Consider the following 115343-nt stretch of genomic DNA (forward strand, 5'->3'; position numbering starts at 1 on the left):
TGAAAGAGCTCCGGAATGCCGCCCGTGTCCGTGGCTACGACGGGGCAGGCGCAGGCCCGTGCCTCCAGCAATACACAGCCAAAAGTTTCGGCCCGGCTAAAGGAAACCAGCGCTGTGGCGCGTTGCATTTCAGTGGCTACGGCGGCGTACGAAATCTTACCTAGGAAAGTAACCGTGCCATCGGTGAGCAACCCCAGTTCCTGGGCCACGCGCCGTACGCGCACTTCATCGGGACCGTAGCCAGCCAGACGTAGGCGCAGGTTGGGCCAAGTTGAGCGTAAGCCAGTCACCACCCGCAGAATGCCAGTCAAATTTTTAACGTCTTCGTGAAAAGCGGCCACGTGCAAAAGTGTCTGAGGAGCGCGCGGAGCGTCTGGGGGGCAAAAAAGGTCTGTATCGACTACGTTGGCAATAACTACGCTGGTACCATGTCTGAATCCCAGGTTTCGCATAGCTTGTTGTAGCGCCTTCGATACGGTATGCAGCGCCGCGGCACGCCGCACCACGACCCGCGTAAGCTGCTGCCGGAGCCAGCCAATGGTATGGGCCCGAAATGGCAAATACAGCGTCCAATGCTCCGTAATAACGTAGGAAACTCCATAGCGCCACCGCCACCACAGTGCAGCCAATCCCGTGCGCAACAGTACATGCACGTGTACTAAGTCAGGATTTGCCCCCCAGCGTTGCACCACCTGCTTGTAGCCTTTCCCCACGCACCAGTAGTAAAGCAGCAGCTTCAACAGCTTATCTAGAATAGGCAACCCACTGGGCCGCGCCCGATAGTAGTAGCGTAGCACCGGCACGGCTGCCTTTAAGTCTTCCTCGATTTCAATCCAGGCTGTTAACGGACCGCTGGCTACCGTTGCGAATATGACCGCTACGTCTGCGTGGGGCGCGATAGCTGTTACGTGGCGCGCCACGAAGTCACCATCTTGATCATCGTAGCGGTTGGGGTACCACTTGGGCAGCATGAGTACGCGCAGCTTCATGGTGACTAAGCTAAGCACTATTTATCGGCCTACTAATCCATAAAAAAAGAAGCCCCTTGCGGAGCCTCTTTTTTATGAAAAATATACCAAATAAAGATAAAGAATAAGCTTAGTAGTCGGTGTTTTGGGGGTCAAAGTTTGTCCAGCCAGCCAGCCAGTTATCAGCCGAGTTGCCTGAGCCAGAGAACGCGCCGATGTAATCCACTTTCGTGAAGAAGGGGTCTGAAACCTTGGTATCGGTGAAGTTGGCAGGGGCAGCTGGTGCCGTGGCCGGACTCACCGTCACGATTGGAGAGGCGGTGCGGGGCAGGAAGCTGGGTGCCGTCAGATTGAAAGGGTTCAACAGCTGCACGTTGTCGGCGGTGGTATAGCGACGGTTGCCGTTAGCTTTCAACCACGTAAGCGGACCAACAGCCGAACCCCAGGCGGCTGAGTCAGAGCTCATGGCATTATTGGGCGTCAGATTGCTCGGACCGCCCGCTGGGCCAACATAAATAATGTCGCGCTGGCCCCGCACGGAGTTGGAGTTAGTAAGCGAGCCAGCTACTAAGTTGTTCTTGAAAACCAACTCATTAGCCGCAATACGAGCCGCCGTTACGCCATTATCAATCAGCACCCCAGTTGGGTAACCGATGATAACGGAGTTAAGAATACTAGTCGAAGTATTGCGGCGCAAATGGGCACCAGCCGTGTATTGGTTGCTGATATTGCCTATCCCATTAGGGTTTAGGAGAGGCCCAACGGCCGTAATATTTGAGAAAACCGGCGCAGTACGCGGCAGATTGTTGGAGGAGTTACCATCGTTGTCGGACTCAAACGCTTTCGAACCCGATTGGTCAGCCTGCAGCGGATCACGCAGGGATACCCCAAACTGCACTTTGCCTGAGTAACCAAAGTCGGTATCGAAGTCGTCATCAAAAGCGCGGTGCGACACCAGATACTTCGCGTTCACGGTGCCCCCAAACCATTCGAAAGAGTCATCGCCGTTGTAGCTGACCTGAATATGGTCGATGGTGGTGCCGCTGCCTACGCCGGCCAGGGTAATGCCATTTACTTCATTATTGGGCGAGAAGGCAATGCCACTGAACTCGATACGCACATACTGTAGCGTGCCGGAGTTGTCGGCAGCATTGGTGCCGCCGTAGCGGGTAGTAGGGCCACCCTCAATAATAGGGCGGTCTACGGGATTTACGGGCGCGTTGCCGGCAATAATAAGGCCTCCCCAGTCGCCATAGTTGCGCGAGCCTTTAGGCTGGTTAGAAGTAAATACAATTGGCTTTGCAGCTGTTCCTTTCGCCTCAATTTTGGCCCCCGGCTCAATAATTAGAGCACCTTTGGTGTCCTTGTCGCCTTTGATGATGGTGCCGGGCTCAATGGTGAGTGTGGCACCGTTGCGCACATATATGAATCCTTTGAGTAGATACTTATTTGTCGCGGTCCAGGTGGTGTTGGTAGTGATTTCGCCCTGCACATCCACCGTTTGGCCGGTGGGTGGGGTGACGGGAGGTGTAGTGCCACCAGTGCCGCCCGTGGGGGGCGGATTTGGGGCTGGCGTCGTGTTTTCCTTCTCGCAGGCTACCAGAGACAGCATCAGCGCTGCCGAGCAGGCCAGCGGGGTGATGCGTAATAGCTTTTTCTTACTCATACAAAAGGTGAATTGTTGGCTGATGGGAGTTAGATAAAGCGTTTGGGAGACTAGGGGAGGGGAGTGCGGGGCGCTTTGCCATCGAGGTTGAAGCGCAGGCCGACGGTGTAGTAAGTGCCGCGGCGGTAGCTGCTCAGGGAAGGATCGGCGTCTACCTCATACTTCTTGTCGCGGTTGAAATCCTGGAGCAGGTTCACGCGCTGATTGAACACGTCCTGAATACCAGCGTTAAGAGACCAGTTTTTGGAGATGGCCTTCGTAAGCGTGAGGTCCACGGTGTGGCGCGGCATCTCCACAACATCGGGGTACTGGTCGCTGCCAGCAAACAGGATGCGGGGGCCAAATACGTTGTAGAGGGCGGCTAGCTGCCAAGTGTTATCCGTCGTTTGGTAATACAGACCCGTATTCACCACATAAGGCGACTGACCTTGCAACGCCCGTTTGCGGTCCCAGGCAACTACGTCGGGGCCTAGTTTTACTTCGCTTTTGATCAGCGAGGCATTGAAGACCGCCGTCAGATTAGAGAAGGCATCTGTACTGAAAGCCTCATCTAGGAAGTTCAGATTCTTCTTGATGTCTAGCTCCAGGCCGTAGGCATAAGCACTGGGCGCATTAGCAAAGGAGTAGGCTAGGTTGGATGTAGCGACGACAATGTTCTCAATCGGATTGCGGAAGTTCTTATAAAAGGCCCCCACGTGAATTAGCTCCCCATCGGAAGGGTAAAACTCATAGCGCAGGTCCATGTTGTCGATAGTAGCGACCTTCAGGGGGCTTTCGGGGCTCAGATACAACGACCCGTAGTTGAGCACGTTAAAATCGAAATCGTAGTAGAAGAACGGCGCCGACTCTCGAAATTCCGGCCGGTTCAGGCTACGACCGTAGGAGGTGCGCACCAGGCTAGTTTCCGAAAAATTATAGCTCAGATTGGCCGAAGGCAGCAAGAAGTTGGTGGTGTAGTTCTGGTTTACCGGCTGCCCATTCAAACCAGTCTGAATTTTCTGCACGTTGCGTTCAAACCGCGCGCCGGTCAGCAGCTTAATCTTGGGCGTCACCGGCACATTCACCGATAAGTAGCCAGCTTCGAGTTCATTGCTGGCTCCATACTGATAGGTGGAGTTGATGTCTTCATCAACCCTGAAACCGCCTGATGCGATGTTCTGGGGGGCAAATATGTTCCCGATGTTTTGGTTGCGGATGGTCTGATCGGTGGCGGTGCTATTAAGTGAGTAGCCAAAAGCCCGCGCCTCAAAGTTCCGGTCGCGATACTCGAGGTATGTGCCCGCGCCCAACTCCACTTCCCGCTCGCCAACCGTCAGCTTGTGCTTGCCGTTGACGTTGATGGTGTAGATATCTTCGTTTAGCTTCTGAAACAAACGGCCCGCGTTATTCACGTCAACCTGGCCAGCGGCCGGCGTAAGTACCGTTTCAAGTGGAGCTTTGCCTTCCGTCGATTCAGCCGGCTGAACAGAGTAAGCTACCCGACGCAAATCGGGCTCGTTGCGGCTGGAATAACCGTAGCCACCTACCCATTCGAGGCTAGTCTTTTCATCATTGAAGCTATGCGTGCCTGCCAGTTGGCCCGTGTAAGTGGTGCGGCCCTGATAGCCCATCGCGTAGCTTTTGCGTACCTGCGTGCCCTCATTATCGTAGCCGTCGCGGGTAGTGAGCTGGTTGCGGCCAAACTGGTTGAAGAGGTTTCGGAATTCCAGCTTGTCCCCGTTATCGAGCATTAAGCTAAAATTCTGGACTGCTCCTAAGCGGACATTATTAGTCGATTGATCATCGCGCAAACGATCCGTGCGTTCTCCGCTGGCATCGTACACATTCCGATCGATACTGTAGTTCGTGAACGTGTTAGAATAGTTAAGCGAGGAAATGCTACCGATTTCTAAACCACCTATGTTAATCTGATCAAGGTAGGAGGCGTTGAAGCGCACATCGGGCATCGCCTGGGTTTTAAAGATCGGGAAGGTGTTGTCCAGCTGCTTCGCATAGAAGTCACGCTCGTACTGCTGATACGCCGAACCCAGCACCGGGAAGCCCCCCGGCAACTCCCGCTGCCAAGCGCCAAAGCCTAGCCAGTCGGTGTTGCTGCCCTTATCGGTATAAAAGGTGTTGCCGGTAGTGCCGTTGCGGTAACCGCCGGAGTAGTTCACCGTAAGCAGGCGCTCATTAAGCACCGGCTTGCGCAAATACACCTTCACCAAGCCGCCTGCAAAGTCACCTGGCAGTTCGGGTGAAGGGTCTTTAAATACCAGCACCCGATCGAGTAGAGCACTCGGTACAATGTCGAAGGAGAATGATTTCTTGTCCGTCTCAGAGCTGGGCGCGGTTACATCATTCAGCCAAACCGAATTATAACGCTCGCTTAGGCCTCGTACCTGAATAAAGCGGTTATCAACTATGGTCACGCCCGGAATGCGCCGTACCACTTCGGCAGCATCCCGGTCTTGGGTTTTTACAATTTGCTCCGATGATATACCGCTTACTACCTGCGTGGCCTCCCGGATTTCAGAAATAACAGATACTTCCGTATTGGTGCGCCGCACACCTCGCACAACTACTTCCCCCAGCTGCTTGGTGTCCTCTTCCAGGGTCGAGTTAACAGTAGCCGTTTCGCCCGATTTCACTACTACTTGCGGTATTTCGCGGTTTTTGTAGGAAACGGAAGTAATAATGACTGTGTAGGTACCAGCGGGAACGTTCGAGAGAATGAAGCTGCCATCTACATTGGTTTGCTCTGCCAGTGTGGTACCCGCCAGTCGAACTGTCCCGCCAATAATCCCTTCCTGGGTAGTAGCGTCCTTAATCGTGCCTTTTAAAATACCGTTTTGGGCCAACCCTACAGTAAGGGTAAAAACGGTAAAGAATAGGGCTAGAAAAGCCTTTTTTGAGCGGATGTTTCCCATATCGAGCACAAAAGTACTGGGGTGCTATTAGCTCAATATTTCCTAGGTGTTATGTAATCGTTAACCGCCCAGCAACCACTCCTATTTCATTCGGAAAGCCGTTTTAGTTACTCGTTGTTATTATATATCAGCAATGTGCTAACTTAATAAGTGCTTTTATTTTTGAAGTATAGCCCAGAAAGACAAGGAATTACTCATGTCAACTGGGACACTGTTGGCTAGTTAGGCATCAATAGTGAGTTCTTTACATTTGTAGAGGTTCATCTTCTTTTCCTGACTCGCTTTTTATGCTTCAATCCATGACCGGTTACGGTATCGCGCACCGCGAAACCGACCGTTACTCAGCCACTGTTGAAATCAAATCACTCAACTCCAAAACTCTGGATCTGAGCCTGCGTTTACCTCGCTTTCTGCAGGACCGAGAATTAGAAATTCGAAATCTGGTAACCAAAAGTCTGGTGCGAGGCAAGGTGAATCTGAACTTCGACTTTACGCGCCCCACTGCTGCTCGCACCACTTCTAATGTAAGTCGGCCAGCATTGATGGCGGCATTTGAAGAGTTAAAAACTGTGGCTCAGGAATTAGGCATTAACCCTGGTGAGGAGACACTTTTGGCAGCTTTGCGTTTCCCCGGCGTAATACTGTCGGCTAGTGAGATGCAGACTGAGCCAGAGGAGGAAGTTGCCTGGGATGAGTTGTTGCCCTTGGTGCATGAGGCACTGGAGCATCTAAACCAGTTTCGCCACAATGAGGGGCAGGCGCTAACTATCGAAATAGTCAGTTACGTCGATCGTATCCGTATCCTGCTCGCCGACATAGACCGACACGATCCTACGCGCATCGAAAACGTGCGCCTGCGCTTACAAGCTCATCTTGGCGAGCTAACTAAACACGAGCAGTTTAACACCATCCGCTTTGAGCAGGAGATACTCCATTATATAGAGAAGCTGGATATTGCTGAAGAAAAAGTGCGACTCATCAGCCACCTACATTACTTCACTGAAACAGTTTACTTGCCCGAACTCAGCGGTAAAAAGTTGGCATTTATTGCACAGGAAATGGGCCGCGAAATAAACACAATCGGCTCCAAGGCCAATGACTCAATAGTGCAGCATCTAGTGGTCAGCATGAAGGAAGAGCTTGAAAAAATTAAGGAGCAGATCAATAACATTCTTTAATCTATTGAACACTTTTTATTAACCAAAATGCAGCATATGGTACTTTTATGATATTAATTAGTATATAACTTTATAAAGAATTTAATGAATTATCATTCTTGTTTTCAATTAACGCAAAAAAAGTTATTAACTGTCAAATCATTGTTTATAGTTTGTTTTCTTAGATTTGATGCTCAAATAAGTTATAATTAAGAGGCAGTAATAATTATTTTTCCATGATATGCTTGCGTCTTCATAAATGGTTCGTAAATTGTGTTATCCAAACAGAGCTACTTCTGCTTTCACGGATAAATGCTCTATTTTGAGTTTCACATTTTTTCGGTTCAAGGCTATGAGAAAAGTCTTACTATTACCTGTTCTGTGCCTCTTCCTGCTTCTGACGGCAGCCCGGCCAGCCGCTGAAGTTGAGCTAATCAAGAAGCGTGTATTAAGCGAGCGAGTTGAGATCCTGATTCCGAAAGGATTTGAGGTGATGAGCGAGCAGCAGATGGAGTTCAACTACGCAAAATCGCAGAGCCGGCCGAGCATGATCTTCACTAACAGCAAGGAAGCCAGCTTAGCCTTCAACTACACCGACAATGCTGCCGATCAGGATATGATCGACATGTACGCGGCTACGTTCTATAAAACCTATACGAAGCAGTTTAAAGACGCTAAGTGGTTTGAGAACGGCGTAAAGGAAATCAACGGCCGCAAGGTTGGTTACATGGAGCTGATGAAGCCCGAGCTAGGCCACGAGGTGTACACGCTGATTTTTTTCACCGATGTTGAAGACAAACTGCTTATGTGCACCTTCACCTGCGCCGACCGTCAGAAGCCAGAGTGGGAAGCCGTAGCCAAGCAGATTATGGCTTCCGTTAAGACTAACTAGTACGCCCTTTCGGCTTACTTATAAAAACGCTTCAACTCGGCTGGATTCACACTATGTGAGTTCAGCCGAGTTGAAGCGTTTTTAGCTTTAACAGCGGTTGCCATGAATAGGTCCTTCTTACTATAGAACGCTAGCCTCTTATATCCGACCTAGATAGGAAGTGTGATTCAATGCTACCTTGGCTCCCATTCACTTATCACGGAGCTTTGCAGCTATTTCGCGGGCGTAGCTCCCAGGCTATTCAAGAATGCGCTTACCAAACCAAAAACGCCAGTAAAAGCCGTAAGCGGGAGCGTTTCAGCACGGTCCTGTACATCATGGTAGGCCTTGATGCCACCGCGTGTGTACAGAAAGAAGGCCGGTACCCCACGCTCTGAAAAAGGAAAATGGTCGGAGTTGGCCGCGCGTCCCCTAGCTGCGATGTCAGAGACGAAGTGGTGCTTTTCGTTGAGGCTAGTTAGCAATTGATACGCATTGGGTAGCAGACGGCCGTTCACTACCGTCAGGCCTTCATCACCGGTGCCTAGTAAGTCGAGGTTGACTAGAAACTTGATTTGCGTGAGTGGCACCAAAGGATGCTCTACAAAATAGCGGGAACCTACTAGTCCGGCTTCCTCTGCCCCAAACGCAATAAATACCACGGAGTATGCGGGCCGATTGGCTGGTTGCGTATAGTAAGCAGCTAGCTCCAAAAGCATAGCTGTGCCGCTGGCATTGTCATTGGCGCCCGGAAAGTAGGCTTGCTTGCCCATGCGCCCTAAGTGGTCGTAGTGAGCAGTAACGATGAGAAACGAGTCGGGCTGAGTGTGGCCAGGTACATAGCCAACCACGTTTTGGCTGCGGTAGTCGCGCTGGAGGCGAGCATCTACTTGAACCGTGGCCTGGGGGGCTTTTTTAGGCCAACGGTCAGCCAGGACAAGCAGGTGAGGCTGTGATTCCTGCAAGGTGGCCAGTGAGGCTGTAAGCTTAGAAACCAGTGTCAGGCGGGCCGCGGCCTGGTTGAGATGTTGGGTGAAGGCGTCGGGGAGAGTGCGCAGGCGGTCAGCATCGCGCTGGCGAAGTACTACAATTTTGCCCCCCGGACTCTGCTCCAGCCAACGTTGCCCGGCGGTTTCATTGGTAAAGATGAGCGTATCTAAAACCAGAACGGACCCCGACACGCGACCTCCGCCTGAAGTGGGCTCGGCAATAAAATCGACCCCGGGTCGTAGATTTTGCCCCCCAGCCTGAAGCCGTAAGTCTCCGGGGAAGGTATTAATGTCGAGGGGAAAGGGCTGCGTAAAGTCAGGTGCTAATGGCTGAAGCTTGAGCTGCCTGAAGCGCTGGCGCAAGTAGTTGGCTGCCTTCTGGTCGCCTTGTCGCACATAGCCTCGTCCATGCATAGCGGGCGCCGTGAGGTTGCGGATATTCTGGCGAACACGCTCCATATCCTGCGCAGATACTGGTGCTGATAGGCTCAACCATAAAATTCCCAGCAACCCTACTGGCCGCAACGCCGCAAAAAATAGATGAGTGGTCAGTCGACGGGTAGCCAGCATAGTCTGCGCTTAAAAAATGCTTGGTTAACGCAATAGGTCCTTTGCCTTTTTGGTGCTGATTGTCGAATAGGAAAAGGATAAGTAGCGAATTCCTATTTAATCCACCGACTAGCTATCTGCGCAAAAAAGCCCCCAAGCAGTGCCCCAATGCCGTCACTGAGCAAATCCGACCACTCGCCGTGACGACCAAGGTTCATGCTGGATTGCAGAATCTCAATCAAACCGCCAAACAGCGTGCTTCCGATAATGACAAAGGTCATAGCCATAGCACGCAGCCCTGGAAAGCGACTTTGCCGTCGTAGCGAGAAAAAGGTGAGCACCGCCAATACCGCAAATACGAACGCGTGGGCAGCCGTGTCGAAGGAGAGCAGCTCCCAACTCGGCGTGACCGGCATATCCTTACTCGGGGTGAGGGTCAGGAGTAAAATGAATGCCGCCCACGTCCCCGGTAGGGCCACATAGGCCCGGCGCGGAGATGTAGGCGGCGCTGAAGTAGACACTGCCAATGCAAAAATAAATTAAGCGCCTACAAGCTCACCGTACGCTTCAGCGGTCAGCAGCGCTTCTACTTCGGCGGGGTTAGCAACAGATATTTTAATAATCCAGCCGTCACCGTAAGGGTCAGAGTTAACGGTTTCGGGGCTGCCATCGAGGCGGCTGTTTATTTCCAATACGGTACCCGAAATAGGGCTAAATAGGTCGGAAACCGTTTTTACGGCTTCTACTGTTCCAAACACCTCGTTTTGTGCTACCTCTTTGTCGAGGGTGTCAATGTCCACGTACACGATATCGCCAAGTTCTTTTTGGGCGTGATCGGTGATGCCAATGTAGGCTACGTCGCCTTCTATGCGCACCCACTCGTGCTCTTTGGTGTACTTCAGATTTTCGGGAAGATTCATAGGGGACAAAATTGAAGAGGTAGAGACGGCAAAAGTAAGAGTTAAATGGTCAAATGGCCAGAATGGTTTTTCGTGCTAATCTGTTGTGTTCATGTGGGCCATTTAAAGCTTCAATTCTCAATAGACTATTGCCCCAGGCTGTAGCGCAATTGGATACCGCCCTCGGTAGACGACGTTTTGAAGGCATTCTCTACCCGCGGATCTGAGATGTTGCGCGTAAAGAAGAACTGCAGATTCAGACGCTGATTGAGCACATAATCAATAGTAGGGCGAAGCTGCACCTGCCGGTTGCCATTCGTAGTCAAGCTAACCGGGCGACCCAAGCTAGGGGGCTGACCAGAACTAGGGTCAACCACATCCAGAATAGTACGCTGAATGGTGGTGTTTTCGCGAATGGAAAGGTCGAGGCGGGCGGTCAACTCATTGTTGAGTACGCGCTGATTATTACCCGATCCAAAGGGCAGCTTAAGCCCATTCGTGACGTAGCCAAAACCAATTACCAACTCTTGCGTGTGCAGTTCTGTGATTTGCGCATTGGTCGTATTCAAACCAATATCACGCTCGGTGCGGTATTCCACCCGGCCCGTAACCTTCTCCAAGGTCTGGAAATCGACGCCAATCAGAGGGCTCAGTCGCTCAGCGATTGTTACTTGCCCAATGACGTAGTATGGAATGAACTGCTCCAGCCTGTTGATTTCAGTTGATAAATCTTCGGGCTCAAGTTTATTCTGGTATTGGCTGGCTGTGCCGTAACTGCCTACGCTATAGATCGAACTATAAGCATGGCGCAGGGTAACGGAGCGGAAATAACGCTTCACGAAAGGCAACTCGGCCAACCCATTGTAGTCGATGCGCCAGTTGGGAATCGGTATTTTGAGGAAAGGAGTGAACTTCCCATCATTCGTATTACTCGATGACTTGCCACGATAAGCATCCAGGAAAGCAGGCAAAAGCACGTCTTGCGAATTGTAGCCGTATGTGCCTTCGTTAGTATTAGCCGCCGTTAGCCGCTGCTGAATCGGCCCCCGGTTCTCTACAAATCGGTTAAAGGCTTTTGAAATAGTGCCATTAGCCGTCCGGTCGCCGAAGAAGGTTTGAATCGAAACAATGGACGTGCTGAAAGAGCCCGTGCCCAAGCGCTGGCGGCGTGCTAGCTCACCCGTGAAGTTGCCGTTGGTATCCTGAAGGGGCAACAGCGACACTGAGTCCACAGCCAAGCGGTAGAAGACATCTTCATTCTGTACTCTCTGCCAACGGGCATCCAAGCGAATGTTGAAGTCGCGGAAAGGCTCCAGCGCAGTCTGTACGGTGATGTTATCAGTTCGTAGCGAGCTGAGTGGCGTATTTAACAGGTCGCTACGCTGGGTATACCAGCCACGACTAGCCGCCCGGTCATAAAGCGCATCAAGGTCGTACTGACGGCCAAGCAGGAACGGTACACCGGGCGCATCAAAGTCACTGTTCAAGCCAAAAAACTTGGTTCGGGGCAGGTAGCCTGGCAGTAAGGTGCCGTTGCTGAGCGTGTAAGTAAAGTTGATAGAGCGAGCAGTCATCAAGGAGCGTAACACTGCCTTCAGGAAGCGCAGCTCAGGCCCTTTGGCCGAATCGGCGGGGGCCGGAACGGCGCCATTGGCCTGCTGGGGGGCTTTTTGGGCGGCAGCGCGGGCCGTTGGCGGCGGCGCATTATTAATGATATTAAGGAAGCGCACTTTGTTGTACAGCTTCACCAAATCGATGCGGCCGTTGGCGCTAAAGGCACCGTTGTTTTGAATGGTATTGCCCAAGTTGAGCGGGACGGTTGTTTCATCATTGGGGTCGGCTGGGTTTACTGGCGCCCGCAACGCAGTAGAAGCCGCCTGCCACGTGTAGTTAGCCTCGTAGCGCGTATCAGCGGTCAACCAGTCGGTAAGCGGGAACTTGTCTAGCGGCAGTCGGTAGGTTAGGGCAATGGTCTGGTTGAAGTTAGTGGTGCGGCCTCCTCTCTCAAACAGGTTTCGGCGAAGCAGCTCCCGGTTGCGTTTAGCCTCGGGGCTTTCGCCCAGTACACGGCCCGGACCTTCATCAATTACTCCGCGGTTGGTGGCGGTATAATCCAGAATAAGACTTTTGGTCAAATCCCATTTCAGGTCGTAGATCCGGTTAAAGAAGAAGCTTTTCAGGAATACACCCGGAATCCCCTCCGTGGTTGGCACCTGACCAGGGATGAGCGTACGTTGGAGGAAACGCTCATTATACCGTCTGTCCAGATCAGCGCGGAAGGCAAAGCGGCTGGGAGTCGGCGTGAAATTCAGTTCCTGAAAAATCTTCAGATACGGTGAGTCCAGCGCTTTGATGTTGGCCAGTGGGGTGTAATTCCGGGGCGTTGTCTGGTAGATGTAGGCCAGCGCGCCATTATAGGTGCGCGTAAAGTCGCGGTCCGTTACAATGTCGGTGTGGCGGCGCTCCGTGAGCGAATAGCTCAGGGCCAGATTCTCAACATCGTAGGGGCGCACCTTGCGCTCGGTGTTGGTGCGCTCTTTCCGCACATTGAGCACGCTGATACTTTTGCTGCTGGTTTGGTCGATTACCTCTCTGCGGTAGTCCGAGCGCTGTTCCGCATTCTCAAACTTTTGGAGCGACTGCGTTAGCTCCGTATCTGGGTCGAGCGGGTCAAACTTGGGTACGCGGCTTTCGGTCCCGGCCTGCAACAGTACAGGCACACGCAAAGCCAGCTTTTCCGGGAAGAACTTCTCGGCCGCGATTGTCGCGTTCAAATCGCCGCGGCTAATGTTGTCCAAAGAGCGTTGGCTGGGCCGGTCCTGCAAGCCACCAAAGCCCACCGATGTGAAGCTGCCCGTAGCCGTGATATTAGCCAGATCGGCCAGCTTGGTATTGAAGCGAGCAGTAGCGGCGTAGCCCGACTCACGGTCGAAGTCAAATACGCGGAATTCATCGGCCCATAAGCAGACAGACTTAGGAGCATTGTCGTCGGTGGGGTTCAGAATACCAATCATTGCCCCCTGTACTGCACTGAAATCGGGGTTACCCACAATCGTAATTTGAGCCTCTACCCCGTTCTGACCAATGACAGTTTTTACAAACGGCACATTGAACGCCACGCCGGCCGCATTACGCTCCGCTTTGGCATCGATGAACTGCTGCAAAGAGATCTGAACCTCATTTTCTAAAGGCCAGATATCGCGCTGACCCGAGAGGCCGGGACGGGTTAATTTCAGGGGAACAGAGTATTCGTAGTAGTTCTGAGTATAGTCGGTGCCGATGCGGATAAAGCCGCGTACCTGACCATCCTGAATGCTTTGGTCCTGGCTTTCGGCGTGCAAGAACAAGCGCAGTTGCTTGTAGCGCAGCATATTGATGCTGATGTTCTTATACGCTGCCTTGCCATAGCCATCGCGCAGGCCTTCCACACACAAGCGTAAAGACTGCTCATTCTGCTGACGATTCACTGTGCTGGAGCCGTATTCGCGGTCACGCTCGATGCCGGGGGGCAAAACGTACGGAATCTGGTCGGCGCCCGCAGCCAGGCCGTTCTCTTCTAGGCTTACCGTAGAGATGTCAAAAGCATCGGCATCGGTATCCGTGTTGATATTCGGGCGGCCGGGCTCAGCAATGGTGGTCAGAAAACGGCGCCACTGGTTGGCTACAAATTGAAGCTGCACCAAGCGCAATACCGCGGGCTGCTGCCACTGGGTCATGTACATGCGCACAAAGCGGATGGATTTGAACCCAAACGGCTGCCCGTTCTGAGTGCCACGCACCGCCGAATACTGACGCACCGGCACCCGGAACTGATACCATGATACGTCGTTGCCGTTTCTTTGTGTAGTGATTTTGTCGATGATGTAGTTCTGGCCTACCGCTAACTGGCCCGGCTGGAGCCGAATGCGATACTCGTAGTAGCGCTCTTGGTCTGAAATAGCATTGTCGCGGTTAAGGTCTTCCTTGTCGGGGAAGGCGCTGGAGCTCTGCTGGGCGTCGCCGTTCGAGTTGCCCTCCATACCGTTGAAATTCTTGTAGCGACCCAGAATCTTTACGTCGCGGCCAGCCGAGTTGTAATAGCCATCGAGGTGATGGCGAAAGTTGTCGGCGGAGGGGTCAGCGAACTGAGAGTACACGCCTTGGAAGAATGTTTTCTCATCCGTATCGTTAAAACCATCCAGACCAATGTCCTGCAACTCGCGCCCGCCGGGAGCCGAGCTAAAGGCATCGGTAATAAACTGCTGGCGCGTTACCCGGCCCCAGATGCCCTGCTGCGCATCGGCATTCGTAATGCTGGCGCCATCAGGCAGGCCGTTCTCAAACTCGTGCCGTCCGTCCTTGAGCACATCTTCCGACACCGACCCTAGGTTCAGATACAAATCACCGCCTGTAGTGTTGTTCTGGGGGGCATTTTCGGAGTCGTTGATCTGTCCGTTGGGCCCAGCAATGAAAGGGTCCATCAGCCAAAACTCCAGATACTCTACGTTGGCGTTGTCGAAGTCCGTATCGAAGGTGATTTCCCGGCTGATACCACCATATCGCGCAGCATTGGCCGTTGGCGCTTGGTTAGCAAACTTGCGCTCATCGGTTGTTGATACTTCCGGCGTGTAGTTATATTGGCCCCGCTCGCCCGGATAATACGCCATGTCAAAGCTGAACTCGAAGCTGTTGCCGGTAGCACCTAAGTCGCGGTTGGGGAAAATCTCGCTCCGCTCAATACCACGCGTGTAGTGGTTACTCAGACTTGGGTCGTTGCTGGAAATGTTCTGCGGCTTGCTCTGCCCGCTCGTGTAATAGGTCTGATCAATAGTGTACCAAGCCAGCTTAGCCCGTCGGTATGCTGACGACAATCCATCCGGATTTGCCCCCTGCAAAGGCAGTGGCGTAGCAGCCAGACGCCAGGCAATGTTTCCATTAAGGCCACCTAGCGAATAAGGAGTGCGGGCCGTTTCGAAGTCGTCGATGTAGGAAACGCCGTTTTCGCCGCGGCCCAGCTGCGAGCGGCCCGGTACCAGTCGCGCAAACTCACCGCTGAATGCTACCGAAGAAGGCTCCTTCGTGGCTATCAGCGGCAGCATATCCAAGTACTTGGTGAGCACACGCGAGTCGCGGCGCATGTTCACGTCGAGGCCGTAGATGGTATTATTACCTGGTTCGTCGCCGATGCTGACGCGGTTGATTCCGGGTGCCTGATTTTCGCGCAGATGCAGCACCGTGGCACCAAAGTTTATATCTTGGTTCAGGCGATAATCGAAGCGGGCACCCACCAACCGGCGCGGCTGAATCTGCACTACAGCGTCTTTCTCAAATTCTACCCGCAGTTCGTTGGCAGAGTTCAGGTAGCTAGGATTGAGAATCTTGACCTTCGCCTGATCATAGAAAACCTGATAGTCGCGACCTTCTTCCAGCAAAGTGCTACCCGAGCGCACTCGCACCGAGCCCGGTGCTACCCGAATACCGGGCAAAGCAATTTCGTCGGTGGCCGTGGCTTGGAAGCGCCCTTTGAGAAAGAACTTATCCTTTACCTGCACCTGCTGGGCATCGCTTTGCACCTGCGTATACAATTCATTGTACACGTATTTCTCAATCAGGGCAGTCTCAGTAGGAGTGAACTGGGCTTGTAAATAACTGCCAAAGGGCTCTACCACTGGAAAGATGATCTTGCCTTGTTCCGGGTCGATGGTAATGCCGGAAATGAAGTCGAAGTTGCCGTCGGGATTCTGGTCGTTGTTGGGGTTTACGTTATCCAAGTTCAGCACCTCAATTAAAGGGCGGTTGGCAATCCGCTCACCTTCCTTCAGTGAAATCAAATCGACACCCGTCTGGTCATCTTTATAGATTACCTGAAGCTGAAAGTTGTCGCGGTTGAGCTGGCTGGCATTAAGAGGATAGACGTTTTTCATCATCAAATCCCAAGTAGGCAGGTTGCCGCTGACCAAGTTCGGATTGCTTGGATTCGCGGCCGGATTGGCTAAACCCACCCCGGGGTTGGTGGCCTTCAGCATTTTCAGGAAAATCACTTCATCCTGCCGAACGTTCGCGTAATCCTCTACCAACTCACCTACTTTGTATACCTCACCGTTATAAAGGTATTCGTATGACACGCCCAACACCTGCTCCGGCAGCAGCGCGGTATTTAGGCTTAAATAACCAAGTTGGGCATTAAACGTGTACTCGCGTGGGTCCAGTTTACGGGCCCTAACACGCTCAAAATCAACTGTTTTTTCCAGATTCAGGCCGGCCAGGAAGTTATCCACGGTTAGCTCGCCGCGGGCTTGGGCGCCGCCATTCGCTAGCGCGTTGAATTCACTGTTGGCGTTGTTCGTGGCAACTACACGCGGACTAGGGTTCTGAAACTGCTGTCGATACACGCGCGTCGGCTCAGCCAAGTCCATCAGCGTCACCACGTTGCGTAGGTTATCTGTGGTGCGGTTGTCGTTGGTCACGTACACCTCCAGGCGCCGGATCTCAATACCCGACTGTACCGTAGGCAAGTTGCGCAGCGCCGCATCGTAGCGCTCGCGGAAAAAATGCGACAGGAAAAAATGCCGGTCGCGTTCGTATTGGCTGGCCTTTAATTCAAATATGCGACTCTGGGCTCCATTTTGTACCCGTACTTCATCGGCAGTGCCACGCAGGGTACTGGCCACGGCCGTTATGCCCAACTTACCAAACTGTAGCTGGGTCTTGATACCGAACAAATTTTGCCCCCCCTGCACCAAGGAGTTATTCAACGGTAAGCTCACGTTGCCCAACTCCACCTTGCGGATAATATCGGTTTCGTAGCCCGTATAATCGAGCTTCATGTTGTTCTCGAAATCGAAGGCCGCTTTCGTGTCGTAGTTGAACGTGAGGCGCAGCTTTTCCCCGATTTGCCCCGTCACGTTGAGGTTCAGGTTCTGATCATATTCGAAGTCGCCTACGCGCTGCTGACGTAGCGTAAGCGCGGGGTTACGGTTGCGGTTGAAGCGTGCCCCAGCCCGCAAAGTCACGGCACCCTGGGGCTTGATATCCACGTAGCTGCCGCCAAAAATGCGGTCCGCAATAGGACCCAGGTAGATGCGCGGAATAAGGCGGCGCGAGCCCGTTACACTTTCCCCATCCAAGCCGGCCGAGCGTGTACGGAAATAGTCGCGTACCACTCGCTGCTGCTGATAGCGCGAGTATTCCTCAAAGCTGACGCGGGTCGGGTCACGAAAATCAATGTCAGACCCGATGCTCTCCCGGATATCATAGTTCTGAAGGCTGTCATCGGGTGTTACCTCCACATTCACGTTGGAAGGCAAATCCAGCAGTAGCGGCGACCGGCGGCGCTGGGGCGAAAGGGGAGAGCCGATCCGGTCCTGGGGGGCAATTTTGGGCCGCCGGCTAGAGCGGTAAATGCTCGTGTCGGGCAGAATGGTGCGCGGCGTATCAGGTACTATGGCCAAAGCCGACCGGCTAGCCACCGGCAACCAGCTCCAAAGCTGGCGCAGGGCAAACGGGTGGGCTCCGGTAGGTTCAGCCTGCGATAACCAAGTCAGCAATGAAGCGACAACGACTATAGAGGCGGCGAGAGACTTCTTACCGTGGGTCAAGGGAGACTAAAAAAGACGGGCAGGTGAGCAGCCGGAGAGTAAACCTAATTCGACTTCAAGGCAAATTTAATCAATTCCTCCACGCTCAGGTCATTACCGTGACGGTGCTGGATTGTCTCCAGTGTTTTTTCCGCCGCCGACCGGGCAAATCCTAACGTGACTAGAGCGGCTAACGCTTCGCTGCGGTTGGTATTGTGCGCTCGCGCTAAGGGTACTGTATCGATGCCGGCTTTAGCCAATAATTCGTCTTTCCGTAGCTTGTCTTTTAGCTCCAGCACCACTCGCTGAGCCGTTTTTGGGCCTACTCCCTTGATGCTTTGAATAGAGCGCACGTCCTCCTGAATGATGGCCTGCCGGATGGCCCCCACGCCCATGCTCGATACCATCACGATGCCCGTGCCCGGACCAATACCTGAAACCGAAATCAGCAGCATAAACAGCACTTTTTCGTTCGGATCGAGGAAGCCGTAGAGAGCCTGTATGTCTTCCTTGATGTGCTGGTAAGTGTAGATTTTTGCTTTTTCGCCTTCGGCGGGGAGCTTCGAATAAGTAGCCAGTGAAATCCTTACCTCATAGCCCACACCGCTCACATCCATAATGGCTAAAGCAGGGTCTTTGTAGGCAAGGGTACCATCGAGATAGGCAATCATAAAAAGGGATTGAGTTTAAGATTTGTGTGTTGAAAGATGCTATCGTCTCAACACACAAATAGTAAGTTAATGTCTCCTTATAAGCAAAATAATTTAGTTGTTAACCAATAAAATTAGCAAGAGAACCTGCTCATAATTGGCTAAGATATCTAAATCATGCTCAGACTTATAACGGTTTATTATAAGTCTGAGCGTCAACCACGGCTATAGCTGTCATATTCACAATCTCGCGCACCGAAGCGCCAAGCTGAAGCACATGGACAGGCTTACGCATCCCCATTAGTACCGGCCCAATCACTTCCGCACCGCCTATTTCCTGCAGCACTTTGTAGGCAATGTTACCCGATACCACATTGGGGAAAATCAGCGTATTAGCTCCATGCTCGGCTAGTTCTGAGAATGGATAATGCTCCCGCAGAAGTTGAGGATTCAACGCCGTATTGGCTTGCATCTCCCCATCCAGAATCAGGTCGGGGTAGCGTTTCTTGGCAAGTTCAGTAGCCAAGCGAGCTTTATCAGGCAAAGGGCCACGGTTAGAGCCGAAGTTGGAGTAGCTAAGCACTGCGATACGCGGCTCGGTATCGAAAAAGCGTACACCCCGCGCCGTCAGGCCGATGATATCCACCATTTCCTCGGCTGTGGGGTCGATGTTGACAGTGGTATCAGCGAAGAAGAAAGGCCCTTTGCGGTGCTGGATAATATACATACCCGCCACACGCTGCACGCCATCTTCTACCCCAATAACCTGCAAGGCTGGGGTAATAGACTGACCATAATCCTTGGTTAGACCAGTGATAAAGGCATCAGCCTGCCCAGTTTCGAGCATCATAGCACCGTAGTAATTGCGCTCGCGTAGCAATCGACGACCCTCGTAGAGCGTAATACCGCGCCGCTTCCGCTTTTGAAAAAGCAGCTCAGCAAACTCGGCCCGCTGGTCGTTTTCTTCCAGAATATCAATAATCTGACAGCCTTCCAGATCGAGGCTATTGGCGCGGGCTATCTCATCAATTTTCTTGCGATTACCGAGCAAAATAGGAAAAGCGATGCCCTCATCGTGCAAAATCTGAGCAGCTTTGAGCACCTTATAGGTGTCCGCTTCCGCAAATACCACGCGCTTCGGATTGGAGCGAGCGGCGCTGGTTATGCGGTTCATCAGCTTCTGGTTTACACCCAGTCGAGCCCGCAAATCATCCTCATAGCCTTGCCAGTCGGTGATAGACTGGCGCGCTGAGCCGCTTTCCATTGCGGCCCGTGCTACAGCCGGCGAGATGGTCGTAATCAGGCGAGGATCGAGGGGCTTCGGAATAAGATAGGTGCGCCCAAAAGCCAGTGTATTGTCGCCGTAGGCTTTGTTTACCATGTCGGGCACGGGCTCCTTGGCAAGGTGCGCCAGCGCCTGAACGGCCGCCAGCTTCATTGCTTCATTGATTTCAGTAGCGCGCACGTCCAAAGCCCCCCGGAATATGTAGGGGAAGCCGAGTACGTTATTCACCTGATTCGGATGGTCGGAGCGACCGGTAGCCATAATCAAGTCGGGCCGTGTGGCCATGGCTACTTCGTATTCAATCTCCGGGTTCGGGTTGGCTAGGGCAAACACGATGGGATTGTCGGCCATGCGCAGCAGCAGCTCGGACGGCAGCACATTTGCCGCCGACAAACCCAGGAACACATCGGCGCCTTCCAGGGCTTCGGCCAACGACGTGATGGTACGCTGCGTAGCAAACTGCATCTGCAAATCGGCCAGATCAGTACGCTCTGCGTTGATAACACCTTTGATGTCAAACACTACGACGTTCTCAACCTTGAGCCCCAGCGCCAGGTACAACCGCAGACACGATATAGCCGCTGCCCCGGCGCCACTGACAACAAGCTTAATCTCATCAATCTTTTTGCCCACGACCTCCAGCGCATTCAGTAGCGCGGCCGACGAAATAATAGCCGTGCCATGCTGGTCGTCGTGCATAAGCGGGATGTTCATCTTCTCCCGCAATTCCGTCTCAATCCGGAAGCACTCCGGTGCCTTAATATCCTCCAGATTGATACCGCCGAAGGTGGGCTCTAGGGATTTTACGATCCGAATAAACTCATCGGGGTCGGTGGCGTCAATCTCAATGTCGAAGCAGTCGATGCCCGCAAACTTCTTGAACAGTACGCCTTTGCCTTCCATTACCGGTTTAGAGGCATCGGGCCCGATGTTGCCTAAGCCCAGCACCGCTGTACCATTGGAAATGACGCCTACCAGGTTGCCTTTGGCCGTGTATTTATAGACATCCTCCTTGTTGGCGGCAATGGCCAAGCAAGGCTCCGCAACGCCGGGCGAGTAAGCTAAGGCCAGATCCAACTGCGTACTGAGCGGCTTGGTGGGCACTACTTCAATCTTGCCCGCTGGGGTACGAGAATGGTAGTCGAGGGCTTCCTGTTTATTGATTTTTAGCATTGCCAAAGGGGGTCGGGTGATAGGTGTCGGGCGGGGCAACCAATAAGCAAGTTGGGGCGAATTTGTCCCGAATCAAAGTTGAGGTAAGACAACTATATTCAAAAAAGCCCCCCAGCGCAAGGTCTGGGGGGCTTTTTGGGAAGATGGAATTATAATATTATGATGCCTACCGGGCAACAATCAGTTGTTGGCCGGGCTTCACTGCATCCGACTTCAAGTTGTTGAGCTTACGCAACTGGTCTACCGTTACGCCTTCGTAGCGCCGTGAGATATTATAAAGTGTGTCGCCGGGCTGCACCAGATGCACCTTCTTAATAGCTGCACGGCTAGGGGATGCTTTAGTAGTGCTAGGCTTAGTTAAAGCGACGCGTGGAGCCTTCTCTTCGGTGGGCTGGGGGGCATTTTGAGCTAATGTTTCCGCGTCGGCTGGCACATAGAAAACCAGCTTTTGGCCCGGTGACAAGCCTACTGACTTCAACTGATTCCAAGCCATTAGTTGCGCCACGCTTACCCCTTTGGTACGAGCTAGCTTCTCCAGAAAATCACCTTTGCGCACGATGTATTCGGTCGGCAAGCTATCCTGTGCTACTTCGGTAGCCGCATCAAACGTGGTGCCGCTGGCTACTATTCCTGGATCCACTTTATCCGTAGTTGCCGCCGCCTTCAAAGCTACCGGCTTACTGCTGGAAACTGTTATACTTTGCTCCACTGCGGCTATGGTAGCCTGGGCTTCTTCAGCTGCTTCGGCTACTGGTACTTGAGCGGGCTTTGTAATTGTGGCTTTAGCCACTGTGGGAGGCGTTTTTACACCTATCAACGGTAGCTTTTCGGGCAACATCAACCGATTAGCTGCCACCTTGTTTTTGCTTGGCGCGGCCTTTTCGGTAATTGGTACAAGAACAATTAGTTGTTGCTTAGGCACCAATGCTTTGCCACGCTGCAAGCTGTTCCAGCGGGCTAGCTGAGCAGTCGTTACATCATAACGGGCTGCTATGGCTCGCACCGTCTCGCCGCGCTTCACCGTATGACGCACTTTGCGGTGGCGTGGCTCGGCTAGTGCCGGTTTGTTGGTTGCTGCTACAGCAGTAGAGCTAAAGCCAAAACCCTGGAAGTCAAGCAAACGTGGGGTCAGCGGTGAGGGTGGTGGTACGGATACTTTGCAAAAATCCAGAAACAGGTTGCGGTCTTGAGCGGCTAGTTCCTGCCGCACCCGCACGGGCACTTTCAGGGAATAGTTGCGAAGCGTTTCGGGGATATAGGGCTTGCGCAACTCGGGGTTATAGCGCGAAACAGCCGCCGAATCAAGCCCAAACTGAGCCGAAAACTTGCGTAGATCCAGCGACCGACCCGAAATGAGCAACGTGTCCATGGGCTCAGGATACTGATACCGCAATGAGTCCGAGTGCAGCCTGTGCTCCCGCGCGTATTGCAGGGTATAGAAGGTAGCCGTGAACGTCGGTACGTAATTGCGGGTCTCTTTAGGCAGATAAGGGTAAATAGCCCAGAAATCGCGCTTGCCGCCTGACTTAGCAATGGCGCGGCGAATGTTGCCAGAACCGTAGTTATAGGCAGCTAACACCAGCTCCCAGTCGCCAAACATGCGGTATAAGTCGCGTAGGTATTTGCATGCCGCTTCCGTCGATTTCTCGGGGTCCATGCGCTCGTCCACGTACTCATTGCGCGTAAGTCGGAGGTCGCTGGCGGTGGGTCCCATAAATTGCCACAAGCCCAGCGCACCCACCCGCGACTTGGCTTGCGGTAGCAACGCTGACTCCACCACAGCCAGATATTTTAGATCCTGCGGCAGGTTGTACTTCGCCAGATATTTCTCAAACAGCGGGAAGTACAGATTTTGACGCTCGAGAATGCGCTGGGTATACGTCCGATTACGCACAGTAAAATAGTCCACAAAACTCATGACTGAGTTGTTGAACGTATGCGGCACATCGGTTTCCAGACAGGCAATACGATCCGCAACAAGGTCGCGAACGGCGGGGGGCTTTTGTAGCCAGCGAAGCCGAGCTGTATCGGGTAAGATAGGCTCGATGAGGACCAGCGTGTCGGGCAGCAGCTCAATAGACACGCGGGTCGTATCGTCATTGGTGCGCTGAACGTCCGGTTTCGGATTAGCGAGCTTTTGGGCCGCCGCTGGGCGGGCAACAGCTAGGGTCAGCAGAAATAGAACGGTAGTGCGCAGCAACGATTTTTTCATCAGGGCAAAACAGGAGTGAGCGATTCCGTTACAGATTTGGCGAAGGCCAGTAGATGTTCCTCACGGAAAGCTCCGCTCAGAATTTGCAGCCCAATGGGCAAACCCGCCGCGTCGTGCCCGGCGGGTACCGATACGGCCGGCACGCCGGCCAGCGAAGCCTGTACAGTGAAAATGTCAGCCAGGTACATAGCTAGCGTATCTTGCTCGTTCTCCCCAATCCGGAACGCTGTGGTGGGCGTAGTCGGAAGTACCAAGAAATCATACTGACGCAATAGTTCGTCCGTTTTCTCTTTGATCAAACGTCGAACGCGTTGCGCTTTCGTATAATAGGCATCGTAATAATCAGCTGATAATACGAAGGTGCCCAACAAGATACGGCGTTGCACCTCAGGGCCAAAGCCTTGCGACCTGGTTTTTTTATACAACGACTCCAAATCCGTCGCATCAGAAGCCCTATATCCAAATTTTACACCATCGTAGCGGCTCAGGTTAGAGCTGGCCTCAGCGGTAGTCAGGATATAGTAGGAGGGAACGATATAATCGAGATAAGGGAAGTCAACCGCCTCCACTACATGCCCTTGGCCACGCAGTACATCGAGAGCAGCTTCCGTCGCGGCCTTTATTTCTGGGTTTAACCCTGGGCTTTCCAGACAATCGCGGATGTAGCCAATGCGTACATGAGGAGCAGGAGTCAATAGCTCACTGTACGCTGGTACAGGCTGCTGGCTAACAGTACTATCGAAGTTGTCGGGGCCAGCCATTACTTCCAGCAGCAAAGCCGCGTCGTCGATGGAATGCGTTAGGGTGCCTATCTGATCGAAAGAAGACGCGTAGGCAACCAACCCATATCGGGAAATTCGTGAATAAGTGGGTTTGAACCCTACTATTCCGCAGAAAGCGGCCGGCTGACGCACCGAACCACCCGTATCAGAGCCAATGGAGGCCAAGCACAGATCGGCCTGCACGGCCACGGCGGAACCACCAGATGAGCCACCGGGCACCCGATCCGGATCAATAGCATTACGAGCGGGCCCGAAATAAGACGTCTCGTTGGAGGCGCCCATTGCAAACTCATCGCAGTTTTGCCGACCAATAATGATAGCATCCGCGTCGAGCAGACGCTGCACGGCCGTACCCGTGTAAAGCGACTTGAAGCCGTCGAGAATATGGCTGCTGGATTGAAGCGAATGGTCTTTGTAAGCCAGCACGTCCTTTAAGCCGATAACCATACCCGCCAGCTTCCCGGCTGTGCCGGCCGCCAGCTTGGCATCTACAGCGTCGGCCTGAGCCAATGCCTCATCAGTAAATACTTCGAGGAAAGCATTCAGGTGGCTTTGCTTCTGAATGTTATCCAGATAATACTCCACGAGCTGACGACAGGTGGTAGTGCCTGCCGTCAGCTCGTCGCGAACTTCGGTAAGTGAATTAAAACGTCTCAAGGGATACGGGCAATCAATTGGATGACTGGTCGAGGCGAGGCCGCTCGGGAGCAGGCTGGGGGGCAATTTCGCCGTCCACGGGCGGTGCTATGTTCGTTCCGGTAACAGGATGTTCCATCGAGGTCAAAGTGGTCATAGCAGGCTGATCGATGGTGGACTGTGGCGGTGCCGCGTCGTAGCTGGGAGCGGTATAGGCAGTAGGTTGCTGGTATGGCTGGTTCTGTTTTGGCAGACCCGCGTTTTCAATCTCGCTGCGAATTTCGCTGGAGGCATCTTTAAACTCACGGATGCCTTTACCTAGGCCACGCGCCAGCTCCGGAATTTTGTTTGCCCCAAAGAAAATGAGAATGACGACCAGAATCAGCATGATTTCGCCGCCGCCAAGGTCGCCCAAGAACAGGAGAAGTGGAGTATTCATGGCTACTACTTACAGTCGAGTGTTGGTAGGATCATTCGGATTCACCGGCCGGTCCCGAAACTCAGGCTTATCTTCTTTGGTGGCATCCTTAAACTCACGGATACCTTTGCCGAGGCCTTTAGCCAGCTCCGGAATCTTGCGGGCTCCAAAGAGTAAAATAATGACGAATAAGATCAGCAAAATCTCGGTTGTACCGAAGTTGCCAATCAGGAAAAGCGAACCAAATGTCATAATGGAGAGGCGCTCAGGCCGTTTGGGAGGAACAAACCAAGTATACGCAAGTCGATATGCGAGAGGATTGTAAAGGTACCAGTTAATTTTAAAAATCGCTGCGGATAGCCACTTTAGCGTAGTGAGAAGTGGGGGGCTTTTTAAGCAAACCTAAATCCATTACCCGTGTTTTTGCCGTACTAAAACTCTAATTGTGTTAAGCATTGACTGCATTCAACGCGTAAAACATTGTTTTCATCGTTTAGAATCAGTGTTTCATAGCTTAAGTATGATTACTTTGTAGTAGCTAAATGCTCTCTAGGTCAAAGTTTTAGTATCACGCTTTTTTGCTTTTTCCTTTCCCTATGTCTGCTAAGCCAGCATCGTTCACTAAAGCTTCTTCTCTTCCCTTTGCCGCTTTGGGTAAAGAAAGCGAGGCCGTGCGGCTGGAAGTATTGCGCAATTATCAGATTCTGGATACGCCCCCCGAACAAGTATTCGACGATCTAGCTCAGTTGGCTGGCTTTATCTGTGGAACCCCCATTTCGCTGGTGTCCCTGATAGACTCTGATCGACAATGGTTTAAGGCTAAAGTGGGTTGGGACACTAGCGACAGCACCGATAGGGATATAGCCTTTTGTCAGCACACGATATTGGGGGAAGATGTATTCGAAATTGAGGATACCACCAAGGATCCGATGTTTTGCGATAATCCTCTGGTAACGGCTGCTCCCAGCATTCGCTTCTACGCGGGCGCTCCGCTCATTACGCCCGAAGGAGTCCCGCTAGGCACTATTTGTGCTCTCGACACGGTACCTCACCGACTCACTGATGCCCAGCGTAGTGCCTTACGCATCGTGGCCCGTGAGGTAGTATCGCACTTAGAACTGCGCCGGGCACGTCAGCAACTAGAGCAGGAGCAGCGCAAGCTGGATGGTCTCCTGCGCATGGCCAACGACGCGGCGGAGTCCTTATACATGGGTAGTAAGGCTGAGATTTTTATCAAGCAAGATAATAAGCTCCTGCGGGTAGAAACGGCTGATATTCGCTATGTCGAGGCCCTCGGCGACTACGTGAATATCTATGTAGCGAAGGAGCGGTACACTGTGTACAGCACGATGAAAGAGCTGGAGGTAAAGCTGCCGGCCCGCGATTTTGTGCGTGTACACCGCAAATACATTGTGCGGCTCGATTGCATTGTGGCTATAGAAGCCGATTTTGCTCTCATCGCGGCCGCCCGCAACTGGCACTCTGATAGCGGAAGCAATACATTGCCTATTCCCATTGGCAATTCCTATAAGTCAATCTTGATGAGCCGCCTTAATCTCGTTTAGTATTACATAAACGCAATACATCGGCTGTTTACTTAAAAGTTGTACCTCAAAACGTAATATTCACCGAGTAAATAAGCGAGTTCGGCGAATAGAATTTTTATACAATTGAAAAGAGCTTATCTTTCGGGCTGTTATCGGAGTGTTTAACCTAAATGACAGGCTAGAAGGTCTTTCTTGACTTCTTATTTAGGTGAGGTTTTCTGATAGCTAAGTTTGTTTTCATAGCTCAGAAAGGCACCGTGCACTGCACGGTGTTTTTTTATGCCTGTTTGTTTGGTGCGTCATAAGAAGGACCAACAGAAAAATAGTTGTCCATTGATTTCTTGATTAAATTCAAAAGATAGGATTGTGGGACTTCTGCTGACTGAGCGGAATTAAGACACAACACTGATTCTGGTAAACGCTGGATTGTCCGTAGGTTTGCGGCCGGCCAAATTTGCCCCCCAGCCATGCCTACTACACCACCTGCCCTGCGTCCCGGCGATCGAGTCGCTATTGTATGCCCTGCCCGTAAAGTTACCCATCAGGAGCTGGAGGCATCTATCGCTATCCTCACTGCCTGGGGCTTGGAAGTAGTATTAGGAACTACCGTAACAGCCCAGCACCATCAGTTTGCAGGCCCCGATGAGCTGCGCAGTCAGGATATTCAGCAGCAGCTCGACGACCCAAGCATCCGCGCCATTTTATGCGCTCGTGGTGGCTATGGCACTACCCGCATTATCGACCAGCTCGATTTTTCGCGCTTTGCTGATAATCCAAAATGGATTGCGGGCTTTAGCGATATCACTACTCTCAACTGCCACTTGCTAGCATTAGGCCACGAAAGTATTCACGGCGTAATGCCTTTGCTTTTTAATCAGGCTGGTGGCGAAGAGGCGTTGGAAAGCTTGCGGCGCGCTTTGTTTAATGAGCCCATCAGCTATTTTGCCCCCCAGCACCCTTTCAACCGCTTGGGCAGCGCAACTGGCGAACTGATTGGCGGCAATCTGAGCCTGCTTCAAACTATTACCGGCACAGCTTCCGACTGCTCGCTGGCGGGCCGGATTCTGTTTATTGAGGACATCGATGAGTACCTCTATAATATCGACCGCATGGTGTTACACCTCGACCGCACTGGCAAGCTAGCTGGCTTAGCAGGCTTGCTTGTGGGGCATTTCACCGATTCGAACGATAACGTAATTCCATTCGGCCAAACACCCTACGAAATCATCCAGACATACGCTTCCAAGTATGATTTTCCGGTAGCCTATGGCTTTCCAGTAGGCCACGAGCCGCTTAATATGGCCTTGATTTGTGGGCGCAATGCGCACATGGCAGTAGGTGAAACAGGGGTACGCCTGAACTATATATAATGCCTTCATTCATATGAACCATTGAAAAAGCCCCACCTACCTAGGTGAGGCTTTTCGTTTTTAGCTCTAATACAATTCTTACTCGGCGTACACCGTCTGCAGCACTGTCTGCCCGACGGCCTTAAGCGTACGCCGGTCGATGATGCTCATATTATCCTGAGTAGTGTGGTGGTAGGCAGGAAAATAGTCGTCGCCGATGGGTAGATGGTCGATAATATCGATGGTGCGCACGCCGGCTTGATTGGTGTACACGTGGTCGTCGGTGATGCCGGGACTATCTTGAAACAAGAAAAAATCGGAGTAGCCTAGTCGGGCGGCCGTGTTCCATACTTTGTCTACCACGTCGCGGGCTGCTTCGCGGGAGAGCTGCTCGCGGCTGAACTTGGCATTTTGGGCACCTACCATATCTAGCAAAATGCCATAGCTCGGTTTGTAGCCAGCCGGCAACAGGTTTTTGGACCAATACTGCGAGCCTAAGCACCACGTATCGGTGCCTTGAGCGGCCAGCTTGTTTTGGAGCTTACTCTGCGTGGCGGTGTCATAGCCATAATCCTCAGCATCGAAGAGTATGAAGTCAACTCCGACAGCCGGAGCCGTACTATCCGACTGCTGACTCAGAACGCGGGCCATTTCCAGAGCTACTGCTACGCCGCTGGCCCCGTCGCTGGCCCCGTCGAGTGGGGCGTTCGGGTTTTTTGGGTCTTTATCGGCAAAAGGGCGCGTGTCCCAATGGGCAAAGACGGCGACGCGACGCGCGGCCTGGGGGGCAAATTGAGCAATGATATTGCGGGCACGCAGCATTTTGCCATCCCAGGCCATAGCCTCAAATGGCTGCTCACGCACCGTCAATCCCATTCGCTTGAACTCCGCCACCAGCCAATCGCCACAGGCTGCATGAGCTGGTGAATTAGGCACTCGGGGGCCAAAAGCTACCTGCTTGGCTGTAAAAGCATACGCCGAATCGGCATTGAAAATGGGGGCGGCGCGCATGGCGGGCTCTTCTGGAGTGGTAGCAGATTCCTGTCGGGTTCTGTCGGGGCAGCCGGTGAGTACCAGCAGCGCAACTACAGCAACAGGAGCAAGGCGAAAGAGCTTCATAAGGGGCACAATATCAGCAAGCTTAGCTTGGCGCGCAGTTTATTAATTGGGAAGCAGACAGTAGACAGCACTGACTTCTGTTTGCTGGTAAATAACTATTGAAGAAACGTTGGGGGACTTTTTTATTGCCCTCCAACGCTTCCATTATCAGCATTAGGTATACCGTTAGTCTTCGCTGTAGGCCCAGTCAACACCAGTTTTCAGGTCTTTAATGACTATACCTTGTTGCTTAAGAGCCGCCCGAATCTGGTCTACCTTGTCGTACGCTTTGGTGGATTTGGCTTCTTGATAGAAATCCAGGGTTAGGTTTAGGAGCTGTTCAGCATTGGCGCGAGGCTCATCTTGCAGGCCCAAAATCTCGCTTACTAAAGTGCGATAAGCTGTGGTGGCCTCTTCCAGTGCTGTTTCGCTTACCGTAGCCAGTGTCGGCAGATTAGCAAAGAACCCATTGAGTTTGCGCAGCAGATTAAACAAGCTGGCTATAGCTCGCGCCGTATTCAGATCGTCGTTAAGACCCACAAAGCAATCGGCAACGAGCTTGCGCAACTCGGCGTCGGCTTTCTCGGTGTCTTGCTGGCGTTCCGTTCCTTCGGGCAGATTCAGCTTTTCCAAAAGGCGCAGACCATTCATGAGCTTGCGGTAGCCTTTGCGAGCCGCCTGCATCGCCTCGTCCGATACATCGACGGGGCTGCGGTAGTGCGCCTGCAAAAGGAAAAACCGCACTACCATAGGCGAATAAGCCTGCGTAAGCGTAGCCGTGGGGCCCTTGAACATACTACCCAGCAACACGAAGTTGCCTAAGCTTTTGCTCATCTTGGTGCCGTTCACAGTTATCAGGTTGTGATGCACCCAGAAGCGCGACTCGTCGGTGTGGGTGTGGCTGCCCTGGCTCTGCGCTATCTCGCACTCGTGGTGCGGAAACATCAGATCCAAGCCGCCGCCGTGAATGTCAGAAAGCTGACCCAGGTACTTGCGGCTCATGGCCGAGCACTCGAGGTGCCAGCCGGGAAATCCTTCCCCCCAAGGCGAAGGCCAGCGCATAATGTGCTCAGTCGACGCTTTTTTCCAGAGCGCGAAATCCAGAGGGCTGCGCTTTTCGTCCTGTCCGGCCAGCGTGTCGCGGGTACCAGCCAGTTGGTCGTCGATGCTACGATTGGAGAGCTTGCCGTAGCGGTCCTGCTCGGCATTGTAGCGGGGTACATCGAAGTACACGCTGCCTTTTACTTCGTAGGCAAAGCCATTGGCAATGATTTCCTCCACCATGCTAATCTGCTCCGTGATGTGGCCGCTGGCCTGGGGCTCGATATCGGGTGGTAAGCAACCCAGCGCCAGCATATTCTGGCGGTAAAGATTAACGTAGTGCTGCGCAATCTGCATGGGCTCCTGCCGTTGGGCGCGGGCGGCCTTTGCCATCTTGTCTTCGCCCTCATCGGCATCACTTTCGAGGTGGCCCACGTCTGTGATATTGCGCACGTAGCGTACAGTGTAGCCGAGATGGCGGAGGTAGCGCGTGAGCACGTCGAAGACTACGGGGCCACGGGCGTTGCCCAAATGAGCCTCACTATAGACGGTAGGACCGCATAGATACACGCCAACGAATGGCGACTGTACAGGTTCGAATGCCTCCTTGCGGCGGCTAAGGGTGTTGTAGAGCGAAAGCGGGTGGTGCATGCAGTAAAAGTAAGTACTTACAGCTTGGTAAGCTTAGGGAATAGCAACTGGTACGTGGTTTACTAGTTATCGATCAATAAGAAACAGAACCTTCACTAGTGGCTCAAAAAGCCCCTTCATTAGTACATAATTCCTAGATGTAGTATATAAAGTTCAATAAGTAGTTTAAACTCAAAGCCGATAGTAATAAAATAGTAGGCTGTTGCTGGCTCGTGCTTAGTCTAGAAAAGCCCCCCAGATCGTTGGAGCTCCATAAAAGCTGTTGCCCTTAAGTGCGAATGCGTTTCTCTGGGTTATCGGCTGCTTTACTTCAAGCGGTATGTGCCCGACGTAGGAAAATGGTCGGAGTATGGAATTTCGTAGTGCACTTGAAACTCTTCTACTAGCCAGCGTGGACCCGCAAACTGGTGGTCGATGCGGACGAAGGGCAGGCGGCCATTATAGGTGGCACCAACGCCGGTACCTACCGTGGTCCAGGCATTTTGAAAACGGTCGGCGAGTTGGTCGTAGGTGTAGCTGTAGGGCACATCGTTGAGGTCCGCGCTGAGCAGAATAGGATAACGGCACCGCTCAAAACGCCGGACCAGCGTATCGATTTGAACACTCCGTGCAATCAGGCCGCGCTTGTAGCGGCGCAGCAGTCCGCGGCCCTCCCGCTTTAGCCCTTCCCGGCTCGAATAGCTATCGACAATGGCTTTTTCCTCCATGCTCATGCTTTGGAGGTGAAAGTTGTATACCCGAATCGTGTCGCCGGCTGGCAGCCGGACATCGGCGAACATGGCGTGGTTCTGCGTGAGCTTGCCGAAGGAAATCGTGCCCCGCTTTACAATCGGAAAACGAGAAAAAATGGCTAGACCAAATTCTGCCCCGATGCTATTGGTCAATGTTTTGGATACAAAAGCCCCCCGGCCGGCTTGCTGCCCTATCTTATCCACCGAACGGAATACTTGGCCATCCTCACGCGAGCCGCGGGGCTCGTTGTAAAATTCCTGCAGGCACAGCACATCGGCGGAGTTATCGGCCAGCCACTGAATCATCTTTTTGGAGGAGGCCAGATCAGGGTCGCGGAGCTGGGGGTACACGTTGAAGATGCGCACGTTGGCACTCAGCAGCCGCACCTGTTTATCAGCCTTGCCAGTGGGCGCTTGGGCGGTATGCAGCGGGTGCAAAGCCACGCCTCGCTGAAAATGCGGCCAGGTAAGCACAGCGGCCAATAGGGGCAGCGCTGCTACGCGCCAGTCGCGCAAAAACCAATAAACGACAGCTAGCAGATTGAGCGTCAGCGCGACGGGCAAGGTAAGAGCTCCAAATGACGCTGGCCAGAACGTATGAGCCGGAATCTGCACGCACCCAATGGCAACCAAAAGCCACAGAAAGACCAGCAGAGTACACTTGAAAGCGAAGGAGCGACGCACGAATAATTAACTCTTAAAGACTGAGCGCCCAAAGGTAGCGCATGCACCGAGAATGCCGCCGGCACTCACACGATAATACGCTACACGCTGGGGGGCAAAATTCCGCTTCTCACCTGCATTGGGCTAGCTAAAGCAGCCTCAATAAATCGTAGCTTGCGCTATCCTTATTTAGCTGACAATATGCTGTATTCTACTTTGCGTTTACTTCTATATACAGTTGTGCTTGCGGCTTCTGCCTTAACGCCAGTTCAGGCCAAGCCTGCCGCATCGGCCCCAACTACCAAGTCATTAGAGTTTGTAGAAAACCAGGGGCAGTGGGATGCCCGCGCGCAGTATATGGCCGAGCTACCTGGCGGGCGGCTATTCCTCGAAAAAACGGGTTTCACCTACGCCTTCGCTGACCCTCAGGCCTTACGCAGCCACCGCGAGCATTCAACCCCCGGCGGCCCCGTTTCGGAAAAACTGCGGGCGCATGCTTACCGCGTCACCTTTGATGGCAGCAACTCAGGCACCAGTCTTACGCCCGACGAGCCCACGGCAGGTTTTCGCAATTACTTTCTTGGTAATGATGCCAAGCATTGGGCCTCCAAGGTGCGAGGATTCAGGCAGGTGCGCTATACCAATGTGTACCCGCGCATCGGCGCCCGAGTGTACGAGAATGCGGGGGGCAATTTGGAGTACGACTTCACGGTGCAGCCGGGCGGCAAGCCATCTGCCATCCGCCTGCGCTACACTGGCACCGAGCGCCTGAGTCTGGAAAATGGTCAGCTAGTGGTGCAAACCAGCGTGGGCACCGTCACGGAGCAAATACCGAAGGCATGGCAGGAAATAAACGGGCAGCGCGTCCCGGTGGCGTGTGCGTTTGTGCTGGAGAAAAACGTGGTCAGCTTCCGCTTAGGTGCTTATGATTCCAGCCAACCTCTGATCATTGACCCCACGGTTATCTTTTCGTCCTTCACTGGCTCATCAGCCGATAACTGGGGCTTCACGGCTACTTATGATGCGCAGGGTAACATGTACTCTGGTGGCATCGTGTTTGGGCTGGGCTATCCGGCATCATCGGGGGCTTTTAGCCAAAGCTTTGGTGGTGGGGTTGATGTGGCTATCATCAAGTATAACACAACCGTGCGGGGCAGTGCCGCCCGCTTGTATGCCACGTACCTAGGGGGCAATTTGATCGACGCTCCGCACAGCTTGGTGGTAAACAGCCAGAATGAATTGGTGATCCTCGGCTCTACGGGCTCAAACAACTTCCCCGTTTCGCGCACCACGTTCGACGATTCTTTTGATGGTGGCCCACGAGTTGTTCCGCAAGGCGGCGGGCCCGGAATGAACTATGAGGCAGGGGCTGATTTATTCGTCAGTAAGCTCAATAGTACCGGCAGTACACTGGTGGCATCCACTTATCTGGGCGGCACTGGCACCGACGGTGTTATTCTGGGTGCTACGACGCTAACCCAAAACTACGGCGACGAATTCAGGGGAGATATTATCACCGATACGGAAGGAAATATCTACATAGCTTCTACCACAAACAGCACTGGTTTTCCGGTTCGGAATGGTTTCCGTAGCACCAGTCAGGGCGGTGCATCCGATGCCGTGGTATTAAAATTAACAGCTGATTTGCGTACGTTGGTTTGGTCCAGTTATCTGGGAGGCTCCGGTGCCGACGCAGCCTACTCTATACAAATAGATGATGACCGCAATGTGTATGTAAGTGGTGGCACTACCAGCTCCAATCTGGCTGGTACCACTGGTCGGTATCAGCCCCAGCTGCGCGGCGGAATCGATGGTTTTGTGGCGCGCATCAGCAGCGATGGAGCTGCTTTAACCCACGCCACGTATGTGGGCACCCCGGAAACGGACCAGACTTATTTTTTGCAGTTGGATGCCGTGGCTAACGTATATGTGCTGGGTCAGACTCGGGGCGCATTTCCGCGTACGGCCGGCTTATACGGTGTAGCCAATGGCCGTCAGTTTGTGCAGAAGTTCGATAATACGCTCACCACAAGCCTGTACTCGACGACGTTCGGTACCGGCCGTACTGTGCCCGACATATCTCTGACAGCCTTCTTGGTAGATGATTGCGAACGTATCTATGTGAGTGGTTGGGGCGGTGCTACCAACTCCAATGGCGGCAATACGCAAGGTTTGCCCACCACGCCCGACGCTTCCCAGCGTACCACCGATGGCTCCGATTTTTATATTGTTCAGTTTAAGCCGGGCATGACGGCTATTGAATACGCTACTTTCTTTGGGGAAAATGGCGGCCGGGGCGAGCACGTAGATGGCGGTACGTCTCGCTTCGATAAGCGGGGCGCTATCTACCAAGCCGTGTGCGGCGGTTGCGGAGGCACTTCGGGCTTTCCGGTGCCGCCGGGGGCCAATTTTTATAGTACTACTAATAATGCGACTAACTGCAATAACGCCGCCTTTAAGATCGACTTCGCGGCTGTCGTGGTGAATCCTGGCCCCAACCGGACGGTGTGCTACAACGCTGGTGCGCAGCGTTTGGGCGGCAGTCCGGCTGGCGGCGTCTGGAGCGGTCCGGGCGTTACAGCCATTGCGGGCGGAGGCTATCAGTTTACTCCTAGCGCTTCATTGGTAGGCCGCAATACGCTGACTTACACCGTAAACACAACTGGCGTGTGCCAGAGCACTAAGCTGCTGCGCATGACCGTAACTCCGGAGGCAGCCATCACATTTGCCCCCCCGGCCACCGTGTGCAGCAATACTACTGCTGTGCCGCTCACAGCTACGCCCGCCGGCGGTACCTTTAGCGGACGCGGTGTTACGGGAAATACCTTCAATCCGAGCGCAGCTGGCACAGGCTCCCATGTAATAACCTATACGCTGGCTGATACTCTTGGCTGCGGGGCATTTTCCCGTACAATCGTGGTGGATGCCCAGCCCGCCGTATCAGCCGGCCGCGATACTACGCTATGCTCGGATGAAACGCGGGCCTTCCGCATGTTGCGCGCCTCGCCGGCCGGCGGCGTCTGGAGCGGACCTGGTATGACGGCTGATGGCATGTTCACCCCGCCCAATACCAATAATCTGGGGGGCATTTTTACCGTTGAATACACCGTAACCGTAGGAGTTTGCAAAATTGTATCGACTCGTAAGGTAACCATAGCGCCTACCTCGTCTACCAACGTCAGCCTGAATACGCCCGAGTGCCAGGCTGCGCCTGAGTACACTGGCTTAGCGCCCTTCACGATGCAGTTTGCACCCGTATTGGCGGGCGGTAGCTTTAGCTGGGATTTTGGCGACGGTACCACTTCCAATGAGGAAGCGCCTAGCCATGTATATGAAAACCCCGGTACATACCCCGTGCAGCTTACCGCTCGGTACGCAGGGTGCACCGTCGTCACGCAGTTTGCCGCGGTGAAAGTGGGTAAGGTGCAAATGCCGAACATTTTTACACCCAACAATGACAATCTGAACGATACATTCGCCCCCCGGATCAGCTGTAAAAATGCTCATCTGACCGTGTTCACGCGCTGGGGGAGCAAAGTGTATGAAACCGACAATTATCAAAATGACTGGGGCGGCGACAAGCTACCCGATGGCGTTTACTATTATCTGCTACGCGACACGGAAGGCAAATCAGCAAAAGGCTGGGTAGAGATAAAACGCTAGGCTACTGCCGATCAAAGCATGTCATCGGCACAGACTTGCATTCAGCCGAATATTGTACTATCTTTGCACCAGCAATGAAGTTAAAAAGAGGGGACGAGTCGTCCCCTCTTTCTTTTGTCACCTAGTTCAGTTTGTATGCGATTTGACCGTACCCAACTACTCGAAATGCTCCAGGAAAGCCTATCTGGCCCGGAGTTGTTCGTTGTGGGCCTGACCGTGTCCGACTCCGCCGTTCGCCCCAAGATTACGGCCATCCTGGACAGCGAGCAGGGCATGGGTATTGAGGAATACGCCCGCGTAAGCCGCCGCCTTGCCCATCGTATCGACGAGACATACGGTGAAGAAGCCAGTTACACGTTGGAAGTTACCTCCCCCGGTGCCGACCAGCCGCTGACCGATTCACGCCAGTACACCCGCCACGTTGGCCGTAAGCTGCAGTTGAAACTCACCGGTGGCACTGAGAAAACCGGGACCCTCGAGGCAACTGAGGCTGAAGGTATTCAGTTGACTGAGGAAGTGAAAGAAAAGAATAAAACGAAAACCCTACCTACCGCATTTATCTCCTTCTCAACTATCGCGGAGGCTCGGGTCGTGATTTCATTTAAATAGGAATGCAGGTTTTGTTGAAGAAGCCAGTTATTCGGTTGTATTCAACTTCTGGGGGGCAAATTTCCAGCCCTGGCAATTGCTGCTAAACCAGTGATATCTGCTTAAATTGTAACTGCTGCTTGCTTTTCGCATCTGCGCAATCTCTTCAAATCTGCAAAATCTGTGATTTATGAACAGCAACGTGCTAATTGAATCGTTCGCCGAGTTCGCCCGCTCCAAGAACATCGACCGTCCTACCATGATGAGTATCTTGGAGGATGTGTTTCGCACGATGATCCGGAAAAAGTACACTACCGACGAGAATTTCGACGTAATTCTGAACGTGGACCAAGGTGACTTGGAAATTTGGCGTAACCGCGAAATCGTGGACGACAATTCCGAGGATATCTGGGATTTTGATAAAATTCCGTTGACCGAAGCTCAGAAAATTGAGGCCGACTTCGAAGTAGGCGAGCAAGTAGCCGAAGAGGTGAAGCTCGAAGACTTCGGCCGTCGGGCCGTGCTAATGGCGCGTCAAACGCTGATTCAGCGCGTAAAAGACTTAGAGCGCGACCACCTCTACCAGCAATACAAGGACCAGGTAGGCGAAATCGTGACCGGCGAAGTCTATCAGGTTTGGAGCCGAGAGGCCCTGATTCTGGATAAAGAAGAAAATGAGCTTGTACTGCCCAAATCGGAGCAGATCCCGAAAGACCGTTACCGTAAAGGTGACAGCGTGCGTGCCGTAGTGCATCGCGTTGAAATCATCAACGGTACACCCAAAATTATACTTTCGCGGGCTGCACCGGCATTTCTGGAGCGTTTGTTTGAGCAGGAAGTGCCCGAGATTTATGATGGCTTGATCACCATCAAAAATATCGTGCGCGAACCTGGTGAGCGGGCCAAAGTAGCCGTAGAAAGCTATGATGACCGCATTGACCCAGTTGGTGCTTGCGTGGGTATGAAAGGGGCTCGTATTCACGCCGTTGTGCGCGAGTTGGAGAACGAAAATATCGATGTTATCAATTACACAGATAACTTAGAGCTATATATTCAGCGGGCTTTATCGCCAGCTAAGATTGGCTCAATGAAAATCAATGAACAAACTGGTAGGGTTTCCGTGTTCTTGAAGCCCGACCAAGTAAGTTTGGCCATTGGCCGTGGCGGTGCCAACATCAAATTGGCTAGCCGTTTGGTAGGAATGGAAATTGATGTGTTCCGCGAAGCCGGTGACTACGACGAGGATATCGCCCTCGACGAGTTCCAGGACGAAGTAGAGCCTTGGGTATTGGCCGAATTGAAAAAAATCGGACTTGACACAGGCCGCGCCGTACTAGCCGTTAGCAAGGAAGATATTGTGCGCCGCACGGAACTGGAAGAGGAGACTGTCGAAGACCTTTTCCGCATCATCAAGCAAGAATTCGACGACAACAGCGAAGAACAAGAAGAACAAGCAAATTCCGGCGACGCGCAATGAGTGCGCGGCGGCCGGTCCGGCAAGGGCGTTGAATTGTGCCAAGCGGCGCGATTCAACGCCGTTCGGCAAGATTTAATATAGTACCTTTGCACCTCAATACGAGTATCGTTCGCGAGCACAGAATGGCGGAAGTAGCAACTAAACGGCTGAATCAGGCGGCCAAAGACCTGAACGTTGGATTGTCCACTATCGTGGATTTTCTGGCGGGCAAAGGGCACCAGATCGAAAATAAGCCAACGACTAAGCTGACGGCTGAGCAGGTTTCCCTGCTCGACAAAGCTTTTGAGTCGTCGGCTCAGGATAAGATCGAAGCTGCGAAGCTCAGCCAGGCCAAGCGCCAGAGCGAGCTGGAGGCTTCTGCCCATGCTCGCCCCGAACCCGTGGCTCCCAAAGCCAATGGTGCTACTGCTGCGCCCGCCCCAGCCGAGGCACCCGTGAAGCCAGCTGAAGAAATTCGGCCAACCGCGCCTGCTCCGGCACCTGTGGTTGCCGAAGCTGCGCCTGCCCCGGCTTCAGTTGTTCCGCCTGCTCCTGCACCACCAGTCGAGGCGCCCAAGGTGCCCGGCTTAAAAGTGCTGGGCAAAATAGAGCTAGATGCTAAAGGACGACCAGTGCCTCCGCGGCCAGTTGCTGCCCCTACGCCCCCAGCGCCGGCCCCTGCTCCAGCAGTAGCCGCGCCAGCTCCGACTGTAGCTGCTACACCGGTTCCTGCGCCAGCGCCTGAACCAGCGCCCGCACCTGTCGCACCAGAAGAAATTATTGCGCCTAAGCCGGCTCCTGTAGCCGAAGAAAAGCCTACGCCGGCCCCAGCACCAAATCCACCGGTTGAAGCTCCAGTCGCTGCAGCCCCAGTGGCAGCAGCTCCGGCACCCGTAACTCCAGACGAACCAGTGGCTCCAACTGTTGAGGACAGCACAATCGTAGCTAAAGCCGATCAGTTAAAAGGCCTAACGGTGCTAGGTAAGATTGAGCTTCCCATGGATGCCTCGCGCCGTGGTGGTCGGGGTGCCCGCCCCGTCGCTTCGTCGGATGTACGCAAGAGTGGTATAAATCAGGATAATAAGAAAAAGCGTCAGCGCATTGCTATGCCTGGCTCGCCTGTTACTCCTGGTCAAGGAGGTCAGGGCGGCCAAGGTGGACAGCAAGGTGGTGGATATCAGGGTAACCGCCCAAATACTCCCGGCCAGCCGCGCCCAGCCGGTGGCCAGGGACAGGGTGGCCCACGTCCCGGTGGTCCTGGTCCGCGTCCGGGTCAGCCCGGGCAGAATCAAAATGCCCCCCGGCCTGCTCCCGTTGCTAATAACCCAGAGCAGAACGATAAGCAGATTCAGGAGCAGATCAAGGCTACGCTAGCTAAGCTCAGCGGTGGCCGTGGTGGCAACCAGAACAATCGGGCGAAGTACCGCCGTGATAAGCGCGCAGGTGTAGCGGAAGACCGCGAAGCCCAACGCGCTCAGAACGAGTTGGATGCTAAGACGCTGAAGGTAACTGAGTTTATTTCGGCCAACGACCTTGCGTCCCTCATGGATGTGTCGGTAAACGAAGTAATCAAGGTGTGCCTGAACATGGGCATGTTCGTTTCCATCAACCAGCGCCTCGACGCGGAAGCCATCACCGTTATTGCCGATGAGTTTGGCTACGATGTGGAGTTCCTGTCGGCTGAAGAAGAGGAAACCGATGTGACGGTTGAAGACAGCGAAGAGGACTTAGTGCCCCGCGCGCCAATTGTGACCATCATGGGCCACGTCGACCATGGTAAAACCTCGCTGCTTGACTATATCCGGAATGCGAAGGTTGCCAGTGGCGAGGCCGGTGGTATTACCCAGCACATCGGCGCTTATGATGTAATGACCGCTTCCAACAAGCGCGTTACCTTCCTTGATACGCCGGGTCACGAAGCCTTTACGGCCATGCGTGCCCGTGGTGCTAAGGTGACGGATATTGCTATCATTGTAATTGCGGCTGACGACTCTGTGATGCCACAAACGCGGGAAGCCATCAATCACGCGCAAGCTGCTGGTGTGCCAATCGTAATTGCGATGAACAAGATTGACAAGCCGGGTGCTAACTCCGAGAAGATCCGTGAGGAGCTGTCGGCTATGAACATCTTGGTGGAAGAGTGGGGTGGTAAATACCAGTCGCAGGAAGTATCCGCTAAATCGGGTCTCGGCATAGATGACTTACTTGAAAAGGTACTGCTGGAAGCCGAATTATTGGAGCTGAAAGCTAATCCCGACCGCAATGCAGTGGGCACTGTTATCGAAGCCATGCTGGACAAAGGCCGTGGCTACGTAACAACCGTGCTGGTTCAAACCGGTACGCTACACGTAGGCGACGTTGTGTTGGCTGGTCCGCACTACGGCCGCGTAAAGGCCATGACCGATCACCGCGGTAAGAAAATGAAATCAGCTGGTCCGGCCACGCCGGTGCAGGTACTCGGTCTGACCGGTGCTCCACAGGCTGGTGATAAGATTCAGGTGATGGAAACCGAGCGTGAAGCTCGTGAACTTGCTACCCAGCGTCAGCAACTCTCGCGTGAGCAGAGCATGCGCACTAAGAAGCATATCACCCTCGACGAGATTGGTCGCCGCTTGGCTATCGGTTCGTTTAAGGAGCTTAACGTGATTGTAAAAGGTGACGTGGACGGTTCAGTAGAAGCACTTTCGGATTCGCTGCTGAAGCTTTCTACTCCTGAGGTAAAGGTGAACATCCTCGCCAAAGGTGTGGGTGCCATCTCCGAATCGGACGTACTGCTGGCTTCGGCCTCCGACGCCATCATCATTGGCTTCCAGGTTCGTCCTTCGCAAAGTGCCCGCAAGCTGGCCGAGCAAGAGCAGATTGATATTCGTCTCTACTCGATTATCTACAATGCTATCAATGAGGTGAAAGATGCCATGGAAGGCATGTTGGCCCCATCGGTGCAGGAAATAGTAGTTGCCAACGCCGAGGTTCGTCAGGTATTCAACATCACCAAAGTGGGCTCTATTGCCGGCTGTATGGTGACGGAAGGTACCTTCACCCGCAGAACCCGAGTACGTGTCGTGCGCGACGGTATTGTGGTGTACGCAGGCGAAATTCAGGACCTCAAGCGTTACAAAGACGATGTGTCGGAAGTGCGCCAGGGTTATGAGTGCGGTATCTCGGTGAAGAACTTCAATGATCTGCGCGAAGGCGACAACATCGAAGGCTTCGAGGAAAAAGAAGTGAAGCGGACCCTGTAAAAGGTTTCCGATTAAGCAATAGTGAATAAAAAGCCCCCCAACATACCGTTGGGGGGCTTTTTTCGTTTAGGCAAAAGCTTTACCGCTCGCCGCAGAATCGCTTAGCTTTGCAGCAGACTACTTTAACTACCAGCTGGCGTAACTGCGCCGACTGCCTTTACTACTTATGAGAGCATTTTCGCTTCTACTGTGCCTTACGCTCTGGATGAGTCTGAACTCATTAACCTTGGCTCAAACCGCTCGGCGACCCCCTGCCAAACCAACAAATAAATCGGCTTCAACGCCGGCAAAGTCAGTTCCCCCTAGTGCTGAGACGTCAGCCGATGACGAAATCCCGCCGCTTGATACCCGCTTTCCCGAGTTATTCAAACCTGAAAGCACGCCTACCTTTCGTAAAGGCTACTCGATCGTTAATCTGGGCTTGGGACTGTTGAGCCCCAACAACGGCTACGATCTGTTTGGCAGCCTGAAAAGCGCACCGGCACTCACGCTGGCTTATGATCGGGGTGTGGTAGAAGGCATCGGGCCGGGCACTATTGGTCTGGGAGGTATTGTTGGCTACAAAGGCTACCGCTACGATTTTCCCAACACTGACGAAGACGCCACCTGGACCGACATCGTACTCATGGGGCGCGCCACTTACCACTACAATTTCACCACCAACCCTCAGCTCGATACCTATGGCGGTATCAGCTTGGGTGTGCGGGCAAACTTTTATAAGAATGAGGTTTCGCCTGACCGCGACCGTTATACCGGCGATGGCTTGCACCTGGCGTATGGGCTGTTTGCTGGCGCGCGCTATTATCTCACCGAGCGGTTTGGTGCTTTCGGAGAAGTAGGTTATGACATGTCGTACCTGAAGCTCGGGCTCAGCTATCGATTTCAGTAAGCTATAGAAAAGCCCCCCAAACCTTAGTTTGGGGGGCTTTTTTCATGTAATAGGACGTTGCCTAAAAAAACAGGAAGCCTTTGCGCTTCTTATGCTTCAGCGGCTTGCCTTTCGGATCGATGCCGGGGGCAGCCCGCGAGAGGCCACGCTTCTGTTTGGCGGTGCCAACCCGCTTGTCTTTGAATTTCTTGACGGTGAAGCCGCCCGTGCCTTTGTCGTACTGACGCGCTGGGCCAGTGCCGCGGCCGAAGCTGGTGTTAGCTGTGCTGGCACCGGAGCGAGCCTCCAGAATTTCTAATTGTTGATCACGCTTCGCGTCATCGGGATTCATATTCATACGACGCTGCATGCGCGCTACGTCAGCCGACTCATCTTTCGATTTCTGTTTACGAGGCTTGGTTCCAGCCTCCTGATCGGGTGCGGGGGGCGCAACCTGAGCATAAGCAGGCGCAATGAACAGACCGGAAAGTGCCAGCACTGCGCTAGCAAGAAACTTTTTCATGCACAAAAGTTAAAGAGAGGAATAGCTACTAAACGACGGAGAGGCAACTTTCGTACCCGTCCCGGCAACGGGGACTGTATAAAGTTAGTTTCAAACACCAGAAACTTGTAACTGAGCCTACCCGCCTGAATTTCTTTGGCTTAGTTGCGTTTCTTCGAGTCACACAGGTTGCGCACAACAACCGAAATAGCAAAAAAGCCCCCAGTCAAAAGATAATCTTAGGCTGGGGGCTTTTACTAACAATTAACGAGTAGTCTGGATTAGGGACGGCGCAGGGCGTCACGGATTTCCATAAGTAGAGCTTGATCCTTCGTCGGACCTGGATCTACGGCCACTACTTCCGTAGGCTGGCGGAATCGGTTGGCAAAGCGCACAATCAGGAAAACGCAGAAAGCAATAATGAAGAAGTAGATAACCGCGTTCAGGAACAATCCAAAGTTAAGCGTCGCGGCTCCGGCCTCCTTCGCGGCCTCAATAGTAGCATACGATTCCCCATTAAGAGCTACAAACCAATTCTTAAAGTCAACGCCACCTGTGGCCAACCCAATTAAAGGCATGAGAATATCTTCGGTTAAAGAGGTAACGATTTTGCCGAAAGATGCACCGATAATCACGCCTACCGCTAGGTCGAGCACGTTGCCTTTTGCGATAAATTCTTTGAATTCAGAAATAACGCTCATAGGATTATAAGTTAAATGAGAGAGGTTTAAGTAAATATATGATTATTTACTTGCGGGAGCCTGTTACCAGAAAATAGTGCCCCATTGGTTTTGCTTTATCTTTGCGACCATTCTGTTTTGCCCTGCCCCGCCACTATGACTACTTTCGACAATCTACTCCTTGACCTCGATGCCGCTTCGGGCATTCTGACCATCACCCTGAACAGGCCTACCAAACTCAATGCCTTGAATAGTGCTACCATCAGCGATATTCATGGAGCCATGCAGCAAGCTCTTGATGATGAGCAGGTGCGAGGAATAATTTTGACGGGAAGCGGCGAAAAGGCCTTTGTAGCAGGCGCCGATATTGCCGAGTTGGCGGGGCTAAATGAAATCAGTGGCCGCCGCTTCGCTGAGCAGGGCCAGGATGCTTTTGCCCTGATTGAGGAAAGTACTAAGCCCGTTATTGCTGCTGTCAATGGCTTTGCGTTGGGTGGCGGGGCTGAGTTGGCTATGGCCTGCCACTTGCGGGTAGCCAGCGAAAATGCTCGCTTTGGCCAGCCTGAAGTAAACCTGGGCTTGATTCCGGGCTACGGCGGCACCCAGCGCTTAGCGCAGCTGGTAGGTAAAGGAAAAGCCCTGGAAATGATGCTCACCGGCGACCCTATCAAAGCCGACGAAGCTTTGCGCTTGGGCCTAGTAAACCATGTGGTACCCCAAGCCGAATTATTGGGCTTTTGCCAGTTGCTACTCATGCGCATCCTCAGCAAAGCTCCCCTAGCTGTGGGCTTAGTTATTGACTGCGTGAATGCATTTTACGATCCTGAGCGCCACGGCTACCAGACGGAAGCCAACTCTTTCAGCCGGTGCTGCGGCTCCGACGACTTCCGTGAGGGTACAAGTGCTTTCCTCGATAAGCGCCCGGCCGCATTCACGGGAAATTAAGCTAGCATGAGCGTCGCCAAAAAGCTGGCCAGCCAAACGGCTGTGTACGGCCTTAGCAGCATATTGGGGCGGGCGCTTACGTTCGCCTTGGTGCCGCTGTATACTGCTCAGTTTGTGCCTGGCGAGTATGGCATCGTCACGGAGTTGTATACCTATGTAGCTTTTCTGAACATTCTGTTCACCTACGGGATGGAAACGGCATACTTCCGTTTCGCCAATCGTCCGGGTACCGATCGGCGCCAGCTATACAATCAAGTTATGAGCATGCTACTCACTAGTAGCTTGTTGCTCAGTGGATTACTAGTGGTCCTGTCAGGTCCGTTAGCCGAAATACTCGGCTATCCTGACCGTGCCATCTACATTGTATGGCTGGCATTGGTGCTGGGCCTCGATGCTATAGTAGCTGTACCGTTTGCGCGTCTGCGCTTAGAGAATAAAGCCAAGAAGTTTGCCGCCATTCGCTTCACAAATACCTTGTTGAATGTAGGATTATCGTTGTTTTTCATTGTTTTCTGCCGTGATGTGTACGAGGGGCGCATGCTCCCGGAATTACGCCCCTTAGTAGCGCGCATTTACAATCCAGAGCTAGGAGTTGGCTATATCTTTCTGATTAATCTAATAGCAAATGCCCTTTATGTTCCGCTTCTCTGGCGCGAACTGCTGGACTTTCGCTTTCGCCTGAATCTGGCGCCACTGCGGCCTATGCTGCAATACGCTTATCCGCTGATGCTGATGGGAATGGCGGGGATGGTAAACGAGCTAATCGACCGTATCATGCTTAAGTATTGGCTGCCCGAAGGCTTCTATCCCAGCCAAAGCAACCTGACCGCTTTGGGCATTTATGGCGCTTGCTACAAGCTGGCCATTTTTATGTCTTTGGTTATTCAGGCGTTCCGCTACGCGGCCGAGCCTTTCTTCTTTTCTCAGGCAGCTGATAAAAATTCGCCGGCTACGTTTGCTGTCGTTCTGAAATGGTTTACGCTCTGCTGCGCCGTTATTTTTGTAGTCATCAGCGTCTTCATCGAAGATTTTGGGTTGCTACTGCGCAGCCCTGAGTACCGAACGGGCCTGGCGATAGTGCCGATTTTGCTGCTCGCCAACTTGTTTCTGGGTGTCTATTACAACTTATCTGTCTGGTTTAAGCTCACTGATAGAACCTACTTCGGTACCTATATCAGCGTTGGTGGGGCCATACTCACTGTTGTGCTCAACCTGCTTCTCATCCCAATATTGGGCTATATGGGCAGCGCCCTCGCCACGCTAGCCTGCTACTTTATGATGGCGGCTATTTGCTGGTGGCTAGGAAATCGGTACTTCCCCATACCTTATCCAGTGCTACGAATCAGTGCGTGGCTGCTGCTGGCCGTTGGGCTGGTAGCCGCCACGTGGTTTATCACTATCGAAGACTACTGGCTGCGGCATGCTTTTCATTTAGTAGTGTGTTTAGCATTTGTGGGGGGTATTTTTTTAGTGGAGCGCGCCGACCTGACGCGTAAGCCCCGGCCCCAGGTTAAGCAGGCATAAAGCAACGGCCAAAAAATGTAAAAAAGCCCCCCAAGCGCTTAGTCAACTCTCAGGCTGTCGCTTCTACACTTCGCTTTTAGTAGCGAGTGCCTTATATTCGTTTAGTTGCCCATAAATCGTTTAATCTGCTGTTCGGTCTATATTTGTCGCATGCTGATTCCTGTTATTAATCGCTCCACGCATCCATTGCCGGCTTACCAAACCGCTCACGCCGCGGGCATGGATGTGCGCGCTTTTCTTTCAGAACCCGTTACGCTGCGCCCTTTGCAACGTGCCCTTATTCCAACGGGTCTTTTCATGGAAATTCCGGTGGGCTATGAGGTGCAGGTGCGGCCCCGCAGCGGATTGGCCTACAAACACGGTATCGGCATCGTCAACAGTCCCGGCACTATCGACGCTGACTACCGTGGCGAGCTGAAAGTGCTGCTGGTCAACCTGTCGGATGAAGAGTTTGTAGTGCAGGACGGCGAGCGTATTGCCCAACTCGTGGTAGCCCGCCACGAAACTGCTGCTTGGCAGGAAGCCACTTCGCTAAGCGAGACCACGCGCGGAACGGGTGGTTACGGCAGCACCGGAGTCAATTAGAATCGACTTCGCGCACGTTAAATCCCAACGGAAGCAACCCAACTACAGTATTTCAGTTAGTATACAATTCGATCAACTCAAACTAGCAACCCAAACTACCTACTACATGAAAATCATCGTCCCGATGGCCGGCATGGGCAAGCGCATGCGCCCCCACACACTCACCGTTCCTAAGCCTCTGATTCCGATTGCGGGCAAGCCTATCGTGCAGCGCCTCGTAGAGGACATCGCGAAAGTCTGTGGGGAGCAAGTAGATGAGGTGGCTTTTATCATCGGGCGCTTTGGTGAGACGGTAGAGAAAAGCTTGGTGAAAATTGCTGAGTCGGTAGGAGCTAAAGGGTCTATTTATTACCAAGATGAGCCCCTGGGTACGGCCCACGCCATTCTGTGTGCTAAAGACTCGCTCAGCGGACCGCTCGTAGTAGCTTTTGCCGACACCTTATTCAAGGCCGATTTTACGCTCGATAGCTCTGCTGCTGGCACCATCTGGGTACAGCGCGTCGACGACCCAAAGCCATTTGGGGTAGTAAAACTGGATGATCAAGGCCAGATTACGGACTTCGTAGAAAAGCCCACCGAGTTTGTGTCAGATTTGGCTATTATCGGCATCTACTATTTCCAGGATGGCGACTATTTGCGCGATGAGCTGCAATACTTGCTCGACAATGATATCAAGGACAAAGGCGAATATCAGCTTACCAATGCCCTCGAAAACATGAAGAACAAAGGCACGACCTTCGTACCCGGCCGCGTAACCGAGTGGCTCGACTGCGGTAACAAGGACGCCACAGTGTTTACCAATCAGCGCTATCTGGAGTACTTGCAGGAGCGGGGCGAAAAGCTGGTATCTGAATCGGCTATACTGACCAATTCCATTGTGATTCCGCCGGTGTATCTTGGTGAGAATGTAAAGATTACTGATTCGGTGGTTGGCCCGCACGTATCATTGGGCAACAATGCCAACGTGCGTCAATCTGTTATTTCCAACTCAATTGTACAGGAGTCGGCCACGGTATTGAATACCAACGTGACCAATTCTATGATTGGCAACCATGCTACCGTCACCGGTGTGCCGCATGATTTGAGCCTTGGCGACTATAACACGCTGCGCGTGTGACATTTTCCGCCTCTCGGACGTTAGCAATAGCGCGGACTTATGTTCGCTGGTTTGTTTAGTACGAAGCCTGCTTCGTTTTAGTACCTTCTGAACAGCGGATTGTTGGTCCGCGCTCTTGCGTCCATGAGTCGTATTTCTGCCTTTGTCTTCTTGCTGATCAGCCTGTATTTCGCCGTTCCGGCGTGGGCACAGCAATCTGCGCCCGCCAAAAAGGACGCGCCGAGTAAAAAGTCTGAGAAACCTGAAAAGCCGCGTAAGCTAAGCCGGCGGGAGAAGAAGGAGCTTAGCCGGCGTGCTGAAGTTGAGGCTGCCCAGCTCCGAGTGGGAGCAAATTTGTCGGACCGCGACCGGGACATGAGTGAGTCCTACTTCGTGGATGGGGTAAAATATGTGCTGTTGGAAGACTACAATAAGGCTTTGGAGCGTCTGCTGAAAGCCTATGCGCTCAACCCCACCAACGCGGCCATTAATTACAAGATAGCCGAGACGAACTTGCTGAGCGGCAATCTGAAAGATGCCACCAACTTTGCGCAAGCAGCCGTCAGATATGCCCCCCAGAACGCTTATTACTATCTGCTTCTGGCGCAGGTATACACTTCGCAGAAGCAGTTTGATAAGGCTACGCAAGTGTATACCAGCCTGATCAAGGAAGTACCAGATTCTGATTACTACCTGTTCAATCTCGCTGACTTATACATGGCTCAGGGCAAGCTGAATGAGGCGCTGGCTACATTCGAGCAAGCAGAGAAGAAATTTGGCCCCCTTGATGAAGTCTCTTTCAAGAAGCAGCAGATTTATCTCAAGCAGAATAACTTAGAAAAAGCCCTCCAGGAAGGTGAAGTTCTTATAAAGGCCAATCCGGAAGAGGTGCGCTACGTGTTGGCGCAGGCGGAAATGTACGCCTCTAATAATCGATTTACCGATGCTATTCGGCTGAGTGAACAGGCTCTTAGACAAGATCCGGACAATCCGCAAGCTCGCATGATTCTGGCGGACGTATATCGCATACAGGGCAACTCAGTGGAGTCAGCCAAGCAGATCAAAATGGCCTTTGCTAGTCCGGCACTCGATATTGATGATAAGGTGCGCATTCTGGTCGATTACATTAAGCAGCTGCCTAATCCAGCTATCGAGCAAACGGCCCTTGACCTGGCAACTATTACTACCAAAGTTCACCCAAAGGAGGCCAAAGCGTTTTCAGTAGCTGGCGATTTGCAAACTATTACAGGCCATAAGGCTGCTGGGCGAGAGGCTTATTTGCAGGCCATTCAGCTTGACGATTCCAAGTTTCTGCTGTGGCAGCAAGTCGTGCTGATTGACGCGGAGCTAAACCAAACGGATTCTCTCTTGCGTCACACCGAGCGGGCTCTGGAGCTTTTCCCCAATCAGGCGGCCATGTGGTTCTACAACGGGGTAGCTCATATTCTGGATAAGCAACCCACAAAAGGCGTGAAGTCGCTTGAATACGGGCGGAAGCTGGCCACTGACAACCCAGAGCTACTATCGCAGTTTGACACGCAACTCGGCGATGCTTACCACGAGTTGAAAGAGTATGCTAAGTCGGATGCCGCCTATGAGGCTGCGTTGAGCTTTGATGCCAACAATGCGCAGGCACTGAACAATTACAGTTATTATCTATCGTTGAGAGGCGATAAGCTGGAAAAGGCGAAGGAAATGTCGGGTAAGCTGGTCAAGCAGTTTCCTGACAATGATACCTACCTGGATACCTACGCTTGGGTTCTATATAAACTCAAGGATTACCAAGGGGCCAAGCAAGCGCTTGAAAAGGCCCTCAAGACGACTACTGATGCCACTGTGATAGAGCATTACGGGGATGTGTTATTTCAACTGGGCGAAAAAGACAAGGCCGTGACTCAGTGGCAACGCGCCCAAAAGGCCGGCGGCGCATCGGCGTTCATCGTCCGCAAGATTAAAGACCAAAAATTGTATGAGTAACCGCTTTTTGCTGCTTTTTGTAGTCCTCATTACCCTGGGAAGCTGTGCCCGCAAGGCCATTCCCGCCAAAACTGTTATTCCACCAACTGCCAATGCAGTTAAGGCCAACAACGTAGAGTTTCGGTATCTCTCGGCCAAGGGCAAAGCTCAGATCGAGCAAAATGGCAATAAGCTCCCCAATGCAAACCTGACGCTACGTATGCGCCGCGATAGCGTGATTTGGATATCGGTTTCGGTGGCTGGATTTGAGGGCGTGCGTGCTTCCATTACCCAAGATTCAGTTCGGGTACTGAATAAGCTTCAGCACGAATACTACGTGGGTGATTTTGCCTACTTAAGCCGCCAGCTTAATGTGCCTGTTTCCTTTGCTCAGGTGCAGGCTTTGTTGCTTGGCAACTACCTGCCCGCCACCAATGGAACTGAGCCCACGATAACAACGGAGGGAGCTACGCAGCGCATACAGTACAACCAGGCCAGTTTATTTATTGAGCAGCTTATTGAAATGAGCCTGGGTAAGCTACAAAAGCTCAGCGTGCGTGATGATGCCAGTAAAAATAATTTGCTGGTTGACTACTCTGACTTTCGCACGTTGATGCCTACTAATCAGAGTTTTGCTCATAATACGGTGGTTCAGGTGCAGCAAGCCAATGGTAAGACCAACTCATCGGCTGCTATTAACTACCGCAACGTGGACGTAGACACCGAGCGTTTGGATTTCCCGTTCTCGGTACCTTCGGGCTATGTACGCAAAAAGTAAGCACTGGCTTTGCTGGTTGCTATTGGGATTGATGCTGGTGCAGGCTGCGCCATCAGTGGCTCAGCAGCGCAGTAAAAAAACGACCACGCGCAAAGCCCCTGTCCGGAAAAGCACCACTAAATCGAAAGCGCAGTTGGAACGCGAGCGGCTGGCTAACCTACGCCGAATTCGTGAGGCCAGCCGTATTTTGAGTCAAACACAGAAGCAGAAAGAAGCCTCACTTGGCCAATTGAACGCGCTCAAAGAAAAACTGGATGTACAGAAGGGTGTTATCCGCAATATCTCCTCAGAGTTGAAGTATATCGAGTCGGATGTGCGGCAGACGGAAACCCAGGTACAGCAAACGCAGCAGAGCTTGGAGCAGCTCAAGAGTGAGTATGCTCGGTTAATTTATGCTTCCTCCAAAACGGCGAATAGCTATAACCGCCTCATGTTTTTGTTTGCGGCCGAGTCGTTCAACCAGCTCATGCTGCGCATGCGCTATGTTCGGCAGTACTCGGAGGTGCGCAAGACTCAGGCGGCTCAAATTACGAGTGTACAGCAGCGCCTTAACCGCCAACTCACAGGCCTGACGGAGAAGAAGCAGGAAAAAAGCAGCCTGCTAACCACACAGCTGGCTGAGAACCGCAACCTCAGCACTTTGAAGGTACAGCAGGACCAAGTGGTTACGAAGCTGAGCCGCCAGGAGGAAAATCTGCGCCAGGAGCTGGCCAATCGTCAGGAAGCCGTCAGGAAGCTGGATAATTTGATTGCTCAGCGAGTGCGTGAAGAGATAGCCCGGGCTGCCCGGGTGGCAGCGGCCAAAGCAGCCGCAAAAGCGGCGGCCGAACGTGCCGCAGCCGGTAGCAGCAGCCCTGGCAGTACCGCCCGCACCAGTCCGGCAGCCGAAGCAGCCGCTACCCGTGTCGACCGCATTACGCTCACACCCGAAATAGCCAGTATTTCTTCTTCATTTGCCGAAAACAGGGGACGCATGCTGTGGCCGGTAGCCCGTGGATTTATTTCGCAGCACTTCGGTCGGCATGCGCATCCGGTGCTTAAGAACGTGATTGTGGAGAACCGCGGTGTCGATATCCAAACAAGCGCCGGAGAATCTGTGCGAGCTGTTTCAGCCGGTAAAGTGCTTACCGTTACCAGTATTGCGGGCATGAATAACATCGTGATGGTGCAGCACGGAGAGTACTTCACCGTGTATGCCAAGCTGCGCAGCGTAAGCGTAAGCGAGGGCGACCAAGTGCAGGCCAAGCAGTCAATTGGCACCGTGTACACCAATTCGGAGGGTACATCGGAGCTGCAGTTTCAGGTGTGGCGCAACAGCTCCAACTTGAACCCCGAAAGCTGGTTGGGACAGAAGTAACTGAACTGTTTAAAACGCTGGCTAAGCCGTAGGGTAACATCGATTTTGCTCCCCAGTGGCTGTAAATAGGATATCTTGCGCTGGGTAATGTTTTCCAGAATGCTACGGTAGTGGTAAATAATCAAGCGCATTAATGCGTGAGTGTCTGCACGTAAAAGTGCTCGAGGAAATGAGTGATTTGGGCGGTTTCGATCAGAAAGCCGTCGTGACCGAATCCGGAATTCATTTCGGCGTAGATAGCGCCGGGGATGTAGCGAGCCAGAAGTTGCTGCTCGCTGGGTGGAAATAATACATCAGACGTTATGCTTAGCACCAACGTGCGAGCCCTGATCTGGCCCAGCGCAGCAGGCACGCCGCCTCGTCCCCGGCCCACATTATGCGAATCCATAGCTCTGGACAGCGCCACATAGGTATAGGCATTGAAGCGCGCCACCAGCTTATCACCCTGATATTGTTGGTAAGAGCTGGCCCGAAAATTCGTGATTGTATCTTCTTCGGGTTCATGCTGCGTATTGCCGTAGGCCTCGTAGCTGCGGTAGCTGAGAAGGGCTATGGCGCGGGCCGCTTTTAAGCCAAATTGCCCCCCAGTCGGTGTGGCCGAGTGATAGGTAGGGTCGGCGAAAATGGCTAGGCGTTGCGCTTCATTAAAAGCAATACCCCAAGGTGAATGCTGCGCATTGGTAGCCAGCACAATAAGATGCTCAAAAACGGTGGGTTGCTGAATAGCCCACTCCAATGCCTGCTGCCCACCTAATGAGCCGCCAATCAGCGTGTGAATCTGAGTTATGCCCAAATGCTGGCGCAACGCCTCGTGCGCTGCGACTATATCGCGCACTGTAAGCAGCGGGAAATCATGGTAGAGCGGTTCCCCGGAATCGGTTGGCGTAAGCGGGCCGGTAGATCCGTAGCAAGAGCCCACGATGTTGGCGCACACAATGAAGTGATTTGCCGGGTCGAAGCGGCAGTTGGAGCCAAATAAGCCGGGCCACCAATTAAGCACATCGGCGTTGGCCGTAAGCGCATGGCACGCCCATACCACATTGTCGCGGGCGGCATTGAGCGTACCATAGGTCTGATAAGCTATCTGCACCCGAGGCAAGGTGGCGCCGCTCTCAAGCTGAAGCGGCGCTGGAAGTGTAAAAAACTGATAATCAGTCATGCGACGTTAGCGGGTTCTCGAGCAAAGAGTAAACGGTGAAGCTGCCAAGACAGGAGGCAGACTTGTGGCAAATGATTAAGCAGATTTTCAATAGCTCCCAAACCGAGTGAGGCTGACCCAATAATTGGGCTGGTTCGGGAACTATTGAAGGATGGGCAAGGCGGTATCTTTCTTCCGTTTCTGCCTTGTCACCCCGCCAAACCGCAGGACTGGAAAACCGAGCGCCGGCCGCTGCAACAGCCTTGCCCAGTGCCTTCTGCTTGCAGCAATTAGACTTCCAGTACTACGGGGTGCTCGATGGCTGGCTCTGGGAGTGCTTCGCCTTCGGTTTGCTGACCTTGGGGGGCTTTTTCCGCTACTGCGTCGAAGGCGTTTTGCAGATCAGCTTTAATATCTTCAATGTGCTCCAGACCGAGCGAGATGCGCAGTAGCGTGGGTGTCACGCCAGCCGCTATTTGCTCCTGATCGGAGAGCTGTTGGTGAGTAGTGGCAGCGGGCTGAATAATCAACGTTTTTGCATCGCCCACATTTGCCAAATGACTCACCAACTTTAAGTTATCGATGAAGTGTGTGGCTGTTTCCTTACTGCCTTTTATGCTGAAAGTCAGTACGCCACCTGCGCCGCGCTTCAGGTATTTCTGGGCTAAGGCGTTATAGCGGCTGCTTTTCAAACCCGGATAGTTCACGGCTTCCACCTGCGGATGCTGCTCCAGCCATTCAGCCAGCTTTTGTGCATTTTCCACCGTCCGATCTACGCGCAATGACAAGGTTTCGAGGCCTTGCAACAGCAGGAAGGAGTTGAAGGGACTAATAGCAGGACCAAAATCGCGCAAGCCTTCTACCCGTGCCCGAATGATGAAGGCAATGTTGCCAAATGGGCCACCTTTGCCGAATACATCATTGAACACGAGGCCGTGGTAGCCTTCTGAGGGCTCCGTAAACTGCGGAAACTTGCCGTTGCCGAAGTCGTACTTGCCGCCGTCCACGATTACGCCGCCGATGCTGGTACCGTGGCCGCCAATCCATTTTGTGGCCGATTCTACCACGATGTGCGCACCGTGCTCTAAGGGGCGAAACAAGTAGCCGCCCGCGCCAAACGTGTTATCTACAATAAGCGGCAGATCATGTTTGTCAGCAATGGCCGCAATACGCTCAAAATCGGGAATACTGAAGCTGGGATTTCCAATCGTTTCGAGGTACAGCGCCTTGGTCTTGTCGTCGATCAGGGCCTCGAAGCTTTCAGGCGTGTCGCCATCAGCAAAGCGGGCTTCGATACCTAAGCGCTTGAAAGCCACCTTAAATTGGTTGTAGGTACCACCGTACAGGTGCTGTGTGCTTACAAAATTGTCGCCGGCCTGTAGGATGTTATTTAAAGCCAGAAACTGGGCTGCCTGACCCGAACTGGTTGCCAATGCGGCCACGCCACCTTCCAGCGCTGCTACCCGTTGCTCAAATACATCGGTGGTGGGGTTCATTAGGCGGGTGTAAATATTGCCGAACTCCTTAAGGGCAAATAGATTAGCCCCATGTTCGGCGTTCTTAAACACGTAAGAAGTTGTCTGATAGAGAGGAACGGCGCGCGAACCGGTAGTGGGATCGGGCTGCTGACCAGCGTGTAGTTGGAGGGTTTCGAAATGCAAATTTTGTGTGGACATACTAGTGCTAATTAGAGTTGAGTTAGGAAGAGATGAGAAAGCGCAGATAATCAGGCGCATTGGGGCCGCAGAGGGGCGGCGCGCTGAGCGTGATCCGTAGCCAAAGCGAGGCTTGTCGAAGCCAAACTAAAACCTGTCGGGTTGGGTAGAATGCCCACGACGCAACATGGTCTTGTGGAATGACAGAAAGGGAAGAGGAGCTAAACCGGAAGCGGGATTAACAACAGCACGCGCAACAACAGCACATTCGCGTAGCCTCACAACTGCCGGTGGCAGGGGACAAAACGCGGAAACCCGCAAGCCAACCACTGCGCAACGATGCGAATGGAGCAGACGGGTGAAGGGAAACGGAAAAAGCAGTGTTTTTCATGGCACTCAGCTTATATCTCCCGCAGGCAAAATGGCCGAACGGGCAGGAATTGGCACCTTTCAAAACAATGAAGGTTGCCAGCGGGTCAGGGAGCCTGTTCTCTCGCCGCTTCTGTATAAAATCTGAAAAACTATCTCGTCGGTAACGAGGAGTACCGGATTGGTAATTGCAAATGTACAGTTCGAAATGAGAACGCCAAATGCACTGCAATATTTTTACTTCAGGTTAACGCACTGGCTAACAAGTAAAAAGCCCCCCAGCAAAATGATGGGAGGCTTTTTAAAGTAAACTTTAGCTCAGGATAAGCTTACGCTTGGGGTAAGGTTAAAACCTGGCCTACTTCGATATGATCGGGGTTTGAGCCGATAGTTGACTTGTTGGCGTCATAAATCTGATGCCACTTAGCGGCATCACCATAGTGCTTCTTCGCGATTTTAGAAAGCGAATCGCCGCTAACTACCGTGTACTGCGTGCCTTGAGCGGCAGTAGGAGCAGCGGGCTGGTTGGCGTTGCCAAAGAAGTCTGTGTTAGCCTTCTGGTTGGGATTGGCAGCCGGCTGAACCGGTTTTTCGTCGCCTTTATTGGTTAAGAAATCGAACAGGCCCATAGTCGTGGTTGATTAAGGAGGAAAAGGCGCATGTGCTTGATAGCTATGCTGTCACGTCGTCTTACGCCCACACTTAAAATAAGTTGCAGGCCTCAAAAAGGCTTAACTGTTGTTAACTCTTTCCGGCGAGGCGCGTAAGAAGCGCAACATTGCTTTGCTGGAATATAGTACCAGCTAAAGCCGCTCCTTTCCATTTTTAGTTAACCCTAAGGTCACTCCCTATGAAAACCATTGCACTTCCTTTCCGCTATCTGGCCAGCCTCATCATGTTGTTGTCGCTATTCACGGCTGCTTGTAGCCAGAAAGACAAAGTTGGCGAAACCAACATGCTGTATGGCACCGAAAGCAAAGTCTGGAAAACGGACAAAGAAACCACTGCCAGTGGCGACAAAGTGGCCCAAACCGATGCTGATAAAGATACCGAACTGCGTTTCTATGCCAATGGTAACTTCAACATGACATCGCCTCAGCAGTCGATGCAGGGCAAGTACACCTTCGATCAGCCCGGCAAGAAAATCACCCTTACCCCCGACGGTGGCACCACATCCATGAGCTTTGATGTAGTGAACCTGACGGACGACAAAATCACGTTGCGCGGCGTAAACGGTGAGCAAATGATGCTTGAGTCTGAGTAATCGACTCTCGTTTACTTGTAAAAAAGCCCCCCAGTAGTATACTGGGGGGCTTTTTTGCTTTATGAGTTCATGACCTCCTTCACCTTATTTCGACCGAAAACCCGGGCTATCCAGCGGGGCAAGAAAATGGCCCCCAGCATTAGATAGAGGTAATACGTAACGATACGATACAGTAGGACCACAAAATTGGTCATGGTGGGCGTGCCAATGAATTTGCCGAAAAAGGTAGGGAAAGCGCCCTCTGCGATGCCCGCGCCGCCCGGTGTAATGGCCACCAGCAGCACCACTTTATAGATCAGATTGCGGCTGAAAATCAGCCCAAACTCCCCCCAACTTAGATCCACAAAGGCGGCAATAATGCAGCCGATTACCAAGTAGCGAGCCGTCCAGACGAAAGCCGTGGAAAGGGCCGCTTCTACCCAATACCGCATTGCGTTGCCACGGAGTTGGGCCGAGGCCCACACCATCTCGTTGCCATGCTGATATGCTTTGGCCCGCCAGCGCCGCAAGCCTTTCAAGGAGAAAAGACGCACCAATAATCGCTTTACCGACTGCGGATTAATAAAAAGTGCATAAAGCATTATGCCCGAGTACAGCGAAACCAGCAGGTAGCTCAGCACAAAAGCCACTTTCAGCGTAGTTACAAACCCTCCCTGAAGCGCCTCGTGTGGGTATAAGGCATCGCCCGCCAGCCACACCACCAATGGCACCGTCACGACATAATAAACGTTGTCGAGCAATGCCGTAACCATCACATAGGCAAGTGATTTGCCCAAAGAAATACCCTCTTTATTCAGCAGAAACGGCGCTACGGAGGTGCCTCCTACGGCGGAAGGCAATACGCAGGAGGCAAATTCCCAGATCATAATCACATCCAGGCTCTGGCGCCAGCTCAGTACTTTCTCCGAGATGTGTCGAATACGATAGATGTAGCCCCAATCGCGGGCCACCAGCACTACCACCATCAACAATAGCCAGTGAAGTTTGGCATTTGCTAAGGGGGCCAAATCACCTGGCCGGTAGCTGCGCCAGAACATAAAACCTACTACGCTCAGGCCAATAAGAACCGGCAGAACGATGCGAGAAGGCTTTAGCTTATCAAGAAGTTGCTTTTCCTGACTATCCTGGGTGAGCGGCATGAGTAAAAAACGGGTGGTGGGGTAAAAGTAGGCAATAATGAGAGCGGCCCCTACCAAATACGAGTTAAGTATTGCTTAGGACGATGCCAACTCATGAGGTTAGAAGTAGGTGGAAGAAAGGTGAGTGGTTGTGGCCTTCATCAACAACCGGCCCTAACGAAAAGTCGTACCTTTGTCTGGTAACTTCGGCAGGAAACTTGGACGGTTCCAACCTTTTACATTGCTAGTAGGTTATGGTGCTATATTTTACTTTTTGCTTTTCTGAAAGATGATTGTTGAACCCGGTGAACTACTGGCGGCCATTGACTCGCCTGATGACCTCAAGAAGCTCAGCGAGGACCAACTTGTCCAAGTAAGCCAAGAGCTGCGCCAGTTCATCATTGACTCGGTTTCGATTTATGGGGGGCATTTTGGTGCTTCTCTGGGCGTAGTAGAGCTCACGGTAGCTCTGCATTATGTCTTCAACACCCCCTACGACCAGCTGGTATGGGATGTGGGCCACCAGGCTTACGGCCACAAAATTTTGACGGGTCGCCGCAACCAGTTTCCTACGAATCGTCGCTACGGCGGCATGTCGGGATTCCCCAAGCGCAAGGAAAGCGAGTACGATGCCTTTGGCGTAGGGCACAGCAGCACTAGCATCGGGGCTGCCTTGGGCATGGCAGTAGCATCAGAATACAAGGGCGAGCAGGATCGTCAGCACATTGCCGTCATCGGCGACGGCGCCATGACGGCTGGTATGGCTTTTGAAGCCCTCAATCATGCCGGCGTGGCCAAGTCCAACCTGTTGGTTATCCTTAATGATAACTGCATGAGCATCGACCCTAATGTGGGCGCACTCAAGGAGTATCTTACCGATATCACTACCTCCCGTACTTACAATAAAGTACGCGACGAGCTATGGAACGTGCTGGGCAAACTCAGCAAGTTTGGACCTAATCCCCAGCAAATTGCCCGCAAAGTAGAGCAGGCTATGAAGGCTACGCTGCTCAAGCAAAGCAACCTGTTTGAGGCGCTCAACTTTCGCTATTTTGGTCCAGTTGATGGTCATGATGTGCAGCATCTGACTACCATTCTGCGCGACCTGAAAAGCATTCCAGGTCCCAAAATTTTGCATTGCGTCACCGTTAAAGGGAAAGGCTACGCGCTAGCGGAAAAAGATCAAACTCTGTGGCATGCTCCTGGCCTGTTCGACAAAATCACGGGCGAGATTCATAAGAAAACCTACGATAAGCCTCAGCCGCCCAAGTATCAGGATGTGTTCGGGCACACTATGGTAGAGCTGGCCGAGCAAAACGAGAAAGTGATGGGTGTAACGCCCGCAATGCCTTCTGGCTGCTCCCTAAACATTATGATGAAGGCCATGCCCGACCGCGCCTTCGACGTGGGTATTGCCGAGCAGCACGCTGTTACGTTCTCTGCTGGCCTGGCCACCCAAGGCTTGGTGCCGTACTGCAACATCTATTCTTCCTTCATGCAGCGAGCCTATGATCAGGTAGTGCATGATGTGGCTTTGCAGAATCTAAATGTAGTTTTCTGCCTTGACCGTGCCGGCTTTGCTGGTGCCGATGGTCCCACTCACCATGGCTGCTACGACATTGCCTTCATGCGTTGCGTACCCAACATGGTGGTTTCGGCACCCATGAATGAGCAGGAACTGCGTAATCTCATGTACACCGCTCAGCAGCCCGAAATGGGTCCTTTTAGCATTCGCTATCCGCGAGGTGAGGGGGTGATGCCTAAGTGGCGTACTCCTTTCAAAAAAATCACCGTTGGTACAGGCCGCGTAGTGCGCGAAGGGCAGGGGGTCGCTATCCTGAGTTTCGGCCACATCGGCAACTACGCAGTGAAAGCTACTGCTGCTCTGGCTGCTGAAGGTATTTCTACCGGCCACTATGATATGCGCTTCGCTAAGCCATTAGACGAAGAAATGCTTGCCGATGTACTCAGCCGCTACCAAGCTATTGTAACGGTAGAGGATGGCTGCTTGCAAGGCGGCTTCGGGGCTGCTGTACTAGAGTTTATGGCTGACCATGGCCACAGTGTTCCCGTCAAGCGCTTAGGTATTCCTGATCGGGTTGTAGAACACGGAACCCAGGATGAGCTATACAAAGAGTGTGGCTTCGACACAACTGGTATCGCTAATGCTGTGCGAGAATTGACTAGTAAGGTTGTAGCGAAAGCTTCTGTTGAGCGGTTTGCTCTCTAAAAGTAAAATTCACACATCTTCAACCAAGCTAATCTTGCTTATTAACGCTTTTTGTAATGCAGCAGTAGTATTCTAATCTCTGTCAGCATTCATTACATTATTATTGAGAATTATTATACTTGTCCGAGCTTCTTATAGGCTCGGACTTTTTTTGTGTTCTTTATTATACTATTATTACCAGTTGAGCTTATTTTATATAAACAGTTAAAAACGAATGCTATAATATTACTCTGGAAGCACTGGTTCAATTTATTTTGTAACGTCCTACGGCTAAAATAATAAGCGATGGTTGATGCTTAAACTTTGAATTATAACAAAATAAGGCATAGAATTAGCTTGTATATATAACTATTGAGTATAAATTTGTCAAGGTGAAATATTGTTCGGTGAACTACATAACGGTTTTCCAACTTCTTACTTTGTTGATTTGATCTTCCTTACCTAACACTTTTGCATTTTGAAACATTTTCTACTCTCCTGTTTGACTTTAGTGCTGATGGCATTTGCCAGCAATAGCACCTTAGCCCAATGTGTTTATACCAGTACCGGCTTGGGGGATGGCACATTTTTTACTCCTGGTACTACTACTATTAACCCAATCACTTTTGCACAAACAGGTACTTGCACTGGGAACACCACTCCCGCTAGTAGTGTGTTTGTTATCAACCACAACGTGATTCTTAATGGTGACTTTATCATTAACGGAGGGTCTATAACGATTGGGACAGCAGGTTCATTAAGGCAAGATGCAACTAATCGCAAGTTGACAATAACGAATAACGGCAATGGTTCTGAAGAACAGCTAACTATAGTAACTGTACCTGTTCAAACAACCAACGCACCACAATTGTCTGTTGGCATATTGGACCTATTAAGGACTACAGCTAATATTGGCGTAAACTCCACAGTAAGAGTTAACTGTACTTTATTTGTTGGTACCTCTGTCACTGTTAACTTAGGAAATAATTCTTTGTTAAACGTGCTTGGTGATGTTGATGTAGCTACTGCAAGCTCTGTAATTAATGGTCCAGCAACTGGTTCACCTGCAGGTCTGCGTATAGCTGGTAATGTTAGGAATAATGGTGGAGCCCAACTGTTTGTTGCGACTGACCTTTTAACTACTTGTGTTCAACAGATTACTCCAATTCCATGTAGCGTTACAACTCAAAATATAGTGACGCCTCCTGCAAGCAATGACCCATCATGTATCTCTGTACTTCCTGTCACACTTACCCGCTTTGTAGGCCAGTGGGCTGCAGGGGGCGCTGCTGTTAATTTGAAATGGGCCACGGCTACGGAAATTGATAACGATTACTTCGCAGTAGAGCGTTCGGCTGATGGTGTAAACTTTGAAAAAATAGCTCAGGTGAAGGGCGCGGGTAATTCCTCTATGGTTCGGAATTATGCTCACACCGATGCAAGTCCTTTGATGTCCTCTTCTTACTATCGCCTCCGGCAGGTAGACTATGATGGCAAAGCCACTTATTCACCCATTATCTCCCTAGGAGTCCCCCAGAGTTCAATAGATTGGCTGATCGGTACTTCTTCGCCACGGCATTTTACAATCCAGAGCCAGTTGGATGCTAACAGCCGATTCGCAGTGCTCGATGTAACAGGTCGTCCTGTGTTCTCGCAAGCTGTATCAAGGGAAAATGCGGATGTCGTAATTCCTTCTCTCCCAACGGGCGTGTACCTTTTCCGTCTTACGACGAAGCAGGGCCGATTTACGGTTCGGCAGGTAGTTACAGCTGGCAATTAGTTGGGTAACCAAATTCGTAATAAAGCTGCCTCTCAGAAGCCGTAAAACGAAACATAAACGCCACCAAAAAGGCCAGGACCATATATGGTCCTGGCCTTTTTGCTAGCCTATGATACTGAGTTACTCATTAACTTATTAGGAATTTAAACGTTGCCTAACGAACCAGTAATTGTGATTGTATCGGATAAAAAACCAACTCTTATATTCCTACATGGCTTCGCCGAAAGCAGCGCCATCTGGGCTGAGTTTACCCAAAATTACCCCCCGGAGTACAAAATTGTCACGCCTGACTTTCCCGGCTACGGTGTCTCAAAGGTGGCACCTGCTGACTACTCTATGGAGTCGCTGGCTGAGTTTGTGAAAGATGAGCTAGACCAGGCAGGTACTCAACAAGCCATTTTAATCGGGCACTCTATGGGCGGATACGTGGCGCTGGCTTTCGCCGAGAAATATCCGGCGCGGGTAGCAGGATTGTGTCTTTTCCACTCATCTGCACAGGCCGACAGTGAGGAGAAAAAGGCTAGCCGCGATAAGAATATCAGTTTTGTGGAACGCTATGGGGTAGCGAAGTTCATGGAAACTTTTATTCGTCCGCTCTTTGCCGATGCCAATGAGGAAATGATGATGCCCTACCGGCGCAAGCTGGAAGAAATAGGTACTGCCACCTCACAGGCCAGTATAATCGGGGGGATGCGAGCCATGCGCGACCGCCCCGACCGTACGGAAGTGTTGCGCAAAGCCACATTTCCAGTACTATTTGTAGTGGGTAAGGAAGATGCGGCCGTGCCTTTGGCCACGTCTTTGGAGCAGGTAGCGCTGCCGCCTGTGAGCACAGCCCTATTTCTGGAACGCGTAGGCCACGTTGGGTTCTTTGAGCGACCGGAAGCTACCCGCCGGGCAGTGATGGACTTTGTGGGGGGCATTTTTGGAGCACATTAGATTATCACCAAGCTAAAAAGCCCTGCCGGTAAACCAACAGGGCTTTTTTGTAGGCAATAAAAATCTACTGAACAGGTATCATTTTATCACGCAGGCTAGTTGGCACTTCCTCCAATGACATAATGCGCAAATTGGTTTTGTCAGCAGGGTTGAAGCCTTGAGCACTAGGGGCTAGCACGCCTTGCATGTCTTTCTCAGCAATACGGTACATAGCACCCGAAAGCGGGTCAACGATAAGCAAACCGATGACGCCACCGAATAAAATGTTACCAAAATACCAACCATTGAGGTCAGCTTCTAGCGTCATCATTTTATCATCAAAACCAGGTTTGCTGAATTTCACTTGGTAGATTGCTTTTGAGAAGTAGGCAGTGCCGGATTTTAAGGTAACAGCCGCTGGAGCTACTCCTGTGAACACTTCCTGCCCTTTCCTATCGGTAATGGTGATGTTCGCACCGACTGGTACACTGCTGATAGCAATTGGGTACTTGCTTTTGCTAACAATGGAGGCGCAACTGCTAAGTGCTAAAACTCCGACAAGGGCTAGGGGTAAGTTTAATTTCATGTAAATGGAATAAAAAGGAAAAGATGAAAGCGCCAACTGATAGAGTTGACCGAGTAAAACACAAAAAAAGCGCCACGAAGATATTAGACTTCGTGGCGCAATCAATAAGGAAGTATTAAAAAAATATTATATATTTCAACTCGGTAATAATCCCATTTTCAGCATTGCTTCTGCAATCTGTACGGCGTTGGTAGCGGCTCCTTTGCGCAGGTTATCCGCTACTACCCACATATTGAGCGTGCGCGGCTGCGACTCATCGCGGCGTAGGCGGCCGACCAGTACAGCGTCCTTGCCGTGAGCGTCTTTGGGCATTGGATACTGGTTTTGGGCTACATCGTCAACTACTTCCACGCCATCGGTTTCGCGCAGAATACGGTATACGTCAGAAAGGTCGAATTCGCGCTCAAATTCTACGTTTATAGCCTCCGAGTGGCCACCCATTACCGGAATACGCACCGCAGTAGCGGTTACTTGAATAGTGTCGTCGCCGAGGATTTTCTTGGTTTCGCGCACCATTTTCATTTCCTCTTTTGTGTAGCCGTTGTCCTCAAACACGTCGATGTGGGGCAGCACGTTCAGGTCGATGGGGTGGGGATAGGCAGGGTTGGAGGCCGCTTGGCCTGCACGCTCTTCCATAAGCTGGTCAACTGCTTTTTTTCCGGTGCCAGTTACGCTTTGATAGGTGCTTACTACAATGCGCTTGATCTGGAAAGCCTCATGTAACTGATGCAAGGCCAGTACCATCTGAATAGTAGAGCAGTTGGGATTAGCTATAATCTTATCGGCTGGGGTCAGCTCTTTGGCGTTAATTTCAGGCACGACCAGCTTTTTGGTGGGGTCCATGCGCCAGGCCGAGGAATTGTCGATAACGACGGTGCCAACCTCAGCGAAGCGTGGGGCCTGCTCTTTCGAAACCCCGCCGCCCGCCGAGAAAATAGCTACAGCGGGGCGAGCCGCAATGGCTGCGTCCATGCTCACTACCTTATATTTTTTACCCTGAAACTCGATTTCCTGGCCTACCGATTTTTCGGAAGCCACGGGCAGCAATTCAGTGACCGGGAAATTGCGCTCGGCCAGCACTTTCAACATTTCGCCCCCGACCAGGCCGGTGGCACCAACTACGGCGATTTTCATAGGAAAATTGGGTTTCTAAACATTGGCCGCACCTACGGCTCCTACACAAAGATAGGGGCGAAGCGCCTTGCATTTCGCGGTATCTTTCTTGCATAGGCGCGCGGCGCACCGGGGGGCAAAATTAGGCAGCTTGTTATCCCGCTTCTCCGGTCTGTACACAAACTTATATAGGTAGCGATACCGCCGATCATAGTAAGCATGCGAGCATTTATACTGGGTTTACTTTCTTTAGCATTTTCCATAACTGCTAATGCTCAGCTTATTGAGTCTTTTACCGATGGTAATCTCAACCAAAACCCAACCTGGGCCGGCGATGAAACCAGTTTTCAGGTAAGCGCCGAACAGCTGCAAAGCAACGGACCCGCCACCACCGGCACTACGCTGCAACTGACTACGGCCAGCACTGCGGTCAGTGGTGTTACGTGGGAGTTCTACGCTAATCTGCGCCTGACTACCTCGGGGGGCAATTTGGCCGATGTCTGGCTTATGGCTGATCAGGCGAGCTTAAAAACGAGCGGCACGAAAGGCTACTTCGTGCGGCTGGGTGGCACGCCAGATGAAATCAGCTTGTTCCGGCAAGATGCCATGGGTAGTCCTGTGTATGTGATTAATGGTCAGGATGGTACGCTCAAGTCTGCCACCAACAACGTGGTGCGTGTCCGCGTAACTCGCTCTGCTCAGAATGTCTGGGTGCTGGATTACGACTTGGCTGGGGGGCAAAATTTTGCGGCCGGCGGCACGGTCACCGATGCCACGCACCAGCGCAGCGCCTTTTTCGGGGTGTGCCTTACCTACTCTTCCGCCAACAGCCGTAACTTCTACTTCGACGATTTTCGGATTACCGATACGGTACCGCCCGCGCTGCTGAGCGCTACGCCCACCGGCCCCCGCCAGTTGGATGCTTTATTCAGTGAAAACCTTGATGCTATCAGCGCTGCCAGCTTCCGCCTCGTAGCCGGGCCAGCAGTACTTACGGCCCAACCCGATGCCGACAATCTGGCCCTGGTACACCTGACGCTGGGGGGCAATTTACCTTTGGGAACCAATACGCTCGAAGCGCGCAACATCACCGATGCTAACGGAATAGTGGCCGACGGGCCGCTTACCGCTGCTTTCATAAATCAGGGCTTCGCCGTGGTGCCGACTTTCAATCAGGTGCTCATTACCGAGATAATGGCCGATGAAACCCCGGTGGTCGGGCTGCCCGCGTCGGAGTACATCGAGATTCACAACCCTACGGCAAGTACGGTGCTTGATTTGGCGGGTCTGCGGCTGCTAAAGCCGGGCAGCGCTACCGCCGCTGTCTTTCCGGTCGGGGCCGTACTGCTGCCGGGCGAGTATGCCGTGGTCTGCGGCAGTACGCGCGTTAGCCAGTTTGCCGCTTTTGGGAAAGTCTTTGGGCTGACGAATTTTCCCAGCCTTTCAAATGCCGGCGACCAGCTTGTATTGCGCGCCCGCAACGGACAAACGTTGTTTGAAATCACGTATTCGGATACGTGGTATAAGGATTTGCGCAAAAAAGAAGGCGGCTGGTCGCTGGAAATGGTAGATACTGCCAACCCCTGCGCCGGCAGCAGCAACTGGACCGCCAGCACCAACGACAGTGGCGGGACGCCTGGCCGCGTCAACACGGTGCAGGCTACTAACCCCGACCGTACCGCGCCCACCTTACTGCGGGCCGTGGCCCTGACTCCGACTACGGTGCGCCTGTTTTTCGGGGAGAAGCTGGATAGCGTGGCCACCACCAACGTTGGGCAGTATGCCTTAACACCCGCTGTACCCATCACGCGGGTAGTACCGCAGGGTCCCGATTTCCGTGCTGTCGATTTGCTGCTGGCTACCAATTTGCCCCCCAACCAGCCGCTGACCGTGGCCGTGCACCGAGCCACCGATTGCGCGGGTAATGGCGCGGGGCCGATTACCTCCGCAGCCTTTGCCTTGCCCATAGCGGCCACAGCTGGCGACGTTGTGATCAATGAAATCCTGTTCAATCCACGCACGGGAGGCGTCGATTTTGTGGAGCTGCTGAATCGTTCGGTTAATTATCTGGATGTGCAGGGCTGGCAGTTGGGCGTGGAGCAAGCCGCTGGCCTGAGCGCCAGCCCTGTCAGCGCAGAACCCTATGGCTTGGCGCCGGGCCAGCTGCTGGTGCTCACTACCCGCCCCGACGTGGTGCAAAGTGAATATCCAACCCATGACCCGGCGGCGTTCTTGACCATGGCCAGCTTTCCCAGCCTCCCCGACGATGCCGCTACGGTAGTAGTACTGGACGCAAAGGGCCAGACAATTGACCGCTTCAGCTACGACGAAAAGCTGCATCTGCCCTTACTCAGCGACCGCAATGGCGTGTCGCTGGAGCGAATTCGGGCGGCGGAACCTAGCGTGGGGGGCAATTTTCACTCCGCGGCCAGCGCCGTCGGGTACGGTACCCCTGGCCGGCCCAACTCGCAGTACCAGGCCGACCCCACCGGCGCGAAGCTCTTCCAGATTGAACCCGAGATATTTACCCCCGACGAAGACGGCCAGCAAGATTTTACGACCCTCACTTACCACTTCGACAACCCAGGCTACGCGGCCTCTATTACCGTTTATGATGCGCAAGGACGGCTGACTCGCCGCTTACTACGCAACGAAACATTACCTAACAATGGGTTTTTGCGGTGGGATGGCCTCACTGATCAAGGTCGTAAGGCGGCTATCGGGCCGTATGTGCTGCTGATTGAGCTGTATCGGGTGGCTGGGGGCGAGACGCATACTTATAAGCGGAACGTAGTGCTGGGTGGCCGATTTTAGCGACTTTTTCTATGTGCCTGTTCTACATGTGAGGCTAGGTTAAAACCATAGCAGCTGAACAATACCCTTTGATTATCAGGCACGTAAGAGTTGATAGATTTCTGTTCATCTTAACTCCTACTAGCTATGAAAGTAATCTCACCTCGTGTACATGGTATCCTCGACTATGGCACGATCCTCCTTTTTGCCTTGGCGCCAACCATATTTGGTTTTGAAGGCATGTACGCTACCGTCTGCTACATCTTGGCCGCTGGCTACTTAGTTGTCACGCTGCTCACCGATTTCCCGATGGGCATAGCGCACGTGATTCCATTCCCCGTGCACGGCGGCTTAGAGCTAGTGAGCGGCCTGGTGTTGCTAGCTTCGCCCTTCCTATTTGGCTTCAACGATGACAACGAAACCGCCCGTAACTTCTTCATGATAATGGGGGGCGTATTTCTGGGCGCATGGCTCCTGACCGATTGGCGCGCTCAAACCCGCAGCCATAAAACGGTTATGTCGAATCATTAGTAACTTTTAACAAGCAAAAAGCCCCCCACCTACTCCGCTGGGGGGCTTTTTTGCTTCAGAATTAGACGTGATTCCTACAAGGTCGACAGTATCCTTCCACCATGCTTATCGTACTGATTTCAGTCATTTCTTCTTCATTAACTAACCTGGTTATCTATGAAAATTCTATCACCAATAGCGCATGGCGTCATTGATATAGCGTTCATTACCGTTTTGGCAATGGCTCCCATTATGTTTGATCTGGAGCCCGCCGTAGACACCGCGTGCTACGTGATGGCGGGGGCTATTTGCTGCTCACCCTTATGACCGATTTTCGATTTGGCCTTTTCCGCTTGGTGCCATTCCCTGTGCATGGGTGGCTCGATATGCTGACGGGAATTGCCCTGCTGGCTGTGCCTTTCCTATTCAATTTCGAAGCTGGCAGCGCCGAGCGCAACCTTTCCTTGGCATTAGGCGGCGTATCCGTCATTACTTGGTTTATAACCGATTGGAAAGCTGATACTCGCTCCCTAATGACAGACAAGAATACCTGAGCCGCTGCTATCTATCCAGTAGCCTCTTACAGCAAAAAACGGCGGATGCATCTGTAGATGCGTCCGCCGTTTTTTGCTGTAAGAGGCTTGAACTGTCAGCACTATATTCTGACCGTGATACCCACGAAAAACTCGCGTTCCGTATTAGAGGTGAGGGGAAGTAGTGCACCCATATCGAACTGGATGTTTTCGCCCACCTTAATTTCTGGGCCAAGGTTAAAGGTGGCCTGCCATTCGTTTTTGCGGGCATTCCAACGACCTACAACTTCTCCATACACGCCCAGCGCATCCGTAAATGTGTGCTCAGTCGTGATGCCAGGCACAAACTGGAAATAGTGTTGTTTGTCTTCGCGGTCGTAGGCGCGGTCTCCTTCCAGTTGAGTTGTTAGCTCCCAGTTTTCGGCCAAATGATAATTGATGGGCACGACAATACCCATTTCTGAGCCCCCCACGCCTTCGCTTCCTCCCGTGGGTAGGCGTACAAATCCAGTAACGGCCATCGCAACACGAGTTTCATCATCATCGCCAATGAGGTTGCGCTTCAGGCGTAAGGTTACGTCACCGAAGCCGCTGTGGCGTTGCTGGGGCTCATTTTGCGGCCATTCCTTTTCTATAGTGTAAGACTCGAGTGCTACCTGAAAGTCGGTTTGATCAGTAAGCCCAACTTTGAGCACAAGTGGCGCCACCCGCCACGTCCGATGCCGTTCTCCCTCAATGCGGCCGGTGAGGAGACGCAAAAAATCACCTTCCACCTGAAAATGGCCTGGGTCAATGGTAAATGGGCTCTCCGTAATCCCCGGCCGGTCGGGGTGTAGCTCACGCATAGAGTCGCGGGGCACCGGCCGAAACAGCGAGTACCCATCCATCTTGGTCCCTTTTTCAGGATCTTGAGCCTGTGCCGCAGCCAAGGGCAACAAAGCCAATAGTAGCCAGTAGAGCTTCGTCATTTGCTTTAAAAGTCAAGCACCAACCCGGAGCCGGCCTCATTACGCAGAATCAATAGATAAGATGCTGCCCATATATATTCTGCTAGGCGAATACTCTAACTTGACTGAACTACTCATGTCGCCCTTTGAACACCGTGTACCGCAACCCTAGAAATCCTCGAATACCTTGGTTGGAAGCGTACACGTAGCTCGGGTCGAACGTTAGGGCATTCGGGTTATCGGTGGTAGCGATGGGCTGTCCGGCAGCGTCAAACTGCACTTGCTTGTCGAAAGGATCGAAGGCGCGGGCAATGGCTGCGGAAGTAGGGCGGAAGTTGAGGAGGTTTTTTACACCGCCGTATACTTCCAGCTTGTCGCCCAGCCGCTTTGTTACCTGAATGTTCTGAATGCTGAACGCGGGCGACGAAGCCGGCCGTGGGTCTAGCGGCCCCAGCAAAGGCAAGCGCATGGGCCCGTACACGTTGCCCGTATAATCTACGCTCAGGCCCGCCTCCGCAAAGCGGTAGCTCAGCGCAAATGTACCCGATATGCGCTCCGTAAGTAGCTGTCGCTGCTTCTGCGTCTGGCCATTAGCTTCGGCGTTGACCTGGTACACATCCAGCGCCGTAACCCCCAGAATGGCAGTCAGTGGAAAGCCAAACGTCAGGTCAGCATTCAGCGTGATGCCCCGCGACACGGCGTGCCCGCGCAGGTTGTCATAAATAAGCAGCGTGGGGTCAGAGGTATAATCGGGCGTAATCTTATTGGTGAAATAAGTGTAGAAAGCGCTGGCATCGAAGCTCAATAAGCTCTGCCCGATCGGTAACAGACGCTGGTAGTTCAGGTTGGCGTTGTAGCTGCGCTCGGGCCGCAAAGAGTTGCGGATAATCACGGTGCGGGCGCCGGTGAGAGCAGCGTGGTCCTCTGTAAACACGTTTACCACCCGGTAGCCATTGCCCATACTCAGCCGGAATGTCTGGCGGTCGTTGGGCGAAAACTTATAGTTGAGGCGGGGGGTAAAAATGCTGCCGTGGTACGAGTTATAATCGTAGCGCAAACCCAGTAGCAGCGTGTGCTTGGAGTTAAAGCGCAGCTCATCCTGCACGAAAATACCCGGCAGCCAGATACGCTGGGGGGCATTTTGGGAAGCCAGCGTGTCGCCGGTGGCCGTGGCGGGCGTGTTGTCGTCGAAGTGTGTGAAGCGTAGCGCCGAGCCGAGTAGCAGATGATGGTGGCCGGTGGTGTGAGCGGCGGTAAGCTGACCGAAGGCAATGTTCTGCTGCGCCTTGTACACCGTAGTACCATACACGGAGTTTTGATTATGCGTGTTCAGCGACGTGCTCAGCATCACCTGCGGCCCCCGGATAGGCAATTGATATGCACTGATTATCTCGGCCCGACTCGTATAAATAGACTCCGCATAGAGGCTGTCGCCGCCCCGAAACTCCGGCGACCACTGCATCTGTCCGCCCCAGCGGTCTTCGTATAAGTAGCGAGCCGCCAGCGAAGCCACCCGGTTTTCGGGCCGGGCCAGCGTTAGCTTGTCAAATACCGAAATGCGCTTGGCCAGGGCAATGTCGGTGAAGCCGTCGCCATTGGCATCGCGGGGCGAGTCGTAAACGAATCCATTGGCCCCGAGCAAAGAAGTAACCTTGCCCCCCCGCGTCTTCAGCGCCAGATCGACGTTGTGCTCGCCCCAACCCGTGCTAAAGGCATCGGCCGACACCTGGGGGGCTTTTTCCGGGTCGCGGGTAATAATGTTGATAACGCCGCCCACCGCTTCGGAGCCGTAGAGCGTAGACGCCGGTCCTTTCACCACCTCAATGCGCTCCACGAGGCTATTCGGAATACCCGTCAGGCCATACACCGTGCTCAGACCGCTCACGATGGGCATGCCATCCAGGAGCACCATGGTATAAGGGCCTTCCAGGCCATTGATGTGGATATCGCCGGTGTTGCAGATGTTGCAGTTGAGCTGAGGCCGTACCCCGTTTACCGTCTGCAAGGCTTCAAATACGGAAGGCGTGGGGTTCTTCTTAAAATAAGTGGGGTTGTACACCTCCACCGGTACCGCCGACTCCAGCCGCGATACGGGATGCAATGTGCCCGATACGACCACCTCGCCCAGCTCTTGCCCGGTGCTGGCTTGCAGCGTTACGTTTAGATTACTCGTTTGCCCACTTGCTACGCTCACCGCCCGCTCAGTAGCGGTATACCCGATAGCACTGATAGCTAAGCGGTGGTTGCCGGGGGGCAAATTGTCGAGAATAAATATGCCGTCTTCCATGGCCGTGGCACCCAATGTGGTGCCTTTCACCCCGACGCTCGCAAAAGGCACTGGCTTGCCTTCCGCTCGTATCCGGCCGCGCACCTTGCCCGACTGTGCCATTGCTGCGAGAGTAAGCAGGCAACTGAAAATCAGCAGGAAGAAGTGTTTCATGGCTAAATCGAAAAAAAGTTTAGATCGGGTAATAATTTTTATTTAGGTTAGTCTAAATCTGTCAAGCGAAAAAAGCGCAGCTACTATTGGAGCAGCTGCGCTTGAATGTTAGCCCAAAAACATCTCGAACAGCAGATAAGCGTTCAGCGTGATGATAATAGCCGAAACGGTCCAGGCAAGTACCTTGACCAACGGTGAGTTGGTGAATACGCCCATTTTGAGCTTACTGCCCGTAAAAAGCACCAGCGGCACCACCGCGAAGCTTAACTGTAGCGACAGGATAACCTGGCTAAGTACCAGCAGCTCACCCGTTCCTTTCTCTCCATACAGAATGGTGACAATGAGTGCCGGGATTACAGCAATAGCGCGGGTTATGAGGCGGCGCATCCAAGGCTTCAGGCGAATGTGCAGGAAGCCTTCCATCACGATTTGCCCTGCCAAGGTGCCGGTCAAAGTTGAGTTTTGGCCGGAGGCCAGCAAAGCCACTGCAAACAATACGCTGGCTGCGCCTGCGCCCAGCACCGGCGCCAGCAACTTATGCGCATCGTTGATATCGGCCACGTTGAAATAACCATTGCGGTGAAAAGCAGCCGCAGCGGTTACCAGAATGGCCGCATTCACGAAAAATGCCAGAAACAGCGCCACCGTAGAGTCGATGGTAGCAAACTTGATGGCCATGCGCTTGCCTTGCTCCGTCTGCTCGATGGCGCGGGTTTGCACGATGCTGGAGTGCAGATACAGGTTGTGCGGCATCACCGTAGCGCCCAATATACCAATGGCGATATAGAGCATACCGGGATCCGTAACCACTCTCGTCTGAGGTACCAAGCCGGCGGCAATACCCAACCAATCAGGATTAGAGGCGATAATTTCATACAGAAAGCAGCCAAAAATCACCACAATCAGGCCCGCCACAATGCTCTCGATAATGCGGAAACCTTTGTTCTGGAAATAAAGCACGACCAACACATCCAGAATGGTAAGTACCACGCCCCACGGCAGCGGTAACCCAAACAGCAGATTCAAAGCAATGGCCGATCCGATAACCTCTGCCAGGTCGCAGGCGGCAATGGCAATTTCGCAGAGCACCCACAGCACCATCGCCACAGGTTTGGAATAGTGGTCGCGGCAGGCCTGCGCCAAGTCGCGGCCCGTCACGATTCCCAACTTGGCCGCCAGATGTTGAAGCAGCATGGCAAACAAATTGGAAATCAGGATAACTGATAGCAGCGTGTACCCATACCGGGAACCACCGGCAATATCGGTGGCCCAGTTGCCGGGGTCCATGTAGCCCACCGCCACCATAAGGCCTGGCCCCCAGAAAGCGAACACCTTACGCCAGAAAGAAGCATCATGAGCCGGCACCTTTATGCTCGCATATACTTCCTGCAAAGAAGGCGCATGACGAGCCTGCCGCCAGCCTGGATGCTCGGAAACAGGAGGCTTAGGGGGCGTTTCTATAAAGTCCTTAACAGGTTGAGACACTGTATGAGTAGAAGAGTTATTCACAAAGTACGCTATTTTTAGGCTAATCTAAATTTATTTTTCAATTTACCTTAACTACTGATTTTCGGTTAAAATGTTTCGTACGCAGGCTAAGTAGATTTTTTAATGGACTTTTGCCCCCGCTTTCGTGTTCACCCCCCTATGACGCTTTCTGAATCTAAGCTACGCCTTGGCATACTGTCGCTTATAGTGAGTGCCGTGCTGGTAGCCGTGAAGTTCTACGCCTATATGCTCACGGCCTCCCAAGCCGTACTCACCGACGCGCTAGAATCCATTATCAACGTGTTTACCAGCGGGTTTGCGCTGTATAGTCTGTATTTGTCGGGCTTACCCAAGGATGAAAACCACCCTTACGGCCACGGCAAAGTAGAGTATCTGTCGGTGGGGTTTGAGGGTGCCTTGATCCTGATTGCCGGCGTTTATATTTTCTATAGCGCCACGCTGGCCTTCCTGGAACCACACGCCGTTGCGCGCCCCGACTTAGGTATGGCCTTGCTCGGCATTACGGCCTTGGCCAACTTAGCCGTGGGTTTTCTGCTGATTAAGTCCGGCCGTAAGCTTAAATCGGTGGCTTTGGTAGGCGATGGGCAACACCTCTATCTTGATGCGGTAAGTACCATTGTGTCCTGTGTAGCCTTGTTGCTGGTGGCCGCTACCGGCAACGTACTGTTCGATGCGGGCGCGGCTTTGCTGCTGGGGGGCTTTATTGTGGTGAATGGCCTGCGCATGGTGCGCCGATCGGTGGGCGGCCTTATGGATGAATCGGACGTGGAAATTGTGCGGGAGGTAATCGGCGAGCTACAGCAGTTTCGCCGCCCGGCCTGGATTGATGTGCACAACTTGCGCGTGCTGCGCTATGGCGCTAACCTCCACATCGACTGCCACATGACCATGCCGTACTACTTCAGCCTCGATGAAATTCATAATGAGCTGAACGACATCGAAGCCCTCATTCGCCAGCGCTTCGATGTAGATGTGGAGATGTTTGTGCACGCCGACCCCTGCACTGCTACTGCCTGCGCCCACTGCCACATGTCGGAGTGCCCGGTGCGCCAGCATCCGTTTAGCCAGGAAATTGGCTGGACACTGACCAATGCCGTGAAGAACGAGCGGCACCAGCTGGTAGCAGAGCAAGCACAATAGAGTTACTCAATTATCAGTCGCCGCGCGTATTGCTCCGTCGCGTTGCGTACCTGCACTACATATACGCCAGCCCGTAATCCCGCCAAGCTTAAATTCAGTTCTGCTTGCTGGGGGGCAAATTTGGCCGTACGCACCACGCGCCCTAGCGCATCATGAATAGTAGCGGAAGTAGCCGACGTGGGTGCAGTTGGCAAGCGTACTGCTACCGTCTGACGTGCCGGATTTGGCCAAAGGCCCAGCGCCGCATTGCGCGCTTCGGATTTGGTACTAAGCACAAACCCCCGGTTTTCCAGCGTCACAATCTGGTCGTTGCCACTACCGTTGCTGGTAGCCACATATACGCGGCCGGCCGGCGAAACGCACAAAGCCCGCAAGCGCCCATATCTGTTTATCAAGAACTCCGATGGAGTTATCGTTGAAATGGCGTCGCCGGCAGCATTGAGCGGAAGCTGCACCAGCCTGGAAGCCTTCAACGTTGCCATCAGCAGGCTGCCGCGCCACTCCGGAATAGCTGGTGAGTCGTAATAAGTCAGCCCAGCTACGGCCAACGTAGGGGTCCAGATGAAAAGAGGCTGGCGAACATTATTGGCGGCGCAAAAAGCCGTTTCATCCGTTTGGTCGCATTTGCCGGGAACGTTGGGCCAGCCATAGTTGCGGCCCGACTCTATCAGGTTTAGTTCATCATCAGAATTCTCCCCGTGCTCCGAGCTGTAAATACGGCCCGACGGTAACCGCACCAAACCCTGCGCATTACGGTGGCCCAGCGTATACACCCGACTGCCCGACGTAGGATTGTCGGAGGGAATGCTGCCATCCAGGTTCATCCGCAAAATCTTGCCATTGAGTGAGGCCGGATTCTGCGAGTCAGAGCGAAGCTGGGCATCGCCGGTAGTCATGAGCAAGGTACGGTCGGGGAGGATGAGCAGGCGGGAACCGCTGTGAGTTGTGGTGGAGATAATATTGCCCAGCAGCACCAATGGGGCGCTAAGCGACGTGGTAGCAGCATTGTAGGTATAGCGTACTACCTTTTCTTTCAGTCCGTTATCGTTGTAATTGTATACGATATAGAGGTAAGGCGAGGTGGTAGCAAAATCTGGGTGGAGCACCATACCCAGTAGGCCGCTTTCGCCGGTGGGCGCCACATCGGGCACATTCAGCAAGGGCAGCACCTGCCCCGTGGTTGGGTTCACACGACTAATTCGGCCACCGCGCTCGGTCATCCAGATAAAATCATCCGGCCCCCAAACCAGCTCCCACGGAATGTCAAGCCCGGTAGCCAGCGGTGTGGCCGATATCGTGGTACTGCCGACCGGAAACGTGATGGTCTGGGCGGAGACAGCGGTAGTTAGCAAACTGCTGACCAGCAAAAGCGAAGCGGCGAAGGTTTTCATAGCTTGAATAAATAGCTGAAGCTGAACAGTGTACAGAGACTAACGAATGAATAACACATTCGGATTAGCTTAGTATTGCCCTACGAGGGATTAATTTTATTTCTCCCGTACTTTCCCGTCTCCTTCTTCGCCTACCCACTCTTCTTTAAGATGATGAAAAAAATACTGCCCTTGCTGGCAATTGGTGCTGTCAGCTTTGGCGCGGGTGCCATGTTGCCCCGCCCTGCCGCCGATTTGCCCCCCATCACAGTTCCTATGCTTCAGGCTGCGCAGGGCTTGTTGGGCCTGAATTTTACCGACGCTCAACTCGACTCCACGCGCCGCGACCTCGAAGACAACCGCAAAGACTATGAGCAGCTGCGTAAGGTGAAGCTGCCCAACAGTGTGGCGCCCACGCTCGTCTTCGACCCCATACCGCTGCGCCTGCGCCAAACTATGATGCCTAAAGCCAGCAACGACTTTGGAAAATTGCCCCCCACAGCCAAAATAAAGCTGCCAGCCAACCGCGACGATCTGGCTTTCTATACCGTGCGGCAACTCAGCGAGCTGGTGCGCACCAAGCAGATTTCCTCCGAGGAGCTGACCCGTTTTTTCCTGGCTCGCCTCAAAAAATACGACCCCAAGCTGCTCTGTGTCACTACCCTGACCGAGGAGTTGGCCTTACAGCAGGCCCAGCAGGCCGATAAAGAAATTAAAGCCGGCAAATACCGTGGTCCATTGCATGGTATTCCGTTCGGCGTCAAAGATTTATTCAGCACCAAAACCTACAAAACCACTTGGGGATCGGTGCCCTACAAAGACCAGATGCTGGACGAGGATGCGGCCGTAGTTACGCGTTTGCGCGAGGCGGGGGGCGTTTTGGTAGCCAAATTCACGTTGGGTGAGTTGGCCATGGGCGACGTGTGGTACGGGGGCAAAACCCGCTCGCCCTGGAACATTACGCAAGGCAGTAGTGGCTCTTCGGCCGGTTCCGCATCGGCAGTAGGAGCGGGGCTGGTGCCGTACGCTATTGGCACTGAGACGCTGGGCTCGATTGTGAGTCCCAGCACGGCCTGCGGCGTCACGGGTTTGCGGTCGTCGTATGGGCGCATAAGTCGGGCCGGGGCAATGGCCCTTAGCTGGAGCATGGACAAAGTAGGCCCCCTGGCGCGCTCAGCCGAAGATTGCGCCTTGGTATTTGCTGCCCTCGTAGGCGCCGACGCCCGCGACCCTGCCACTACTATGATACCCGCCGGCTTTAAGTACGCATTTGATACTGACATCAAAAAGATGCGTGTAGGCTATCTGAAAGCTGATTTCGACCGTGACTACCCCACCAAAGCCAACGACCAGGCTTCGCTGGAAGCTCTGCGCAAACTCGGCGTGCAACTAGTGCCGCTCGATTTACACAACCTGCCTGCTGGAGAATTGACATTCGTACTTAATGCTGAGGGCGCCGCTGCCTTCGATGAACTCACCCGTTCGGGCCGCGATGCCATGATGGTGAATCAGGGCCGTAATGCCTGGCCAAATTCCTTTCGAACATCTCGCTTTATTCCGGCCGTGGAATATATCCAGGCCCAGCGGGTTCGGCGCCAGCTAATCGAAGAGGTAGATAAGCGCTTACAAGGCTTTGATGCGTATGTGGCACCTTCTTTTGGGGGACCTAACTTAGTTATTACCAACCTCACCGGCCATCCAGCGGTGGTAGTGCCCAATGGTTTCCGCCCCAACGGCCTGCCCAGTACCATTACTTTTGGGGGGCAGCTTTTTGAGGAAGCCAAACTGCTAGCGCTAGTCAAAGCCTATCAGGATGCGACGGATTTTGATGAAAAACATCCCTCGCTTAACTTTTAGTGATGTTTCAAAGCCCGTCATGCAGAGCAACGCGAAGCATCTCGCGTGCTGATGTGAGAGTATTAACCAAACGGCCGCGAGCGAGATGCTTCGCGTTGCTCTGCATGACCCCCTAATAATTAACCTTACCAGTTAGAGAAAATGCCATCCAGCCTTCACCAACGCGCCGACGGCTACTTCATCTCCACAGATCCCGCCCGCCTGGACTTGGCCGTTATCCATAGTTTTCTGGCCAATGACTCGTACTGGGCCCGCAATATGCCCCGCGAACTATTGGATCGAGCTATTCACAACTCGCTCAACTTTGGCTTGTACGCTCCCGATGGCTGCCAGGCTGGCTTCGCCCGCGTCGTCACCGATCGCGCGACATTTACCTGGCTCTGCGACGTATTTGTGCTGCCTGAGTTTCGGGGTCATGGCTTATCCAAGTGGCTGATGGAGTGCGTGTGGGCTCATTCCGATTTGCAGGGACAGAGGCGACATCTACTAGCCACGCTGGATGCGCACACACTCTATACCCAGTTTGGATTTAGCCCCCTGGCCGAACCTGAGCGGTTTTTGGAGATACGCTTCGCGAATCCGTACGGCGTACCGACCAGCCACTAGGTACAGCAATGATCACTGACTTAATGGTTCGCGCCTGTCCTTGCCGCGGGCTTGCGTATTTTGCGGTAGGCTTTCATGTTTCATCTTTCTTAACTACCTGATGCGCGTTTCGTTCGTCGTGCGGGCGCTGGCTTTGTTGGGGCCAGTTTCTGCTGCTTTTGCTCAAACTCCCACCGCTGCGCCGGCGGCTTCGCTCGGCCCGCTTACGGTCGAGAAAATCATGCGCGACCCAGCGCAGTGGATTGGTACGGCTCCTTCAAATATTTATTGGGGAGAAGATGGCAAACGCATCTACTTCAACTGGAACCCCGACAAAAACCGGCGCGATTCGCTGTATGCAGTAGCGCCCAGCGGTGGTACGCCCCGCAAAATCAGCTTCCGCGACCAGCTAAATTTGCCCCCCAACACGGGTGTGTACGACCAGAAGTTCACCCGCAAAGTATATGAGAAGGACGGCGATATTTACTTGCTTGACTTAAAAACTAACAAGGCTCGGCGCGTGACTAGCACGGCTGAAAGGGAGTCAGATGCGGCTTTTGCGCTGCAAGGCCAGTTGGTGAGCTACACGCGGGGGGGGAATTTATTTACCTGGAACCCAACCAATGGCGAAACAGTGCAGCGCACCGATTTTCGCAAAGGCAACAACCCCGCAAAAGGCTCGCCCACCGATCAGTCGGAAAAGTATCTGAAGGCTCAGCAGCTGGCGTTATTCCAAGTGATTCAGCAGCGCGATAAGGATCAGCAGGATCGGCAGCGTGTGCAAAAAGCCCTGAATAAACTGCGTCCGAAGGCCATTTACTTGGGCCTCAAAACGGTACGTAACCTCCAGCTCAGCCCCGATGGACGCTTTGTGACGTATTCGCTGGTGCAGGAGCCAGGCAGCGAAAAAGTAGCCATTGTGCCCAATTTCGTAACGGCTTCGGGCTTTACAGAGGACTTGTCTACGCGTACCAAGGTAGGCGCGCCCCAAACCGCAATGGAGTTGGGTATTTATGACATCGGCCGTGATACCACGTTTGTGCTGGGCTACCGCGATTTGAAGGGCTTGGACGAAATGCCCGCTTATCGCAAAGAATACCAGTTGAAGGCCAAAGCCCCGACGACAGCTGATTCAACGAAAGCCACGGCTAAGAAAGCCGAAAAGCCCGCTACAGAATTGCGCCGCGTGGCTCCATTTGGCCCGTTTTGGTCCGACAACGGCGAGCGGGCCTTCCTCGTGATGCGCTCCGCCGACAACAAAGACCGCTGGATTGTGGGGCTCGACCCAAGCACCCAGAAAATCATTCTCCTTGACCGTCAGCGCGACGAGGCCTGGATCAACGGCCCTGGTATTGGCTACGGAGCAGGCAATGTGGGCTGGCTGCCAGATAACAAGCGTGTGTGGTTTCAAAGTGAGGAAAGTGGCTACTCACACCTGTATACTGTTGACGTAACGAATCAGCAGCGTAAAGCTTTGACCAGCGGTAAGTTCGAGATTCAAAAAGCCGAGCTTTCGCGGGATAAGAAGACGTGGTATCTCTCTGCCAACAAAACACATCCTGGCGAGCAGCATTTCTACCGCATGCCGGTATCTGGGGGGCAAATGACGCAGATTACAACGCTCCCCGGCGCTTATGAAGTCACTGTCTCGCCCAATGAGAAGACCTTGGCCGTGCGCTATAGCTACTCCAATAAGCCCTGGGAGTTATTTGTGATGGACAATAAGCCGGGGGCCAAAATGCGCCAGCTTACCAACTCACTCACCACGGAGTTCAAAAGCTACGCCTGGCGCGACCCGGAAGTCATCACCATCAAAGCCCGCGACGGCGCCGATGTGTACGCCCGCCTCTATCGGCCAGTTAATGCCGTAGTCGAGGGTCCAGCCGTGATTTTTGTGCATGGCGCCGGCTATTTGCAGAATGCACACAAATGGTGGAGCCAATACTCACGCGAGTACATGTTCCATAACCTGCTGGCCGACCAAGGCTACACCGTGCTTGACATTGACTACCGCGGCTCGAGCGGCTACGGCCGCGATGTGCGCACGGGCATTTACCGCTTTATGGGTGGCAAGGACCTGTCCGATCACGTGGATGGCGCGAAGCTGCTTACGGAGAAGTATGGTATCAGTCCTCAGCGGATTGGTATTTATGGTGGCTCGTATGGGGGCTTCATTACCCTTATGGCCATGTTCACGGAGCCCGAAGTATTTAAAGCCGGCGCTGCATTACGCTCCGTTACCGACTGGGCCCACTACAACCACGGCTACACCGACAACATCCTCAATGAGCCCTACAACGATTCCATCGCCTACGCCCGGTCGTCGCCCATTTACCACGCCGAAGGCCTGAAAGGCGCTCTGCTCATGTGTCACGGCATGGTTGATACCAACGTGCACTTTCAGGACATTGTGCGCCTCACCCAGCGCCTTATTGAGTTGAAGAAAGAGAACTGGGAACTCGCTGTCTACCCCGTGGAAGACCACGGCTTTGTGGAGCCTAGCTCTTGGACCGATGAGTACAAGCGCATTCTTAAGCTATTTAACACCAATCTGAAATCAACCACGCCAGGTGGTACGGGTACCAGTACTGGCGGACAATAATCTACAAGCACAAAAAAGCCCCCTAGACCAGATCTGGTCTAGGGGGCTTTTTTGTGCTTGTATGATGCAAGACTCCTACAATTGCCGCGTCAGCGAGAAACCACTGTATGAATACCCATTTGGGGTGAAGCCTTGCAATGGCAATAGCGAAAAGCCTTTGCCGCTACGGTTCACTTTGTGCAAGTGCGGCACCAATATGCCCGCCCCGGCACCTACCGCGTAGCCAATAAGGTTGTCGGAAAGGAAGTGCTTGCCGGCGCGTAAGCGCAGGTAGCCCACGGTAGCAGGTACAGCCGCAGCGGCGGCCCACACATACGGCCGGGCTTGGGAGTTGGGGTGAAAGTCGTTGAATACTTTGGCCATGAAAAAGGTAGCTGTAGCTGTAGCGGCCGTATGACCCGCAAAAAATGAATTGGTAGAATTGCGGTTGCTACGCTGATCTATGTCGAGGCTAGCATTGTAGGCCAAGGGACGGCTACGTTCTGTCAAAGCCACAGTAGAAGTAAATAAGGTACCCGTTACAGCTAGAGTTTGAATATAGAGTGCGCCCAACTGCCCGAACTTCTTGCTCATATCCCGGTCAAGCAGGAACAGCGCTACCGGAGCTGCCAGTGAGCCATAGAATGGATAGTCACTGATGCGCTTAGCGTTTTCACTATAATAACCCGCTGCAAACCGGTCAAATCGATTTACATCATCCCGGCGCAGGGCAAAGGCTTCACCGTCGCTTATGCCATCTTTTTTCTGCATTCCATTTAGCCCAATGGCCGTTCCTATTATCAAAGCACCCGTAATAGGCGCGTCAATGCCGAAGTCGGTACGGTAAGGTGAGCGTTGCTGACCGAAGCCTGGCACTGCTACTGACAGCGTTAGAAAGATAAAAAATGAACGAACAATATTATTCATGGAAAGTCAGGTAAAATGGATGATTGGCTACCCAAACGCAGGTTTAAAGTAAAAGTTGGTGCCTCACCTGTTAGTAATTGAGGCTGGGGGGCTTTTTAGGTTAATTATTTCCTTCATCATTTTCCCTTAGCTTTGCGGCCTTCCGCGCCTCTTGGCGCACGGCTAAGTTTCTTTTTTACCGACGACATTCTATCCCGACACTGATGTCCTACTTGTTCACTTCCGAGTCTGTTTCGGAAGGCCATCCCGATAAAGTTGCCGATCAAATCTCTGATGCCATTCTTGACGAGTTTCTTCGTCAGGATCCTGATTCTAAAGTTGCTTGCGAGACGCTGGTAACCACTGGCTTAGTAGTAGTAGCCGGTGAAGTGAAATCTAAGGCTTACGTAGATGTGCAGTCAGTTGCCCGCAACGTTATTCGACGCATCGGCTATACAAAGGCTGAGTATAAGTTTGAAGCAGAAAGCTGTGGTATCCTGTCGGCCTTGCACGAGCAGTCTCCCGACATCAACCAAGGGGTAGAGCGCCAAAGCCCCGAGGAGCAAGGTGCCGGCGACCAAGGAATGATGTTTGGCTACGCAACACGCGAAACCGACAACTATATGCCGCTGGCGCTGGATCTGTCGCATCGTTTGTTGCGTGAGTTAGCCGCTATCCGCAAGGACGGCAAGGAAATGACGTATCTGCGCCCCGATGCTAAGTCGCAGGTAACCATTCGCTACGCCGACGACAACACCCCCGAAGCCATTGATACTATCGTGGTCAGCACCCAGCACGATGACTTCGACGAGTCGGAAGCGGGCATGCTGAAGTGCATTTCGGAAGATATCCGCAACATTCTGATTCCCCGTGTGAAAGCTGGCCTAAGCGCCGATGTCCAAAAGCTCTTTACCGACCAGATTACCTATCACATCAACCCCACCGGCAAATTCGTTATTGGCGGTCCTCACGGCGACTCTGGCTTAACCGGCCGCAAGATCATTGTGGATACCTACGGCGGCAAAGGTGCGCACGGCGGGGGGGCTTTTTCGGGTAAAGATTCCTCCAAAGTTGACCGTTCAGCAGCGTATGCTGCTCGTCATATCGCCAAAAACCTGGTAGCCGCTGGCGTAGCTGATCAAGTGCTGGTACAGGTAGCTTACGCTATTGGAGTAGCCCAGCCAGTTGGCCTTTACGTGACTACGTACGGGACTACCAAAGCCAACGGCAGCAATGGCTTGCTTACCGATGGTGAAATTGCCGATAAGGTGAACAAACTGTTCGATATGCGTCCGTTCGCTATCGTACAGCGTTTCGGTCTGCAGAACCCCATTTTTGGCGAAACGGCAGCGTATGGCCACATGGGCCGCGAAGCTGGCACTACTAAAGTGACGCTCGCCAACGGCGAAACTCGCACATATGAGACCTTTACCTGGGAAAAACTAGATTACGTAGATAAGATCAAAGCTGAGTTTGGTCTGTAAACCAACTAGGCATTTGCTTTAAATAATAAGGGCGCCCTTCCTCGATGGAAGGGCGCCCTTATGTTGTATCCTAGTTAGCCTTAGTGGCTGGTCAATTTCTCTTTATGTCTTTTTATCTGACGACGTAGCCCTTCAGCCGCCTCGTCGGTGGCCGCTTCAAAAGTGGCCGCATCTGCTTGGCTGAACAGCGTACTGCCAGGCACTAGCACTTTGAGCTCAACGGTCTTATTATCAATACCGTCCTTATTGTTCAGCTTCATGATAACCTCGCCTTCGGTTACACGGTCGTAGAAGGTTTCGAGCTTATCGAGACGCTTCTGGATGAAATCAAGTAGGCTCTGGTCGGCGGTGAAATGCACCGAATGCATCTGTACTTTCATCGGAAATAGGGGTTTGGTAAATAGAAAGGAAAACACTCAACTAGTTACTTAAGCCTTTGGATGGGCTTTGTCAAAGACGGATTTGAGCTTGTCGATGGACAAGTGGGTATACACCTGAGTCGCTGCCAGATTCGCATGACCTAGCAACTCTTTAATAGCGTTCAGGTCGGCACCCTTACTGAGTAGGTGCGTAGCAAACGAGTGCCGCAGCACGTGCGGGTGCTGCTGCGACGAAGCGGTGGTTATCTGGCTCAAATACTGCTTCACGGTGCGATACACAAGCTTTTCGTACAGGGGCTCTAGCTTATCTGTAACGAGGAGAAAACCGCGGGCGTTGTCGGGGGAAGCAAATTCAGCCTGCTTACGCGCTATATAGCTTTCCAGCGCTATAAGAAGCGTCGGATTGAGAGGCACTACCCGTTGTTTGTTGCCTTTGCCCGTTACGCGCACCGTACGACCTGCCAAGCTGATATCGTCGTGACGAATACCTATTAGCTCCGAAAGGCGAATACCAGTACCGTAGAGCAATTCCAGAATAAGCTGATCGCGGGAGCCAACAAATGAATCAGCAAACTCAAAGCTGTTGAGTAAGCCATTCAGCGTATCCTCTGGTACAAAGTCGGGAAGCTTTTTGGCCGTTTTGGGCGAAGTAATGCGCAGCATCGGATTGCGCTGAATAGCGCCCGTGCGCAATAAGTACTTGTAGTAGGAGCGGAGGCAAGCAATTTTACGATTCACCGTGCGTGGGTCGCGCTGCTGCTGCATCAGCTCCACTATCCAGGAACGAATAAGGGTATGGTCGGCCTGAGCCGGCTCTGGCAACTCATAAGTAGCGAGCAGGTACTCAGAGAACTGCCGAAGATCAGTTTGGTAAGAAATTACGGTGTGCGGGCTGAAGCGCCGCTCAAACCGCAGATAGTCGAAAAACAAATTCATACGCAGGAGTTCAGCCACTGGGGGGGCAATTATCCAATGTAAGAATTTAAATCGGAATTTTTGGACGCGAAAAAACCGGCTAATTCGCTTAAGTAAGCAAATCAGCCGGTTGTCACGAAAAGCTTTGTAAGCTAAACGCTAGTAATTCTCAGTAGCGTACATGGTCTGCTTGTACACAGCTTTCTCTCTCTGTTTCCGCTTCGTGATAGAAGGCTTCTGGAAGAACGTACGACGACGCAATTCCTTCAGCACACCCGTGCGCTCGAATTTTTTCTTGAAACGCTTCAGAGCCCGGTCAACCGACTCGTTGTCTTTGATTTGAACGATGATCATATATGCAGTGGAGTTGAAAACTTTCTATTAAGGGGGGCAAAGATAATCACATCTTTTGAAGATTTAAAAATGCTTACGCAGATTCCTAATCAATAGCTATTTGAGCCCCCGAAAGAATAGAGCCAATAAAGCCTATTTCAGGAGCGTGCGGGCAATAACCAGCTTTTGAATTTCGGAAGTGCCCTCACCGATGGTGCAAAGCTTGGAGTCGCGGTAATATTTCTCCGCCGGATAATCCTTGGTGTAACCGTAGCCGCCAAAAATCTGCACACCTTCATTAGCAGCCCGTACACATACCTCCGACGCATAGAGCTTAGCCATAGCCGATTCCTGCGTTACATTTAAACCACGGTCTTTCATGTCAGCAGCCCGGTAGGTTAGCAATGCCGCGGCTTCGATCTCAGTAGCCATATCAGCTAACTTGAATGCAATACCCTGAAAGTTGGAAATAGGCTGGTTGAACTGATGACGCTCCTTAGAATATTGCGTAGCCGCCTCAAAAGCCCCCTGTGCAATACCCAGACTGAGGGCTGCGATAGAAATTCGCCCCCCATCAAGCACTTTCATCGATTGAATAAACCCTTCACCTACTTCGCCCAGAATATTCTCCTTTGGTACGCGGCAGTCAGTGAAAATTAGCTCAGTTGTCTCAGAAGCACGCATACCTAACTTGTCTTCCTTACGACCGTGCGTAAAGCCCTCGGTAGGCTTTTCAATTACGAACGCTGTCATACCATGCGAGTCACCTACCTCGCCAGTGCGGGCAATAACTACGGCGATGTTGCTGCTTTTACCGTGGGTGATGAAGTTCTTCGCTCCGTTAAGCACGTAAAAGTCACCATCTTCAACAGCCACTGTACGCATATTACCAGCGTCAGATCCTGTGTTGGGTTCCGTCAAGCCCCAAGCGCCAATCCACTCAGCCGAAGCTAGCTTCGGCAGCCACCTGCGCTTCTGCTCCTCTGAGCCAAATTGCAGAATGTGGCCTGTGCAAAGAGAGTTATGTGCTGCCATCGACAAACCGATGCTGCCATCAATCTTGGCTAGCTCAGCTATAGCAGTCACATATTCAACGTAGCCAAAGCCGGAGCCACCATATTCTTGCGGCACCAGCACTCCCATCAGGCCCAAATCACCTAGCTGCTTGAACACGTCGATAGGAAACTCTTGGCTTTCATCCCACTGCATCATGCGCGGTTTGATGTGGGTGGCGCCAAAGTCGCGCACCATCTGGGCAATCATTGTTTGGTTCTCGGTAGCTACTAATTCCATGGGTGGGAAGTGATTTGGGTGGGTGGTAATGGCATAACCAGCAAGTGCCAGTTTTGGGTTCGCGAAAGTAGCACTTTGCTTCAAGAGAAGTTGATTTCCACAGACAGGTATCTAGCCCCGATTTTGAAAGGGTGTGCTAATTCGGTTACTTTGAAGGTTTATCGGGAGAAATTAAGCTAGTACTTGGCTATTCCCCGGGCACTATTTCATCTGTCTCTGGCTTTTTTGGCCCGCATGCTACATCCCATATTTCGCCGCTTGCTATCCATTGGGTTGCTAAGCTTATCGTTTCTGATGTCGTTTTCCTGTACGACATCAAAGGTATACCGCCAAAATGTACTATTTCGTTTAGAGGGTACCACAGTCGACACTACTAGGCTGCGCACGACCATAAATAGGACGGAACGTAACTACATCATCCAGGCCAATGATTACCTCGATGTTCGGGTATACACTAATAAGGGCGAGCGAATATTAGATCCTAATGGTGAACTGCCATTTGGCAACCCTGGCGGGCTAAGAGGTGCCACAACTCGGCCGGGAGCTGGTACACGCACTACGGCAGTTCAACAAGGCTCTGGTGGTACCACAAGTGGTGGTTCTGAGTTCCTTGTACAAGACGATGGCATAGTAAAGCTGCCAATGGTAGAGAACGTAAAGCTAAGTGGCTACACTCTTCTAGAGGCTGATAGTGTGTTGCAAGTAGCATATAGTCAGTACTATGAGCAGCCTTTCGTCGTGACGCGGGTTACTAATAATCGTATTATCGTGCTTGGTGCTGTTGGGGGCACTGGTGGTCAGGTCATCTCGATGACAAATGATAATATGAACTTGATTGAGGTTTTAGCCATTGCCGGGGGCATTGATGGCGGGGCAATAGGAACAGGTGGTAATCGAGTAGGCCGTACGACCAACATCCGCCTCATTCGGGGAGATTTGAAGAACCCGCAGATACAAGTTATTGATCTGTCTACGTTTGAAGGAATGCGTCGCGCTAATTTACAGGTGGAACCCAACGACATAGTTTATGTTGAGCCTCTAAGACGGCCGTTTTACGAGGCATTAGCAGATGCTGGTCCAGTATTTGGGCTAGTGACTAGCCTTATAAGCGTCCTTAGTACTCTGTATATTATAACAAGAGTATATAATAATTAAGCTTGCTTTTCCTGTTGACGATAAGCTTGTTCCCTTCAACCAATAGAATGCCCTGATGGCGGCGAAAGAAGAAACTGAGCTGGAAGAGATGATCCGCAACGCGGGTGGTATGGAAGCAGAAGAAAAAGAGGATGCTGGCGATGGGTTAGACATTACCACCCTGCTTCAGGTAGCCCGCAAAAGCTTGCCTTGGATTGCCTTGCTTATTGCTTTAGGTCTGACGGGCGCATGGCTGTTTTTGCGTTATACAAAGCCTGTGTATCAGTCATCCTCTGTTTTGAAGATTGACGAGAAGACAGAAGCAGGTTTGTTGGGATTAAGTGCCGGAGGAGCAGTAGAAAAGCGCCGACCCGGAGCTAATTTATCGGGTGAAGTAGAACTCATTAAGTCAAATCTGATCTATCGTAGGCTGAAAGACTCCTTAGCGCTCGACGTTAATTACTATATTGAAGGTACTGTATTAGAATCAGAGTTGTATACTAGGTCGCCTTTTAAAGTGACATATAATATTAAAAATTCGGCTTTTTACAATCGAAAGTTCAGCGTTAATTTCAGTAGTCCTACGCGATTTCGACTTAGCTATTTAGAAGGTGAGCAAGAAGTAAGCGGTGTATATACCATCGGCCAACTAATTTATCTTGCTGGTCTGGATTTGCGATTAATTATTCATGAAAATTACTTCGACGCGAATGCACTTGACGCACAATTTTATTTTATTATTCTGGATGAAGGCACACTAAATAACTATTTGAACACAAATCTGGCTGTTGAAATTGTTAATCCAGAGGCCAACACCGTCCAGATTTCTTTCAAAGATTTCAATCCATCAAAGGCTCAGGATATAGTCAATAAGATCGACACAGTTTATTTACAGGAAAAGCTAGCTCAAAAGAAAAAGGCCTCAGATCAAAGCCTACAGTTTTTAAGCGAACAGGCCGACGCCTTCAATAATAAATTGCAGTTAGCAGAAGATAACCTGCAGTCATTTGCGCGTGAAAACCGGACGTACGATGTACGTGCTGATGCGGCAACTGTAAATAGTACAATCCTTGCCCAGGAAGAGAAACGCCAAGAATTGATACAAAGGCAAGGTTTGCTGGCAGATCTTTCCAGTTTAGTAGAACAGGATCAGCTGACTGCAAATGAGGATTCGACAGTGGCGCAAAGTATACCAGGGCTGGCAGAACTGGCCGACAGTCGCTTAACGCAAGAGATAGAGGCTTTAAATAATCAGCAGTGGGAGATTCGTCGGGTTTTGCGTTCTTATAAAGAAACGACTGAAGCTGTTAAACAGCGGCGTGTTCAGCTAGATTTTACGAGAAACACAATACGTCGGCTTCTAGAACAGAATAAAGTTCTTCTGCAAGAACAGGTTGAGAAAATGAACCGTCAGCGGGATGAACTGAATGCTAAACTTGATGCATTGCCGCAGAAGGCTACGCAACAGGCTAGGTTGCAACGCCCTTTCGAATTGTACGAGAAAACTTATGTAAATCTGATAAACAAGGACTTAGAATTTAGACTTGGCCAGGCTGGTACAACGGCCGATTTTCAGATTCTTTCGCCTGCCAGCTTACCAAGCGCGCCTATTTCACCGGTGCGCGCCATGGTTTATGCCATTGGTTTGGCGGGAGGCCTTGTGCTAGGACTCGGATTAATTGCAGTCCGCTACTTCTTGCATGATACAGTAACAAATACGCGGGAATTGGAGCGTATGACCTCAGCGGCGTTGCTCGGCGTGATTCCAACTTACGACAAGGAAAAGATGACAGTGTCGAAGCTGGTTGTGGACAAAAATCCTAAATCTGCTATTTCCGAATCGATCCGCTCTATCCGTACGAATCTGGATTTTATAGGGTCAGCGCGAAAGAAGCGCATTATATCGGTTACATCAACCGTGTCAGGTGAGGGTAAAACTTTCGTAACAGTGAATCTGGGGGGCATTATTGCTTTGTCAGAGCAGCGGGTTATCATCCTAGACCTTGATATGCGAAAGCCAAAAGTGAATCTGGCTTTCGGTACTGAGAATGTACGGGGCATCAGCACTATTCTGATTGAGAAGCACACTGTGGAGGAATGCATTCAACATACTGATATTCCAATGCTGGATTTTATCTCGGCTGGTCCCACACCACCAAATCCGTCGGAACTTATCCTAAACCCTAAGTTCGACGAATTGCTGGCTGAATTACATCAGCATTATGATGTGATTCTGATTGATACGCCGCCTGTCGGATTAGTAACCGATGGTATTCTGATTATGCGTAAGGCTGATATTCCGCTTTACATTGTGCGAGCAGGATATTCCAAAAAAGCATTCCTGAAGAATATCAATAAGCTCATGCGGACTAATAACTTTACTCGCCTCAGCACTATTCTAAATGACGCTAGTGCTGCCGGCCTAGCTGGGTATGGGTATGGCTATGGGTATGGCTATGGTCAAGGCTACTACGACGAGCCGACACCTCCCAAAGGAGTTATTAGCCGCCTGAAGCAGCGTATTTCCTGAAATCAACTTTCTCTCATCTAGAATATGGCTTCATTCCTGCGCAAGATTTTCGGCCAAGCGGCTTCTGCGTCGCTGGTTAACGAAAACTTGCTGGCGGAGCTTGGAGTTGACATGCACTCGCACCTCCTCCCGGGCCTAGATGATGGGGCCGAAACCATTGAGCAGTCATTAGGTTTGTTGGAGGCAATGCAGGCGCTAGGGTATCGGAAGCTGATTATGACTCCCCATATTATGGGTGATTTTTATAAGAATACTCCCGCTACTGTTCACGCCGCATTAGCGCGAATGCAGGAAGCTGCTACGACTGCAGGCTTCGTGGACATACAGCTAGAATGTGCCGCTGAATACTACTTGGATGAATGGCTGGGGGGGAAATTAGATAGTGTGGAAGAACTTTTAAGCTTTGGGGGCACCAAAAAATATCTGTTGTTGGAAACGTCTTATATGAACGAGCCCTTCAACATGCAGGATATAATCTTCCGGCTAAAAGCGCAGGGTTATCAGCCGGTATTGGCGCATCCTGAGCGCTACACTTATTTATATGGTCGCTTTTCTGAGTTGGAAAAGATTCACGACAACGGCGTATTATTTCAAGTTAATCTCAACTCATTAGCTGGTTATTATTCCTCTGGCGCCCAGCGTATAGCCGAAAAGCTAATTGATGCCCGCTTAGTAGATTTTGTAGGTACGGATGCGCACAATCCTAAACACACCGAAACCCTGCGTAGTAAAGTGCTGCCTTTACCCTATTTAAAAAAAGTGTTGGCTCTGCCTCTCCTAAACAACACGCTGTTGACTGATTAGCAAATCAGATGATTGCTTCCTGACTAGATAAATAACCGCCACCGTTACCTAACCCCTGATATGTATGGTTTTCGTCACTGGTGGTAGCGGATTGTTGGGCAGTTTCCTGATTCCAGCCTTGGTGGCACAGGGTTATATAGTGCGGGCGCTTTATCGAGAGCAAGTGCCAGCTATTCAGAATGCCGATAAAGTAGAGTGGATAGAAGGTGACTTGCGTGATACCACACTATTGCGCACCGCATTGGCCGGAGTTACCCACGTTTTTCACTGCGCCGGCTTGGTTTCGTATGCTCCGCAGGATGCGGCAAAACTGCAGCAGACAAATGCAGAGGGCACTGCTGCTGTGGTAGATGCCTGCCTGGAGCAAAGATCGGGTATTCGACTGTGTCATGTATCATCGGTGGCCGCACTAGGTGGGCCTGCAGCGACAAAGGAGGATAGCCGGGGGGCAAATATTGTGGTAGATGAAACGGCTAAATGGGATTTGGGCGCTGGACATAATGCGTATGCCACTTCCAAGTATTTCGGCGAGTTGGAAGTGTGGCGCGGGATTTCGGAAGGCTTATCCGCTGTTATTGTGAATCCTTCGGTAGTGCTCGGGCCCGCTGATTGGCAGCGCAGTAGCACCCGCCTTTTCCGATACGCGCACCAAGAACATGCCTTTTATACGCCAGGCTGCCTAAACTATGTAGATGTGCGCGACGTCGTGGAGGCCATGCTTCGCCTGACCTTTCAGAGTGAAATAGCAGGGGAGCGTTTTATTTTGAGTGGCGGCACAGTGCCTTTGCGCGATTTCCTGATTCTGGCGGCAGAGTGCTTCGGCAAAAAGCCCCCCACAGTGGCAGTACCTACCTGGGCGGCCGAAACGATCTGGCGTCTAGAGCATTTGCGCTCCGTGCTGACGGGTGCACGGCCACTCATCACTAAAGATACAGCCCGTGCGGGCAGGCGCTCAGTGGTTTACAGCGCAGCCAAAGTAGAGGCGGCCACAGGCTTACAATTCCGTCCGCTGACCGAAACAGTGCAGTGGTGTTGCGCGGGCCTGACATCAGCGAACCAGCCTTCGCCCGGTGTGGTTATTGCATCATAAGCCAGCAGCGTTATCTTCAGTGATTCCGCCGCCCGACGCCGGCAAAGTCTGCCGTTTTGGCGACCTTTGAGTCTTGCATACGAATGAGAATGAACGAAAACTTTGAGGAAAGGCAGCAAGTGCTGGATACAGTGCGTCGGTTTGAACGCATGGTAGCCCAGAACGAATCTGTCTTTTTTGATCTGGCCGATTTTGAGAATATCATCGACCATTATACGACTAATACGCAGTACGATAAGGCATTACATGCCTGTGAGGCTGCTATAGCCCAGTATCCTTTTTCTACCGAACTGCTCATCGACCGCTCGCAGGTACTAGCCATGAAGGGCGAATACTCCGCTGCGGCCCAGCAGATTGAAGACGTAGCCCAACTTGATCCGACCAACCCCGACGTGGCCGTTACCCGCGGCATTATCGCCACGCAGAAAGGCGAGTTTGCTGAGGCGGTAGCTTTTTTTCATGATGCCGCTGAGCACTCACCGGAGCGTGAGGATATATACTTTAACCTCGGTTTGGCTTACCAGAGCTGGCAGAAGTTTAAGAGTGCGGCCAAGTATTATAAGATGAGCCTGCGCCTGAACTCCGACAATGACATAGCGGTGCAGGAACTGCTCTATTGTTTGGAGGTGAGCGAGCGCTTGGAGAAAAATCTAGAGTTTTTCCGTCGCTTTACCGATGAAGATCCTTATTCTGCTCCGGCGTGGTATAATCTGGGTCAGGCTTATTATCGCTTGGGGCAATACGATCAGGCAGTTGCGGCTTTCGAGTACGCCATTCTGGTTGATGCTACCTATTATGAGGCGCACGCTTTTCTGGCCAGCACCTATGTAAGCCAGGAAAAGTATCGGGAAGCTATAGATGAGTTCAACCTGAGCTACTCAGCTGGTGAGCCTACGGCCGAGGCGCTGTGTAACATTGGCGAGTGCTACGAGAAAATGGCTGAATGGGACCAGGCGCGGCGCAATTATCAGCGGGCCATTGACCTCGATCCGGAAATGGATGAAGCCTGGTTTGGGATGGGCGTAGTGCTTAATGCCCAGGAGCGCTGGTTTGAGGCCGCCCATTTTTTCCGCAAGGCCACTACCCTCTACGACGAAAGCGTGGAGTATTGGCTGGCCTTGGCCGCCGCTGAATATCAGGTTGGCAACGTGGTGAGTGCCGTGGAGTGCTACGACCGCGCTACGCAGGTAGGCCCCGACAACAAAGATGCGTGGCTGAACTGGAGCATTATCCTCTACGAGCAGGGCAACTATGATGGCGCCATTGATCTGATGCGTAACGCTGTGGAGATACAACCTGCTGAAGCTGAGCTACAATACCGCCTGTGCGCTTACCTGCTGGCGGCTGGCCGCTATCGGGAAGCTTACGAGAATCTGGAAAATGCGCTAGTTTTGGATTTCGACAAGCACCGTTTGCTTTTCGAATACTTCCCGGAACTGGAATCGCAACGGGCCTTGGCTCGACTGATTGATCAGTACCGGAAATAGATAACTCAAATTTTAACCTTTGAAACCAACTGTCATCCTGAACTCTACCTCGTTCAGGATGACAGTTGGTTTTATGGCTTACCTCTATCTGAACCAAAGCGCATGAATTATCACCTCGATCAACTCCCCGAGCGTACCGCCAAACCCCGCGAACAAGGCTACACCATGGTCATGGACAAAGGCTTGAGTATCCGCGAAGTAGAAGACTTCCTGGAAGTAGGCGGCGAGTATACCGACATCGTAAAGCTGGGCTGGGCTACCTCGTATGTAGTGCCTAATCTCAAGCGCAAGCTGGAAGTGTATAAAGAGGCCGGTGTGCCAGTGTACTTTGGCGGAACCCTGTTCGAGGCCTTTATCATTCGTAATCAGTTTGATGACTACCGTCGGTTGTTGTCGGAGTTTGGAATGGAGTACGCCGAGGTTTCGGACGGCTCCCTAGAATTGCCCCACGAGAAAAAATGCGAGTATATCCGCACGCTGGCCAAAGACCTGAATGTGTTGTCGGAGGTTGGTTCGAAGGATGCGGAGAAAATTATTCCTCCCTACAAGTGGATTGCCCAGATGCAGACGGAGCTGGACGCTGGCTCTATCAAGGTAATTGGGGAAGCGCGTGAGGCTGGTAATGTAGGCCTGTTTCGGAGCACCGGCGAGGTACGCTCGGGTCTGGTAGAGGAAATTCTGACCAAAATTCCTTTTGAGAAAATTCTGTGGGAAGCTCCTCAGAAGGCTCAGCAAGTGTGGTTTATTAAGCTACTCGGTAGCAACGTGAACCTGGGAAATATCGCGCCTAATGAAGTAGTGAGCCTGGAAACCATTCGGCTGGGCTTGCGCGGTGATACGTTTACCCACTTCCTTGATATGGACGGCGTAGATCCTATGTTCAAGCCGGAAGTAAAGACCGGCCGCCCCGGTACTTCCATGCCGCGCGGGTAGAACACTTAAGATATACGGTTGCTCAAAAAAGCCCCCTAGACTGCCATGTGCAGCGGCTGGGGGCTTTTTGGGCTATAGCCTATCAGGTAAGGCCCAAAAGTTAGTAGGGGAGGTGTTAACTCAGCAGGCACGCGTGCGTAAGCTGTTGTTGCACATAAGCAACCACTGCTCACTTGGTTATCATGAAAAATTACCTGCTTTATTTACCGTTGGCGGCCTTATTCGCCTGCAATCAATCGTCGCCTAAAACGGAAGAAATGGCTGCCGCTACCGCCTCTGCATCTACTGATTCGGGGGCCGCGCCTGCGCTGCCCGAACCATATGCTACGCCGTCGGCAAAGAACTTCAGTAAGGTAATTGGCTGGCCTGAAGGCAAAATGCCAACGGTGCCGGTCGGTTTTACGGTGACGGAATTTGCGGCCGACTTGCAGAATCCGCGCTGGATTTATGTGGCCCCGAACGGCGATATTTTTATTGCTGAATCTAATTCCATTGAAAAAACCTCCACGGCGAAGGGCGAAAAGGCGAAAGGCCTGAAGCAGTCGGGGTCGATGAAGGAATCCAGCGCCAACCGCATCACGCTCCTGCGTGACGCCAACAAAGACGGCAAGCCGGAGGTGCGCGAAACCTTCCTGACGGGCCTGAATCAGCCTTTCGGCATGCTGGTCATAGGCGACAATTTCTACGTGGGCAATACCGACGCCGTGCTGCGGTTTCCTTACAAAGCCGGTCAGACTAAAATCACTGCCGGGGGGCAAAAAATCCTGGATTTACCCGTTGGCGGCTACAACAACCACTGGACCCGCAACCTGTTGGCCAACGCCGATGGCTCCAAGATTTACGTGTCGGTAGGGTCGGGTAGTAATGTGATGGAGAAGGGCGAGAAAAACGATGAAGGTCGAGCCCTGATTCTGGAGATTAATCCCGATGGTTCCGGCAAGCGCGTGTATGCCAGCGGCCTGCGCAACCCCGTAGGGATGGATTGGCTGCCCGGCACCCAGGTACTCTGGACCGCCGTGAATGAGCGCGATGAGCTGGGCGACGAGCTCGTGCCCGATTACATGACTAGCGTGAAAGAAGGCGGCTTTTATGGCTGGCCTTATTCGTACTTCGGCCAAAACGAAGACCCTCGCCGCAAAGGTGAACGGCCCGACTTAGTGGCCAAAGCAATAGTGCCTGATGTAGCCTTGGGCCCACATACGGCGTCGTTGGGTCTGGCTTTTTATGATGCCAGTGGTTTCCCTGCCAAATACCGGAATGGCGCTTTCGTGGGCCAGCACGGCTCCTGGAATAGCTCGAAGTTTACGGGATACAAGGTAGTATTTGTGCCGTTTCAAAATGGCAAGCCTGCTGGCCGGCCCGAAGACTTTATGACGGGTTTTGTGGCCAATGAAAGCACCAAGGAAGTATACGGCCGGCCGGTAGGAGTAACTGTGCTGCCCGATGGCTCTATGCTGGTAGCGGATGACGCGGGGGGCAAAATATGGCGCGTAACATCAACTCAAGGCGTAAAGTCTTAGTTACGGGTGCTTTCCTAGCGAGCAGGTTCACTCACTGAGCCTGTTCAAAAGTGTTTTTACGTAACAGAATCTTATGTCCCCATCCGTTCCGACCGCTAAAATGCCCCCCAGCAGCCCATTACAACGCTTGCGGGAGCTGGCGCAGCGGGCGGGGCTCGATGGGTTCCTGCTGGGCTTGATCGGAGTGATTGGCTTGGCTTACCTGTGGCCGGAATTTGGGGCCGAAGAGAGGCCGCTGCCGCTGGGGCGCATTGCGCACTATGGCGTATCAGTCATTTTCTTCTTCTACGGCTTACGCTTGAGTCGCGAAAAGCTGAAGGCTGGCCTGAGCAACTGGCGCTTGCACCTGGTAGTGCAGGGCACAACCTTTCTGCTGTTTCCGCTGCTCTTATTACTGGTGAAGCCACTTTTTGATTCCGAAAAAAGCCAGTTGCTGTGGCTGGGGGGCTTTTATTTGGCCGCCTTGCCCTCTACGGTTTCCTCTTCCGTCGTGATGGTTTCAATTGCCAAGGGCAATCTGCCGGCGGCCATTTTCAATGCCAGTATTTCCAGTTTGCTGGGCGTATTTATTACGCCCGTTTGGATGGCTCTCTTTATAACGTCTGGCACTTCCGGCGGCCTGGGCTCCACTATCCTGGATCTGGCGTTGCAGGTGCTATTGCCCGTGGCGGTGGGCATTCTGTTGCATTCGCGCTTGCATCAGTTTGCGCAACGCTTCGCCGGGCCCTTGCGCATGCTCGACCAAGCTATTATTCTGCTGATTGTTTATACCTCGTTTTGCGAGTCGTTTGCGCAGGGCATATTCCGGGGCTACTCCGCCGGCGACCTTTTTGGGCTGGGTGCGGCTATGTTGTTACTGTTCTTTTTAGTATACGGGTGCGTCCTGCTGCTGAGCCGGTTAGTAGGTTTTAACCGCGAAGACACCATTACAGCGCTGTTTTGTGGCTCCAAAAAGTCTTTGGTTCAGGGTACCGTAATGTCGAAGGTGCTGTTTCCCGATGCGCGCACGGCCGGCCTGATTCTTTTGCCCCTGATGATTTATCACGCCCTTCAAATTCTTGTAGCCAGCATTGTAGCCCAAGCCCTGAGCCGGCGCGCCGATAGCAAGGCAACCGTTGCCCCAGCTATACCCTAAAGCCAGCTGAAAAAGCCCCCCAGCCGGAAACTTTGCCGGCTGCCTGCTTTCTTTGCAGTAAAATAACTTCGTCTTCTATTCCTGGTTCATGGAAATCCTCAAGGACATCATTGATTTCATTCTTCATCTCGATAAGCATCTCGGGGCCATTATCCAGGACTACGGAACGTGGACGTACGCCATTCTTTTCCTGATTATTTTCGTGGAAACGGGCGTAGTAGTGCTGCCCTTTTTGCCCGGCGACTCCCTATTGTTCGCGGCTGGTTCGCTGGCTGCCCTGCCCGGCTCACCCCTGAATGTGTGGGTGATGATGGGCCTACTTATCGTAGCGGCAGTGCTCGGCGACACGCTCAACTACCATATTGGCGACTATCTGGGGCCGCGGGTATTTCGCGAGAATTCCCGTTTCCTGAAGCGTGAGCACCTCATTCGTACCCAGGAGTTTTATGAGAAGCACGGAGCCAAAACCATTATATTGGCTCGCTTCATCCCGATCATTCGCACGTTTGCGCCCTTTGTAGCGGGCGTGGGCACCATGAGTTACAGCAAGTTCCTGTCGTACAATGTAGTGGGGGGCGTTTTGTGGGTCGTTTCGCTGACGGGCGCGGGCTACTTCTTTGGCACCATCCCGATTGTGCAGAAAAACTTTTCGCTGGTTGTGTTGGCCATCATCGGCCTATCTATCCTTCCCGTGATATTCGAGTTTGTAAAGTCGCGCCAGAACAGCCGTCGGCCAGTAGCTTAATGTCAGGTATTTATTTTTCAAATAAACCGCCCCAATGGTAATCCGTTGGGGCGGTTTTCTATTATTGCATGCGGTAAGCGTCAGTGGTCAGTTTTGCTAGTGTGAAGTTATTGTATGAAGGAATTTGGCCTCATTGGCAAGTCGCTTGTCCACTCGTTCTCGCAAACTTATTTTACCCAGAAGTTCGAGAATCTGGGCCTCGACGATCATCGCTACGAACTCTTTGAGTTGCCCACTATCTCGGCATTACCCGATCTGTTGGCTGAGCACCCCAACTTGCGGGGGCTCAACGTAACCATTCCTTACAAAGAGCAGATATGGCCTTATCTGACCGAAATATCATCGGCGGCGGCCCGTATTGGCGCCATCAATGTCATCGACTGCACAACCGACGGCCGCTACATCGGTCATAACACCGATTATATCGGCTTTCGAGAGTCATTGCGGGCTTTTTACCCTCTACGTGGCCCCGAGGCACGGGCGCTTGTGCTTGGTACGGGTGGCTCATCCAAGGCGGTAGAGGCAGCACTGCGGGAACTGGAGATTCCGTATTGGCTCGTGTCGCGCAACCCGCTCGGGACGGGCCTCACCTACAATGACCTTACGCCTGATGTACTCGCTGGGCATTCGCTAATTATTAATGCAACGCCGCTGGGTACTTTTCCGCAGGTAGATGCGTGCGCTCCCATCCCGTACGAGGCTCTCACGCCCGCCCATTATCTCTACGATCTGATTTATAATCCGAGCGAAACATTGTTCCTGCAAAAAGGTCGCGAAGCCGGTGCTCAAACCAAGAATGGCTTCGAAATGCTTTGCCTCCAGGCGGAGGCTGCCTGGGAAATTTGGAGTCAGTAAAGAGCAAATGCTGCAGGAATGCCCTAAAACACAACAAGCCACCCCAAATGGGTGGCTTGCTGGTTGTTGCAATATGTGCGTTCAGGGTATAAGTCGCAAGTAACGCTTATTTTCTGGAAAGCTTGCTAGCAATTTCGGCGGTGTAGTTGCCTTGATAACGAGCGCCTTCCAATTCGTTCTCGCTGGGCTGACGCTCGCCCTGGCCACCGGCCACGGTGCTGGCACCATAGGGTGTGCCGCCTGTTACTACATCATGGCCCATCTGACCCTGCCAAGCGTAGGGCAAGCCCACGATGACCATACCATGGTGAAGCAATGCTGTGTGCAGTGCGCGTAGCGTTGTTTCCTGGCCGCCGTGCTGGGTGGCGGTGCTCACGAATGCGCCACCTGCTTTGCCCACGAGCGCGCCACGGGCCCATAAGCCACCAGTTGAGTCGAGGTATGCCTGAATCTGGCCGCACGCGTTGCCGTAGCGGGTGGGCGTACCAATAATGATGGCATCGTACTGCTCCAATTCCTCGGGGGTAGCGACGGGCACGTGGTTGAAAGCTTGCTGCGCCTGCGTGGCTCCAATCTTGTCGAGAATTTCTTTCGACAGCGTCTCGGGTACGCGCTTTACTACTACATCATTGCCTTCTACTTGGCGGGCGCCTTCGGCTACGGCCTCGGCCAATTTCCACACGTGGCCATACGTGGAATAGAACAGAACAATAGTTTTCATGAGGAAAGAGTAAAAGTGAAAAATGAGTTGGTATGAATGTAGGCAGCTTGCCAAAAGCAATTGGTCAGTTTACGAAAGGCGAATCGGAGAGGTGATTGACAAATATATGTATGTACATTAAATGTACTGACATTGTTTCAGAAAATTATTTTTTAACCGCCAATAAAGCCCCCCAGAGCTATAAAGTGCATTTAAAAAATATTCGGGCACAAGCATGCAACCATGAGGGCAGGTAGTAGCCTCTACACACTGAAGCCCGCTAGTATATTGCGGATTACTCTACCGATACGTTATTACGAACCGCAGCGTATGCAGCCACTTTATCCTGGCCCAATCAACTATATGTTAAGCCACAACGGCCCAGTCGGCCACCCCAATCGATGAGCGCCTTATCGTTTGCGATGGGTGGCAGAGGGCTGCACAATCTGCTTGCGGGGGGCAATTCGTCGGCTTCGGTGGCTGCTTCGCCTCCGCCGGCTCCGGTCCGCTCGCTGGTGCCACCTTCTCAGCTCACCGAAGCCGAAATCATAGATGGTTGCCTAGCCGGAAGCCGCCTGATGCAGAAGCACTTGTACGACCGGTTTGCTGCCCGCATGATGGCCGTATGTCTGCGCTACGCTCAAACCACCTTTGAGGCGGAGGATGTATTACAGGAAGGCTTCGTAACGGTATTTACCAACCTCAGCAAGTTTCGCCGCGAATGCCCCCTGGAGTTCTGGATTCGGCGCATCATGATTAATGCGGCCCTGCGTCAGCACCGGCGCAATAGCGGCTTGGTAGCAATGAGCGAGGGCGAATACCCCGAGGATCTGGCAGGGGAGGAGTTTACGCTCTCCAACTACGCTTTTGAAGAGCTCCTGACCCTTGTGCAGGAACTGGCACCGCGCTACCGCATGGTGTTTAACCTGTTTGCCATCGAAGGCTACGGGCACAAGGAAATTGGCGAGTTGCTGGGCATTTCTGAAGGCACCAGCAAATCGCAGTACTCCCGGGCTCGGGTCATCTTGAAAACTAAATTAGAGCGCCTCGACGCGCATCGCAGCAATGGCATCTTCCGCAAATAATCATACACCCAACGAGTCCCGGCCCACCGGCGACCTGGAGCACTTGTTCCGACAGAAACTTGGCGAGGCAGAAGTAGCTCCTCGTCAGCACGTCTGGGAGCAGCTCGACCACGAACTGTTGGTTCGGCAAAACGATTCGTACCGGCGGCGCTTGCTGCTGCACCGCTGGATAGCGGCGGCCTGCGCTCTGCTGGTGCTGGGCTGCGGCAGCTGGCTGTTGCTCCATAATGCCACACATTTGCCCCCCAGCACGGAAATAGCTGCTACCACTCGTCCCGCTGAGGAAACTACTGCTGAGGCAACTGCTGATACTCAGCTGAGCGCACCGCGTAGCAGCGCCACCACTAGTCAGTTGCGCAATGGCGCTACCACGTCCACTGATGTGGCAGCCGTTACCGAGCAACCAAGCTCAGCCGCCACAGCCTCAGCAGCCTTGGCGGCCACGTCGCAATCAGCAACGGACGATGTAGCCAGCACCCTATTGCGGGCCGCTAAATCGGCTGTGGGAATTACGCAGTCTGAGTCAAGTAACAGTGTGGCTGCAAACAGTATTAGCTTAGGCTCCAGCGCTGCTGTTAGTTCACTGACTGCTGCTGAGCGCCAAGCTGGAAATGGAGCTTATAGTTCTGCCTTTGTCCCATCGGTACTAGGTATAGGCAACTCGCAAAACGAGCTGGGGGCAAATTGGCTAACCGCACGACCAGTACCGGCGGCCGCTGAAAGAAACACGGTAGCTGCCGCATTTCGCCGCCCCGAAACCTTGCAGCCAGAGACACTTCCTGCGTCCGCTAACATGTTAGCCCAAGCGGCAATAAATGCCCCCCAGGAAACCGCCGAAGAGGAAAAACCTGAACGTAAGCGTAGCAAATGGCGCCTGAGCGGGGCTTATGCGGCCAGCTCTTACAATCCGAATATTGATTTTAGCTCCAGCGCGACAGCTAATGCAGCGCTTGATTTTGGCGCGGTTCCCTCCAACAACTCAGCGCTTCCTGCCTACAGCGCCCGGTCGGCTTATCAGTATGGTGCCAGCGAGTACCGCGATAATTTGGAAGCTGGTCCTGCTCAGCGCATTGCAATAGCTGCGGCGTATGCGTTGAACAATAAATGGACGCTACTGACTGGTGTAGAAACTTCCCAGCAGCGGGCTTCCTCCAAAACATCCTTAACTCTTAATGATACGAGGACAGCCTTCGCTGGGCAGGCAGCATCTGACTCGAGCAGAAACCAGTTTTATGCCGGCCAGCGCGGCACGGAGTTTAGATATAGCACGGTGGGCGTACCGGTAGCCATGCGCTACGGCTCGGCCAAAACGGGCTGGTCGCTCTACGCTAAAGTAGGCGCCGCCGTGAACCTGCTTATTAAAAGCAGCACAGAAGTAGATGGCACCGCCGCTGCCGCCCGCGACTACACCCTTTCTTCTTCCGAGTCACCTTACCGCAAAGTGCTGGCGTCGGTGCGTGGGGGTGGGGGCGTGCGCTATGCGCCGGCTGCCGCGGCTTGGAGCTTATCATTGGGTCCTGTTGCGGAGGCTGGTCTGAATACGCTTAATCAGGACCCTGGCGGCTCCTTCTTCCAACGCTCCCGGCCGTATTCTGTTGGTCTGGAGGCCAGTGTGGAGTTTGGGGGGCAAAAATCACCCGCCGTGGTCCGCTAAATCTGCCGTAAATTGAAATCTAAACTCTTTAGCAATGAAACGATTACTCACGCTTTTCCTTCTAACAAGTCTCCTCAGTGCTTTCCAGTGTGGCGACGAAAATACGTCCATCTGTCCCAGCTTTGTCGATGCCAAAATAGCGGAGTTACAAGCCAAGCCCAAGCAGAATCCCGCGGCCGAAATAACAGAGTATATATGGTTGGGCGAGAAGGTTTACTTAGTGTCCAGCGACTGCTGCGACCAGTTTAACTATCTCTATAATGAGTGCGGCGATGTTATTTGTGCACCCAGCGGCGGCATTACGGGGAAGGGCGATGGGCAATGCCCTGACTTTTCTACGCAGGCCACCGATGCCCGCGTGGTATGGCGCGACCCTCGTTAAGTTTCGTTTAGGGGCAAGCAAGAGTGCTGTGCCTGCTTACAGCCAGAATTTGCTCCCCAGTGCCAGCAAAAAGCCCTACTGAATTAGTTGGGCTTTTTTTGTTTCCCGGAAACCTACCTTGGCGCTCCGGAGTTATCATAGGCTATCATTTCTGGCTACTTTCCCTGCATGGAATATCAACTTACTTCCGAGTTCAAGCCTACCGGCGACCAGCCCAAAGCCATCGCCCAACTCGTGGCGGGCGTAGAAAGCGGAGAGCCGGCGCAGGTGCTGCTCGGAGCCACTGGTACTGGCAAAACGTTTACTGTGGCCAACGTTGTGGCCCAAACCGGCAAGCCCACGCTGGTACTGTGCCACAACAAAACCCTGGCGGCCCAGCTCTACGGCGAGTTTAAGGCGTTTTTCCCCAATAATGCCGTCGAGTACTACATCAGCTATTACGACTACTACCAGCCTGAGGCCTACATAGCCAGCACCGACGTATTCATTGAGAAAGACCTCGCTATTAATGAGGAAATCGAGAAGCTGCGGCTGCACTGTACTTCTACGCTGCTGAGCGGGCGGCGCGACGTGATTGTGGTAGCTTCTGTGTCGTGCATTTACGGTATCGGCAACCCGGAAGAGTTCAGCAAAAACGTCATTTACATGGCGCCCGGCCTGCGTTACACGCGCAATAATCTTTTGTATCAGTTTGTGCAGATTCTCTATTCCCGGACGGAAGTGGAGTTTACACGCGGCACGTTCCGGGTGAAGGGCGACACGGTAGATATCTTCCCCGCCTACGCCGACTTTGCCTACCGCCTGTTCTTTTTCGGCGACGAAATCGAAGCTATTCACCGCATCGACCCAGACAGCGGCAAGAAACTCGCCGACGAGCAAAGCGTGACGCTGTACCCGGCCAACCTTTTCGTGACCGGCAAAGACACCTTGCACCAAGCCATCAAAGAGATTCAGTTTGATATGATGGCTCAGCAGAGCTATTTCGTGAAGGAGGGCCGCGACCAAGAGGCTAAGCGGATTACCGAGCGCACCGAGTTTGATCTGGAGATGATTCGGGAGTTGGGCTACTGCTCCGGTATCGAGAACTACTCGCGCTACTTTGACGGTCGTACGCCCGGTTCACGTCCCTTCTGCCTACTCGACTATTTCCCCCAGGATTATCTGATGGTTATCGACGAAAGCCACGCCACCATTCCCCAGATTCGGGCGATGTGGGGCGGCGACCGGAGCCGCAAAACGGCATTGGTGGAGTATGGCTTCCGTTTGCCTTCGGCCATGGACAACCGGCCTTTGACTTTCAACGAGTTCGAGAGCATGTACCGCCAAGCCATTTTCGTATCGGCCACGCCTTCCGATTATGAGCTGGAAACCAGCGGCGGGGTTATCATCGAGCAAATTATTCGCCCCACCGGCCTGCTCGACCCCGAAATCGACATTCGTCCCAGCGCCAACCAGATTGACGACCTACTGGACGAAGTAGATAACCGCGTGAAGATGGGTGACCGGATCCTCGTGACGACGCTCACCAAGCGTATGGCTGAGGAATTGCAGAAGTACATGGAGCGCCTGGGCATCAAGTCGAGCTACGTGCACTCCGATGTGAAAACTCTTGACCGCGTAGAGATTTTGCGCCAACTGCGCCTAGGCGTTATCGACGTGCTGATTGGGGTAAACCTATTGCGCGAAGGCTTGGACTTGCCTGAAGTAAGCTTGGTGGCCATTCTGGATGCCGATAAAGAAGGCTTCCTGCGCGACCAGCGCAGCCTGATTCAGACCATGGGCCGCGCCGCCCGAAATGATAAAGGCAAGGTTATCATGTACGCCGACCGCATTACCGGCTCCATGCAGCGCGCCATCGACGAGACGAATCGGCGCCGTGCGGTGCAGTTGGCCTACAACGAGGAGCACGGCATCACGCCGCGGACAGTACGCAAATCGCACGATGAAATCATGGGCCAAACGTCGCTGTCGGATATGCGCCGCATTGAGCCGGCTGCTTACGCTGGCCCCGGTACGGATACGCTGACGCTGGCGGCCGAGCCGGTCATTGCCCTTATGAAGCGCGACGAGCTGGAGAAAGTCATTAAGAAGACGGAGAAGCAGATGGAAGGCGCCGCCAAGGATTTAGACTTCCTACAAGCTGCTAAGTACCGCGATGAATTGGCCCAACTTCGTCAAATGCTAAAGACAAAGCGAGATTAGACTGAGGCTATATAGCGTTTCCAACCACATTTATTTTTTCCAAAAAGCCCCCCAGAGATGTATCCGGGGGGCTTTTTTTAGCTTAATGTAATCTCAACCATAGATTCAGGCCGGAAAATTGATGTTTTTCGGGCAAGTGAACAGCTTATCTGATCGCTGAGAGGTTTAAAAGGAGTCGTTTCTATGGTAACTACTACGGGGTTGCGGGTTTATTTTGAAAATTCAGTTGGTCGGGTCTTAGAACACCCTGATGGCTTTGCTTATGTAATTTATAATCCGGGAGTGCGCAAGCTTGCTCATATGCAAGCTTTCCTGACGCATACGAGCCAATTGCTCCAGCGTCGGGGATGGTACAAGCTGCTAGGGGATCAGCGTCTGATGGCGCCGTTTACCGAAGAGGAACGCCTCTGGATTGTCGATTACTGGATTTCGCGCACTGCCGCAGGAAGCCAGATATATGGCGCTGTATTAATTCCCCGCGATGTATTCGCTCGACTGTCGGTAAGCCAGATGATAGGAGAGGCTCGGGAAGCCGCTATGACTTACCGGCTTTTTGAAGATGAAAACTCGGCGGCAGCATGGCTACGCCAAATACCCGAAAAGATAGTATAGTATTTATGCAATGCGTTGTAATCCAATTACAATGCATAAAAAACTAATGTAAAAAAGCCCCCCAGCACATGTGTTGGCGGGCTTTTTTGTTTGCGTTGGTCTTGGTTTGGTTCAAACCGCAAGTGTCAGAATTTATATGCTGTAAAACAGAAGTGGTGAGTAGTAGTAGTATGACTTTTTAAATCAAAATCTTGATTGTAGTTATACTAATCAAATTAAAATTGTATTAATTAAGTTTAATAATGTATATAATATTGGCAAATGAAATAATTTATTCAAAATACTATATAAATAATCTTACTTTCAGAACACCATACATTAACTATCCAAAGCCATAACAAATGAGGAAACTCTTACCATTCTTAGCGAAGCCGGTGCTACTGGCTATTATGCTAACAGGAGGTTACACTTCTTTCAGTCAGGGGAAGGGAAACGCGGGCAAAAAGGCTGTTCCGCAAGCAGTTCTTGAACACCTGAAAAAGAACAAGCAGAAGCTTCAGCTTTCTGACGAGGACATTGCCGACATTACATTGAGCAGCGAAACCTTCTCGAAGAAAAGCGGGGTCAAGCACATTTATCTGAAGCAGCAATACAAGGGCATTGAGATTCACAATGCTATTACCAACATCAGTATGACCTCCAATAATGAGGTAGTGAATGTAGGTGATCAGTTTGTGAAGGATGCCGGCAAAAAGGTAAAGGAAAGCGGCTCCAGCATGACGGCTGAGGCCGCCGTAGCCGCCGCTGCCAAGCACCTGAATACGTCGATAAAGGAGCCTCTCTCCGTTCAATCGAGAGAGGATGGCGCTGACCAGGAGGTAGTATTCTCGACGGGGGGCATTTCGCTTGAGTCGATTCCGACTAAGCTGGTGTATCAGCCCATGGAGGATGGTAGCCTTCGGCTGGCCTGGGAAGTAACTATAGATGAGCTGGATGGTCTGAACTGGTGGGTTATCCGCGTAGATGCCGCTACCGGCGAATTCCTGGAAAAGGATAACCTGATAGTGCATTGCGAATTCGACAACGACGGCCCCAACGGCGTACATATCAGTGACAGCTATGTTCAAAAGCAAGCTGTAGCATCTAAGCCGTTCAGCTTCGCTACGACGCTGGCAGAGGCTCCCGCGGCTAACTTCTACAATGTTTATCCGCTCACAACGGAGAGCCCAAGCCACGGCCCACGGGTATTCGTGAGCACCGAAGCTGCCGATAAAACGGCTTCACCAAAAGGCTGGCATTATACGCCGGTGGGCAACATGACCACTACCCGGGGCAACAACGTGTATGCCTACGAGGATCCTAATGGCTTGAATCCGTTACCTACTATTGCCAACAACTTTACTGTTAATAACTACAGCCCTGACGGTGGTCCGAGCCTGAAATTCGACTTTCCGATTGACTTCACCAAGCAGCCCGCAACCTATATTGACGCGGCCACTACCAACCTGTTCTACTGGAACAACCTGATTCACGATGTGTGGTATCAGTATGGTTTTGATGAAGTTAGCGGCAACTTTCAGTTCGATAACTTCGGCAAAGGTGGCTTAGGCAACGACTTCGTGCGCGCTGAAGCGCAGGACGCCCGCATTACATCATCACAAGGTCCGCAGCGTAACAACGCCAACTTTGGTACGCCGGTAGATGGCTCGCTGCCTCGCATGCAGATGTACCTGTGGAACGGTATTCCCGACAAGGAGCTATTCCGTGTAAATACGCCATCATCCATCGCTGGTGCTTATCAGGCTGTGGAAGCCGCGTTCAGCAAACCTTTAACGACCACGCGCATTACAGGTAAGTTAGTGTTGGCCGTAGCTCCCGTTATTCCTCCGGCTGGTACGCCTGAAGAAGGCTGTGGGGCTTTTGCGAATGCGGCCGCAATCAGTGGCAACATTGCAGTAGTGTATCGTGGAAGCTGCGGCTTCGCTGATAAAGTGCAGAATGCACAGAAAGCCGGCGCTATTGCCGTAGTCGTAATCAACAATGCTGTTGGTGCTCCCATTGTAATGGGTGGTGCTCCCACGGTAGCGCAGCCAGCTATTGTTATTCCAGCTGTCATGATTGGGCAGGCTGACGGAGTAGGTATTCGTAGTGCTCTGAATGCTGGCACCGAAGTAACCGTTACGCTGAAGAATGATGGCTCGAGTCCTGAAATCGATGGTGACTTCGATAACGGCATCATCGCTCACGAATACGGCCACGGTATCTCCAACCGTTTGACTGGTGGTCCATCGGTTGTCAACTGCCTTCAGAATGCGGAGCAGATGGGCGAAGGCTGGAGCGACTGGTTCGGTCTGATGATGACTATCAAGCCCGGCGACACGCGTGTCAAAGTAAGAGGTATTGGCACATACGCTTTGGGCCAGCCAACTACAGGCCGCGGCATTCGTCCGGCGCCTTACACCACTGACTTTAGCGTAAACAACTTCACCTACGCGGCTACCAACAACACGGCGGCAATCACCCAGCCTCACGGCATCGGTTTCGTGTGGTCTACCATGCTGTGGGACATGACCTGGGATCTGATTGCCAAGTATGGCTACAACGAAGATCTGTACAACGGTACGGGCGGCAACAATATGGCTATGCAGTTGGTAATCGACGGCTTGAAGCTGCAGAAATGCAACCCAGGCTTCGTTGATGGTCGTGACGCTATTCTGTTGGCTGACCGCATCAACTACGGTGGTGCCAACCAGGAGCTTATCTGGAGAGCCTTCGCTAAGCGTGGCCTGGGTTTCAGCGCCAAGCAAGGCCTGAGCACCAGCCGCACCGATCAGGTACAGGCATTCGATTTGCCAGCAACATATCTGTGCACCACACCGCTTACAGTTGCGGCAATACCTACTTCGGATGTATTCACCGGTGGCGATTCAAAAGTGATTTACTTGGGCTACGGTCCCCAGACTGTAATGCTACAAGCTAGCGGCGACGCAACGAATAAGTATACCTGGACTCCAGCTGAGGGCTTAAGCGATGCAACAATTGCTAACCCAATATTCACTCCTACTGCTGCCGGTACCTACACCTTCACCGTGAAGGCCGTCAACTCGGATCAGTGCACCAAGTACGCTTCGATTACGATTACAGTAATTGACGTGCGTTGCGGCAATAAGAACGATAAGGTGCAGGTTTGCCAGAAACAAGGCAAGGAGATCTGCGTCAGTGCTGATGCGGTAGAAGCTCAACTTCGTATTGGCGGCTCGCTGGGTGCTTGCTCACCAAAAGCGAAGGCTGCTGTTGCCAGCGCTAAAACTAGCGATGCCCTTGCTGCTAATGACGAGTTGACTGCTGCGCCAAACCCAACCAACGCTAATACCACGCTGGCCTTTACGTTGGCCGAAAGTGGTGCTTACCGCCTGGAGGTAATGAACATGCAGGGTGCAGTAGTATCAGTGGTAGCCCAGGGAAAGGGCGAAGCTGGTCAGCGCATCTCGCACGAGTTCAGCAAAGGTCGCTTGGCTATGGGTGTTTACATGGTTCGCTTGACTTCCGGTAAGCAGAATAAGTTTACCCGGGTAGTTCTACAGGACTAACACGGTAAGCAACCAGAAGCGTAAAAACGCAGGCTGTGGACATTCACAGCCGGCGTTTTGAAACTGATAAACAAAAAAGCCCCCCAGACGTGTATCTGGGGGGCTTTTTTGTTTAATTAAACTAAGCTGCACGCTCCAATAGCTACTTACCTTTGGCGTGTCTTCATTCCGGTAGGTTTTTCGTAGCCTGCTTTCCAGCGCCTGGCCGCTGTTCTTACCACCTCTGCATGAACAAACGGTACGTCGTGTGGCTCTGCGCCTTATTCGTTCTATTCGATTTGGGGTACTCCTACATTCAGAATTATCAGATACCGCTGGAGGGCGATTTGGCCCCCATTGTGCTGCCTAGCTTCTGGTATAGCCAAGTGCTGCAAGACCCATTTGGCTGGGCCGTAATTGCCAAAAATGAGGTGTATGCAGGGCCTAACCGGTATTTTGCTCATGCGGCTCTGGTTGGCTACTTCAAATCGGTTCCGCTGTGGCTTCAGCGCTTCACTGATCCCATCAGCAGCGTATATCTGGCTTGCGCGCTGTTCAAAACGGCTGTGCAAGGGCTGTTGCTCTACCTACTGGCTGTGTATAGCATCGGCGCACAGCACCTCACCGACCGGCGCCTGTGGCTGCCCGCGGCGCTGCTGGTGCCGCTGTTTCAAACGGCTGGCTACAATGGGCAAATGGGCGTAATCGACCACTCGATAACGTACACTTTTTTCTATGCTTTCCCTTTAGCCTTGCTGCTCTTGCTGCTGCTGCCTTTCTATCGGGCCGCCTTCAGCCAGCAGCCCCTGCGCTTATCGTGGGTTGCACTCCCTCTTATCGCCGCCCTCATGGTGGTGCTGGCTTTCAACGGGCCTATTGTGACGGGCGCGGTGCTGGTGCTGTTTGTGTGTATCGGGCTGTACTGGCTAAAGCAACACTGGCCGAAAACCCGGGTGCCATCGTACCTGAGCTGGTGGGGGCGGCAGGCGAAACGGGTGCCGCTCATTGCGGTACTGCTATTAGGCATATTCGGGCTTCTGTGCCTGTATTCGTTATATATTGGCCGCAATAATTCCGAAAACCTAACCGCCACCCTGCCCGTGTGGGAGCGGTATAAACTGGTGCCGCAGGGCGTATTTCGCCAGCTCACGGGCAAGCTCGGCTTTCCACTGCTCGTGCTGATAGGCTTAGTCAATGCCCAGCTTATCCGTCGCTTTTTGCCCCCCAGTGCAGCCAGCCGGCGGTGGCTGCGCATTTTGCAGCTGCTGGGCCTATTTACGCTGATTTATATTCTGCTGCTGCCGCTCGGGGGCTATCGCAACTACCGGCCCCTCATCCTGCGCCGCGATTCTATTCTGCCCATTATTCTGGGTCTGATGTATTTCTACAGCGCTTCTACCTATTACTTGCTACAGCATTTGTCGGGACGGCCCCGCCGCTGGTATATAGCGGGAGTGGTGCTGTTTGCGGCCATTTTCATGAATGCCGATAAGCTCCGGATGACCAACAACAACCAGTGTGAGCGAGCAGCCTTGCAGCAGCTGGCCCAGTCGCCGGAGCCAATCGTTCATATCGACAGCGACTGTACTGTGATGGCCTGGGAAAAGATAACCGATCCGCTGCAATCGGATGACAACGCCCAACTGCTGGAGTTTTGGGGCGTGACCAAAGGAAAGAAGCTTTATTACCAGTGAGCCGCATGTCATCAGAAAAGCACCAAAGTTCAGTATAAGCAGCGCATTAATGCTTCAGCTTTTCAAGGAATTATTCCCGTATGCTGCTTTCACTTATGACCGCGGTTTGGTATATTGAATATATGTAAGAGCTTGATAAACGCGGTTTTAAGCTGAGCCGTAGCGGGCCCGATTCCGGAGCGCCAATACTGATTGATAACGCAAATTGCCGTGTTCATGTAGCTGAAAGCGACGTTGACAGAAAATGCCAGCACAGGGGCTGTCATAGTGGTATCTTTAATAAGAATCATATTTAATGTATAAATATTGATAATACTATTTACCGCTCCTGATCATGTTTCCTTACCTACGCTTAACGCATGTTGTTGCTTTGCTACTGCTGTGTAAAAGCATTGCTGTAGAGGCCCATACGGTCAGTTCTGCTGCTGAGCTACCGGCAGGAGGAGGCCAAACAACAACGGAGGTCGCCGTTCAGCTCCGGCAGCTCTACGCCACCAAAGCATCATCTGCGGAAGCCAGTACCCAGGAACAGGTGCAGCTGTTTTATACGCTCGTCGATTTCGTGCCTGTATGGACCACCGATGCTGGCCCGACTGAGAACGCGCAGGCAGCTCTTACCCTGTTATCACAAGCTCAGCGGTACGGGCTCAAGGCCTCCGACTATGAGACTGCTTCCCTTCAGCTTCTGCTCGATTCGTTACAGACAACCCCAACCCAACTCCAGCAGCGCCTGAAGGTCGAAACACGCCTTACGGCGGCGCTTCTCCGGTTTTCCCAGCATTTGAGCCACGGCCGGATACAGGACAGCACAATCCGGCCTTCGCGGGTGACGGAGAGTGAAGTTATCAACGTCGCCATTCACCTTAGTCAGGCGCTCCAAAGCAATAATTTTGGGCAACATATGCTGCTGGCGCAGCCCAACAGCCGGAGCTATGTGCGACTGCTGTGGACATGGCAGCGCCTGTTGGAATCGGATACAGTGGCGGCCCGTAAAATGGCCCTTTCCGTAGCTCTTAACTTGGAGCGGCTACGTTGGGAACCGCGCGCCGATTCTATCTATCTGGTTGTCAATATTCCTGCCTACAGCTTGCAGGTAGTGCGCGGCCCGCAGGTGGTGCGTAGCCACCGGGTGGTGGTGGGCAAAGCGGCCACTCCCACGCCGGAGCTGTACAGCGCGGTCAATTTCTTTCAGACGGCACCCGAATGGCGTATGCCACATAGCATTGCCACCAAAGAGGTTCTACCACGGTTGAAGCGTGATCCGCGCTACCTCAGCTCCCGCAACCTGAGGTTGTATGATCGGGCCGGGGAACGGGTGAATGCTTCGCGGGTAAACTGGAAAACGATGACGCCCGCTGAGTTTCCGTATCAGATTAGGCAGGCGCCTTCTTCACGCAATGCTCTGGGAAATGTGGTATTTCGCTTTCCAAACCCCTATGAAGTATTCCTGCACGATACCCCTGATCGGAAGTTGTTTGACGCTAATACCCGTGCGCTGAGCCACGGCTGCATTCGGGTGCAGCATGCGTGGGCGCTGGCCCGCTTTCTGGTGGAGCGCGACGCCGGCAAGGCAAGTAGCAGGGTGGAGAAAATGAATGACAGCCTTAACGAGGGCGAAACCAAGTACTTCGGTCTCTATGCCTCCGTGCCTCTGACAATACGCTATCAAACCTGCGAGGCTGATGGCAGCCAACTCCGTCAGCTGCCCGACATTTACGGCCTCGACAAGGTATTAGCAGAAGCCTGGGAGAACGTATCCAGTCATAAGTCAGATGTAGCCGTTAGCCGCTAAAAGCCTTACCTCACTTTAGATGATATTATTCAAAAAAGCCCCCCAAACTATAGTTGGGGGGCTTTTTTGCTGGGTTTATAGTTTATGTTGTCAATAGAACGGCTAGTCTTAGTCAAGACGGACAACTGATTTACAAGAAAAGTAGAGCGATTATGAGTTGCCCTCCCTGCCAGTGACTTTTAGTGCCGCTAATGCGTCCGAAACCTGCGTGTCCAGTACCTGAATCACGCGCGTGGCTTCTTCTTCAATGGAACGCTGATAGTCGAGGGCGGCGGGTGTCGTAGGCGATTCTTCCCACTGCGCTAGCTCACCCAGGGTGCCCAGGCGCCCTAAGGACTCATCTAAGTGATGATAAAGCTGCAGCCACGTAGCGCTGGAATTTCCTGGTTGCTGCTTCAAGGCCAGCCGCAAGTCCAGCATTTTCATTACCACCGCTGCCAAGGCTTGCAGACGCGTTTGCTCAGCGAAAGAAAGCGCCCGCGGCTGACGATCAATCACGCACAGGGCGCCAATTGCCTGACCATCAGCGGTAAGCAATGGGTGGCCGGCATAAAAACGCAGCTGCAACGCCTCTGCTACTCCCGGATCGGTCAGGTGGCAAGGTTCGCGCAGCAAGTCTTCATACATGGTCGTTTCACCCTGCAGGATAGCCACCGAACATACACTCTCATTGCGGGCAACCCGCTCAGCGCCGGCCAAGCCGAAATTAGCCTTGAACCACACGCTACCTTCATCCACCAAGGAAACCAATGCAATGGGAGTATTAAACAGCTTCGCCGTGAGGCGCACCACTTCATCAAATACGGCATCCGGTGTTGTGCCCAAAACCAAGTAAGGAGCCAGCGCCATCAGTCGCTGTTGGTCATCGGCTGGAATAAGCGAATCAGGTTTAGGCATAGTACACAAATATACCCCTGACAAGCCGGGTCTGGCGACAAAAGTTTCCCTTAAGGAATTAGTTTAAGCTGTACTGCAACACCGAGCGCTGGTATAATGGGGCTGCTGTCACAGATCAGCGGTCATTATGCCCAGTTGTGTTCTTATCATTGTAAAGACGTTCTGCTTCGCCGCTCTACTATCAGGTTGAGGTCTGCGGCTGCTCACCTGCAAATCGTTAGTACGAGAAAGTAGCCTCTTCTTATAACTCATTGGAAAGCAAGCATAAAAAAGGCCCCCCAGAGCACTGGGGGGCCTTTTTTTAAGTTTGAGCAAGAACGCTGCTACGCGGGCATTTTCCAGCCGCGTTGGGTGCGGGGACTCCCGAAACTCTCGTAGCTTTAAGCTCTCTTCCCACCCGTCCGCTTTCCCGCGCAGAAGTTATGCCCACGACCCCAACCTCTGCTGATTCTCATTCCTCCGCGCCTTTCGATTCGCTGGCTCCCCCAGACGACCTGCTCCGCGACCTGCTAGCTGTATCGCTCACGGGTGTCATCTTCTATACTCCCCTCTTCAATGCGGCGGGGGAGGTTACTGATTTCACGTTCACCTACCTCAATCCGGCGGCCCAGCGTATGCTGCGGATGCCCGAACGGCCCACGGTGACCCACAAGCAGCAGTGGCCCCAGAGTGAAGCCCACGGCACCTTCGCCTTCCACATTGACGCCTTTCTCTCGGGTGAGCCGCGCGAATACAATATCAACTACCAGGCCGACGGCCACGACAACTATTACCGCCTCGCGGCGCAGCGCTCCGGGCAAGGACTACTGGTGAGCTTCACCGACACGGCCGACCAGCCCCGCACGCCCGTCGAAAGCGCCCTACGGGAGAGCCAGGCCCGCGAGCAAGAGGCCCGCGTCCAGGCCGAACATCAGCGCAACGAGTTTTGGGACTTTATGGCCCAGGCTCCCATGGCGGTGGCGGTCTACCGGGGGCCACAGCACCGCGTAGAGATGGCCAATGCCGCAACGCTGGCCATCTGGGACCGCCCGCTCGCCGACGTGCTGCACCGCCCCGTGTTCGAGATCTTGCCTGAGGCGGCAGACCCCACCGTGGTGGCCATCTTTGACCGGGTGTTCAGCACCGGCACGCCTTATACTGCCCACGAGTTGCCCACGCCCATCAACCGCCACGGGCAAGTGGAGGTGGTGTACTGGAACTTCGTGTTTGAGCCCGAACGCCAGCCCGATGGTCGCATCATCGGCATTCTGTCCATCGGAACCGACGTGACCGAGCAGGTACGAGCCCGCTTGCAGGTCGAGCAGCTCAACCGGGAGCTGGAAGCTCGCGTGCAGGAACGCACTCTGCAGGTACGCGAGCAAGGCCAGCGCCTGGAACGCCTGTTTATGCAGGCTCCAGCGGCCATCTGCATCCTGGGCGGACCGGAGCTGGTCTTCGAACTAGTTAACCCCATCTATCAGCAATTATTTCCCGAGCGCGAGCTGCTGGGCAAGCCCTTGCGGGAAGCCCTGCCGGAACTGGTCGATCATGCCACGTACATCACCATGCGGCAGGTGTTCGAAACAGGCGAAACCAGCTGGCAGCAGGCTCTGCATACCCCCCTGGCGCGCATCGATGATGGGGTGCTGGAGGACCGTTACTTCAACTACGTTTTGCAGCCGCGCTACAACGAGCAGGGCCATATTGACGGCGTACTGGTTTTTGGCTTCGACGTGACGGAGCAGGTACAGGCCCGCCGGAGTAGCGAGGAAAGCCGCGAGGAGCTCAAACGCTTTAAATTTATGGCTGACCAGGCCCGGGACCCTTTCATCCTTATGCGTGCAGATGGCACCTTTGCCTATCTCAACCAGCGGGCTCTGGAAGCGTGGGGTTACACGGCCGAGGAAATGAGGAACCTGCGCGTGCCTGACATCGACCCGATTTATCAGGAAGAAGCCTTCAGCCAGCTATTTGCCCGGGTGCAGCAACAGGAACATATCCCGCTATTTGAAACCCAGCACCGGCGCAAAGACGGCCACGTCTACCCCGTGGAAATCAGCGCGGTCGGCTTACAACTGGAAAACCAACCCCACCTGTTGGTGGTCGCCCGCGACGTCACGGAGCAGAAGCACATCCTGTCGGCGTTGCAGGAAAGTGAGGCCCGCTTCCGTATCATGGCCGACGCCGCTCCGAACATGGTTTGGGCCGTGCACCCAGATTCATCCATCCGCTACGTCAACCGCGCCTTCCTCGACTTTGTCGGCTTGGAAAACGAACAGCAATACATCCGTACAGGTTGGAGGCCATACCTGCACCCTGACGAACTGGAGTTGACCCAGCACACGTTGTCGGAAGCCATAGGGCAGGGGCGAGCATACATTTTGGAACACCGCATGCGGCACCACGACGGACAGTACCGCTGGCTGCTGGCGCAGGGCGCCCCGAGTTTCCTGGCAAATGGGGAGCTCTTCGGCTACGTGGGGTCAGCCATCGACATCACTGACCTTAAGCAGGCCAACGAGCAACTCCGACGCACGAACGTAGACTTAGATAACTTCATTTATGCAGCCTCTCACGATTTAAAAGCGCCCATTTCCAACATCGAGGGCTTGCTACAGCTGCTGCGCGCCGACCTGCCGCCCGAGGTGGCCCAGGGGGCAGATGTCGAGCCGACGCTAGCGCTTATGGGCGAGTCGGTCGAGCGTTTCAAGCGTACTATCGAGCACCTGACCGAGGTCAGCAAGCTGCAAAAAGAACACGCGCCCGCCACCACTGCGGTTGACTTAGCGGTGATCGTGGAAGATGTGCGCCAAGACTTAGCTCCCCTTATCCAAGCAAGTGGGGCCCGCTTGCGTGTGGAGGTAACCGATTTTCCGCCGGTGCTCTTCCCCGAGAAAAACCTGCGTTCGGTCGTTTACAATCTCCTGAGCAACGCCCTCAAATACCGCTCTCCGGATTGTACGCCCCACATCGACGTGCGGGCCCACGTCCGAACGGGCTTCACGGTGCTGGAGGTGCACGACAACGGTTTGGGCATTGCAGCCACCCACCTGCCCAAACTCTTTACGATGTTTCAGCGCTTTCACGACCACGTCGAAGGCTCGGGCATTGGCCTGTACATGGTCAAGAAGATGGTGGAGAATGCCGACGGCCGCGTCGAAGTGCACAGCCAGGCCGGAGCGGGCACAACCTTTTTCGTTCATTTGCCCCACGCGGCCATGCCCCTCGGCACATGACCCATCTTCAACGCGATAGAAACCAGGTGTTTACTATCAGGCTAAAAGGTTAGGTGTGCTTCAATAGCCACCAAATAAAAAGCCCCCCAGCAGTGCTACTGGGGGGCTTTTTTATGAATGAGCGAGAAACGAGGTTCGAACTCGCGACCCTCAGCTTGGGAAGCTATGGGTAGTGTATATTTAGCATCAACGCTTATCTGCTAATACTGCTGTAAATGCTTCATAAGCAGCGTTTTTAATGTTATGGTGTATTGTTGTTATCATGTTTTCTATTAGGTTTGTGTAAACCGCCGTGTAAACCAACGGTAGTTTACACAGCATGGCTACCACCGACCACAAAGAAGGCAAGGCAACCGTAAGGGCCGTATACTACACCAGTAAAGTACTGGCTGATGGCTCCCACCCGTTTCTAATCTGCATTACCAAAGACCGGAAGCGTAAGTATCTGGCGACAGGGGAGAAGCTACACCCCAAATACTGGAATGCAGAGAAAGGGGGCGACTTCCGCAAGTCCATTCGTAAGAGCTATCCTGACACTTATCGGGAGCAGCTAATTACTAATCTGGGTGAGTGGGAGAAAAAGTACGAGACTGCCGCTGGAA

General features: G+C 52.7%; 84 protein-coding genes and 1 riboswitch (2 of these 85 cut by a window edge). Of the genes, 49 read left to right on the forward strand and 35 right to left on the reverse strand.

Going from position 1 to position 115343, the window contains the following annotated elements; genetic code table 11:
* The 3 genes from H8B13_RS05060 to H8B13_RS05070 form a co-directional block, all read right to left on the reverse strand.
* Positions 1-989, reverse strand: partial view of a glycosyltransferase gene (locus H8B13_RS05060; protein WP_187309757.1) — the 5' portion only. The gene continues 247 nt to the left of window position 1, outside the view; 989 of the gene's 1236 nt are visible here — the first part of the coding sequence; it begins with the start codon at positions 987-989; its stop codon lies beyond the left edge, outside the window.
* Between the two features lie 109 nt (positions 990-1098).
* Complete coding sequence (locus H8B13_RS05065) at positions 1099-2634, reverse strand: hypothetical protein (protein ID WP_187309758.1); 1536 nt, start codon at positions 2632-2634, stop codon at positions 1099-1101.
* Between the two features lie 50 nt (positions 2635-2684).
* Positions 2685-5543 (reverse strand): TonB-dependent receptor, encoded by a 2859-nt coding sequence (locus tag H8B13_RS05070; RefSeq protein ID WP_187309759.1) that lies wholly within the window; start codon positions 5541-5543, stop codon positions 2685-2687.
* Between the two features lie 287 nt (positions 5544-5830).
* Between H8B13_RS05070 and H8B13_RS05075 the strand changes: the two genes are divergently transcribed.
* Together H8B13_RS05075 and H8B13_RS05080 are read left to right on the forward strand one after the other, a co-directional pair.
* Complete coding sequence (locus H8B13_RS05075; protein WP_187309760.1) at positions 5831-6721, forward strand: YicC/YloC family endoribonuclease; 891 nt, start codon at positions 5831-5833, stop codon at positions 6719-6721.
* Positions 6722-7052: 331 nt separating this feature from the next.
* On the forward strand, positions 7053-7592 hold the full coding sequence (locus H8B13_RS05080) for a hypothetical protein (RefSeq protein ID WP_187309761.1): 540 nt from the start codon (positions 7053-7055) through the stop codon (positions 7590-7592).
* Between the two features lie 212 nt (positions 7593-7804).
* On the opposite strand, the gene H8B13_RS05085 is transcribed toward H8B13_RS05080, so the two are convergent.
* From H8B13_RS05085 to tatA, 10 genes are all read right to left on the reverse strand, one after another.
* Positions 7805-9130, reverse strand: coding sequence for a M28 family metallopeptidase (locus H8B13_RS05085; protein WP_187309762.1), 1326 nt, complete (start codon positions 9128-9130; stop codon positions 7805-7807).
* A gap of 92 nt (positions 9131-9222) precedes the next feature.
* Positions 9223-9630, reverse strand: a complete 408-nt coding sequence (locus H8B13_RS05090) for a VanZ family protein (protein WP_187309763.1) — start codon at positions 9628-9630, stop codon at positions 9223-9225.
* A gap of 18 nt (positions 9631-9648) precedes the next feature.
* Positions 9649-10029 (reverse strand): glycine cleavage system protein GcvH, encoded by a 381-nt coding sequence (gene gcvH, locus H8B13_RS05095; protein WP_187309764.1) that lies wholly within the window; start codon positions 10027-10029, stop codon positions 9649-9651.
* Positions 10030-10154: 125 nt separating this feature from the next.
* Positions 10155-17585, reverse strand: a complete 7431-nt coding sequence (gene sprA, locus H8B13_RS05100) for a cell surface protein SprA (RefSeq protein ID WP_261990247.1) — start codon at positions 17583-17585, stop codon at positions 10155-10157.
* Positions 17586-17629: 44 nt separating this feature from the next.
* Positions 17630-18235, reverse strand: coding sequence for a Holliday junction branch migration protein RuvA (gene ruvA, locus H8B13_RS05105; RefSeq protein ID WP_133271558.1), 606 nt, complete (start codon positions 18233-18235; stop codon positions 17630-17632).
* Between the two features lie 166 nt (positions 18236-18401).
* On the reverse strand, positions 18402-20672 hold the full coding sequence (locus H8B13_RS05110; RefSeq protein WP_187309765.1) for an NADP-dependent malic enzyme: 2271 nt from the start codon (positions 20670-20672) through the stop codon (positions 18402-18404).
* Between the two features lie 166 nt (positions 20673-20838).
* Complete coding sequence (locus H8B13_RS05115; RefSeq protein ID WP_187309766.1) at positions 20839-22884, reverse strand: LysM peptidoglycan-binding domain-containing protein; 2046 nt, start codon at positions 22882-22884, stop codon at positions 20839-20841.
* The gene (gene gatA, locus H8B13_RS05120; protein ID WP_187309767.1) at positions 22884-24323 is read right to left on the reverse strand and encodes an Asp-tRNA(Asn)/Glu-tRNA(Gln) amidotransferase subunit GatA; all 1440 of its coding nucleotides are present in this window, start codon (positions 24321-24323) and stop codon (positions 22884-22886) included. Before gatA ends, H8B13_RS05115 begins: the two co-directional genes overlap by 1 nt.
* Before the next feature lie 13 nt (positions 24324-24336).
* Positions 24337-24741: a twin-arginine translocase TatA/TatE family subunit gene (locus H8B13_RS21500; RefSeq protein WP_187309768.1), complete on the reverse strand. Its 405-nt coding sequence runs from the start codon at positions 24739-24741 to the stop codon at positions 24337-24339.
* Between the two features lie 9 nt (positions 24742-24750).
* On the reverse strand, positions 24751-24972 hold the full coding sequence (tatA, locus tag H8B13_RS05130; RefSeq protein ID WP_187309769.1) for a twin-arginine translocase TatA/TatE family subunit: 222 nt from the start codon (positions 24970-24972) through the stop codon (positions 24751-24753).
* A gap of 344 nt (positions 24973-25316) precedes the next feature.
* On the opposite strand from tatA, the gene H8B13_RS05135 reads away from it, so the two are divergent.
* Together H8B13_RS05135 and H8B13_RS05140 are read left to right on the forward strand one after the other, a co-directional pair.
* Positions 25317-26285, forward strand: coding sequence for a GAF domain-containing DNA-binding protein (locus H8B13_RS05135; protein WP_187309770.1), 969 nt, complete (start codon positions 25317-25319; stop codon positions 26283-26285).
* Between the two features lie 449 nt (positions 26286-26734).
* Complete coding sequence (locus tag H8B13_RS05140; protein WP_187309771.1) at positions 26735-27637, forward strand: LD-carboxypeptidase; 903 nt, start codon at positions 26735-26737, stop codon at positions 27635-27637.
* Positions 27638-27715: 78 nt separating this feature from the next.
* Here H8B13_RS05140 and H8B13_RS05145 read toward each other — a convergent pair whose 3' ends face one another.
* From H8B13_RS05145 to H8B13_RS05155, 3 genes are all read right to left on the reverse strand, one after another.
* Positions 27716-28735, reverse strand: coding sequence for a M28 family peptidase (locus H8B13_RS05145; RefSeq protein ID WP_187309772.1), 1020 nt, complete (start codon positions 28733-28735; stop codon positions 27716-27718).
* 165 nt (positions 28736-28900) lie between these two features.
* Positions 28901-30406, reverse strand: a complete 1506-nt coding sequence (gene cysS, locus H8B13_RS05150) for a cysteine--tRNA ligase (RefSeq protein ID WP_187309773.1) — start codon at positions 30404-30406, stop codon at positions 28901-28903.
* Positions 30407-30711: 305 nt separating this feature from the next.
* Complete coding sequence (locus H8B13_RS05155) at positions 30712-31821, reverse strand: endonuclease/exonuclease/phosphatase family protein (RefSeq protein WP_187309774.1); 1110 nt, start codon at positions 31819-31821, stop codon at positions 30712-30714.
* A 219-nt stretch (positions 31822-32040) separates the two neighbouring features.
* On the opposite strand from H8B13_RS05155, the gene H8B13_RS05160 reads away from it, so the two are divergent.
* The 5 genes from H8B13_RS05160 (at position 32041) to H8B13_RS05180 (ending at position 41638) form a co-directional block, all read left to right on the forward strand.
* The gene (locus tag H8B13_RS05160; protein WP_187309775.1) at positions 32041-35463 is read left to right on the forward strand and encodes a gliding motility-associated C-terminal domain-containing protein; all 3423 of its coding nucleotides are present in this window, start codon (positions 32041-32043) and stop codon (positions 35461-35463) included.
* Positions 35464-35598: 135 nt separating this feature from the next.
* Entirely contained in the window at positions 35599-36072 is a 474-nt protein-coding gene (gene rimP / locus H8B13_RS05165; protein ID WP_261990248.1) for a ribosome maturation factor RimP, read from the forward strand.
* A gap of 169 nt (positions 36073-36241) precedes the next feature.
* Positions 36242-37528 (forward strand): transcription termination factor NusA, encoded by a 1287-nt coding sequence (gene nusA, locus H8B13_RS05170; protein ID WP_187309776.1) that lies wholly within the window; start codon positions 36242-36244, stop codon positions 37526-37528.
* 122 nt (positions 37529-37650) lie between these two features.
* Complete coding sequence (gene infB, locus H8B13_RS05175) at positions 37651-40749, forward strand: translation initiation factor IF-2 (RefSeq protein WP_187310293.1); 3099 nt, start codon at positions 37651-37653, stop codon at positions 40747-40749.
* 166 nt (positions 40750-40915) lie between these two features.
* Positions 40916-41638 (forward strand): hypothetical protein, encoded by a 723-nt coding sequence (locus H8B13_RS05180; RefSeq protein WP_187309777.1) that lies wholly within the window; start codon positions 40916-40918, stop codon positions 41636-41638.
* 61 nt (positions 41639-41699) lie between these two features.
* Here the strand turns inward: H8B13_RS05180 and H8B13_RS05185 are convergent, their stop codons facing one another.
* Positions 41700-42140, reverse strand: coding sequence for a hypothetical protein (locus H8B13_RS05185; RefSeq protein ID WP_187309778.1), 441 nt, complete (start codon positions 42138-42140; stop codon positions 41700-41702).
* 260 nt (positions 42141-42400) lie between these two features.
* Positions 42401-42820: a large conductance mechanosensitive channel protein MscL gene (mscL, locus tag H8B13_RS05190; RefSeq protein WP_187309779.1), complete on the reverse strand. Its 420-nt coding sequence runs from the start codon at positions 42818-42820 to the stop codon at positions 42401-42403.
* A 135-nt stretch (positions 42821-42955) separates the two neighbouring features.
* On the opposite strand from mscL, the gene H8B13_RS05195 reads away from it, so the two are divergent.
* The 7 genes from H8B13_RS05195 to H8B13_RS05225 all read left to right on the forward strand — a co-directional run bounded on the left by H8B13_RS05195 (position 42956) and on the right by H8B13_RS05225 (position 51040).
* The gene (locus H8B13_RS05195) at positions 42956-43744 is read left to right on the forward strand and encodes an enoyl-CoA hydratase/isomerase family protein (protein ID WP_187309780.1); all 789 of its coding nucleotides are present in this window, start codon (positions 42956-42958) and stop codon (positions 43742-43744) included.
* A gap of 6 nt (positions 43745-43750) precedes the next feature.
* Complete coding sequence (locus H8B13_RS05200) at positions 43751-45268, forward strand: lipopolysaccharide biosynthesis protein (RefSeq protein WP_187309781.1); 1518 nt, start codon at positions 43751-43753, stop codon at positions 45266-45268.
* 150 nt (positions 45269-45418) lie between these two features.
* Positions 45419-45853 (forward strand): dUTP diphosphatase, encoded by a 435-nt coding sequence (dut, locus tag H8B13_RS05205; RefSeq protein ID WP_187309782.1) that lies wholly within the window; start codon positions 45419-45421, stop codon positions 45851-45853.
* A 106-nt stretch (positions 45854-45959) separates the two neighbouring features.
* On the forward strand, positions 45960-46970 hold the full coding sequence (locus H8B13_RS05210) for a sugar phosphate nucleotidyltransferase (RefSeq protein WP_187309783.1): 1011 nt from the start codon (positions 45960-45962) through the stop codon (positions 46968-46970).
* 123 nt (positions 46971-47093) lie between these two features.
* A complete protein-coding gene (locus H8B13_RS05215) occupies positions 47094-48926 on the forward strand; it encodes a tetratricopeptide repeat protein (RefSeq protein ID WP_187309784.1) in 1833 nt (610 codons plus the stop codon).
* On the forward strand, positions 48919-49683 hold the full coding sequence (locus H8B13_RS05220) for a DUF4292 domain-containing protein (RefSeq protein ID WP_187309785.1): 765 nt from the start codon (positions 48919-48921) through the stop codon (positions 49681-49683). The genes H8B13_RS05215 and H8B13_RS05220 overlap by 8 nt, the downstream gene beginning before the upstream one ends.
* Positions 49667-51040, forward strand: coding sequence for a murein hydrolase activator EnvC family protein (locus H8B13_RS05225; protein WP_187309786.1), 1374 nt, complete (start codon positions 49667-49669; stop codon positions 51038-51040). The genes H8B13_RS05220 and H8B13_RS05225 overlap by 17 nt, the downstream gene beginning before the upstream one ends.
* 130 nt (positions 51041-51170) lie before the next feature.
* Here H8B13_RS05225 and metX read toward each other — a convergent pair whose 3' ends face one another.
* The 3 genes from metX to H8B13_RS05240 all read right to left on the reverse strand — a co-directional run bounded on the left by metX (position 51171) and on the right by H8B13_RS05240 (position 54831).
* Complete coding sequence (gene metX / locus H8B13_RS05230) at positions 51171-52199, reverse strand: homoserine O-acetyltransferase (protein WP_187309787.1); 1029 nt, start codon at positions 52197-52199, stop codon at positions 51171-51173.
* 269 nt (positions 52200-52468) lie between these two features.
* The gene (locus H8B13_RS05235; RefSeq protein ID WP_187309788.1) at positions 52469-53854 is read right to left on the reverse strand and encodes an O-acetylhomoserine aminocarboxypropyltransferase/cysteine synthase family protein; all 1386 of its coding nucleotides are present in this window, start codon (positions 53852-53854) and stop codon (positions 52469-52471) included.
* 377 nt (positions 53855-54231) lie between these two features.
* Positions 54232-54346, reverse strand: a riboswitch (SAM riboswitch).
* Positions 54347-54531: 185 nt separating this feature from the next.
* On the reverse strand, positions 54532-54831 hold the full coding sequence (locus tag H8B13_RS05240) for a LysM peptidoglycan-binding domain-containing protein (RefSeq protein ID WP_187309789.1): 300 nt from the start codon (positions 54829-54831) through the stop codon (positions 54532-54534).
* Between the two features lie 221 nt (positions 54832-55052).
* Here H8B13_RS05240 and H8B13_RS05245 point away from each other — a divergent pair, with 221 nt between their 5' ends.
* Positions 55053-55466 carry a hypothetical protein gene (locus H8B13_RS05245; RefSeq protein ID WP_187309790.1) on the forward strand — a complete coding sequence of 138 codons (414 nt, stop codon included), beginning with the start codon at positions 55053-55055 and terminating at the stop codon, positions 55464-55466.
* 59 nt (positions 55467-55525) lie between these two features.
* Here H8B13_RS05245 and H8B13_RS05250 read toward each other — a convergent pair whose 3' ends face one another.
* Positions 55526-56605, reverse strand: coding sequence for a YbhN family protein (locus tag H8B13_RS05250; RefSeq protein WP_187309791.1), 1080 nt, complete (start codon positions 56603-56605; stop codon positions 55526-55528).
* Between the two features lie 268 nt (positions 56606-56873).
* Between H8B13_RS05250 and dxs the strand changes: the two genes are divergently transcribed.
* From dxs to H8B13_RS05265, 3 genes are all read left to right on the forward strand, one after another.
* A complete protein-coding gene (gene dxs, locus H8B13_RS05255; RefSeq protein WP_187309792.1) occupies positions 56874-58814 on the forward strand; it encodes a 1-deoxy-D-xylulose-5-phosphate synthase in 1941 nt (646 codons plus the stop codon).
* A 457-nt stretch (positions 58815-59271) separates the two neighbouring features.
* Positions 59272-60573 carry a T9SS type A sorting domain-containing protein gene (locus H8B13_RS05260; RefSeq protein ID WP_187309793.1) on the forward strand — a complete coding sequence of 434 codons (1302 nt, stop codon included), beginning with the start codon at positions 59272-59274 and terminating at the stop codon, positions 60571-60573.
* A 150-nt stretch (positions 60574-60723) separates the two neighbouring features.
* Positions 60724-61512 (forward strand): alpha/beta fold hydrolase, encoded by a 789-nt coding sequence (locus tag H8B13_RS05265; RefSeq protein WP_222841339.1) that lies wholly within the window; start codon positions 60724-60726, stop codon positions 61510-61512.
* Between the two features lie 64 nt (positions 61513-61576).
* Here the strand turns inward: H8B13_RS05265 and H8B13_RS05270 are convergent, their stop codons facing one another.
* Positions 61577-62077 (reverse strand): hypothetical protein, encoded by a 501-nt coding sequence (locus tag H8B13_RS05270; protein WP_187309794.1) that lies wholly within the window; start codon positions 62075-62077, stop codon positions 61577-61579.
* A gap of 135 nt (positions 62078-62212) precedes the next feature.
* Positions 62213-63211: an aspartate-semialdehyde dehydrogenase gene (locus H8B13_RS05275; RefSeq protein WP_187309795.1), complete on the reverse strand. Its 999-nt coding sequence runs from the start codon at positions 63209-63211 to the stop codon at positions 62213-62215.
* Between the two features lie 198 nt (positions 63212-63409).
* Between H8B13_RS05275 and H8B13_RS05280 the strand changes: the two genes are divergently transcribed.
* From H8B13_RS05280 to H8B13_RS05295, 4 genes are all read left to right on the forward strand, one after another.
* Positions 63410-66004, forward strand: a complete 2595-nt coding sequence (locus H8B13_RS05280) for a lamin tail domain-containing protein (protein WP_187309796.1) — start codon at positions 63410-63412, stop codon at positions 66002-66004.
* A 126-nt stretch (positions 66005-66130) separates the two neighbouring features.
* On the forward strand, positions 66131-66514 hold the full coding sequence (locus H8B13_RS05285; protein ID WP_187309797.1) for a hypothetical protein: 384 nt from the start codon (positions 66131-66133) through the stop codon (positions 66512-66514).
* A gap of 156 nt (positions 66515-66670) precedes the next feature.
* Positions 66671-66820: a hypothetical protein gene (locus H8B13_RS05290; RefSeq protein WP_187309798.1), complete on the forward strand. Its 150-nt coding sequence runs from the start codon at positions 66671-66673 to the stop codon at positions 66818-66820.
* Positions 66817-67047: a hypothetical protein gene (locus H8B13_RS05295; protein WP_187309799.1), complete on the forward strand. Its 231-nt coding sequence runs from the start codon at positions 66817-66819 to the stop codon at positions 67045-67047. Before H8B13_RS05290 ends, H8B13_RS05295 begins: the two co-directional genes overlap by 4 nt.
* Before the next feature lie 101 nt (positions 67048-67148).
* On the opposite strand, the gene H8B13_RS05300 is transcribed toward H8B13_RS05295, so the two are convergent.
* The 3 genes from H8B13_RS05300 to H8B13_RS05310 form a co-directional block, all read right to left on the reverse strand.
* A complete protein-coding gene (locus H8B13_RS05300) occupies positions 67149-67994 on the reverse strand; it encodes a transporter (protein ID WP_187309800.1) in 846 nt (281 codons plus the stop codon).
* Between the two features lie 109 nt (positions 67995-68103).
* Positions 68104-70413, reverse strand: a complete 2310-nt coding sequence (locus H8B13_RS05305; RefSeq protein ID WP_187309801.1) for a TonB-dependent receptor — start codon at positions 70411-70413, stop codon at positions 68104-68106.
* A 108-nt stretch (positions 70414-70521) separates the two neighbouring features.
* Positions 70522-71874 carry an Nramp family divalent metal transporter gene (locus H8B13_RS05310; RefSeq protein WP_187310295.1) on the reverse strand — a complete coding sequence of 451 codons (1353 nt, stop codon included), beginning with the start codon at positions 71872-71874 and terminating at the stop codon, positions 70522-70524.
* Positions 71875-72060: 186 nt separating this feature from the next.
* Between H8B13_RS05310 and H8B13_RS05315 the strand changes: the two genes are divergently transcribed.
* Entirely contained in the window at positions 72061-73062 is a 1002-nt protein-coding gene (locus H8B13_RS05315; RefSeq protein ID WP_187309802.1) for a cation diffusion facilitator family transporter, read from the forward strand.
* A 2-nt stretch (positions 73063-73064) separates the two neighbouring features.
* Here H8B13_RS05315 and H8B13_RS05320 read toward each other — a convergent pair whose 3' ends face one another.
* Positions 73065-74453 carry a PQQ-dependent sugar dehydrogenase gene (locus H8B13_RS05320; protein ID WP_187309803.1) on the reverse strand — a complete coding sequence of 463 codons (1389 nt, stop codon included), beginning with the start codon at positions 74451-74453 and terminating at the stop codon, positions 73065-73067.
* Between the two features lie 150 nt (positions 74454-74603).
* Between H8B13_RS05320 and H8B13_RS05325 the strand changes: the two genes are divergently transcribed.
* From H8B13_RS05325 to H8B13_RS05335, 3 genes are all read left to right on the forward strand, one after another.
* Positions 74604-76289, forward strand: a complete 1686-nt coding sequence (locus H8B13_RS05325; RefSeq protein WP_315985108.1) for an amidase — start codon at positions 74604-74606, stop codon at positions 76287-76289.
* A gap of 141 nt (positions 76290-76430) precedes the next feature.
* A complete protein-coding gene (locus H8B13_RS05330) occupies positions 76431-76895 on the forward strand; it encodes a GNAT family N-acetyltransferase (protein WP_187309804.1) in 465 nt (154 codons plus the stop codon).
* Between the two features lie 100 nt (positions 76896-76995).
* A complete protein-coding gene (locus H8B13_RS05335; RefSeq protein WP_187309805.1) occupies positions 76996-79476 on the forward strand; it encodes a prolyl oligopeptidase family serine peptidase in 2481 nt (826 codons plus the stop codon).
* Positions 79477-79551: 75 nt separating this feature from the next.
* On the opposite strand, the gene H8B13_RS05340 is transcribed toward H8B13_RS05335, so the two are convergent.
* Positions 79552-80382: a phosphatase PAP2 family protein gene (locus H8B13_RS05340; RefSeq protein WP_187309806.1), complete on the reverse strand. Its 831-nt coding sequence runs from the start codon at positions 80380-80382 to the stop codon at positions 79552-79554.
* Positions 80383-80585: 203 nt separating this feature from the next.
* Between H8B13_RS05340 and metK the strand changes: the two genes are divergently transcribed.
* Positions 80586-81845 carry a methionine adenosyltransferase gene (gene metK / locus H8B13_RS05345; protein WP_187309807.1) on the forward strand — a complete coding sequence of 420 codons (1260 nt, stop codon included), beginning with the start codon at positions 80586-80588 and terminating at the stop codon, positions 81843-81845.
* 80 nt (positions 81846-81925) lie between these two features.
* Here the strand turns inward: metK and hpf are convergent, their stop codons facing one another.
* From hpf to H8B13_RS05365, 4 genes are all read right to left on the reverse strand, one after another.
* Positions 81926-82225, reverse strand: coding sequence for a ribosome hibernation-promoting factor, HPF/YfiA family (gene hpf, locus H8B13_RS05350; protein WP_187309808.1), 300 nt, complete (start codon positions 82223-82225; stop codon positions 81926-81928).
* Positions 82226-82273: 48 nt separating this feature from the next.
* Positions 82274-83161, reverse strand: coding sequence for a tyrosine-type recombinase/integrase (locus H8B13_RS05355; protein ID WP_187309809.1), 888 nt, complete (start codon positions 83159-83161; stop codon positions 82274-82276).
* A gap of 138 nt (positions 83162-83299) precedes the next feature.
* Positions 83300-83494: a 30S ribosomal protein S21 gene (rpsU, locus tag H8B13_RS05360; protein WP_084445790.1), complete on the reverse strand. Its 195-nt coding sequence runs from the start codon at positions 83492-83494 to the stop codon at positions 83300-83302.
* 132 nt (positions 83495-83626) lie between these two features.
* Positions 83627-84766, reverse strand: coding sequence for an acyl-CoA dehydrogenase (locus H8B13_RS05365; protein WP_187309810.1), 1140 nt, complete (start codon positions 84764-84766; stop codon positions 83627-83629).
* 234 nt (positions 84767-85000) lie between these two features.
* Here H8B13_RS05365 and H8B13_RS05370 point away from each other — a divergent pair, with 234 nt between their 5' ends.
* The 10 genes from H8B13_RS05370 to H8B13_RS05415 all read left to right on the forward strand — a co-directional run bounded on the left by H8B13_RS05370 (position 85001) and on the right by H8B13_RS05415 (position 96999).
* Positions 85001-85921: a polysaccharide biosynthesis/export family protein gene (locus H8B13_RS05370; RefSeq protein WP_187309811.1), complete on the forward strand. Its 921-nt coding sequence runs from the start codon at positions 85001-85003 to the stop codon at positions 85919-85921.
* Between the two features lie 55 nt (positions 85922-85976).
* The gene (locus H8B13_RS05375) at positions 85977-88430 is read left to right on the forward strand and encodes a polysaccharide biosynthesis tyrosine autokinase (protein WP_187309812.1); all 2454 of its coding nucleotides are present in this window, start codon (positions 85977-85979) and stop codon (positions 88428-88430) included.
* Positions 88431-88454: 24 nt separating this feature from the next.
* Positions 88455-89234 (forward strand): tyrosine-protein phosphatase, encoded by a 780-nt coding sequence (locus tag H8B13_RS05380; RefSeq protein ID WP_187309813.1) that lies wholly within the window; start codon positions 88455-88457, stop codon positions 89232-89234.
* Between the two features lie 64 nt (positions 89235-89298).
* Positions 89299-90324 (forward strand): NAD-dependent epimerase/dehydratase family protein, encoded by a 1026-nt coding sequence (locus tag H8B13_RS05385; RefSeq protein WP_187309814.1) that lies wholly within the window; start codon positions 89299-89301, stop codon positions 90322-90324.
* An 89-nt stretch (positions 90325-90413) separates the two neighbouring features.
* Complete coding sequence (locus H8B13_RS05390) at positions 90414-91811, forward strand: tetratricopeptide repeat protein (RefSeq protein WP_187309815.1); 1398 nt, start codon at positions 90414-90416, stop codon at positions 91809-91811.
* Positions 91812-91913: 102 nt separating this feature from the next.
* Positions 91914-92744: a phosphosulfolactate synthase gene (locus H8B13_RS05395; RefSeq protein ID WP_187309816.1), complete on the forward strand. Its 831-nt coding sequence runs from the start codon at positions 91914-91916 to the stop codon at positions 92742-92744.
* A 257-nt stretch (positions 92745-93001) separates the two neighbouring features.
* Positions 93002-94264, forward strand: coding sequence for a PQQ-dependent sugar dehydrogenase (locus H8B13_RS05400; RefSeq protein ID WP_187310297.1), 1263 nt, complete (start codon positions 93002-93004; stop codon positions 94262-94264).
* A gap of 73 nt (positions 94265-94337) precedes the next feature.
* A complete protein-coding gene (locus tag H8B13_RS05405) occupies positions 94338-95399 on the forward strand; it encodes a bile acid:sodium symporter family protein (RefSeq protein ID WP_261990249.1) in 1062 nt (353 codons plus the stop codon).
* Between the two features lie 88 nt (positions 95400-95487).
* Positions 95488-96144: a DedA family protein gene (locus H8B13_RS05410; protein ID WP_187309817.1), complete on the forward strand. Its 657-nt coding sequence runs from the start codon at positions 95488-95490 to the stop codon at positions 96142-96144.
* A 114-nt stretch (positions 96145-96258) separates the two neighbouring features.
* A complete protein-coding gene (locus H8B13_RS05415) occupies positions 96259-96999 on the forward strand; it encodes a shikimate dehydrogenase family protein (protein WP_187309818.1) in 741 nt (246 codons plus the stop codon).
* 106 nt (positions 97000-97105) lie between these two features.
* Here the strand turns inward: H8B13_RS05415 and wrbA are convergent, their stop codons facing one another.
* Entirely contained in the window at positions 97106-97720 is a 615-nt protein-coding gene (gene wrbA / locus H8B13_RS05420; RefSeq protein WP_187309819.1) for an NAD(P)H:quinone oxidoreductase, read from the reverse strand.
* 380 nt (positions 97721-98100) lie between these two features.
* Here wrbA and H8B13_RS05425 point away from each other — a divergent pair, with 380 nt between their 5' ends.
* From H8B13_RS05425 to H8B13_RS05460, 8 genes are all read left to right on the forward strand, one after another.
* Positions 98101-98784, forward strand: a complete 684-nt coding sequence (locus tag H8B13_RS05425) for an RNA polymerase sigma factor (RefSeq protein ID WP_187309820.1) — start codon at positions 98101-98103, stop codon at positions 98782-98784.
* Positions 98765-100438, forward strand: coding sequence for a hypothetical protein (locus H8B13_RS05430; RefSeq protein WP_187309821.1), 1674 nt, complete (start codon positions 98765-98767; stop codon positions 100436-100438). The genes H8B13_RS05425 and H8B13_RS05430 overlap by 20 nt, the downstream gene beginning before the upstream one ends.
* A 34-nt stretch (positions 100439-100472) precedes the next feature.
* Positions 100473-100820 (forward strand): DUF6970 domain-containing protein, encoded by a 348-nt coding sequence (locus H8B13_RS05435; protein ID WP_222841341.1) that lies wholly within the window; start codon positions 100473-100475, stop codon positions 100818-100820.
* 168 nt (positions 100821-100988) lie between these two features.
* On the forward strand, positions 100989-103022 hold the full coding sequence (gene uvrB / locus H8B13_RS05440; RefSeq protein ID WP_187309822.1) for an excinuclease ABC subunit UvrB: 2034 nt from the start codon (positions 100989-100991) through the stop codon (positions 103020-103022).
* Between the two features lie 300 nt (positions 103023-103322).
* On the forward strand, positions 103323-103634 hold the full coding sequence (locus H8B13_RS05445) for a hypothetical protein (RefSeq protein WP_187309823.1): 312 nt from the start codon (positions 103323-103325) through the stop codon (positions 103632-103634).
* Positions 103635-103975: 341 nt separating this feature from the next.
* The gene (locus H8B13_RS05450; protein ID WP_187309824.1) at positions 103976-107164 is read left to right on the forward strand and encodes a T9SS-dependent M36 family metallopeptidase; all 3189 of its coding nucleotides are present in this window, start codon (positions 103976-103978) and stop codon (positions 107162-107164) included.
* A gap of 227 nt (positions 107165-107391) precedes the next feature.
* Positions 107392-108837 carry a hypothetical protein gene (locus H8B13_RS05455; protein WP_187309825.1) on the forward strand — a complete coding sequence of 482 codons (1446 nt, stop codon included), beginning with the start codon at positions 107392-107394 and terminating at the stop codon, positions 108835-108837.
* 334 nt (positions 108838-109171) lie between these two features.
* A complete protein-coding gene (locus tag H8B13_RS05460; protein ID WP_187309826.1) occupies positions 109172-110629 on the forward strand; it encodes a L,D-transpeptidase family protein in 1458 nt (485 codons plus the stop codon).
* A gap of 150 nt (positions 110630-110779) precedes the next feature.
* Here the strand turns inward: H8B13_RS05460 and H8B13_RS05465 are convergent, their stop codons facing one another.
* Positions 110780-111526 carry a GAF domain-containing protein gene (locus H8B13_RS05465; RefSeq protein ID WP_187309827.1) on the reverse strand — a complete coding sequence of 249 codons (747 nt, stop codon included), beginning with the start codon at positions 111524-111526 and terminating at the stop codon, positions 110780-110782.
* A gap of 422 nt (positions 111527-111948) precedes the next feature.
* On the opposite strand from H8B13_RS05465, the gene H8B13_RS05470 reads away from it, so the two are divergent.
* Together H8B13_RS05470 and H8B13_RS05475 are read left to right on the forward strand one after the other, a co-directional pair.
* Positions 111949-114741, forward strand: a complete 2793-nt coding sequence (locus tag H8B13_RS05470) for a PAS domain S-box protein (RefSeq protein WP_187309828.1) — start codon at positions 111949-111951, stop codon at positions 114739-114741.
* A gap of 319 nt (positions 114742-115060) precedes the next feature.
* Positions 115061-115343, forward strand: the 5' portion of a protein-coding gene (locus H8B13_RS05475) for a site-specific integrase (RefSeq protein WP_187309829.1). It continues 1091 nt past the right edge of the window; 283 of the gene's 1374 nt are visible here — the first part of the coding sequence; the start codon lies at positions 115061-115063; its stop codon lies beyond the right edge, outside the window.

It is taken from the genome of Hymenobacter sp. BT188 (assembly GCF_014333585.1).
Taxonomy (GTDB): domain Bacteria; phylum Bacteroidota; class Bacteroidia; order Cytophagales; family Hymenobacteraceae; genus Hymenobacter.

Coding starts and splice junctions, on each gene's coding strand:
- H8B13_RS05430 (WP_187309821.1), top strand. CDS start 98,765: ATGGCATCTTCCGCAAATAATCATACACCCAACGAGTCCCGGCCCACC.
- metK (WP_187309807.1), top strand. CDS start 80,586: ATGTCCTACTTGTTCACTTCCGAGTCTGTTTCGGAAGGCCATCCCGAT.
- H8B13_RS05240 (WP_187309789.1), bottom strand. CDS start 54,831: ATGGGCCTGTTCGATTTCTTAACCAATAAAGGCGACGAAAAACCGGTT.
- H8B13_RS05400 (WP_187310297.1), top strand. CDS start 93,002: ATGGCTGCCGCTACCGCCTCTGCATCTACTGATTCGGGGGCCGCGCCT.
- dut (WP_187309782.1), top strand. CDS start 45,419: ATGCTGATTCCTGTTATTAATCGCTCCACGCATCCATTGCCGGCTTAC.
- H8B13_RS05410 (WP_187309817.1), top strand. CDS start 95,488: ATGGAAATCCTCAAGGACATCATTGATTTCATTCTTCATCTCGATAAG.
- metX (WP_187309787.1), bottom strand. CDS start 52,199: ATGACTGATTATCAGTTTTTTACACTTCCAGCGCCGCTTCAGCTTGAG.
- H8B13_RS05245 (WP_187309790.1), top strand. CDS start 55,053: ATGAAAACCATTGCACTTCCTTTCCGCTATCTGGCCAGCCTCATCATG.
- ruvA (WP_133271558.1), bottom strand. CDS start 18,235: ATGATTGCCTATCTCGATGGTACCCTTGCCTACAAAGACCCTGCTTTA.
- H8B13_RS05375 (WP_187309812.1), top strand. CDS start 85,977: ATGGCGGCGAAAGAAGAAACTGAGCTGGAAGAGATGATCCGCAACGCG.
- hpf (WP_187309808.1), bottom strand. CDS start 82,225: ATGAAAGTACAGATGCATTCGGTGCATTTCACCGCCGACCAGAGCCTA.
- uvrB (WP_187309822.1), top strand. CDS start 100,989: ATGGAATATCAACTTACTTCCGAGTTCAAGCCTACCGGCGACCAGCCC.
- H8B13_RS05465 (WP_187309827.1), bottom strand. CDS start 111,526: ATGCCTAAACCTGATTCGCTTATTCCAGCCGATGACCAACAGCGACTG.
- H8B13_RS05340 (WP_187309806.1), bottom strand. CDS start 80,382: ATGAATAATATTGTTCGTTCATTTTTTATCTTTCTAACGCTGTCAGTA.
- gcvH (WP_187309764.1), bottom strand. CDS start 10,029: ATGAATCTTCCCGAAAATCTGAAGTACACCAAAGAGCACGAGTGGGTG.
- H8B13_RS05285 (WP_187309797.1), top strand. CDS start 66,131: ATGAAAGTAATCTCACCTCGTGTACATGGTATCCTCGACTATGGCACG.
- mscL (WP_187309779.1), bottom strand. CDS start 42,820: ATGAGCGTTATTTCTGAATTCAAAGAATTTATCGCAAAAGGCAACGTG.
- H8B13_RS05460 (WP_187309826.1), top strand. CDS start 109,172: ATGTTTCCTTACCTACGCTTAACGCATGTTGTTGCTTTGCTACTGCTG.
- H8B13_RS05315 (WP_187309802.1), top strand. CDS start 72,061: ATGACGCTTTCTGAATCTAAGCTACGCCTTGGCATACTGTCGCTTATA.
- H8B13_RS05110 (WP_187309765.1), bottom strand. CDS start 20,672: ATGCTAAAAATCAATAAACAGGAAGCCCTCGACTACCATTCTCGTACC.
- H8B13_RS05235 (WP_187309788.1), bottom strand. CDS start 53,854: ATGTCCACACAAAATTTGCATTTCGAAACCCTCCAACTACACGCTGGT.
- infB (WP_187310293.1), top strand. CDS start 37,651: ATGGCGGAAGTAGCAACTAAACGGCTGAATCAGGCGGCCAAAGACCTG.
- H8B13_RS05470 (WP_187309828.1), top strand. CDS start 111,949: ATGCCCACGACCCCAACCTCTGCTGATTCTCATTCCTCCGCGCCTTTC.
- H8B13_RS05085 (WP_187309762.1), bottom strand. CDS start 9,130: ATGCTGGCTACCCGTCGACTGACCACTCATCTATTTTTTGCGGCGTTG.
- cysS (WP_187309773.1), bottom strand. CDS start 30,406: ATGCACCACCCGCTTTCGCTCTACAACACCCTTAGCCGCCGCAAGGAG.
- dxs (WP_187309792.1), top strand. CDS start 56,874: ATGATTGTTGAACCCGGTGAACTACTGGCGGCCATTGACTCGCCTGAT.
- H8B13_RS05425 (WP_187309820.1), top strand. CDS start 98,101: ATGAGCGCCTTATCGTTTGCGATGGGTGGCAGAGGGCTGCACAATCTG.
- H8B13_RS05455 (WP_187309825.1), top strand. CDS start 107,392: ATGAACAAACGGTACGTCGTGTGGCTCTGCGCCTTATTCGTTCTATTC.
- H8B13_RS05435 (WP_222841341.1), top strand. CDS start 100,473: ATGAAACGATTACTCACGCTTTTCCTTCTAACAAGTCTCCTCAGTGCT.
- H8B13_RS05290 (WP_187309798.1), top strand. CDS start 66,671: ATGAAAATTCTATCACCAATAGCGCATGGCGTCATTGATATAGCGTTC.
- H8B13_RS05335 (WP_187309805.1), top strand. CDS start 76,996: ATGCGCGTTTCGTTCGTCGTGCGGGCGCTGGCTTTGTTGGGGCCAGTT.
- H8B13_RS05385 (WP_187309814.1), top strand. CDS start 89,299: ATGGTTTTCGTCACTGGTGGTAGCGGATTGTTGGGCAGTTTCCTGATT.
- H8B13_RS05365 (WP_187309810.1), bottom strand. CDS start 84,766: ATGGAATTAGTAGCTACCGAGAACCAAACAATGATTGCCCAGATGGTG.
- H8B13_RS21500 (WP_187309768.1), bottom strand. CDS start 24,741: ATGAATACTCCACTTCTCCTGTTCTTGGGCGACCTTGGCGGCGGCGAA.
- H8B13_RS05300 (WP_187309800.1), bottom strand. CDS start 67,994: ATGACGAAGCTCTACTGGCTACTATTGGCTTTGTTGCCCTTGGCTGCG.
- nusA (WP_187309776.1), top strand. CDS start 36,242: ATGAACAGCAACGTGCTAATTGAATCGTTCGCCGAGTTCGCCCGCTCC.
- rpsU (WP_084445790.1), bottom strand. CDS start 83,494: ATGATCATCGTTCAAATCAAAGACAACGAGTCGGTTGACCGGGCTCTG.
- H8B13_RS05355 (WP_187309809.1), bottom strand. CDS start 83,161: ATGAATTTGTTTTTCGACTATCTGCGGTTTGAGCGGCGCTTCAGCCCG.
- H8B13_RS05145 (WP_187309772.1), bottom strand. CDS start 28,735: ATGAAGCTCTTTCGCCTTGCTCCTGTTGCTGTAGTTGCGCTGCTGGTA.
- H8B13_RS05115 (WP_187309766.1), bottom strand. CDS start 22,884: ATGAAAAAATCGTTGCTGCGCACTACCGTTCTATTTCTGCTGACCCTA.
- H8B13_RS05415 (WP_187309818.1), top strand. CDS start 96,259: ATGAAGGAATTTGGCCTCATTGGCAAGTCGCTTGTCCACTCGTTCTCG.
- H8B13_RS05280 (WP_187309796.1), top strand. CDS start 63,410: ATGCGAGCATTTATACTGGGTTTACTTTCTTTAGCATTTTCCATAACT.
- H8B13_RS05275 (WP_187309795.1), bottom strand. CDS start 63,211: ATGAAAATCGCCGTAGTTGGTGCCACCGGCCTGGTCGGGGGCGAAATG.
- H8B13_RS05225 (WP_187309786.1), top strand. CDS start 49,667: ATGTACGCAAAAAGTAAGCACTGGCTTTGCTGGTTGCTATTGGGATTG.
- H8B13_RS05395 (WP_187309816.1), top strand. CDS start 91,914: ATGAATTATCACCTCGATCAACTCCCCGAGCGTACCGCCAAACCCCGC.
- tatA (WP_187309769.1), bottom strand. CDS start 24,972: ATGACATTTGGTTCGCTTTTCCTGATTGGCAACTTCGGTACAACCGAG.
- H8B13_RS05195 (WP_187309780.1), top strand. CDS start 42,956: ATGACTACTTTCGACAATCTACTCCTTGACCTCGATGCCGCTTCGGGC.
- H8B13_RS05405 (WP_261990249.1), top strand. CDS start 94,338: ATGTCCCCATCCGTTCCGACCGCTAAAATGCCCCCCAGCAGCCCATTA.
- H8B13_RS05220 (WP_187309785.1), top strand. CDS start 48,919: ATGAGTAACCGCTTTTTGCTGCTTTTTGTAGTCCTCATTACCCTGGGA.
- H8B13_RS05370 (WP_187309811.1), top strand. CDS start 85,001: ATGCTACATCCCATATTTCGCCGCTTGCTATCCATTGGGTTGCTAAGC.
- H8B13_RS05320 (WP_187309803.1), bottom strand. CDS start 74,453: ATGAAAACCTTCGCCGCTTCGCTTTTGCTGGTCAGCAGTTTGCTAACT.
- H8B13_RS05200 (WP_187309781.1), top strand. CDS start 43,751: ATGAGCGTCGCCAAAAAGCTGGCCAGCCAAACGGCTGTGTACGGCCTT.
- H8B13_RS05215 (WP_187309784.1), top strand. CDS start 47,094: ATGAGTCGTATTTCTGCCTTTGTCTTCTTGCTGATCAGCCTGTATTTC.
- H8B13_RS05180 (WP_187309777.1), top strand. CDS start 40,916: ATGAGAGCATTTTCGCTTCTACTGTGCCTTACGCTCTGGATGAGTCTG.
- H8B13_RS05065 (WP_187309758.1), bottom strand. CDS start 2,634: ATGAGTAAGAAAAAGCTATTACGCATCACCCCGCTGGCCTGCTCGGCA.
- H8B13_RS05210 (WP_187309783.1), top strand. CDS start 45,960: ATGAAAATCATCGTCCCGATGGCCGGCATGGGCAAGCGCATGCGCCCC.
- H8B13_RS05390 (WP_187309815.1), top strand. CDS start 90,414: ATGAACGAAAACTTTGAGGAAAGGCAGCAAGTGCTGGATACAGTGCGT.
- H8B13_RS05140 (WP_187309771.1), top strand. CDS start 26,735: ATGCCTACTACACCACCTGCCCTGCGTCCCGGCGATCGAGTCGCTATT.
- H8B13_RS05075 (WP_187309760.1), top strand. CDS start 5,831: ATGCTTCAATCCATGACCGGTTACGGTATCGCGCACCGCGAAACCGAC.
- H8B13_RS05325 (WP_315985108.1), top strand. CDS start 74,604: ATGATGAAAAAAATACTGCCCTTGCTGGCAATTGGTGCTGTCAGCTTT.
- H8B13_RS05380 (WP_187309813.1), top strand. CDS start 88,455: ATGGCTTCATTCCTGCGCAAGATTTTCGGCCAAGCGGCTTCTGCGTCG.
- H8B13_RS05135 (WP_187309770.1), top strand. CDS start 25,317: ATGTCTGCTAAGCCAGCATCGTTCACTAAAGCTTCTTCTCTTCCCTTT.
- wrbA (WP_187309819.1), bottom strand. CDS start 97,720: ATGAAAACTATTGTTCTGTTCTATTCCACGTATGGCCACGTGTGGAAA.
- H8B13_RS05270 (WP_187309794.1), bottom strand. CDS start 62,077: ATGAAATTAAACTTACCCCTAGCCCTTGTCGGAGTTTTAGCACTTAGC.
- H8B13_RS05070 (WP_187309759.1), bottom strand. CDS start 5,543: ATGGGAAACATCCGCTCAAAAAAGGCTTTTCTAGCCCTATTCTTTACC.
- H8B13_RS05250 (WP_187309791.1), bottom strand. CDS start 56,605: ATGCCGCTCACCCAGGATAGTCAGGAAAAGCAACTTCTTGATAAGCTA.
- H8B13_RS05450 (WP_187309824.1), top strand. CDS start 103,976: ATGAGGAAACTCTTACCATTCTTAGCGAAGCCGGTGCTACTGGCTATT.
- H8B13_RS05305 (WP_187309801.1), bottom strand. CDS start 70,413: ATGAAACACTTCTTCCTGCTGATTTTCAGTTGCCTGCTTACTCTCGCA.
- rimP (WP_261990248.1), top strand. CDS start 35,599: ATGCGATTTGACCGTACCCAACTACTCGAAATGCTCCAGGAAAGCCTA.
- H8B13_RS05185 (WP_187309778.1), bottom strand. CDS start 42,140: ATGAAAAAGTTTCTTGCTAGCGCAGTGCTGGCACTTTCCGGTCTGTTC.
- H8B13_RS05445 (WP_187309823.1), top strand. CDS start 103,323: ATGCAAGCTTTCCTGACGCATACGAGCCAATTGCTCCAGCGTCGGGGA.
- H8B13_RS05080 (WP_187309761.1), top strand. CDS start 7,053: ATGAGAAAAGTCTTACTATTACCTGTTCTGTGCCTCTTCCTGCTTCTG.
- H8B13_RS05295 (WP_187309799.1), top strand. CDS start 66,817: ATGACCGATTTTCGATTTGGCCTTTTCCGCTTGGTGCCATTCCCTGTG.
- H8B13_RS05330 (WP_187309804.1), top strand. CDS start 76,431: ATGCCATCCAGCCTTCACCAACGCGCCGACGGCTACTTCATCTCCACA.